The sequence below is a fragment of the Pseudoalteromonas sp. SR43-3 genome (assembly GCF_014163875.1).
Taxonomy (GTDB): Bacteria; Pseudomonadota; Gammaproteobacteria; order Enterobacterales; family Alteromonadaceae; genus Pseudoalteromonas; species Pseudoalteromonas distincta.
Genome location: NZ_JACJEC010000008.1, coordinates 1 through 115,343, shown reverse-complemented (window position 1 = coordinate 115,343; position 115,343 = coordinate 1). Strand labels below are relative to the sequence as shown.

At 40.5% G+C, this 115,343-nt stretch carries 102 protein-coding genes, 1 pseudogene and 1 riboswitch (1 of these 104 running past the window's edge); of the genes and pseudogenes, 53 read left to right on the top strand and 50 right to left on the bottom strand.

Annotated elements, in window-relative coordinates; all coding sequences use genetic code 11:
- The 5 genes from astD to H5088_RS11785 form a co-directional block, all read right to left on the bottom strand.
- Positions 1–892 carry the 5' portion of a succinylglutamate-semialdehyde dehydrogenase gene (astD, locus tag H5088_RS11805; RefSeq protein ID WP_182752948.1) on the bottom strand. It extends 578 nt beyond the left edge of the window, so the window shows 892 of its 1,470 coding nt (coding positions 1–892); it begins with the start codon at positions 890–892; its stop codon lies beyond the left edge, outside the window.
- Between the two features lie 15 nt (positions 893–907).
- The gene (gene astA, locus H5088_RS11800; protein ID WP_182752946.1) at positions 908–1,924 is read right to left on the bottom strand and encodes an arginine N-succinyltransferase; all 1,017 of its coding nucleotides are present in this window, start codon (positions 1,922–1,924) and stop codon (positions 908–910) included.
- A gap of 85 nt (positions 1,925–2,009) precedes the next feature.
- Positions 2,010–3,215, bottom strand: a complete 1,206-nt coding sequence (locus H5088_RS11795) for an aspartate aminotransferase family protein (protein ID WP_154903751.1) — start codon at positions 3,213–3,215, stop codon at positions 2,010–2,012.
- A gap of 379 nt (positions 3,216–3,594) precedes the next feature.
- Positions 3,595–4,755, bottom strand: a complete 1,161-nt coding sequence (locus tag H5088_RS11790) for an HDOD domain-containing protein (RefSeq protein WP_182752944.1) — start codon at positions 4,753–4,755, stop codon at positions 3,595–3,597.
- 43 nt (positions 4,756–4,798) lie between these two features.
- The gene (locus tag H5088_RS11785) at positions 4,799–5,380 is read right to left on the bottom strand and encodes an aminodeoxychorismate/anthranilate synthase component II (protein ID WP_024596662.1); all 582 of its coding nucleotides are present in this window, start codon (positions 5,378–5,380) and stop codon (positions 4,799–4,801) included.
- 550 nt (positions 5,381–5,930) lie between these two features.
- Between H5088_RS11785 and H5088_RS11780 the strand changes: the two genes are divergently transcribed.
- Positions 5,931–6,173 (top strand): YdcH family protein, encoded by a 243-nt coding sequence (locus H5088_RS11780; RefSeq protein ID WP_182712480.1) that lies wholly within the window; start codon positions 5,931–5,933, stop codon positions 6,171–6,173.
- A 62-nt stretch (positions 6,174–6,235) separates the two neighbouring features.
- On the opposite strand, the gene H5088_RS11775 is transcribed toward H5088_RS11780, so the two are convergent.
- Together H5088_RS11775 and H5088_RS11770 are read right to left on the bottom strand one after the other, a co-directional pair.
- Positions 6,236–6,592, bottom strand: a complete 357-nt coding sequence (locus H5088_RS11775) for a putative quinol monooxygenase (RefSeq protein ID WP_182695908.1) — start codon at positions 6,590–6,592, stop codon at positions 6,236–6,238.
- A complete protein-coding gene (locus H5088_RS11770; RefSeq protein ID WP_182737765.1) occupies positions 6,592–7,422 on the bottom strand; it encodes an SDR family NAD(P)-dependent oxidoreductase in 831 nt (276 codons plus the stop codon). The genes H5088_RS11775 and H5088_RS11770 overlap by 1 nt, the downstream gene beginning before the upstream one ends.
- Positions 7,423–7,689: 267 nt before the next feature.
- Here H5088_RS11770 and galE point away from each other — a divergent pair, with 267 nt between their 5' ends.
- The 7 genes from galE to glpD all read left to right on the top strand — a co-directional run bounded on the left by galE (position 7,690) and on the right by glpD (position 16,707).
- Complete coding sequence (gene galE, locus H5088_RS11765) at positions 7,690–8,703, top strand: UDP-glucose 4-epimerase GalE (protein WP_182752942.1); 1,014 nt, start codon at positions 7,690–7,692, stop codon at positions 8,701–8,703.
- A 1-nt stretch (position 8,704) separates the two neighbouring features.
- Positions 8,705–9,769 (top strand): UDP-glucose--hexose-1-phosphate uridylyltransferase, encoded by a 1,065-nt coding sequence (locus tag H5088_RS11760; RefSeq protein WP_182752940.1) that lies wholly within the window; start codon positions 8,705–8,707, stop codon positions 9,767–9,769.
- Entirely contained in the window at positions 9,759–10,907 is a 1,149-nt protein-coding gene (galK, locus tag H5088_RS11755; RefSeq protein ID WP_024606495.1) for a galactokinase, read from the top strand. Before H5088_RS11760 ends, galK begins: the two co-directional genes overlap by 11 nt.
- A 19-nt stretch (positions 10,908–10,926) precedes the next feature.
- On the top strand, positions 10,927–11,931 hold the full coding sequence (locus H5088_RS11750; protein WP_182752937.1) for a Gfo/Idh/MocA family protein: 1,005 nt from the start codon (positions 10,927–10,929) through the stop codon (positions 11,929–11,931).
- Positions 11,932–11,960: 29 nt separating this feature from the next.
- The gene (locus tag H5088_RS11745) at positions 11,961–13,283 is read left to right on the top strand and encodes a dienelactone hydrolase family protein (RefSeq protein WP_182752935.1); all 1,323 of its coding nucleotides are present in this window, start codon (positions 11,961–11,963) and stop codon (positions 13,281–13,283) included.
- Between the two features lie 207 nt (positions 13,284–13,490).
- Positions 13,491–14,990 carry a glycerol kinase GlpK gene (gene glpK / locus H5088_RS11740; protein ID WP_033013631.1) on the top strand — a complete coding sequence of 500 codons (1,500 nt, stop codon included), beginning with the start codon at positions 13,491–13,493 and terminating at the stop codon, positions 14,988–14,990.
- Between the two features lie 211 nt (positions 14,991–15,201).
- Positions 15,202–16,707 (top strand): glycerol-3-phosphate dehydrogenase, encoded by a 1,506-nt coding sequence (gene glpD / locus H5088_RS11735; RefSeq protein ID WP_182752933.1) that lies wholly within the window; start codon positions 15,202–15,204, stop codon positions 16,705–16,707.
- A gap of 59 nt (positions 16,708–16,766) precedes the next feature.
- On the opposite strand, the gene H5088_RS11730 is transcribed toward glpD, so the two are convergent.
- Together H5088_RS11730 and H5088_RS11725 are read right to left on the bottom strand one after the other, a co-directional pair.
- Positions 16,767–17,717, bottom strand: coding sequence for a 2-dehydro-3-deoxygalactonokinase (locus H5088_RS11730; RefSeq protein ID WP_182752931.1), 951 nt, complete (start codon positions 17,715–17,717; stop codon positions 16,767–16,769).
- 3 nt (positions 17,718–17,720) lie between these two features.
- Complete coding sequence (locus tag H5088_RS11725; protein WP_002958845.1) at positions 17,721–18,479, bottom strand: SDR family NAD(P)-dependent oxidoreductase; 759 nt, start codon at positions 18,477–18,479, stop codon at positions 17,721–17,723.
- A gap of 199 nt (positions 18,480–18,678) precedes the next feature.
- On the opposite strand from H5088_RS11725, the gene H5088_RS11720 reads away from it, so the two are divergent.
- Positions 18,679–19,380: a FadR/GntR family transcriptional regulator gene (locus tag H5088_RS11720; protein ID WP_024596672.1), complete on the top strand. Its 702-nt coding sequence runs from the start codon at positions 18,679–18,681 to the stop codon at positions 19,378–19,380.
- A gap of 208 nt (positions 19,381–19,588) precedes the next feature.
- Here the strand turns inward: H5088_RS11720 and accC are convergent, their stop codons facing one another.
- The 5 genes from accC to cutA all read right to left on the bottom strand — a co-directional run bounded on the left by accC (position 19,589) and on the right by cutA (position 24,289).
- A complete protein-coding gene (gene accC / locus H5088_RS11715) occupies positions 19,589–20,929 on the bottom strand; it encodes an acetyl-CoA carboxylase biotin carboxylase subunit (RefSeq protein ID WP_002958843.1) in 1,341 nt (446 codons plus the stop codon).
- Between the two features lie 26 nt (positions 20,930–20,955).
- The gene (gene accB / locus H5088_RS11710) at positions 20,956–21,420 is read right to left on the bottom strand and encodes an acetyl-CoA carboxylase biotin carboxyl carrier protein (protein WP_182752929.1); all 465 of its coding nucleotides are present in this window, start codon (positions 21,418–21,420) and stop codon (positions 20,956–20,958) included.
- Positions 21,421–21,458: 38 nt separating this feature from the next.
- Entirely contained in the window at positions 21,459–21,911 is a 453-nt protein-coding gene (aroQ, locus tag H5088_RS11705) for a type II 3-dehydroquinate dehydratase (protein WP_002958841.1), read from the bottom strand.
- 228 nt (positions 21,912–22,139) lie between these two features.
- Positions 22,140–23,969 carry a protein-disulfide reductase DsbD gene (locus tag H5088_RS11700; protein ID WP_182752927.1) on the bottom strand — a complete coding sequence of 610 codons (1,830 nt, stop codon included), beginning with the start codon at positions 23,967–23,969 and terminating at the stop codon, positions 22,140–22,142.
- Positions 23,969–24,289 (bottom strand): divalent-cation tolerance protein CutA, encoded by a 321-nt coding sequence (gene cutA, locus H5088_RS11695; RefSeq protein ID WP_002958839.1) that lies wholly within the window; start codon positions 24,287–24,289, stop codon positions 23,969–23,971. Before cutA ends, H5088_RS11700 begins: the two co-directional genes overlap by 1 nt.
- Positions 24,290–24,467: 178 nt before the next feature.
- Here cutA and H5088_RS11690 point away from each other — a divergent pair, with 178 nt between their 5' ends.
- From H5088_RS11690 to H5088_RS11670, 5 genes are all read left to right on the top strand, one after another.
- Entirely contained in the window at positions 24,468–24,944 is a 477-nt protein-coding gene (locus H5088_RS11690) for an FxsA family protein (RefSeq protein ID WP_002958838.1), read from the top strand.
- Between the two features lie 110 nt (positions 24,945–25,054).
- Positions 25,055–25,342, top strand: coding sequence for a co-chaperone GroES (locus tag H5088_RS11685; protein WP_007580032.1), 288 nt, complete (start codon positions 25,055–25,057; stop codon positions 25,340–25,342).
- A 48-nt stretch (positions 25,343–25,390) separates the two neighbouring features.
- Positions 25,391–27,037 carry a chaperonin GroEL gene (gene groL, locus H5088_RS11680; protein WP_182752925.1) on the top strand — a complete coding sequence of 549 codons (1,647 nt, stop codon included), beginning with the start codon at positions 25,391–25,393 and terminating at the stop codon, positions 27,035–27,037.
- Between the two features lie 137 nt (positions 27,038–27,174).
- The gene (locus tag H5088_RS11675; protein WP_182752953.1) at positions 27,175–27,465 is read left to right on the top strand and encodes a hypothetical protein; all 291 of its coding nucleotides are present in this window, start codon (positions 27,175–27,177) and stop codon (positions 27,463–27,465) included.
- A 93-nt stretch (positions 27,466–27,558) separates the two neighbouring features.
- Positions 27,559–27,993, top strand: coding sequence for a VOC family protein (locus tag H5088_RS11670; protein WP_182752923.1), 435 nt, complete (start codon positions 27,559–27,561; stop codon positions 27,991–27,993).
- A 19-nt stretch (positions 27,994–28,012) separates the two neighbouring features.
- Here the strand turns inward: H5088_RS11670 and H5088_RS11665 are convergent, their stop codons facing one another.
- Complete coding sequence (locus H5088_RS11665; RefSeq protein ID WP_182752921.1) at positions 28,013–29,488, bottom strand: NAD(P)H-hydrate dehydratase; 1,476 nt, start codon at positions 29,486–29,488, stop codon at positions 28,013–28,015.
- Between the two features lie 239 nt (positions 29,489–29,727).
- Here H5088_RS11665 and gmk point away from each other — a divergent pair, with 239 nt between their 5' ends.
- From gmk to H5088_RS11640, 5 genes are all read left to right on the top strand, one after another.
- The gene (gene gmk / locus H5088_RS11660; protein WP_182693853.1) at positions 29,728–30,348 is read left to right on the top strand and encodes a guanylate kinase; all 621 of its coding nucleotides are present in this window, start codon (positions 29,728–29,730) and stop codon (positions 30,346–30,348) included.
- Positions 30,349–30,472: 124 nt separating this feature from the next.
- Complete coding sequence (gene rpoZ / locus H5088_RS11655; protein WP_002958829.1) at positions 30,473–30,748, top strand: DNA-directed RNA polymerase subunit omega; 276 nt, start codon at positions 30,473–30,475, stop codon at positions 30,746–30,748.
- A 387-nt stretch (positions 30,749–31,135) separates the two neighbouring features.
- On the top strand, positions 31,136–33,241 hold the full coding sequence (spoT, locus tag H5088_RS11650; RefSeq protein WP_002958827.1) for a bifunctional GTP diphosphokinase/guanosine-3',5'-bis pyrophosphate 3'-pyrophosphohydrolase: 2,106 nt from the start codon (positions 31,136–31,138) through the stop codon (positions 33,239–33,241).
- 12 nt (positions 33,242–33,253) lie between these two features.
- Positions 33,254–33,646, top strand: coding sequence for a RidA family protein (locus H5088_RS11645; RefSeq protein ID WP_002958826.1), 393 nt, complete (start codon positions 33,254–33,256; stop codon positions 33,644–33,646).
- Positions 33,647–33,797: 151 nt separating this feature from the next.
- Positions 33,798–35,405 carry a DUF342 domain-containing protein gene (locus H5088_RS11640; protein WP_182752919.1) on the top strand — a complete coding sequence of 536 codons (1,608 nt, stop codon included), beginning with the start codon at positions 33,798–33,800 and terminating at the stop codon, positions 35,403–35,405.
- 39 nt (positions 35,406–35,444) lie between these two features.
- Here the strand turns inward: H5088_RS11640 and asnA are convergent, their stop codons facing one another.
- Entirely contained in the window at positions 35,445–36,440 is a 996-nt protein-coding gene (gene asnA, locus H5088_RS11635) for an aspartate--ammonia ligase (protein WP_182737551.1), read from the bottom strand.
- Positions 36,441–36,637: 197 nt separating this feature from the next.
- On the opposite strand from asnA, the gene asnC reads away from it, so the two are divergent.
- Genes asnC through recG form a run of 3 tightly spaced genes read left to right on the top strand, consistent with a single transcriptional unit; the run spans position 36,638 to position 39,964 of the window.
- Entirely contained in the window at positions 36,638–37,096 is a 459-nt protein-coding gene (gene asnC, locus H5088_RS11630) for a transcriptional regulator AsnC (RefSeq protein ID WP_024595831.1), read from the top strand.
- A 41-nt stretch (positions 37,097–37,137) separates the two neighbouring features.
- The gene (gene trmH, locus H5088_RS11625) at positions 37,138–37,824 is read left to right on the top strand and encodes a tRNA (guanosine(18)-2'-O)-methyltransferase TrmH (RefSeq protein ID WP_007580009.1); all 687 of its coding nucleotides are present in this window, start codon (positions 37,138–37,140) and stop codon (positions 37,822–37,824) included.
- Positions 37,825–37,882: 58 nt separating this feature from the next.
- A complete protein-coding gene (gene recG, locus H5088_RS11620; protein ID WP_182712474.1) occupies positions 37,883–39,964 on the top strand; it encodes an ATP-dependent DNA helicase RecG in 2,082 nt (693 codons plus the stop codon).
- Positions 39,965–40,124: 160 nt separating this feature from the next.
- Here the strand turns inward: recG and H5088_RS11615 are convergent, their stop codons facing one another.
- The 7 genes from H5088_RS11615 to H5088_RS11585 form a co-directional block, all read right to left on the bottom strand.
- Positions 40,125–42,257 carry an alpha-galactosidase gene (locus H5088_RS11615; protein ID WP_182752917.1) on the bottom strand — a complete coding sequence of 711 codons (2,133 nt, stop codon included), beginning with the start codon at positions 42,255–42,257 and terminating at the stop codon, positions 40,125–40,127.
- 321 nt (positions 42,258–42,578) lie between these two features.
- The gene (locus H5088_RS11610) at positions 42,579–44,057 is read right to left on the bottom strand and encodes an SLC5 family protein (RefSeq protein WP_024607662.1); all 1,479 of its coding nucleotides are present in this window, start codon (positions 44,055–44,057) and stop codon (positions 42,579–42,581) included.
- Between the two features lie 53 nt (positions 44,058–44,110).
- Positions 44,111–44,872, bottom strand: coding sequence for a SapC family protein (locus H5088_RS11605; RefSeq protein ID WP_182692450.1), 762 nt, complete (start codon positions 44,870–44,872; stop codon positions 44,111–44,113).
- Between the two features lie 12 nt (positions 44,873–44,884).
- Positions 44,885–46,411, bottom strand: coding sequence for a tryptophan halogenase family protein (locus tag H5088_RS11600; protein ID WP_154903749.1), 1,527 nt, complete (start codon positions 46,409–46,411; stop codon positions 44,885–44,887).
- A gap of 192 nt (positions 46,412–46,603) precedes the next feature.
- A complete protein-coding gene (locus tag H5088_RS11595; RefSeq protein ID WP_149601976.1) occupies positions 46,604–49,351 on the bottom strand; it encodes a TonB-dependent receptor in 2,748 nt (915 codons plus the stop codon).
- 187 nt (positions 49,352–49,538) lie between these two features.
- Positions 49,539–50,513, bottom strand: coding sequence for an aldose epimerase family protein (locus tag H5088_RS11590; RefSeq protein ID WP_182752914.1), 975 nt, complete (start codon positions 50,511–50,513; stop codon positions 49,539–49,541).
- Positions 50,514–50,876: 363 nt separating this feature from the next.
- A complete protein-coding gene (locus tag H5088_RS11585) occupies positions 50,877–51,275 on the bottom strand; it encodes a thioesterase family protein (RefSeq protein WP_002958811.1) in 399 nt (132 codons plus the stop codon).
- 33 nt (positions 51,276–51,308) lie between these two features.
- Between H5088_RS11585 and H5088_RS11580 the strand changes: the two genes are divergently transcribed.
- Entirely contained in the window at positions 51,309–52,013 is a 705-nt protein-coding gene (locus tag H5088_RS11580; RefSeq protein ID WP_182752912.1) for a 2OG-Fe(II) oxygenase, read from the top strand.
- A gap of 20 nt (positions 52,014–52,033) precedes the next feature.
- On the opposite strand, the gene H5088_RS11575 is transcribed toward H5088_RS11580, so the two are convergent.
- The 6 genes from H5088_RS11575 to H5088_RS11550 form a co-directional block, all read right to left on the bottom strand.
- Positions 52,034–53,269, bottom strand: coding sequence for a cysteine desulfurase-like protein (locus H5088_RS11575; protein WP_182752910.1), 1,236 nt, complete (start codon positions 53,267–53,269; stop codon positions 52,034–52,036).
- A gap of 11 nt (positions 53,270–53,280) precedes the next feature.
- Positions 53,281–53,913, bottom strand: a complete 633-nt coding sequence (locus H5088_RS11570; RefSeq protein ID WP_002958808.1) for a 2OG-Fe dioxygenase family protein — start codon at positions 53,911–53,913, stop codon at positions 53,281–53,283.
- A gap of 200 nt (positions 53,914–54,113) precedes the next feature.
- Positions 54,114–56,711 carry a bifunctional aconitate hydratase 2/2-methylisocitrate dehydratase gene (gene acnB / locus H5088_RS11565; protein ID WP_039488618.1) on the bottom strand — a complete coding sequence of 866 codons (2,598 nt, stop codon included), beginning with the start codon at positions 56,709–56,711 and terminating at the stop codon, positions 54,114–54,116.
- Between the two features lie 292 nt (positions 56,712–57,003).
- Positions 57,004–58,059 (bottom strand): OmpA family protein, encoded by a 1,056-nt coding sequence (locus tag H5088_RS11560; RefSeq protein WP_182752909.1) that lies wholly within the window; start codon positions 58,057–58,059, stop codon positions 57,004–57,006.
- Positions 58,060–58,449: 390 nt separating this feature from the next.
- A complete protein-coding gene (locus H5088_RS11555) occupies positions 58,450–59,859 on the bottom strand; it encodes a YdiU family protein (RefSeq protein ID WP_182752908.1) in 1,410 nt (469 codons plus the stop codon).
- An 11-nt stretch (positions 59,860–59,870) separates the two neighbouring features.
- A complete protein-coding gene (locus H5088_RS11550; RefSeq protein ID WP_182752907.1) occupies positions 59,871–60,566 on the bottom strand; it encodes a DNA-3-methyladenine glycosylase I in 696 nt (231 codons plus the stop codon).
- Positions 60,567–60,758: 192 nt separating this feature from the next.
- Positions 60,759–60,959: riboswitch (Lysine riboswitch) on the top strand.
- A 129-nt stretch (positions 60,960–61,088) separates the two neighbouring features.
- Here H5088_RS11550 and dapA point away from each other — a divergent pair.
- The 5 genes from dapA to H5088_RS11525 all read left to right on the top strand — a co-directional run bounded on the left by dapA (position 61,089) and on the right by H5088_RS11525 (position 66,477).
- Positions 61,089–61,973, top strand: a complete 885-nt coding sequence (gene dapA / locus H5088_RS11545) for a 4-hydroxy-tetrahydrodipicolinate synthase (protein WP_002958800.1) — start codon at positions 61,089–61,091, stop codon at positions 61,971–61,973.
- Between the two features lie 15 nt (positions 61,974–61,988).
- Positions 61,989–62,729, top strand: coding sequence for a 2,3,4,5-tetrahydropyridine-2,6-dicarboxylate N-succinyltransferase (locus tag H5088_RS11540; protein ID WP_002958799.1), 741 nt, complete (start codon positions 61,989–61,991; stop codon positions 62,727–62,729).
- The gene (locus tag H5088_RS11535; RefSeq protein ID WP_182752906.1) at positions 62,729–63,934 is read left to right on the top strand and encodes a PLP-dependent decarboxylase; all 1,206 of its coding nucleotides are present in this window, start codon (positions 62,729–62,731) and stop codon (positions 63,932–63,934) included. The genes H5088_RS11540 and H5088_RS11535 overlap by 1 nt, the downstream gene beginning before the upstream one ends.
- A 5-nt stretch (positions 63,935–63,939) precedes the next feature.
- Positions 63,940–65,061: a succinylglutamate desuccinylase/aspartoacylase family protein gene (locus tag H5088_RS11530; protein WP_182737539.1), complete on the top strand. Its 1,122-nt coding sequence runs from the start codon at positions 63,940–63,942 to the stop codon at positions 65,059–65,061.
- Positions 65,062–65,439: 378 nt separating this feature from the next.
- Positions 65,440–66,477, top strand: coding sequence for a phospholipase A (locus H5088_RS11525; RefSeq protein WP_024597211.1), 1,038 nt, complete (start codon positions 65,440–65,442; stop codon positions 66,475–66,477).
- A gap of 72 nt (positions 66,478–66,549) precedes the next feature.
- Here H5088_RS11525 and H5088_RS11520 read toward each other — a convergent pair whose 3' ends face one another.
- Positions 66,550–67,443: a bifunctional GNAT family N-acetyltransferase/hotdog fold thioesterase gene (locus H5088_RS11520; protein WP_002961136.1), complete on the bottom strand. Its 894-nt coding sequence runs from the start codon at positions 67,441–67,443 to the stop codon at positions 66,550–66,552.
- Positions 67,444–67,688: 245 nt separating this feature from the next.
- Between H5088_RS11520 and H5088_RS11515 the strand changes: the two genes are divergently transcribed.
- Complete coding sequence (locus H5088_RS11515; protein WP_024597210.1) at positions 67,689–68,402, top strand: spermidine synthase; 714 nt, start codon at positions 67,689–67,691, stop codon at positions 68,400–68,402.
- Here H5088_RS11515 and dtd read toward each other — a convergent pair.
- Both dtd and H5088_RS11505 read right to left on the bottom strand, forming a co-directional pair.
- Positions 68,391–68,828: a D-aminoacyl-tRNA deacylase gene (gene dtd / locus H5088_RS11510; RefSeq protein ID WP_182752905.1), complete on the bottom strand. Its 438-nt coding sequence runs from the start codon at positions 68,826–68,828 to the stop codon at positions 68,391–68,393. The genes H5088_RS11515 and dtd overlap by 12 nt on opposite strands.
- Complete coding sequence (locus H5088_RS11505) at positions 68,829–69,734, bottom strand: virulence factor BrkB family protein (RefSeq protein WP_182752904.1); 906 nt, start codon at positions 69,732–69,734, stop codon at positions 68,829–68,831.
- 87 nt (positions 69,735–69,821) lie between these two features.
- Here H5088_RS11505 and H5088_RS11500 point away from each other — a divergent pair, with 87 nt between their 5' ends.
- The 3 genes from H5088_RS11500 (at position 69,822) to H5088_RS11490 (ending at position 72,427) form a co-directional block, all read left to right on the top strand.
- Complete coding sequence (locus H5088_RS11500; RefSeq protein ID WP_002961128.1) at positions 69,822–70,478, top strand: DUF2959 domain-containing protein; 657 nt, start codon at positions 69,822–69,824, stop codon at positions 70,476–70,478.
- A 74-nt stretch (positions 70,479–70,552) separates the two neighbouring features.
- Positions 70,553–71,632, top strand: a complete 1,080-nt coding sequence (locus H5088_RS11495; RefSeq protein WP_182752903.1) for an MBL fold metallo-hydrolase — start codon at positions 70,553–70,555, stop codon at positions 71,630–71,632.
- A 66-nt stretch (positions 71,633–71,698) separates the two neighbouring features.
- On the top strand, positions 71,699–72,427 hold the full coding sequence (locus tag H5088_RS11490) for a CBM9 family sugar-binding protein (protein WP_182752901.1): 729 nt from the start codon (positions 71,699–71,701) through the stop codon (positions 72,425–72,427).
- Positions 72,428–72,583: 156 nt separating this feature from the next.
- On the opposite strand, the gene H5088_RS11485 is transcribed toward H5088_RS11490, so the two are convergent.
- On the bottom strand, positions 72,584–72,901 hold the full coding sequence (locus tag H5088_RS11485; RefSeq protein ID WP_182716056.1) for a hypothetical protein: 318 nt from the start codon (positions 72,899–72,901) through the stop codon (positions 72,584–72,586).
- Between the two features lie 214 nt (positions 72,902–73,115).
- Positions 73,116–74,939 carry a translational GTPase TypA gene (typA, locus tag H5088_RS11480; protein WP_002961123.1) on the bottom strand — a complete coding sequence of 608 codons (1,824 nt, stop codon included), beginning with the start codon at positions 74,937–74,939 and terminating at the stop codon, positions 73,116–73,118.
- Positions 74,940–75,446: 507 nt separating this feature from the next.
- On the opposite strand from typA, the gene glnA reads away from it, so the two are divergent.
- The 5 genes from glnA to H5088_RS11455 all read left to right on the top strand — a co-directional run bounded on the left by glnA (position 75,447) and on the right by H5088_RS11455 (position 80,529).
- On the top strand, positions 75,447–76,853 hold the full coding sequence (glnA, locus tag H5088_RS11475) for a glutamate--ammonia ligase (protein ID WP_182692919.1): 1,407 nt from the start codon (positions 75,447–75,449) through the stop codon (positions 76,851–76,853).
- A gap of 113 nt (positions 76,854–76,966) precedes the next feature.
- Positions 76,967–77,488, top strand: a complete 522-nt coding sequence (locus H5088_RS11470; RefSeq protein WP_138489940.1) for a DUF4124 domain-containing protein — start codon at positions 76,967–76,969, stop codon at positions 77,486–77,488.
- A gap of 82 nt (positions 77,489–77,570) precedes the next feature.
- A complete protein-coding gene (gene glnL, locus H5088_RS11465) occupies positions 77,571–78,641 on the top strand; it encodes a nitrogen regulation protein NR(II) (protein ID WP_002961118.1) in 1,071 nt (356 codons plus the stop codon).
- A gap of 14 nt (positions 78,642–78,655) precedes the next feature.
- On the top strand, positions 78,656–80,041 hold the full coding sequence (ntrC, locus tag H5088_RS11460) for a nitrogen regulation protein NR(I) (protein WP_002961117.1): 1,386 nt from the start codon (positions 78,656–78,658) through the stop codon (positions 80,039–80,041).
- 29 nt (positions 80,042–80,070) lie between these two features.
- The gene (locus tag H5088_RS11455; protein ID WP_002961116.1) at positions 80,071–80,529 is read left to right on the top strand and encodes a cyclic nucleotide-binding domain-containing protein; all 459 of its coding nucleotides are present in this window, start codon (positions 80,071–80,073) and stop codon (positions 80,527–80,529) included.
- Position 80,530: 1 nt separating this feature from the next.
- Here H5088_RS11455 and H5088_RS11450 read toward each other — a convergent pair whose 3' ends face one another.
- Both H5088_RS11450 and H5088_RS11445 read right to left on the bottom strand, forming a co-directional pair.
- Positions 80,531–81,196 carry a hypothetical protein gene (locus H5088_RS11450; RefSeq protein WP_182752899.1) on the bottom strand — a complete coding sequence of 222 codons (666 nt, stop codon included), beginning with the start codon at positions 81,194–81,196 and terminating at the stop codon, positions 80,531–80,533.
- A gap of 56 nt (positions 81,197–81,252) precedes the next feature.
- Positions 81,253–81,540 (bottom strand): hypothetical protein, encoded by a 288-nt coding sequence (locus H5088_RS11445; RefSeq protein ID WP_154903741.1) that lies wholly within the window; start codon positions 81,538–81,540, stop codon positions 81,253–81,255.
- Between the two features lie 245 nt (positions 81,541–81,785).
- Between H5088_RS11445 and H5088_RS11440 the strand changes: the two genes are divergently transcribed.
- The 4 genes from H5088_RS11440 (at position 81,786) to H5088_RS11425 (ending at position 86,020) form a co-directional block, all read left to right on the top strand.
- A complete protein-coding gene (locus H5088_RS11440) occupies positions 81,786–82,169 on the top strand; it encodes an RNA-binding S4 domain-containing protein (RefSeq protein WP_182752898.1) in 384 nt (127 codons plus the stop codon).
- 98 nt (positions 82,170–82,267) lie between these two features.
- Positions 82,268–82,696 carry a hypothetical protein gene (locus H5088_RS11435; protein WP_154903739.1) on the top strand — a complete coding sequence of 143 codons (429 nt, stop codon included), beginning with the start codon at positions 82,268–82,270 and terminating at the stop codon, positions 82,694–82,696.
- 205 nt (positions 82,697–82,901) lie between these two features.
- Positions 82,902–85,646 (top strand): aconitate hydratase AcnA, encoded by a 2,745-nt coding sequence (gene acnA, locus H5088_RS11430; RefSeq protein ID WP_002961112.1) that lies wholly within the window; start codon positions 82,902–82,904, stop codon positions 85,644–85,646.
- Between the two features lie 119 nt (positions 85,647–85,765).
- Positions 85,766–86,020 (top strand): hypothetical protein, encoded by a 255-nt coding sequence (locus tag H5088_RS11425; RefSeq protein WP_182752897.1) that lies wholly within the window; start codon positions 85,766–85,768, stop codon positions 86,018–86,020.
- Here the strand turns inward: H5088_RS11425 and H5088_RS11420 are convergent, their stop codons facing one another.
- The 4 genes from H5088_RS11420 to H5088_RS11405 form a co-directional block, all read right to left on the bottom strand.
- On the bottom strand, positions 86,021–86,569 hold the full coding sequence (locus tag H5088_RS11420; protein WP_182752896.1) for a DUF4124 domain-containing protein: 549 nt from the start codon (positions 86,567–86,569) through the stop codon (positions 86,021–86,023). It lies immediately after the preceding gene.
- Between the two features lie 142 nt (positions 86,570–86,711).
- Positions 86,712–87,452, bottom strand: coding sequence for a phosphoadenylyl-sulfate reductase (locus H5088_RS11415; RefSeq protein WP_002961106.1), 741 nt, complete (start codon positions 87,450–87,452; stop codon positions 86,712–86,714).
- A gap of 43 nt (positions 87,453–87,495) precedes the next feature.
- Positions 87,496–89,193, bottom strand: coding sequence for an assimilatory sulfite reductase (NADPH) hemoprotein subunit (gene cysI / locus H5088_RS11410; RefSeq protein ID WP_182752895.1), 1,698 nt, complete (start codon positions 89,191–89,193; stop codon positions 87,496–87,498).
- A 61-nt stretch (positions 89,194–89,254) separates the two neighbouring features.
- Positions 89,255–91,069: an assimilatory sulfite reductase (NADPH) flavoprotein subunit gene (locus H5088_RS11405; RefSeq protein ID WP_138489932.1), complete on the bottom strand. Its 1,815-nt coding sequence runs from the start codon at positions 91,067–91,069 to the stop codon at positions 89,255–89,257.
- A 303-nt stretch (positions 91,070–91,372) separates the two neighbouring features.
- Here H5088_RS11405 and H5088_RS11400 point away from each other — a divergent pair, with 303 nt between their 5' ends.
- Positions 91,373–92,998: an endonuclease gene (locus tag H5088_RS11400; protein WP_182752894.1), complete on the top strand. Its 1,626-nt coding sequence runs from the start codon at positions 91,373–91,375 to the stop codon at positions 92,996–92,998.
- Between the two features lie 87 nt (positions 92,999–93,085).
- Here the strand turns inward: H5088_RS11400 and H5088_RS11395 are convergent, their stop codons facing one another.
- A complete protein-coding gene (locus H5088_RS11395; protein ID WP_182752893.1) occupies positions 93,086–94,072 on the bottom strand; it encodes a hypothetical protein in 987 nt (328 codons plus the stop codon).
- Between the two features lie 416 nt (positions 94,073–94,488).
- On the opposite strand from H5088_RS11395, the gene H5088_RS11390 reads away from it, so the two are divergent.
- A complete protein-coding gene (locus H5088_RS11390; RefSeq protein ID WP_182752892.1) occupies positions 94,489–95,988 on the top strand; it encodes a DUF3360 family protein in 1,500 nt (499 codons plus the stop codon).
- Between the two features lie 93 nt (positions 95,989–96,081).
- Here H5088_RS11390 and leuD read toward each other — a convergent pair whose 3' ends face one another.
- From leuD to fabR, 5 genes are all read right to left on the bottom strand, one after another.
- On the bottom strand, positions 96,082–96,681 hold the full coding sequence (gene leuD, locus H5088_RS11385) for a 3-isopropylmalate dehydratase small subunit (protein WP_002961095.1): 600 nt from the start codon (positions 96,679–96,681) through the stop codon (positions 96,082–96,084).
- The gene (gene leuC, locus H5088_RS11380) at positions 96,681–98,081 is read right to left on the bottom strand and encodes a 3-isopropylmalate dehydratase large subunit (RefSeq protein WP_182682468.1); all 1,401 of its coding nucleotides are present in this window, start codon (positions 98,079–98,081) and stop codon (positions 96,681–96,683) included. The genes leuD and leuC overlap by 1 nt, the downstream gene beginning before the upstream one ends.
- Before the next feature lie 60 nt (positions 98,082–98,141).
- Complete coding sequence (gene leuB, locus H5088_RS11375) at positions 98,142–99,218, bottom strand: 3-isopropylmalate dehydrogenase (protein WP_002961092.1); 1,077 nt, start codon at positions 99,216–99,218, stop codon at positions 98,142–98,144.
- Positions 99,215–100,768, bottom strand: coding sequence for a 2-isopropylmalate synthase (gene leuA / locus H5088_RS11370; protein WP_002961090.1), 1,554 nt, complete (start codon positions 100,766–100,768; stop codon positions 99,215–99,217). Before leuA ends, leuB begins: the two co-directional genes overlap by 4 nt.
- 405 nt (positions 100,769–101,173) lie before the next feature.
- A complete protein-coding gene (gene fabR, locus H5088_RS11365; RefSeq protein WP_002961087.1) occupies positions 101,174–101,797 on the bottom strand; it encodes an HTH-type transcriptional repressor FabR in 624 nt (207 codons plus the stop codon).
- Between the two features lie 126 nt (positions 101,798–101,923).
- Here fabR and H5088_RS11360 point away from each other — a divergent pair, with 126 nt between their 5' ends.
- The gene (locus tag H5088_RS11360) at positions 101,924–103,057 is read left to right on the top strand and encodes a fatty acid desaturase (protein WP_182712452.1); all 1,134 of its coding nucleotides are present in this window, start codon (positions 101,924–101,926) and stop codon (positions 103,055–103,057) included.
- A gap of 13 nt (positions 103,058–103,070) precedes the next feature.
- The gene (gene sthA, locus H5088_RS11355; RefSeq protein ID WP_007378904.1) at positions 103,071–104,501 is read left to right on the top strand and encodes a Si-specific NAD(P)(+) transhydrogenase; all 1,431 of its coding nucleotides are present in this window, start codon (positions 103,071–103,073) and stop codon (positions 104,499–104,501) included.
- 96 nt (positions 104,502–104,597) lie between these two features.
- On the opposite strand, the gene hemE is transcribed toward sthA, so the two are convergent.
- On the bottom strand, positions 104,598–105,662 hold the full coding sequence (gene hemE / locus H5088_RS11350; protein ID WP_002961084.1) for a uroporphyrinogen decarboxylase: 1,065 nt from the start codon (positions 105,660–105,662) through the stop codon (positions 104,598–104,600).
- 528 nt (positions 105,663–106,190) lie between these two features.
- Between hemE and rsd the strand changes: the two genes are divergently transcribed.
- Positions 106,191–106,661 carry a sigma D regulator gene (gene rsd, locus H5088_RS11345; RefSeq protein ID WP_138489928.1) on the top strand — a complete coding sequence of 157 codons (471 nt, stop codon included), beginning with the start codon at positions 106,191–106,193 and terminating at the stop codon, positions 106,659–106,661.
- A 65-nt stretch (positions 106,662–106,726) separates the two neighbouring features.
- Here the strand turns inward: rsd and fkpA are convergent, their stop codons facing one another.
- Positions 106,727–107,479: an FKBP-type peptidyl-prolyl cis-trans isomerase gene (fkpA, locus tag H5088_RS11340; RefSeq protein WP_182752891.1), complete on the bottom strand. Its 753-nt coding sequence runs from the start codon at positions 107,477–107,479 to the stop codon at positions 106,727–106,729.
- A 215-nt stretch (positions 107,480–107,694) separates the two neighbouring features.
- Between fkpA and H5088_RS11335 the strand changes: the two genes are divergently transcribed.
- The gene (locus H5088_RS11335; RefSeq protein ID WP_182716065.1) at positions 107,695–108,693 is read left to right on the top strand and encodes a WD40 repeat domain-containing protein; all 999 of its coding nucleotides are present in this window, start codon (positions 107,695–107,697) and stop codon (positions 108,691–108,693) included.
- Positions 108,680–108,895: a SlyX family protein gene (locus H5088_RS11330; RefSeq protein WP_004335946.1), complete on the top strand. Its 216-nt coding sequence runs from the start codon at positions 108,680–108,682 to the stop codon at positions 108,893–108,895. The genes H5088_RS11335 and H5088_RS11330 overlap by 14 nt, the downstream gene beginning before the upstream one ends.
- Before the next feature lie 32 nt (positions 108,896–108,927).
- Here the strand turns inward: H5088_RS11330 and H5088_RS11325 are convergent, their stop codons facing one another.
- Positions 108,928–109,131: a YheV family putative zinc ribbon protein gene (locus H5088_RS11325; RefSeq protein WP_007378899.1), complete on the bottom strand. Its 204-nt coding sequence runs from the start codon at positions 109,129–109,131 to the stop codon at positions 108,928–108,930.
- 132 nt (positions 109,132–109,263) lie between these two features.
- Between H5088_RS11325 and H5088_RS11320 the strand changes: the two genes are divergently transcribed.
- From H5088_RS11320 to H5088_RS11300, 5 genes are all read left to right on the top strand, one after another.
- On the top strand, positions 109,264–111,186 hold the full coding sequence (locus tag H5088_RS11320; RefSeq protein ID WP_182752890.1) for an ATP-binding cassette domain-containing protein: 1,923 nt from the start codon (positions 109,264–109,266) through the stop codon (positions 111,184–111,186).
- The gene (locus H5088_RS11315) at positions 111,170–111,592 is read left to right on the top strand and encodes a TIGR02444 family protein (RefSeq protein ID WP_182752889.1); all 423 of its coding nucleotides are present in this window, start codon (positions 111,170–111,172) and stop codon (positions 111,590–111,592) included. Before H5088_RS11320 ends, H5088_RS11315 begins: the two co-directional genes overlap by 17 nt.
- Positions 111,593–112,424: 832 nt before the next feature.
- On the top strand, positions 112,425–113,411 hold the full coding sequence (locus H5088_RS11310) for a hydrolase (RefSeq protein WP_024606596.1): 987 nt from the start codon (positions 112,425–112,427) through the stop codon (positions 113,409–113,411).
- Positions 113,412–113,413: 2 nt separating this feature from the next.
- On the top strand, positions 113,414–113,668 hold the full coding sequence (locus H5088_RS11305) for a YheU family protein (RefSeq protein ID WP_004335925.1): 255 nt from the start codon (positions 113,414–113,416) through the stop codon (positions 113,666–113,668).
- Positions 113,669–113,732: 64 nt separating this feature from the next.
- Entirely contained in the window at positions 113,733–114,929 is a 1,197-nt protein-coding gene (locus H5088_RS11300; protein WP_182694140.1) for a dipeptidase, read from the top strand.
- 246 nt (positions 114,930–115,175) lie between these two features.
- Here the strand turns inward: H5088_RS11300 and H5088_RS11295 are convergent.
- A pseudogene (locus H5088_RS11295) lies at positions 115,176–115,343 on the bottom strand (elongation factor Tu); the annotation flags it as partial.

The following is a 115,343-nucleotide window of genomic DNA, read 5'->3' as shown; positions in this document are numbered from 1 at the left end:
AAATTACATCGCCTTTGCTACCTTTAGGTAAAAACAGTTTACGTGCACATGTACAACGCTGGCCGCTTGAGATAAACGCTGATTGAATAATATCGTGAACAACCGCTTTAGTGTCTTCAACGTCAGTAATAATAAGTGGATTATTACCACCCATTTCTAGCGCTAAAATTTTACCCGGTTGACCCGCAAACTGTTCATGTAAAATATGACCAGTACGCGAAGAACCCGTAAAGAACAAGCCATCAATCCCTTTGTGAGCAGCAAGGGCTTTACCCGTTTCTACTTCACCTTGAATGAGGTTGATTACACCGGCTGGTAAGCCTGCTTTTTCCCACAGTTTAAGCGTAAGCTCGGCAACTTTAGGAGTCAGTTCAGACGGTTTAAATACAACCGTGTTACCGGCTAAAAGCGCTGGCACAATGTGGCCATTAGGTAAGTGACCCGGAAAGTTATACGGACCAAATACGGCTACAACCCCATGTGGCTTATGACGAATCATCGCACGGCCAAGTGGCATTGCGTTTTCTACGTCGCCAGTGCGCTCTAAAAATGCTTTTTCAGAAATGGCAATTTTACCAACCATAGCACCCGCTTCTGTGCGAGTTTCCCACAGTGGCTTACCTGTTTCTTGTGCGATAGTAATAGCGAGCTCTTCGCTGTTTTCTTTTAATTGCGCTGCGAATGCTTTAATTATTTCTAAACGCTCAGTAAAGCTTTTATCAGCCCATGCATAAAACGCTTCGCGCGCTGCATTTACTGCGGTGTCTACTTGCGCCGCAGTTGCTGATGATGCCTGCCAAATAACGTCGTTATTTGCAGGATTTACTGAATTAAATTCTGTGCCTTGGCCTTGTGACCATTGACCATTAATAAATTGTGCAGGATGAGTCATATACTTTCTCCTAAATTAAATCGTGGTTGCACTAACAATATCGCCAGTTTGCAAATGCAATGCATCTGCTACTTCTTGCGATAAAATAAGGCTTTTTGCGCGCTCGTCAAATGTCATTGGTGCAACGGTTGCTCTAAAATCTTCAAGCTTTTCGTTAGCTAGTAACACCATGGTGTCGCCAGTCATTTCGCCAATTTCAACGTTAAAGTTATTTGCATTACGAATCGTCGCAATGTTATCTACTTTGGCTTCAACAGTTGGGCCCGCGTCAAAAATATCTACGTAGCCATTAAACGTAAAACCTTCGCTTTTTAATAACTCGATTGCTGGGCGTGTGTTGTCGTGTACTTTACCTATTACGGCTTGCGCATCTTTACTTAGCAAATTTACATAAATTGGGTATTTAGGCATTAGTTCAGCAATGAAAACCTTTTGGCCAATACCTGTTAGGTAGTCGGCTGTTGGAAAATCCATTGAGAAAAAGTGCTCTTCAAGCCACTGCCAAAAAGGGCTACTGCCGTTTTCGTCAGACACACCGCGCATTTCTGCAATCACTGTTTGTGCAAAACGCTCTTGATGCTGCTTTATAAACATAAAGCGCGCTTTTGAAAGTAGCTTACCGTTACAATTTTTACGATAGCCATCTTTTAAAAACAATGTGCAAAGCTCTGTAGCGCCTGTGTAGTCGTTACATAGCGTTAAAATATCAACCGCTTTGTATACGTCTAATGTGCGCGAAGAGTGAATCACTTTACTTAAGTGATAATGATAAAATGCATCATCAAGCCCTACCGCAGCTTCAATTGCAGACGTACCTACAACATCACCGGTTTCGCTATCTTCAAGAACAAACAGGTAGCCTTCGTCACCGGGTTGTGACGTTTGCTTAGCAAATGAACTTACAGAATGGTCTATTTTCTTTTGCAATAGTTCTTCGTTTAATGGCAAAGACGTAAAACCATGCCCAGATTCGTGGGCAATTTTCAGTAATGCTGAGTAATCATTTTGCTGGATTGGGCGAAGGATCATCATGAGTCCGCTTGCTCCCTTATAAATAACGGTAAATAGGAATTGCAGGGCAAGCGGTGCTTGCCCTTAATTGGTTGGCTTAAGTCGCTTATGCGTTTACTACGCTTGCTACTGCTTTTTCAAAGCGTGCCATACCTTCGCGAATGTCCGCTTCAGGAATTACTAAAGATGGAGTGAAACGTACTACGTCTGCACCGGCAACTAGTGACATAAGGCCTTGCTCAGTACCTGCCACTAAAAACTCTTTTGCACGACCTTTGTATTGCTCGTTCACTACTGCACCAATTAATAAACCTTGGCCACGGATTTCGCTAAATACGTTGTATTTTTCGTTAACCGCGCTAAGTAGTTCATTAAATAATGCTGCTTTTTCTTTTACGCCAGCCAGTACGTCTGGGGTATTTACTGTATCAAATGCCGCTTCTGCAACAGCACAGGCAAGCGGGTTACCGCCATAAGTAGAACCATGTGTGCCTACTTTAAGGTGCTGTGCAATTTCAGTTGTTGTGATCATAGCGCCAATAGGAAAACCGCCGCCAAGTGCTTTAGCCGAAGTTAAAATATCAGGTACTACGTTTAAGCCTTGGTATGCATATAAATCGCCAGTACGACCAACACCTGTTTGAACTTCATCAAAAATAAGCAGTGCGTTATGTTTAGTACATAAATCGCGAACGCCTTGAGCAAACTCATCAGTTGGTGAAACAATACCGCCTTCACCTTGTAGAGGTTCCATCATTACGGCACATGTTTTATCGCTGATAAGTGCTTCAAATGCAGCAAGGTCATTGTAATCACAATGTACAATGTCGCCAGGCTTAGGACCAAAACCATCTGAATATGCAGCTTGGCCGCCAACAGTTACGGTAAAGAATGTACGACCGTGGAAACCTTTGTTGAACGCGATGATTTGTGATTTTTCTGCGCCAAACTTATCAAGTGCAAAACGACGCGCTAATTTAAGCGCGGCTTCGTTTGCTTCTGCGCCAGAGTTGGCAAAGTAAACTTTTTCAGCAAATGTCGCATCAACCATTTTTTTAGCTAGGCGAAGTGCCGGCTCATTGGTCATTACGTTAGATAGATGCCAGATTTTTTCGCCTTGCTCTTTTAATGCGCCTACTAATGCAGGGTGGCAATGGCCAAGACAGTTAACTGCAATACCACCAGCAAAGTCGATAAACTCTCGACCTTGTTGATCCCATACGCGAGAGCCTTCGCCTCGAACAGGAATTACGCTTGAAGGTGCGTAGTTAGGAACCATTACGTGATCAAATAATTCGCGATTGACTGTCATTTTATTTCCTCTTAATTGTGAGCAACACAAAACATCAAAATAGGTGTTTGGTTAATATTTGTAACCAACTTTATAGGCAAGATCAGTAACCTGATAATTGCGCAAAATTGCTTTGTGGTTCAATTTTCAGACGCACATTATTTCAGAATTACTGATATCTGTCTCGTTAAAAACTTTCATGTATCCCTTGAAAATAAAGGGCTAAAGATATTATTTCATAGATAGTGAATAACTATTTGCATAGCTATTAATGCTTATTTTTAGGCAACTAACCGCATGAGTACAGAGGCGCACACGCTTTAATCGGCAAATATGTAATATAACAATAAGATGAAAATGAATGGTTAGTCGCAAAAAAATTAACAAAAAATTCAGATTTTTAGTCAATTTGAATAGCTAAATTGGTAAAATTACTCGATTGGAGGGTTTTTAGTTCCGTTTTAGTGAACTTAAAGTGCGAAAACCAGCTTAGAGCTTCATCAGGCTCAATAAGTTGATGTTCTTTTAAATTAAGATATTGAGAATAGCACCGTGCCTTTAGCATTACTTCTGTTAATGGCAGTAATGTATCGCCCTTATCTACCCCATTTACTAGCTGCTGCATTACCCCTTTAAACGGTAAATATTTAAAAGCCATTTTGTCTATTACCTTAGCGCTTACTTCTATCGATTTATTGCTAAGTAGAGTAGTTAAAAATAGCGAGTCGGGCTGAAGCTCTAATAAAGCAGTGTGTAAATCTTTTTGGTTTTCATTTCGGGCTAGCTGTACTTTACGTTGCCATATTTGCTCAAACGTTTTTAAGTACAAGCGCACTAATGCAATTCGCCCTACATCTAAAAGCATCCCAAGGGTAAATGCATGAACGTCATTTACATTATTAATTTGTGCAATTTTTTGCGCAGCAATGGCGTTTGCCATGGCACTGTCACGTAAACGACGCTTTAATAACGAAAATGGTTCGGTGCTATGTGGCATCCAATGGCGGGCAGCAAATGTAGGAATAACTAGCTGTAAGTTATCAAGGCCAATATAACGAAGGGCAAGCGATGGTTTATCTACTTTTACAGACGTGTTTTTACTACGTTGATTACGATAGTAAGGTAAATTAACGAGCGTTACTAACTCCCTACCCAACCAGCTTATATCATTAACCAATGGCTCTAAACGCCCTACCGATGCTGACTTTACCGCTAATATATCGAGTATATTGGCAATACCATCTTCAATACCTATGGTGCTATGAATTACGCCATCTATATCTTCGAGCTGCTTATATATAGCTGTTTCAATTGTTTTGTGCAGTTGCTCACTGGCTTGAGCGCGGTACTTATGATGTGCAGTACTGCTTTGCTGGCGTTTATTCTGTGCGGCCACTTCAACCTGCAGCAAGGTACGCTGCTTCATGGGTTCGCCGTAATCTATATCTAATGTATGAATGAAACCAATTTGCTGATGCGCAAAGCTATGCCCAAGCAATAAGTCATGAGCTCGTTGGCTTAGTATTTTGGCAGTACGCTGCTGGGCTACAAGTTCAGTCATGACATCCATTAATAAAGTATAAAATGCTATGTGTATTATAACATTAGAAGCGAGTTAAAAAGTTATCAAGCAGTTCTAAGCCTTGAGCAGTTAAAATAGCTTCGGGATGAAACTGCACACCTTCGATAGCAAGTTCATTGTGTAACAACCCCATAATTTCGTCAAACTCGCCTTGCTCAGTTTGAGTCCATGCGGTTACTTCAAGCTCTTTAGGCAGAGTTTGCGCTTTAACCACTAAAGAATGATAACGACATACCGTTAACGGATTAGCTAAGCCTTTAAACACCCCTTTATTAGTATGAACTATGGGTGATGTTTTACCGTGCATTACTTTTTTAGCACGAATTACATCTCCACCTAAAGCTTGTGCGATAGTTTGATGCCCCAAGCAAATCCCTAAAATAGGATATTGCCCTTTTAGTTGCTCAACAACATTTAGTGAAATACCCGCTTCGTTAGGGGTGCATGGCCCTGGCGATAACACGATGTGCTGCGGGTTTAACTGTTTTATTTGTGCAATACTTAGCTCATCATTACGTTTTACTAAAACGTCTTGATCTAAACGCTGAAAATATTGCACTAAGTTGTAAGTAAACGAATCGTAGTTGTCGATCATCAACAGCATTACACAACAGACCTTATAAATTATTGACCACTACTTTACACAAGTGGTACTAAGCGCTGCATTCTACCACTATTAATTAACCAACATAAATTAGCAAAAAGCGTTAAAAATTAACTCTTTTAGCTAAAATGCTTAAAAGCCTTTAGCGGGTATTGGTTTACTTAACTTGAACTCTGGTTAAGAGATTTACTAACGTATTGAATCATGATGATATTTAAATTTATTTTCTCTAGCCAGAGATTCCTTGCACCTTGAGCAATAATATCGAACCCTAAGCTTTTTACGACTAGTTAATACACCTACGTAGGCTGTATACCCCAACAATAAATTATTGACCTCTAAAGTACGTGCATTTATTGATCGCACTATTAAATACTTTGGTGAAATGCCTTACTGAGCAAAATAAACAGATTGTTTGTGCTACATCAAATTAGTGGCTCAATGGTTGAATTATATCTATGTAAGCCCCAGTGTATTATATGAAAAGCAGTAATTCACTTATACAACTCACTTACTTGTGAGCTCATTTATATCCTACTAAGGAGCGAATATGTTAGGCGAAGACCACTCATTAACAAATGACTTTCCAGAGTACTTAAAGACCATTGCCGAGTTAAATGAAAGCGATACTGAATTTGCAAAAAAAGCAGATAAGTACGACAAGCTAGATAAAGAGATTAGAGTGTTAGAGCTCAAAGATGCGCCCATAAGCGATCAACAAATGCATCTATTAAAACACGAACGTACAGAATTAAAAGATTGGTTATACGAGCGCTTACAGCAAGAGCAGTAATGCCACTAAAAAAAGAGCTCACTGATGAGGTGAGCTCTTTAGATCAACAATGGGTATTTTCTCTAAAACTTTACAAAGCCACCCACAGGTTTCATAAATACACTGCTTGGGCCTGCAAAGGCTTGTGCAAACTCTTCTGATAATTGACTAAATACCGTTACTTTATCCATATCGACTACGCTTAAAAATAGTGGGCCACTTTCGCCCCAACCAGCAAGATGCGCTTTAGCAGCATCTTCATCTTGGTAACGCTCGTAAATATGTACATTGCGCTTGTCATCACTTACTGTCCACTCATACACTAAAGTGCCCGCTTCACTTTTAGCCAAAGTAACTAATTGTGCCATTACCAGTAAAAACTCATCGTATTTACCTTCTTTAATTTGGCCTTGTACTGTCCAGGTAACATGCTTTTTCATTATGCTTTACCTAATTTAAGCTGTGCTAAAATACTGTCTAACGTATCTACGAGCTGTTGATTTTTAGCATTATTAAGTGCATCAACATGAGGAGGCGCAAAGCGTCCTGTATCGTTATCAAAATACAGGCCTGCGGCATCTTTAAATTCATCACTAAGCGCTGCGCGACAAAAAATATCTGCGCCAATTTTTAAATCCCCACCATCTATACCGTAAGCGTCTTTTACCATTTTGCTTCCCAGTAACGATTTAGGGTTTACCGATACAACTAATGGCCCAATATCTTTAAGCTCAAGCCCTAAATGACGTGACCACATAGTAATAGCCAATTTACTTTGTGCATAAGCCGCACTATCAGAAAGTTCAGTGTTACCTATAAGTGCATTTAAGTTAACGCTTGATTGCGCAGCTGATGACACATTAACCACTCGCGAATCATGACCAAGGACAGGTAATAATAGTTTTGTAAGAAGATATGGCGCAATCGTGTTTACAACAAAGCGAGCATCAAGGCCGTCAATTGTTGTAGCATCAACTAATTGATAAACGCCTGCATTATTAATAAGTACGTCGAGCTGGTTATTATTTTCGGCCATATCGGCTAATACATTTTTTGCCAAAGTTTGAACTTGGCTCATATCGCTTAAATCAGCAATATAAGTATGTGTACTTGCATTTGGGTATTGCTCGGTTAAAGCTGCTTGCAGCGCATTGAGCTTTGCTTGGCTGCGGCCATGTAATAATACGGTGTGACCTTGTGCTAATAACATATTTGCAGTTTCTAGCCCAATGCCATCGGTTGCGCCGGTAAGTAAAATTGTTTTGTTCATGTTGATCTCTCCTTACTTTATTTTCGCTATATTAGCACCCCGACTTACTGCTGATAATTAGGCCAATAGTTGAATCAGTTTATAGAATTAATTGATAAAGCTAAGCCTATGTTAGTTAATATAAAAGTATTCCTTTAAAAGGCAGATGAGTGTTTAAGCTGAATATTTTTTAGGCTTTTATTTGAATTACTCAGCAATCATAACTATTGTTTTTAAACCACCTTAATAGTAGTATTTATCATATAAATACACTTTTCGAGAAATAACATGAAAGTTTTAGTTACTGGCGGCATGGGTTACATAGGTAGCCACACATGTATTGCATTGCATGAAGCAGGTATTACGCCTGTTATTTATGATAACTTGTCTAATGCAAGTGCGCGGGTACTTGACCAACTCGAAAAGATTACGGGTACTCGGTTTGAGTTTATTTTGGGCGACATACAAGACGAGCAACAGTTTAAGCTCGCTCTAAAACACACTAAAGCCGAAGCTGTTTTTCACTTTGCAGCTTTAAAAGCCGTTGGCGAATCTACCGAGCAACCGCTGCGTTATTATCAAAATAACGTGTCGGGCACATTAAGCATGCTACAAAACATGCAAGATGAAGGCGTTAACCATATTATATTTAGCTCATCGGCTACAGTATACGGCGAGCCAGACTACCTCCCTATTGACGAAAAGCACCCTATACGCGCAACGAACCCTTATGGTTGGACTAAAGTCATGGTTGAACAAGCCATGCAAGACGTATGTAATGCCAACAGTCAATTTATGGGTATTGCGCTTCGTTACTTTAACCCAGTAGGTGCACACCCAAGTGGTTTATTAGGTGAAAGTCCTAATGGTATTCCTAATAACTTAATGCCATTTATTGCCCAAACTGCAGTAGGTAAACGTGACGTGGTTAATATTTTTGGTGACGACTACGACACCGAAGATGGCACAGGTGTGCGCGACTATATTCATGTTTTAGATTTAGCTAAAGGTCATGTTGCGGCATTTATGCAGCATAAAACAGATACCGCATTTCATGCTTACAACTTAGGCACAGGGCAATGTTATTCTGTGCTTGATATGATCAACGCATTTAGCGCATCAGCCAATAAAGATATTCCGTATAAGATTGCACCGCGCCGAGCAGGTGATATTGCCTGTAACTACGCCGATGCTACAAAAGCGCAAAACACACTTAACTGGTACGCAGAACTAACACTTAGCGACATGACAAACGACACATGGCGCTGGCAAACTAATTACCCAAGTGGGTTGGAGAGTTAACATGGCTTTATTAGAAAGTACTCACAGACGTAAAAACCCGCTAACGGGTCGTTGGGTATTAGTGTCACCACATCGTAATAACCGCCCATGGTTAGGCGCAACAGAAGCCGTTAACGAAAACGTATTACCAAAACACGATGAAAGCTGCCCACTTTGCCCAAGTAATACCCGTGCAAATGGCGACAGTAACCCAGATTATAAATACACACACGTATTTAGAAATGACTTTGGTGCATTAACGCCTAATGCCAGCGAGCAATTACAAAGCTTAGAGTCAGACAGTGATTTATTTATTGCCGACGAAGCCAGTGGCGAATGCCGCGTAATTTGTTTTTCTCCAGAGCATAATAAAACACTACCAGAGCTTAGCCAAAACGCATTGCACGAAGTAGTGAAAACCTGGAAACAAAATTACACAGAGCTTGCACAGCAGTACGAATGCGTACAAGTTTTTGAAAATAAAGGCGAGATAATGGGTTGTTCGCAACCTCATCCTCACGGCCAAGTATGGGCCCACTCGCATTTATCAACCGAAATAGAAGCCGAAGATACCCAGCAGCTTGCTTATTATAAAAAGCATGGTACAGCTATGCTTGCCGATTACGCACAAAAAGAGCAAGCAGATCAAACACGTGTTGTATTTGAAAACGAACATTGGCTTGTTGTTGTGCCATTTTGGGCTGCGTGGCCGTTTGAAACAATGCTAGTAACTAAAGATAATATTCAAAACTTTAGCCAGCTAAACGATGTCCAAACCGACTCTTTGGCACAGGCACTTAAAGTATTAACCACTAAGTACGACAACGTATTTAATTGCAGCTTCCCATACTCAATGGGATGGCACAATGCACCGGCTAACAGAGGCTCTGATGAGCAATATTGGCGCTTACATGCTCATTTTTATCCGCCGCTACTTCGCTCTGCTACTGTTAAAAAACACATGGTAGGCTACGAAATGCTAGGCGAAAGCCAACGCGATTTAAGCGCAGAAACCGCTGCTTCTATTTTAAAAGCAGCCAGTACAACACACTATAAAGATACAGCAGGACACACAGATGAAGCTTAACGAATTCCAACAACAATTTTTGTCACTGTATGGCGCGCCTGCTCAAGGTATTGCAGCAGCACCGGGGCGTGTAAACCTTATTGGCGAATTTACCGACTACAACGACGGTTTTGTTTTACCGTGTTCGTTAGAGTTTCGTACCCAAGTGATGTTTAAAGAGCGCGACGACAATATTATTACTGTGCATTCTTTAAATTACCCAGGCGAAAAAGACAGCTTTAGTGTTGATGAAGAAATCACTGAAGGCCAGTCGCAATGGGGTAACTACATTCGTGCTGTTACTTATGTTCTTAAAAGAGCGGGCTACACACTGCGTGGCGCCGACCTACTTATTGACAGCAACTTACCGCAAGGTAGTGGCTTGTCGTCATCGGCCGCACTAGAAGTTGCTGTAGGCGGTATGTTTAACCATATTGCACAGCTTGGTTTACCGCCAGAGCAAATTGCGCTATTTGGTCAAGAAGCCGAAAACGACTTTATGCATTGCCAATGCGGCATTATGGATCAGCTTATTTCAGCTAAAGGCGAGAATGGTCATGCACTATTAATCGACTGTGAAAACCTCGCAACCAAATCAGTTAAAGTTCCTGATGATTTAAATATTGTTATTGTTAATTCAAACTACCCGCGTAAGTTGGTTGATAGCGAATACAACCAGCGCCGTATTGACTGCGAACAAGCTGCTGTAAAAATGGGTGTAGAAACACTTCGCCAAGCCACCATGGCTGGCCTGCAAGCAGTAAAAGCGACATTAAGCGAAAACGAATATAAACGTGCACACCACGTAATTAGCGAAAACGACCGTGTAATTGCAGCAACTACTGCACTACAAAATAACGATATGGATGCACTTCGTACGCTAATGGCTGCATCGCATCAATCACTTAAACACGACTTTGAAGTAACCGTACCTGCAACCGATGGCTTAGTAGAAATTTGTAAAGAAGCGATGGGCGAGCGTGGCGCAGTTCGTATGACAGGGGGTGGTTTTGGTGGCGCAATTGTATGTTTATGTCGTGATGCGGAAGTACCACTAATTAAAGCAGCGGTAGAAAAGCATTACTTTGAACGCTTTAATTTAAATGCTGATATTTACGTATGTTCAGCGGGTTCAGGATTACAGATTACGTCTTTTTAAATAAACTTAAGGAATAAGCATGGCAAAGGTTAATTGGGGAATTATTGGGTGTGGCAATATAGCTCACACCTTTGCTACAAGCATTGCGCATTGCAGTGATGCACAGCTTATTGGCGCGGCATCAACGAGTATACAGCGCGCTAAAGAATTTGCCACACCGTACAATATTCAAGGCTATGAAAGCTATCAAGCTCTTATGCAATGCCCAGATATAGATGCTATTTATATTGCCAATACCCACGATCAACACTTTAAAACGATAGCCCAATGCTTAAAACACAATAAGCACGTGCTAAGCGAAAAACCAATCACCGTTAATGCTAAGCAGTTGCAAAGTCTCACTGAGCTTGCCAAGCAACAAAACTGCTTTTTAATGGAAGGCGTTTGGATGCGGTTTTTACCAGCCATAGTAAAATTACAACAGCTCCTAAGTGAAGGTGTTATTGGTAATGTGCACAGTGTTAATGCCAACTTTAGTTTACCTGGCAGCTTTGCCGACACTCACCGATTAATGAACCCTGTAACAGCGGGTGGCGCCCTGCTCGATTTAGGTATTTATCCTATTTCGATTGCTGATGTGGTATTTAATAAAGCCCCTGAACACATCAACTCCTTTGTACATAAAAGCACAACCGGCGTTGATGAGCGAAGCACTGCTATAGTTGATTACGGTAACGGGCAATTTGCATCTCTTGCCAGCGCACTGCAGCAAAATGGCCCAACAGAAGCATGTATTAATGGTGAGCTTGGCTATATTCGAATACCTCAGTTTGTAGGTGCACAAACGCTAGAGCTACACATAAAAGACCAAGACCCTCAGTACTTTGAATACAACTTTAGTGGCGATGAAAACTTTAAGTTTGAAATTGCACATGTCACGCAGTGTATATTACAAAAACAAACTCAAAGCAGCGTGTTGCCCCTCAGTACTAGCTTACGAGTTATGAACATAATGGATACCTTGCGAGCACAGTGGCAGCTGCAATACAGCAATGCCGTCGAGTCGGCTGAACTGACTAATTAAAAAATAAAAATACACAACAAGGACACACAATGACACACACACTCAAGGCGCTTTCAAAAGCCATATTACTTGCAACGTGCAGTTTATCTGCCAGTGTAGCTGTTGCTGAATCTAATAAACCAGAGCAGCTATACCCGCCAATCACTAGCGAAGTACTGCCAGAGCTTGCAGCTAAAGGTAGCTACAATGTAGGTGTGCAAACACTTGATTTAGTTAACCCTGCGCAATTTGACCCCGCTACACAAGGTCAAAAAGATCGTCCTTTAAAAGTAGAGGTGTGGTATCCGGCTGCAAATACAGCAAAAGCGCCACTTAGCAGCTACACAGATGAAACTCGCTCAGGTAAAGAGTTTACTTTGCAAGCCGATGCAATGCGTGATGTCGCCATTAATAATAAAGAGCACTACCCTGTGATAGTGCTTTCGCACGGTTATACCGGTTACCGTACAATTATGTACTACCTTGGCGAGCATTTAGCGTCGCACGGTTACATTGTGGTAGCTATTGACCATACTGACTCAACCAATGCCGATGTTGATTTTAAAAACGCACCGTTCTCTGGCTTTTTTAGCACGCTTATAAATCGCTCACGCGATCAGCAGTTTGTAATTAATTACTTTAATGAGCAAAACAACTTTGCCAGCAAGCAGGTAGATAACAAAAGCGCAGGTGTAATTGGTTACTCAATGGGTGGCTATGGCGCGGTAAATACGATAGGTGGTTGTTACGCTTTTAATGAGCAAACTACGGCTATGTTTACGGGTATGAAAGACCCAGCTCAAATTAAAAAAGTACAGCAATTACTAAACAGCTGCGCTGGTGGACAATACCAAAACCCAAAAATAGACCCTCGTATAAAAGCGATGGTGGCCTTTGCACCGTGGGGCGGACAGCACGCTATATTTGATGCCAAAGCAATGGCAAATATTAAAGTACCTTCGCTTTATGTAGCCGGTAACTTAGATGACATTTCAGGCTATGAAGGCATTAAAAACCTTTATAACCAAACAGGCAGCGAAGATAAGTACATGCTTACTTACAAAAATGCGCGCCATAATATTGCACCACACCCAGCCCCTGCTATTGCACAAAGCAGCAGTGAGTTAGATATAGGCCATTACTACGAGCCTTCGTGGTCTATGCGTACACTAAACGAGACCAACAAACACTTTGTACTTGCCATGATGGATTGCCACGTAAAAGGCATAGCCAGCGAGTGTAAATACTTAGATTTACCACAAAACGGCGACCAAGCTGTTGTTGATGGTAAGCCGCTGCCTCAGTGGCGCGGGTTTGATAATCGCTTTTCTACCGGTATGGATTGGCAACAAGCTAAACCTCACACCAAGTAATAATAAGCTTTAAGCGGTTGTTTTAATCAATAGCCGCATACGCCCTTAAAATAATGCAAAAATAAAACGCCTTTTATATAAAAGAGTTACCAGCAAATATTGGCGTGTTTATTTTTTAATCTGCTATTTTAAGAAAAAACCATTGCCATTAACTTCGGTTAAAGGCAATCTAGTCATATATAAGATAAGATAAATAACACAAATATCATGTCCAAATACATACTCTCAATTGATCAAGGAACCACAAGCTCTCGGGCCATCTTGTTTACAAAAGATGCAGACGTTTTTGGTACAGCACAACAAGAATTTTCGCAGCATTTTCCACAAAATGGTTGGGTAGAACACGACCCTAACGATATTTGGCAAACAGTGCTTAGCACTAGTCGCGAAGTGTTAACTAAAAACGATGTAAAGCCTGAAGAAATTATTGCCATTGGTATCACCAATCAGCGCGAAACCACTTTGGTATGGAACAAAAAAACAGGCAAAACAATTTATAACGCAATTGTTTGGCAAGACCGTCGCACCAGTGACTATTGCGAAAGCCTAACAACTGATGAGCTTTGCCAAACAATAAGCGATAAAACAGGCTTATTACTCGACCCTTATTTTTCGGCCACTAAAGTTCGTTGGATTTTAGATAACGTTGAAGGCGCACGCGAACAAGCCCTTGCAGGCGAACTCGCCTTCGGTACGGTTGACACTTACCTACTTTGGCAGCTAACTGGCGGTAAAGAGCACCGAACCGATGCAACCAATGCATCGCGCACCATGTTATTTAATATTCATACCCAGCAGTGGGATCAAGAGCTTTTAGAGTTATTCGATATTCCAGAATCTATGCTGCCAGAAGTAATGGATTCAGCTGACGAGTTTGGTTCAACCAGCGCTGACATTTTTGGCGCGCCAATTCGTGTTTGTGGTATTGCAGGCGATCAACAAGCTGCGCTTGTAGGACACGCATGTTTTGAACAAGGCATGGCTAAAAGTACTTACGGTACTGGCTGTTTTTTAATGCTTAACACTGGCGAAAAAGCACTGACCTCAGAAAACCGCTTACTGACCACTGTTGCTTATAGATTAAACGGCAAGCCAACTTACGCCATTGAAGGCAGTATATTTATGGCTGGCGCAACTATGCAGTGGATTGTTGAAGGCTTAAAACTACTTAGCCATGCTGGCGAAAGTGAGTCGATGGTTAAAGATGTACCGCTCGATCATGGTGTATTTTTAGTGCCTTCGTTTACTGGTTTAGGCGCTCCTTATTGGGACCCTAATGCACGTGGCGCTATTTTAGGGCTAACACGCGACTCTGGTATTAGCACTATTGTTGCTGCAGCGCTGCAATCAGTTGGCTACCAGACCAAAGATTTACAAAAAGCGATGGAGCGTGATGGCCTTCGCCCAAGTGTGCTTCGTGTAGATGGCGGTATGGTAAAAAATAATTGGGTTATGACCTTTTTATCAAATATTTTAGGTGCAACAGTTGAGCGACCAACAGTGACCGAAACCACCTCTTTAGGGGTCGCTTATTTAGCAGGCTTGCAAGCAGGTGTGTACGAGTCAACTGAACAGTTATCTAAAATGTGGACATGCGACCGTCGCTTTGAGCCCACCATGAGTGCCGACGAGCGTAACGATCTATACGCAAAATGGCAGCACTGCGTAGCTCAAGTGTGCTTAACGAATAAAAACTGCCCGCAGTAAATACTAAGTGGTTAAGGCCAGTACTTTAGCCACTTTGCTTTTTTAACTTAGCTAAATGCTAGATTTAAAAGGCATGTTTTACTGCTTTAAATTGAAAATGGATTGGCGTCAAAATTAACGAATAAAAAACTGGGTTTTCTATTGTCAAATGAAAACAGCAGCTTTATGATGTTTATGTCTTATTTATATTACAAATAAAAAGGTTAGCTCGGTGGAATTAGCAGATAACGAATATGACTTACTAGTCATCGGTGGCGGTGTAAACGGCACTGGAATAGCAGCTGATGCAGCAGGCAGAGGATTAAAAGTACTCTTGTGCGAACAATCAGACCTTGCCTGTGCAACATCTTCAAACAGTTCTAAGCTGATCCACGGCGGTCTGCGCTACCTTGAGCATTACGAATTTAGATTAGTAAAAGAAGCGCTAGCAGAGCGTGAAGTGCTACTTAAAAACGCACCTCATATTATGTGGCCGCTAACCTTTAGATTGCCGCATCAAAAACACCTCCGCCCTGCGTGGATGATTCGTATTGGCTTGTTTATGTATGACAACCTAGCAAAGCGCGAAACACTAGCGGGTTCTCGAAGCATCAAGTTTGGCGAAAATAGCGTACTAGAACCTTCTATTACCAAAGGTTTTGAATACTCAGATGGCTGGGTTGATGACTCTCGCCTAGTCGTTTTAAACGCCCTAGCAGCGCAGCAAAAAGGCGCCGTTATTACCACGCAAACTAAGTGTGTAAATGCCAAACGCGAGCAAGGTAAGTGGCAGGTAACGCTTGAGCAGCAAAAAAGTAAAGCTAAATACAGCATTTCTGCCAAAGGTATTGTTAACGCTGCGGGCCCTTGGGTTGCTAAATTATTTGACGAAGCACTAACAGAAAAATCACCACAAAATATTCGCCTTGTAAAAGGCAGCCACATTGTGGTGCCGCGCATTCACGATGAAAAACAAGCTTACATTTTACAAAATAAAGATCAGCGTATTGTGTTTGTTATTCCGTTTGAAGATGATTACTCACTTATTGGCACGACTGATGTTGAGCACAAAGGTGAGGCACAAGACGTTAAAATTAGTGATGAAGAAATCGATTACTTAATTGATATTACTAATACCTACTTTAAACAACCGATTAAACGCGAAGACATAGTACATACCTTTTCTGGTGTACGCCCATTACTTGATGACGAATCAGTTAATGCACAAGCCGTTACTCGCGATTATAAATTAGAGCTTTCGAGTGATGCTAAGCAAACACCTCTACTGAGTGTGTTTGGCGGAAAAATTACAACTTATCGCAAACTTGCCGAAGCTGCGGTTAATAAGCTTGAAGATTTTTATCCGCAAATGAGCAATGCGTGGACCAAACATAGTCCGCTCCCTGGTGGTGATTTTAGCTCTGTAGAAGCACTTAAATCAGAGCTAAAAGCAAAATACGAATGGCTACCTGAAATAACACTTAAACGCTTTGTACGCACTTATGGTACTCGTGCTAAACATATTTTAGGTAGTGCAACTGGGCTGAGTGATTTAGGCCAAGATTTTGGCCATGGTTTATTTGCAGCAGAAGTAGATTACTTGCTAAATGAAGAGTGGGCAGAAAACGCATACAATATTTTATGGCGCCGCAGCAAATTAGGACTACGTTTTAATGAGGCGCAAGTTGCTGCGCTTAATGATTATATTGAGCATAACCAAGCAGCTAAAAGCGCTTAACTATCAAGTTATAATAGCTTCCTGTTAACCCCTTTATAATTTAACCGTTATAAAGGGGTTTATTTTTTTGACTCTAAATTAAATAAATAATTAAAGCCACTAAGCGTCGCTGTTTTAATATCAAACTCAACACACTTCACACCTATTTGGTTAAGCGCCGTAGTAAAACACTTATTCAGCTGCTTTGTGCCAATCACCACAACTTGTGTATCACTTAATAATTGCCATTCACTAGCGTGGCGAGCTGCTCGTACATCGCTGCCAATTAATACACCCGACAAATAGGCTTTAGCTTGTACTGGCGTTAACTCCTTTGAAAGCTGGCGGGTACGCACACTAAAAATACCATGTGCCAAGTTACCGCTATCACTACCTAAAGTTAGCTCACAGCCTTGCTCAAATGCTTTAAAGTCAAACTCACCTTCTGCACAGTCGTTAGGAATTAAAACACTTTGATGACATAACAAATCATATAACTCACCGGTCATGGCTGTTTTAAAGCAAATGATTTCGCCATTGTTTATAAGCACCCATTTGGTATGTGTGCCAGGCAAACAGAGTAATATTTTACCTTGTTGATACTCTGGGTTTTGCTTTAAAAACCCTAAAATTTGCAGCTCTTCACCGCGCATTACATCAAACAAGCCATTTTGCAGCGTACACTTTGTGCCAGGTAACGCTTTAATAATATGTCCATCGCAATCAAAGCTAACAGCAGCATTAAGTAACCCTTCGGGATTAATTGGGCATTCTAAATAAGGTGTTTCGTGCCAGCCGATGCTTGAGGTAATTTGTCCTGCAATATATATAGGTAAGCTGCCATATTCTTGCTTCCACACTGCAATGGTCTCGATTAGGGTTTGCTCAAAATTTTGATTTGCTTTAACAACACCTGGGCCATCACGTTGTGCTAATAGTTTAAGTGTTGATTGCGCTCGTACTTCGCACAAATAAGCGCGTAAATGGCTCGTGCCCCAGTCAACAGCAATAAAAAGAGATGAAGTAGCCAAGCTTTAAAGCCTCCCACCGTCAATTTTAATACTTTGCCCGGTGATCATACTGCTTTCATCGGCGGCTAAAAAGAGTGCCAAATTAGCAACATCTTCAGGAGTTACTAATTTTTTAAGCGCCATGGCTTCCATCCACTTAACTTGCTCTTCTTCGGTAAACCAGCTTGCTAGTTGACGGTCGGTAGCCACCCACCCTGGTAAAATAGCGTTAACGCGAATACCAAACTCGCCGTAATCGCGAGCCAGTGCCTTAGTCATACCTATTAGGCCTGCTTTTGCGGTTACATAGCCTGCCATTTGAGGTTGCCCCATAATAGCGTTAATAGAACTAAAGTTAATGATACTGCCCGCTCCATCGCCCTTCATAAAAGACATAGCAACTTGAGAGGCAAAAAATGCAGGGTTTAAGTTTATTTGTAAGCACTGATCCCAGTCTTGCACTGTAACGTCTTCGCTTGCTTGACGGCGATCGTTCGCTACATTATTAACTAGTACATTAATGGCACCAAAAGCGGCGCATGCATCCACAAGTGATTGCTGAAGTGCATGAGAGTCAGTTACATCAACTTGCCTATACCATAGTTTTGCATTGGGTAAATCACGAATAAGCGATTGCGCTGCCTTATCATCAATATCTATAAATGCCACTTTTGCATTTTGGTTTACAAAGGATTTAACCATTGCTCTACCAATGCCTGATGCACCGCCTGTAATAAAAATAACTTTACCAGAAAGACTATGATATTGAGCTAGGGTGTTCAAATTCAACTCTCCATACAGCGCATTTTCAATTTTAATTAAACCCTTTATAAACTTACATTTACAGTATAAAGAGCCAAACTAAGTTGTTATTGCTGTGCTAAAATATTTAACTAATTAAAAGTTTATATCATATCCTTAAGTACATTAATATGATATATGATATATAATAAAGCAATATATCAACTCGGAATCCTGCGCAATGAAAAGCCAACCCCGTCAAAATTTAACACAACAATTAACCCACGATTTGGGTTTTGCTATTGTGCGTGGTGTTTACCCTGTAAGCGAAGGCCTGCCTTCTGAAGCCGATTTATGTATAAAGTATGATGTAAGTCGCAGCGCTACCCGCGAAGCGGTAAAAATGCTCTCTGCTAAAGGGTTAATTTCATCGCGTCCTAAGCAAGGTATTCGTGTATTACCTGAAAGTAGCTGGAACATGTTTGATACCGACGTACTACGTTGGATTTTAAGCAGTAAGCCATCACTGTCGTTATTAAAAGAGTTTACTCAAGTACGCGTAGCCCTTGAACCACAAGCGGCCGCTCTTGCAGCACTAAATGCAACTGCTGAACAACTCGCTGACATAGATAGTGCCTTAGCCCGTATGGCTGAAGCAGACGAAGGCTTAGACGACCCATTAGAAGCCGACATTGCTTTTCATACCAGCATATTAGTGGCCAGTAACAATCGCTTTTTTGTGCAGTTAACTGAGTTTATTAGTACAGCTCTTAGAGTAAGTATTCGTTATACAAACCACATTAAAGGTGTACCGGGCGCAGATGTTGCTAAGCACGCTGATATTTTAGAGACTATAAAGTCACGCGATCCTGAGCGCGCTAAAAAAGCAGTAGAAACAATTTTAGAAGAAGCACTACAGTTAATTGAATCTAAATTAGTGTAATGTTAGTTCAACATATTATATAAATATTGAGTCCATCGAATTTACTCTTTGCAGTATATTTTATGGACTTTTTTATTGCCTATAAAACTTAAATTACAGGCATTAAAAAATCCGATATCAGTCTCCTGATATCGGATTTTCAATTATTTAAATCAGCTTAATAACTCGGGTTATTAACTAAGATAAAACGCCTTTTTACAGGCTAGAATTACAATCCTAATTTCTTCTCAAGATAGTGGATGTTAGTACCACCATTTTGGAAGTTTTCATCTGCAAGAATTCTCTTATGCAAAGGAGTATTAGTTTTAATTCCGTCAATTACTAGCTCGTTAAGTGCATTGCGCGCGCGGGCAATAGCTACGTCACGGTTTTCACCGTAAGTGATTAACTTACCAATCATTGAATCGTAATGTGGTGGAACCGTATAGTCAGCGTAAATATGGCTGTCCCAACGAATACCTAAGCCACCAGCAGGATGGAAACGTGTAATTTTACCCGGTGAAGGGATAAACGTTTCAGGGTCTTCAGCATTAATACGACACTCAATAGCATGACCACGAATAACAACGTCGTCTTGCGTGAATGATAATGGTTGACCCGCAGCAATTTTTAACTGCTCTTTGATTAAATCAATACCAGTAACCATTTCAGTTACAGGGTGTTCAACCTGAATACGTGTATTCATTTCGATGAAGTAAAACTCGCCGTTTTCGTATAAAAACTCAAACGTACCTGCACCGCGGTAACCGATTTCGATACATGCACGTGTACAGCGTTCACCAATAAATTTACGTGTTTCTGCAGTAATACCTGGCGCTGGTGCTTCTTCAACTACTTTTTGGTGACGACGTTGCATAGAACAATCACGTTCACCTAAATGTACTGCATTACCTTGGCCATCTGCTAATACTTGAACTTCGATATGGCGTGGGTTTTCAAGGAATTTCTCCATGTAAACCATGCTATTACCAAAGAACTGCTTAGCTTCTTGCTGTGTTAATGCAATTGAATCAATAAGTTCAGATTCGCTACGAACAACACGCATACCACGACCACCACCGCCACCAGCGGCTTTGATGATTACCGGGTAACCGATTCGTTTGGCGATTTGCATGTTACGTTCTTTATCATCTGATACCGGACCATCAGACCCTGGTACACATGGAACGCCTGCTTTACGCATTGCTGAAATAGCAGAAACTTTATCACCCATAAGGCGAATAGTGTCACCTTTTGGACCAATAAATACAAAACCACTTTGCTCAACTTGGTCGGCAAAATCAGCGTTTTCTGCAAGGAAACCGTAACCTGGATGAATCGCTACAGCGTCAGTTATTTCAGCCGCAGCAATAATGCGCGGGATATCTAAATAACTTTCAGTTGCTGATGGTCTACCAATACAGATGGTTTCATCTGCAAGCAATACATGCTTAAGATCGCGATCCGCCGTTGAATGCACAGCAACCGTTTTGATCCCAAGCTCTTTGCAGGCGCGCAATATACGAAGTGCAATTTCACCTCGGTTTGCAATGACTACTTTATCTAACATTAGAGTTGGCCTTTTAGGTTACGCTATTATTCAATGATGAATAGAGGTTGATCAAATTCTATTGGCTCGCCATTTTCAGCTAAGATAGCTCTTACTGTACCGGCTTTATCTGACTCAATTTGGTTCATCATTTTCATAGCTTCGATAATACAAAGCGTATCGCCAACTTTAACTTGCTGACCAACTTCTACATACGCTGGAGCTTCAGGAGACGCTGCTGCATAGAAAGATCCAACCATTGGTGATTTAATTTGATGGCCAGTAGGTTCTGCTGGAGCTGCTGCTTCAACTGCTACAGGAGCTGCTGCAACTGGAGCTGGGGCTGCTGGCGCCGGTGCATATTGCTGTGGAGCAAATTGCGGGTAACCAGGGCCTGCGCTCATGTTGTTACGGTTAATACGTACTGATTCTTCACCTTCAGTGATTTCTAGCTCAGCAATACCTGATTCTTCTACTAATTCGATAAGCTTCTTTATCTTGCGAATATCCATTACACGACCCGCCTGTTTGTTTGTGTGTTAATTTAAAATTAAATCGAGTTTTTCAACCGGCTCACAGCGGCATTTAATGCTGCGTGGTAACCCATTGCACCTAATCCACATATCACGCCTTGTGCCACATCAGAAAAATACGAATGATGACGAAAGGCTTCACGTGCGTGCACATTACTTAAGTGCACTTCAAAAAACGGAATATCAACACTTAGCAATGCATCACGTAATGCAACGCTTGTATGCGTAAATGCAGCAGGGTTAATTATTATGTAATCAACCGCTTGCCAAGCACTGTGTATTCGCTCAATGAGGGCTTGCTCACTATTACTTTGAAAATGTGCTAACTCAACATCTAGACTATCAGCGGCACTGGTTAGTTCGCTCATAATTTCACTTAGCGTTTGAAAACCGTATTTATCCGGTTCACGCTTGCCAAGCATGTTCAAATTTGGACCATTTATAACTAAAAGGTTAAATTTTGCAGCCATAATACGCGATATATCCTATAAGTAATGAGTTAAGCGGTTGCTAAGTAGTTTTTCGCTTTTAAGTAAGCAGAAAAAAGTAATGTAGCAACAAATTCTCACGTTAACCAACTATTATAGTGATTTCGATGTAAATAGCAGCAAAATACTGGTCCAATCTCTATTTTGGGAACGAAGAACCAGGAGGGAGTCGTAAGCCACTTGGTATATCCAAGTGGCTCTATTGCACTATTATTGTGCGCTGGCGCGCACTGTAGCAAGGTGTTTAGCAAAATCTTCTGCGTTTAAAAAGCCGGTTACACGTTGTGTAGTTAGCTCTTTACCTTGGGTGTTAAAAAACAAAATACTAGGTAAACCAAACACGGTGTACTCTTCCATTAGCTCAATTGTTTTATTGTCACTGTTAGTTAAATCAACTTGAATTAGCTGATAATGGCTAAATTCACTTTGCACTTTGGCATCTGGAAACGTGTAATGCTCAAACTCTTTACACGCCACACACCAGTCAGCATATAAGTCGACCATAACCATTCGACCTTCATTACTCGCTTGCGCTACGGCCTCTTTTAGCTCAGCTAAATCCGCCACCTTTTTAAACTCATTACTTTGTGAGCTTACTTGCACAGCTTGTACTGGCCAAAAGTAGTTTTTAGTTAACGTAAACCCTGTCATAACTAATAGCGTTGCAGCAAACCATAATGCAGTTTTTAACTTGCTTTGTGTTTGGCTACTTTGCCAGTGATGTAGGTAAAGTGCCGTTGCTAATGCAAGCACACCTGCCATTAATAATATAATGTCGGCGTTTACTAGTCGCTCAAGTAATATAAGCGGCACAACGAGCATCACAAAACCAAACAAAGTTTTAACTTGCTCCATCCAACCACCTGCTTTAGGCAGCAATTTACCGCCAGATGTACCAAGTAATAAAAGTGGTAACCCCATACCTAAACTAAGCACGTATAGCGTTAAACCACCCACTAAGTAATCACCACTTTGCGCTACAAATAAGAGCGCCGCTGACAGTGGCGCAGTAGTACACGGTGATGCAATTAACCCCGACAGTACGCCCATTAAAAATACGCCAACGTAGTTGCCGCCTTTTTGGTTATTACTTACTTGGGTTAGCTTGCTCATCATACTGCTTGGCAGTTTAATTTCGTACCAACCAAACATCGACATAGCCAATAATACAAATAGTAAACTAAAGCTAACTAATACAAATGGATGCTGTAAATACCCCTGCACTTGCCCACCAAGCGCCGCAACAACTAAACCAAGCGCTGCATAGGTAACAGCCATGCCTTGTATATATACAAACGACAACGCAAACGCTTTTTTAGTCGAAAGGTTTTGCTGACCCGCAATTAAGCTCGACAAAATAGGAAACATAGGGAATACGCAGGGCGTAAAAGCAAGGCCTACACCAACAACAAAAAATATGAGTAAATTAGTTATTAAGCCCTGACTTGCTAATTGCTCAGTAAAAGTGAGCTCTTTTTCGGTATCATCCGAATTTGTTGTAGGTTCAGTAGTTGGCTCGTTGAGTGCTGCAAATGTACTTTGCGCAGTTGCCGCTTCATCAGTGGCGCTATTTTGATCTACATTTTTAACCTGTGCGCCACTAATAACACTAAGTGGGATGCTAATTACTTCTGGTGGATAGCAAAGCCCTGCTTTTGCACAGCCTTGGTAACGAACTTTAACCACGGCGCCTTCGGTTATATTACTTAGCTTACTAATAACACTCGCGGAATTAAAAAAAACCTCTGTTTTACCAAAAAATTCATCTTCAATAATTTCGCCACGGCCAGAGTCGCCTACTTGAATGTTTGCACCTTTGGCGATAATTTCTATTTTCTTTTTATATAAATAATAGTCTGGCGCTATATCCCAACCTACAAACAAGGTACTGCCTTGCTGGTCAAAATCAAAAACAAACGCTTGGTCTACAGGTAAAAAAGTCTGTTGCGGAGGCCCAAGCAGATCACCAAGCACATTATTAGTCGCAGCCTTTACGGGTACAGTTAATAATGTAACCAACAATAAAAAGAAAAAACGCATTAATTCAGTACCTCGTCCATCCAATTAAAATACGCCAAATTACCGGTTGAAACTTCTACAACCTGAATCTCCGGCACTTCGTAGCTATGTAGCTCTTTTATTGTTAAAAACACATCGTTCATTTTATCTGCTTTTGTTTTTATAAGTAGCTTGGCTTCAGTTGCTTCTGCTACTTCGCCCTCCCACATATAAATAGAGCCCATGTTAGGTAAAATATTTACACAAGCTGCTAGCTTTTTTTCTACCAACGCCCTTGCTAGGCTGCGTGCTTCTGCTTCGTCTTTGCAAGTCGTAAAAATCATTTTAAAATGCGTAGTCATTATGAACCTATTCTTATTGGACAGTGTCTAGCTTCATAGTATCTGATAGCCGATACAATGTGTAGACGCTTAAATATCAGTAAAATGACTATACCTATGCCCTAACCTTGAAAAGAGACCTAGTCACCCTCATTTATATTTCATCAACTCTTTTGAGTGTCATTATTTAGAGAGCGCTATGTTTAGATTTTTATTTGTGTTGTTTATCATCATCCCTATTATCGAAATCGCCTTACTGATTCAAGTAAGCGATGTGATTGGCGGATTTGCAACAATTGCACTTGTTGTTATTACCGCGATTTTAGGTGCCAAAATGGTTAAAACACAAGGTATGGGTGCGCTGCAAAACGTACAAGCGCAAATGGCGCAAGGGCAAATGCCAGCCAAAGAATTATTTACCGGAATATGCGTTGTAATTGCAGGGGTATTATTACTTACCCCTGGCATTATGACCGACGTGTTTGGGTTACTATTATTAACGCCTGCAATTCGTAACAAACTGGCCGCAGGCCTTGCTAGCCAAGCAACTGTTAGAATGAGCGCAGGTAGGCAACAAGGGCCATCGCCGTTTGCTGGGCAGCAACATGCTGAACGAGAGCAAGGGCAAATGGAACGACCAACGACTATTGATGGCGAATATGAGCGAAAAGATTAAAAATTTATCGTTTTTTCTCTTGGAATTTTTCACTCTACCCCCATTAATGAATGCAAATTAGAAAAGCTTTTTTCTGTACTGTTCAGAAACTGTTAGGAGAACTAAAAAACATGAACATTCGTCCTTTACAAGATCGCGTAATCGTTAAACGTCTAGAAGAAGAAACAAAATCTGCTGGCGGTATTGTATTAACTGGCTCTGCAGCTGAAAAATCAACTCGCGGAGAAGTTGTAGCCGTAGGTAATGGTCGCGTTTTAGAAAACGGTGACGTGAGAGCGTTAGAAGTTAAAGCCGGTGACACTGTGTTATTTGGCTCATATGTTGAAAAAGTTGAAAAGATCGAAGGTCAAGAGTACCTGATCATGCGTGAAGATAATATTTTAGGCATTGTAGGCTAAACCTACTTTTCGTTTATAAACATTTAAGAATTTAGAGGAATTTAAAACATGGCAGCAAAAGAAGTACTTTTTGCAGGTGACGCACGCGCTAAAATGCTAACTGGCGTAAACATCCTGGCAAACGCAGTAAAAGTTACATTAGGTCCTAAAGGCCGTAACGTTGTACTAGATAAATCATTTGGCTCACCAGTTATCACTAAAGATGGTGTTTCTGTAGCAAAAGAAATCGAACTTGAAGACAAGTTTGAAAACATGGGCGCACAAATGGTTAAAGAAGTTGCATCTAAAGCAAATGATGCAGCCGGCGATGGTACAACTACCGCTACAGTACTTGCACAGTCTATTGTTAATGAAGGCCTTAAAGCTGTTGCAGCAGGCATGAATCCAATGGATCTTAAGCGCGGCATCGACAAAGCAGTTATTGCTGCTGTTGCAGAGCTTAAAGCGTTATCTGTTCCTTGTTCTGATACTAAAGCAATTGCACAAGTAGGTACTATTTCTGCTAACTCTGATCAAGAGATTGGTAATATCATTGCACAAGCAATGGAAAAAGTAGGCCGTAACAGTGGTGTTATTACTGTAGAAGAAGGTCAATCACTTGAAAACGAACTAGATGTTGTTGAAGGCATGCAGTTTGACCGTGGTTACTTATCTCCTTACTTTATCAACAGCCCAGAAAAAGGCACTGTTGAACTAGATAACCCATTTATTCTACTTGTAGATAAAAAAATATCTAACATCCGTGAATTATTACCAACATTAGAAGCGGTTGCTAAAGCAAGTAAACCACTACTAATCATTGCAGAAGACCTTGAAGGCGAAGCACTAGCTACATTAGTAGTTAATAACATGCGCGGTATTGTTAAAGTATCAGCTGTTAAAGCACCTGGCTTTGGCGATCGTCGTAAAGCAATGCTGCAAGATATCGCTGTATTAACTGGCGGTACTGTTATTTCTGAAGAAATCGGCTTAGAGCTTGAAAAAGCAACAGTTGAAGATCTAGGTACAGCTAAGCGCGTAATTATCACTAAAGATGATACAACTATCATTGACGGTGCTGGTGAAGAAGCGGGTATTACTGGACGTGTTTCTCAAATTAAAGCACAAATTGAAGAAGCTACATCTGACTACGATCAAGAAAAACTTCAAGAGCGCATGGCTAAACTAGCTGGCGGTGTTGCAGTAATCAAAGTAGGTGCTGCTACTGAAATCGAAATGAAAGAGAAAAAAGACCGCGTTGAAGATGCATTAAATGCAACTCGTGCAGCGGTTGAAGAAGGCGTAGTACCTGGCGGCGGTGTTGCACTTGTACGTGCTGCTAGCAAGCTAGCTGATTTAGTTGGCGACAACGAAGATCAAAACCACGGTATTAAAGTTGCACTTCGTGCGATGGAAGCGCCACTTCGTCAAATCGTAACAAACGCTGGCGACGAAGCATCTGTTGTAATTAACGCAGTTAAAGGCGGCGACGGTAACTTTGGTTACAACGCAGCAACTGGCGAATACAACGACATGATTGAAATGGGTATTCTAGATCCAACTAAAGTAACACGCTCTGCATTACAATTTGCAGGGTCTATTGCGGGTCTAATGATCACTACTGAAGCAATGGTAGCTGAAATCCCAAAAGATGAAGCTGGTGGCGCTGATATGGGTGGCATGGGCGGAATGGGTGGTATGGGCGGAATGATGTGATAAACATCACCGTTTAAGCACCTCGCTTATATAAAAAAACCAGCTTCGGCTGGTTTTTTGCTTTTTAGTATAAAAATCATTAATATTGTTTAATTTATACCCATACCTAAGTTACGTATAACTAAGATTTATATTAAATGGATTTATTATGTAATAACACAATATTCATCTTCTTTGTTTTTGTTGCCCTTGTGACTGGGTTATTTTCATTCGTAGTTTGGGCTATGCTCAAAATGGTAACGTGGGGTAAAAGTATGTCTAAGGGGGCTTATTTATTTTTAGCATTCTTTCCGCTTATTTCTATTATTCCTATTATTCCTATCCCACCGCCTACATACGAAAATGTACAAAAAGCAAAACAAGAACAAAAAAAACGCAAAGAAGACTCAGGTGATCCACCCGATGATGAAGACGAACTCGTAAGTTAATTCATATTACATACTGCGGGCATATACCCTACTTGATCGTTTACTAAATATGATAAAAAGCACATTTATTTAATAGTACGGAGTAAACCAAACATGACTAACGTTCAACAACATATCGGCAGCATTGCATTAGTTGTTAAGGACTACGACGATGCCATTGAGTTTTATACTCAAAAGCTAAATTTTGAATTAGTCGAGGATACTAACTTAGGTGATGGTAAACGTTGGGTGTTAATTTCACCTCCAAATTCAAATGGGGCTAATTCAAACGAAACTAATTCGTGCAGGACTAATCTACTGCTTGCTAAAGCCACAACGCCCGAACAAATGAGTGCTATTGGTAATCAAACAGGTGGTCGCGTGTTTTTATTTTTGCACACCAATGACTTTTGGCGAGATTATAATTTAATGCTTTCTAAAGGCGTTACATTTAACGAAGAACCTCGAGTAGAACCCTATGGCACCGTAGTGGTTTTTGAAGACCTATATGGTACAAAATGGGATTTATTACAGCTTAATAATCAGTGAGATAAAGTGACGCTTAAACTCACGTCACTTTATTAACTAACTCTCTTACAATTGGGAATAGATCACTGGGTAGCATGCCCCTTTGCCCATCTCGCTCACTTGCGATATCACCGGCTTTAGCGTGCAGTGTTACACCATAACGTGCTGCTTCATCAATAGTTAAACCTTGAGCAAGTAATGCCCCAATAATACCAGTGAGTACGTCGCCACTGCCGCCAACTGCCAGTGCTGGGTTGCCATCTTCACACACCCACGTGTGCTGGGCATTATCTATTAATGTTCCTGCGCCTTTTAATACACAAGTCGCGTTATAGCGCTTGGCGCAAAGGCGGGCATAATTAAAGCGGTCTGATTCTATGTCGCTGGTACTAACACTTAGCAGTCGCGAAGCTTCGCCTGGATGTGGCGTAAGTACGCATTGCTCTAACACATAAGATGAGGCTTGCTTAGCGAGTAAATTAAGGGCGTCTGCATCTATAACCAATGGCATTTTATTGTTTTGGCAATATTGCATTACTTCATCGAATGTTTGTTGTGCCCACTCGTCTTGCCCAAGCCCTGGGCCAATAACAACGCAGCTTGCCCACTCTAGCGCTTGATGTAAGTTATTACTGCTTACCATAAGCTCTGGTCTGCCAATACTAATAGGTGTTATTGAGCTTTCGTGTGTATACACCCTTACCATGCCAGCACCCGTTCTAAGAGCTGCTTCACTACTTAACCTAATTGCACCTGCAGTACCTTGATTGCCACCAACACATAAAAGCTTGCCATGGCTGCCTTTGTGACTATTGATTGCCCGCGTGGCAATTCCTTTAAAGCTATTAATATTTATCAAGGTTCCTGATGATTGAGCTATACAAGTAAACGCATCGCCAATTGCTAAATCATCAAAAACTAACTGACCGCTATATTGTTTACCTGCCGTCGTTGTGAGCCCTTGCTTTATACCTACAAAAGTAACGGTTGAAGTAGCTTGTACTGCGCACCCTAAAGGCTGTCCTGTATTTGCTTCAATGCCTGATGGAATATCAATGCTTATTACAGGCTTACCACTGTTATTTACAGCGTTAATTATATTCGCAAAATTATCGCGTACGGCGCTATTAAGCCCAGTACCAAGGAGCGCATCAATAACGATATCGCACTCATTAAGAGCATCTTTTGTAAAATGAGAAACCACCCCACCCGCTTCTCTCCATAGCTGCTGCGCTTTTGCAGCATCACCTTTTAATGTTTTTTCGGGTTCAGCAGCGCATACTGTTACCTTTTTACCTGATTGCATAATAAGCCTAGCTACAACGTAACCGTCTCCAGCGTTGTTACCATGGCCAACAATGACTAATGTATGCTGCGCATCAAATAACTGCCATTGCTTATATACAGCCTCGCCTGCTCGCTGCATTAGGGTAAATAAATCGCAATGACTATTTTTAGCCGCTAAAGCTTCATTATCTCTTACTTGTTGTGCGGTAAATAAGGTTTTATTAAGCATAAAGGCTCCTTTAATAGGTGATACTTCACCTTATCAAATACTTATATCTAGCGGCTAGTTCTGTTGGCAATTTTAAACTGCGATTTTATTTAAAGTCTAACACTCCCACTTCAATTTGAGCATGGCTCACTTGAGCACGTCTAACTTGAGCAAGGTGAGCTAATTAAAGTACAATGCAGTTAATTAAAGGCTTGGTTTACTTGTAATCCAAGCCTGTTTATTTTTAGGTAGAGAAAAGCATGGCACAAACTCGCGGTAACTTATTTATTTTATCAGCCCCTTCAGGTGCTGGTAAATCAAGCTTAATCAATGCGTTATTAAAAAAACACGCTGACATGAAAGTATCTGTATCACATACAACTCGCGCCCCTCGTCCAGGTGAAGAAAATGGCGTGCATTATCACTTTGTATCTACAGACGAATTTAAAGCGCTTATTGCCAAAGATGACTTTTTTGAATGGGCCCAAGTGTTTGACAATTACTACGGCACATCAAAGCAGGCTATTGAGTCGCAACTTGATGCGGGTATTGATGTGTTTTTAGATATTGATTGGCAAGGCGCGCAACAAGTGCGCGAAATAATGCCAAGCGTGAAAACTATTTTTATACTACCTCCTTCAAAAGAAGAGTTAGAGCAACGCTTAAATAATCGTGGCCAAGATTCGGCTGAGGTTATTGCCTCTCGTATGGCAAAAGCACAATCTGAGACATCACATTATAACGAATACGACTATGTAATTGTTAATGATGACTTTGAGAGCGCGCTTGGCGACATAGAAATGATTGTAATGGCTCAGCGCTTAACCCTAAAAGCGCAAGAAGAACGCCATCAAGTTTTACTAAATAGCCTGCTTAAATAATTTAAGTCTATTTAAATCAGGCTTAGACAAGTAAAACTGATAAAAATTGAACACTGGCTATTGGCGAAAGTGGCTGCTTGCAGTAAACTACGTCTTTGATTTAAATTATTTTTGGAGTGCTGTGATGGCCCGCGTAACAGTTGAAGATGCAGTAGATGCAGTTGGTAATCGTTTTGACTTAATTTTAGTTGCGGCTCGTCGTGCCCGCCAAATTGCTGTTGGTGGTAAAACTCCACTAGTAGACCCTGAAAACGATAAGCCAACGGTAGTTGCTTTACGTGAAATTGAATTAGGTTTAGTTGATAGCTCTTCAATGGACTTAATTGACCGTGAAGAACAACAACACCAAGAAGCAGCTGAATTAGCTGCAGTTGCCGCTATTGTTGGTGGCAACCAATAATCGACCTCCCGGTCTGATTTAGCCAACGGCGCAGTATTTCTACTATAGCCGTTGGCAATCCTCTCTTTTCATCGTATATTCGTAGCTTACCTAATTTACTTCACTAGGGCTGTTTATCTTTCGAGGTTAAATTTGCAGTAGTATGTTTGGTATTTAGGCAAGGCAGAGCCTATGTAGTGTGGTTATTCCCCATAAATAGGCGATAACGCAGCATAAATGCAAAACATGCGCTGCCTAAAGGGTTCTGCCTAGGGGCACTTTACTCTTTGTTGCTCGATTTTTACTTAGCCCACTAGGCTAAAAACCTCGCGCCACAATTAAATCGCCCCTAGATTGAACAAATTTTAATCCTGAAAGGTCAACAGGCCCTAGAACATTGGAGTGTGAATGTATCTTTTTGAAGGTCTTAAAAAGAAAATCTCAGAATACTTGCCCGCTGCTGATGTAGAGCTGGTTCAAAAATCTTACGTGGTAGCCCGAGAGGCCCATGAAGGACAAACTCGCTCGAGTGGCGAACCTTACATAACGCACCCAGTAGAAGTAACCCAAATTCTTGCAGGCATGCATCTTGACCATGAAACGCTCATGGCCGCGCTAATGCATGATGTAATTGAAGATACTGATTTTAGTCAACAAGATTTAGCCGAGATATTTGGCGAAACTGTTGCAGAGCTAGTTGAAGGTGTGAGTAAGCTCGATAAGCTTAGCTTTAAAGATAAAAAAGAATTCCAAGCTGAAAACTACCGCAAAATGATTATGGCAATGACTCAGGATATTCGAGTCATTTTAATCAAGCTTGCTGATAGAACACACAATATGCGTACTTTAGGCGCATTGCGCCCAGATAAGCGCCGCAGAATAGCGCGTGAAACACTAGAAATTTACGCACCAATTGCAAACCGCTTAGGTATTCACGATATTAAAAATGAACTTGAAGACTTAGGTTTTCAAGCTTTATATCCTATGCGTCATCGCGCACTTAAATCGGAAGTTGCTAAAGCACGCGGTAATCGCAAAGAAGTTATTACTAATATCCAACATGAAATAGAAGCACGTCTTGAAGAATCAGGCATTAAAGCAACTGTGTCAGGCCGTGAAAAACATTTATATAGTATTTATAAAAAAATGCTTAATAAAGAACTGCTATTTAACGAAGTTATGGATATTTACGCGTTTAGAATTGCAGTTGACTCTATGGATACGTGTTATCGTGTATTAGGTGTAGCTCATAGTCTTTATAAACCTATTGAAACACGCTTTAAAGATTATATTGCAGTACCAAAAACAAATGGTTACCAATCGCTTCATACTTCATTAGTTGGTCCTCACGGTATACCTGTTGAAATTCAAATTCGTACTCATGATATGGATCATATGGCCGACAAAGGTGTAGCGGCGCATTGGATGTATAAAAAAGCAGGTGATGGCGCAGGTAATACTTCGCAGCAACGTGCTCGCCAGTGGATGCAGAGCTTATTAGAGCTTCAGCAAAGTGCGGGTTCATCATTTGAATTTATTGAAAATGTAAAAACTGAGCTATTCCCAGAAGAAATTTACGTATTTACACCAGATGGGCGTATTGTTGAGCTACCAATGGGTGCTACCGCAGTCGATTTTGCTTATGCCGTGCATACAGATGTAGGCAACACCTGCGTAGGCGCTCGCGTTAATCGCAAGCCGCACCCTTTAAGTAGGCCCTTAGATACAGGGCAAACTATAGAAATAATAACAAGCTCAGGCGCTCACCCTAATGCAACATGGCTAAACTTTATTGTTACTGGTAAAGCGCGTTTGGGCGTTCGTAACTACCTTAGAAGCCAGCATCATGAAGAAGCTATGCTTTTAGGGCGCCGCTTACTTGATTCAGCATTAGGTGAAAACAAACTAGATAGCATTGCTGATGAAAATATAGCGAGAGTACTTGAGGAGCACGAACTAACAACGCTTCTTGAATTACTTGTAGAAATTGGCTCTGGTAACCTAATGAGCATGTTAATTGCCAAACGCCTATTACAAAATGACAGTGACGACTTAACTGATATTACCAGCCAAGCCAAAGCGACCATTATTGGTACTGAGGGCATGCTAGTTAATTACTCTAAGTGTTGCCGACCTGTACCTGGCGATGCTATTACAGCTCATGTAAGCCAAGGTAAGGGCCTGACCGTTCACCGCCAAGAATGTAAAAACATCCGTGGCTGGGAAAATGAGCGCTCTAAATACTTAGTTGTAAAATGGGACGATAACCCAGAGAAAGAATATATTGCAGCTCTGAGAGTTGAAATTATTAATCATCAGGGGGCTCTGGCTAAATTAACCAATGTTGTTACTACAACCCAAGCCAATATTGTAGAAATAACCACCGATGAAAAAGAAAGTAATTTATACGTGATAGATTTAGGGGTTACCGTTAAAAACCGTATCCACGTTGCTAACATTATGCGCCGCATTCGCGTTATGCCTGATGTACAAAAAGTCTATCGTAAAAAGTAAAATAGGAAACACATGAATAAAGCATTTATCTCTACCGACAAAGCACCTGCTGCCATTGGCACTTACAGCCAAGCAGTTAAAGTAGGCACCGCTGTTTATTTATCTGGTCAAATTCCATTAGTGCCAGAAACGATGGAAATGATTTCAGAAGACTTTAGTGAGCAAACGCATCAGGTATTTAAAAATATCACTGCGGTATGTGAAGAAGCTGGCGGGCAAATTCAAGATTTAGTGAAAATAAATATTTATCTAACTGATTTATCTAACTTCGCGACTGTAAATGAAGTTATGAGCCAATACTTTAAGCAACCTTACCCAGCGAGAGCTGCATTAGGTGTTCGTGCACTTCCAAAAGGTGCACAAGTTGAAATAGATGGAATAATGGAACTTCCTTCTACCAATTAAGTATTACAGGCTATAGAGCCTCTCTATAGCCTTTTTTTCCCTCTTAGCACTTCGTTCTCTGTGACTTCTTGACTCAAATGTAAATTTCTAGCAATCTGTAGTTGTGTTTTAAAAAACAAACTTAACTTAAGTAGTAAAAAAGGATTAACTCGTGTTTAAGCTTGCCAACAATGGAAATGTTTTACTTGATGTAAAAGAACATATTCCTCCCAGCGCTGCATTTATTTTAGAGGCTCTCGAAAAGTCAGCTTTTTGCGACTGCAAAATAGATCATGACGCTATTAATGATTTTTTTAAAAACGAAAACACACAACACACTCTGGTTGTAGCAACAAAACACAATGCCACTTTAAATGTAACAATTAGCGACGATAAAATGCTGGCCATTGGCGAGCTAACCCTTGCCCAAGGCGGAAAATTATTAAGTTTAGAAGATGCAAAAAAACAACTCGTTAAAGCAGGAATTGTGCGTGGCTATAAGCAAGCATTTTTAGAGTTGCTACTGCAAAAACAGTTTGAGCATACAGCGGGTTCTGTCGTTAAGGGAGTATTAGCTAAAGGTAGGCTACCAAGTGATGGTTTGGCCACTAAACTAATAACAACCGTAGAGACTTTAAAAGACCGTTTAAAAACCCCCAAGCTCAAAGAAGATGGCAGCGTGGATATGCGCGACTTTGGCAAGCTTGCAAGCGTAGAGCCAGGCTCTGTGCTTATTCGCCAACAACCAGCAACCCCTGGTAAAGAAGGCTTCACCGTAATAGGTGACAAACTGCCCGCAAAACCCGGAGAAAATAAACAATTAGTAGCAGGCGAAGGCACCGAAATATCAAAGCTAAATCCGCTTGAACTAGTCTCTACTATTGCAGGTGTTCCGGTTGAAATTAATAATGGTATGCGTGTCGACGATATTTTTACCATTTCAGATGTAAACGTAAAAAGCGGCCACATTGACTTTCAAGGCAGTGTTATTGTTACCCGCAATATAGACCCTGGAATGAAAGTAACAGCCAAAGGCGATATTACTATATTTGGCACTGTTGAATCAGGAGAGCTTACCGCAGGCGGAAACATCACCGTTAAACAAGGCATTATTGGCCATCAAAAAGCCGACGAACAATCACTGTCTTGTAAGCTTATTGCGCAAGGTGATATTCACGTCTCTCATTCACAGTATTGCTACCTAGAAGCAAATAATATTTTTATTGATCGCCAAACAAGCCACTGTGTAATGAAAGCTAAACGCTTACTGCAAGTTGGTCAATCCGACTTACCTAAGGGTAAAATATTTGGTGGCGAAATACTCGATGCAACGACCCTCATTGCTGGCGAAATAGGGAATGAATCAGGCGCTAAAATGATTATTAACCTAGCGGCTTCTGGCGCCGAAATAACCGCTGATACTGATAATTGCTTTAAAGACTTAGCTAAAACAGATGCACAGCTAGACACGTTGCAAGCAGCACTAGAAAAAACTGATTTAGTGAAGGATGCCGAAAAGAAAAAACTATTAATTACTAAAATTGGTGCTACTCAAAAGCATTATTGTGAGCAGGCAGAGCAATTAGAAAAACGTCTTTCAAACTTAGATCACGACTTACACGATTTACTTAACGACGCTAATTTAGCGGTAAATTCTGTTTTGCATTCAGGTGTAGAGATTCATATTTTTGATAAAGTACTCAAAACAATCCGCAATTACCCTCCGTGCAACGTTAAACTTTTGAATAACAAAATTGAAATAGAGTTCAAAACAAGCTAATAACTGAGTGCTCTATTGAGCACTCAAATTTATTCACATTTAAAGTAAACCGCTTACCTCAGCATGTGTTTGCTGCGGCCATACACCCACTTGTACTTGACCAATATGCTGCTTTTGTAGCAAGAGCATCGCTAAGCGCGACTGCCCTATTCCACCGCCAATTGTTTGCGGAAATTTACTTTGTAGTAGCGCTTTATGCCAATCAAACTCTAAGCGGTCTTCATCTCCAGTTGTACTTAACTGCGCTTTTAAAACTTCAGGACTTACGCGTATACCCATTGATGAAATTTCAAAAGCGTCTTCAAGTACTGGGTTCCATACTAAAATATCACCATTTAAACCCATGTATTGCTCGCATGTCGGCGTAGACCAATCATCGTAATCTGGGGCTCTTACATCATGGATTTTGCCATCACCAAGCGCGCCACCAATACCAATTAAAAATACAGCACCATATTCTTGTGCAATGGCTTTTTCGCGTTGTTTAGCGCTAAAGTCAGGGTACATTTTACGTAACTCTTCACTGTGCACAAACTTAATGTCGTCCGGTAAAAAAGGCGTCAAACCATAAGACTCTCTTACAAAAGCTTCCGTCTCTTTTATCCCTTTATAAATAGATTGAACAGTTTGCTTTAGTGTTGCCAGCGAACGCTCTGTGGTTTCGTTAATTACTTTTTCCCAATCCCATTGATCAACATATACAGAATGAATAGGACTTAATGAATCTTCATCTGGGCGCAAAGCTTTCATTTGAGTGTAAATACCCTCACCAACACCAAAGCCATAAGTTGCTAGTGTTTTACGTTTCCACTTAGCCAATGAATGCACCACTTCGTAGCGGCTATCTGTAATCGCTTTTACATTTACAGCAACTGCGTTTTCATGGCCGCTTAAGTTATCTTGCGTGCCGTCACCTACTTTAGCCAAAATAGGGGCTTGAACCTCAACCAGCCCAAGTTGGGTTTCTAGTTGCTGTGAAAAAAATTGCTTAACTTTACTTATTTGCTGCTGTTGCTGCACATAGTGTGAACTCATAATAATTGGCCTCATTCCCAGTTATTGTTACTTGCTTAATTGATAAAAAGCGCCCTAACGAGCGCCTTTAATGAGGTTAATGTAACGATTTAATGAATTAATTCAACATCCCACAATAAAAATAGCCTTAACATATTAAAATCATCAATTAAGTGGTATAAAAATCATATATTCAATAATTTTATGAGAAAAATATAATGGAAAATTATTTAATCGATAATCTCGATAAACAGATACTTCATGCATTAATGGAAAATGCCCGTACTGCGTACGCCGAATTAGCAAAAAGATTTAATGTAAGCGCTGGGACAATTCACGTAAGAATTGAAAAAATGAAGCAAGCAGGGATCATTACAGGCACCCAATTAACGATTAATACTAAACAGCTAGGCTACGATGTGTGTTGCTTTATAGGTATTAATTTAAATAACGCACGTGATTACCCACAAACACTTATAAAGCTAGAAGCATTGGAGGAAGTGGTAGAGGCTTATTACACAACAGGTAACTACAGTATATTTATAAAGGTAATGACAAAATCTATTGATCACTTACAAGATGTGCTGATTAATAAAATACAGGCAATAGAAGCTATTCAGTCAACAGAAACTCTTATTTCTCTACAAAATCCAATTAGCCGTACGGTAATGCCTTAACTGCAAAAATCTCGTATAATTGCCGAAAAAAGAGGATAACCATGCAGCAAACTCGCTACCAAAGAATCGAAGACGTACTTTCGCGCCGTCAAACAGACTTAACCGTGTGCTTAGAAGACGTGCACAAACACCATAACTTATCTGCAATAGTACGAAGTGCTGATGCGGTTGGTTGTCATCACGTACATGCTGTATGGCCTGAAAAGCAAAAATGGCTAACAAACAATACCTCAGGCGGCAGTAAAAACTGGCTAGAGACGCACTTACATAGAAATATTGATGATGCTGTTACTGCAATGCGTGAACGCAATCCAGAAATACAAATATTAGCGACTCACTTATCAGAAGATGCTGTTGATTTTAGAGAAGTAGATTACACCAAGCCAACGGCTATTATTGTTGGACAAGAAAAAACAGGGATATCAGAAAAAGCCCTAGAATATGCCGATCAAAATATTATTATTCCAATGCAAGGCATGGTGCAATCACTAAATGTTTCAGTTGCTGCTGCGCTAATATTGTTTGAAGCACAGCGCCAACGCGAGCTTGCTGGTTTATATAATAGAGATATGTTGAGCGCCGAAGTTAAACATCCACTTTACTTTGAAGGCTGCCACCCTATTATCGCAAGGCAGTGTAAACAAAAAAAATTACCTTATCCTGCACTTGATGAAAACGGCGAAATAGTCGCTGACGAGCAATTTTGGCAAGCTTTAAAACATACTTGATGGACTAAAGCTCTGTAAGTACACTTAACTTATTCACAAATAATAAGATTGATATAATTTGTCTAAACCTAGCTTAAATCAATACCCAATTACAGAGCTCAAAGGGGTCGGCCCAAAAATGGCTGAGCGTTTGTTAAAGCTAGGTATTTTAACTGTGCAAGATATGCTTTTTCATTTGCCACTTCGCTATGAAGATCGCACTCGCTTATACGCGATTAATGAGTTGTCACTACATAGCCACGTGAGTGTTGAAGCAACAATTGAAACAAGCCAAATCACGTTTGGAAAAAGGCGCATGCTTGTTTGCCAAATCAATGATGGTACTGGCAGGCTAACACTACGATTTTTTAATTTTACCGCTGCACAAAAAAACGCATTTAGCGCTGGTAAAATAATACGTTGTTTTGGTGAAGTGCGCCGTGGCCGTGTTGGCTTTGAAATGAGTCATCCTGAATACAGCATCAGCGATACCTCTAACGAGCAGCCGGTAGCGACAACATTAACGCCCGTTTATTCAACAACCGAAGGCTTAAAGCAACTATCGATTAGAGCTTTAAGCGAACAGGCTATTGATTTACTAAATAAATACTCAGTAGAAGAACTACTGCCTTCACAGTGGCAGCCATCAAATATGCCGCTAAGTGACGCCTTATTATTACTGCACCGCCCACCAAATAATGTTGATGTAGCTGCACTAGAGCAAGGTACTCACCCTGCTCAACAGCGCCTTGTATTTGAGGAGTTACTTGCTCAAAACCTCAGCTTATTAAAAGTGCGAGAGCAAGGGCAACAAGTTAAAGCCGTGGCATTAAATCCGGTAAACACATTAGAAAGCCAATTTTTAGAGCAACTTCCTTTTGCACCCACAAATGCGCAAAGCCGCGTAGTTGCTGAGATTAAAGGTGACATGCAACACGCGTATCCCATGATGCGTTTAGTACAAGGCGATGTAGGCTCTGGTAAAACCCTAGTAGCAGCACTTAGTGCACTAACAGCCATTGCGCAGGGCTTTCAAGTCGCTTTAATGGCTCCTACTGAAATTTTATCAGAGCAACATGGTGTTAATTTTACAACGTGGTTTAATCAACTAGGTATAACAGTTGCTTGGCTTGGCGGTAAAACAAAAGGCAAAGAGCGCGTAGCAACACTTGAAAAAATAGCCTCTGGTGAAGCGCAAATGATTGTAGGTACTCACGCTTTATTTCAAGATGAAGTTAAGTTTAATAACTTAGTGCTTATCGTTATTGACGAGCAACACCGCTTTGGTGTCCACCAGCGTTTATCACTGCGTGAAAAAGGTAAGTTTGGTGATTGTTACCCTCATCAACTAGTCATGACCGCAACACCCATTCCACGTACACTCGCCATGACCGCCTATGCCGACTTAGAAACCTCTGTGATTGACGAGCTGCCACCTGGGCGTACGCCAATCACAACAGTGGCACTTCCTGATACTCGCAGAGACGATATTATTGCCCGCGTTAAATTAGCGTGTAACGAGCAAGGCCGCCAAGTTTATTGGGTGTGTACACTTATTGATGAATCTGAAGTACTGCAATGCCAAGCAGCGGAGGACAGCGCACTGCAGTTAAAAGAAGCATTACCAGAGCTAAACGTAGGCTTAGTACATGGGCGAATGAAATCAGCTGAAAAACAAGCCATTATGAGCGAGTTTAAGGCAGGTAATATACATGTTTTAGTTGCCACGACGGTTATTGAAGTTGGTGTAGATGTCCCTAATGCGAGCTTAATCATTATAGAAAACCCTGAGCGCTTAGGCTTAGCACAGCTGCATCAGTTACGTGGGCGAGTTGGCCGTGGCGCTACTGCATCGCATTGCGTGCTTTTATACCACGCACCACTGTCTCATACCGCTCAAAAGCGATTAGGTGTACTACGCGATAGTAACGATGGCTTTGTGATAGCAGAGCGCGATTTAGAAATTCGTGGCCCTGGTGAAGTACTCGGTACAAAACAAACAGGGTTAGCCGAGTTTAAAATTGCCGATCTTACCCGCGATAAGCACATCCTCAACCAAGTTAGACCGATTGCACAGCAAATGCTTAAGCAACACCCAGAGGTTGTTGACCCGCTAATTCAACGTTGGTTGGGTAATAAGCAAAATTACGCGCAAGCGTAACCACTCTATTTTCGATATTTTTGAGTTTACTAAGTTAATTTACTAAATTAGCTTACTAAGGATATAAAAAAGTCAGCTCTAAACAATATAGAGCTGACTTCTGATATCTCAATAGAGCAGCATAAAAGCGATTTTCGCCCTTTACTGCTCTTAGTTAAATTTAAGCTTTATTAAGCTCAAATATAAGCGATGTTTGCGGGAATGAAATTGGCATTTGTAAACCAAACTGCATTAGCGCTTCACCTGTAAATGTTTGACCATTTACCGCAGCAATAGAAGATGGGCGATACTCTTCAAATTTTACCGGCCACACTAAATTAAGTGTGTACTGCGCATCGGCATCTAGGCCAACAAAACGAAGCTTATTAGGCGCTGTACGCGGTGTTTCGCGAACGCTGTTATAGGCAAATAACGCTTTTGTTTTTTTCGCATCAATTAAACCAAAGTTAATTGATAAATCGTCGCTATCTAGGCGGTATAAATCGGCAGCATGAATAAACTCACGATGCTCTTTATGAAGTGCTATTGCCGCTTTAAGTGCATTGTATTCGTGATCGGTCAGTTCACGTGGGTCCATTTCGATTCCCATGTGGCCAAACATTGATACCGCAGCACGCATTTCAATACTTACATTACGCCCTGTGATATGACAATCGCGTGGGCCTACGTGTGCACCCATAACCGACGATGGGAAAAAGAAAGAACATCCACGCTGTATTTCAAGGCGATCAAGCGCATCGTTTGAATCTGACGTCCATACACGATCTGTGTGTGCAAGTACGCCGTAATCTACACGTGCACCACCTGACGAACAGCTTTCTATTTCAAGACCAGGGTGCGCCGCTTTAATACGGTCAATTAAACGATAAAGTGCCAATGTTTGCTGATGCACAGCAGGCTTGCCATCAAAATTACCCGCATGGTTAATATCGCGGTTCATATCCCATTTAATGTACTTAATAGTTGGGTATTCAACTAAAATATCGTCAATCGCTTTGTATAGGTACTCAACAACCTCAGAGCGCGTTAAATCAAGTACTAGCTGATTTCTAAAGCTTAACTGCTCGTTATTTTCTGAGCCTAAAACCCAATCAGGATGCGCGCGGTATAAATCACTATCTGGGTTAACCATTTCTGGTTCAAACCAAATACCAAACTCCATACCTAAGCTATTAACATGATCAATGACTGGCGATAAACCATCAGGGTAAATTTTGTAATCTACTGTCCAATCACCTAAGCCTGCATTGTCGCCACGGCGGCCTTTAAACCAGCCATCATCAAGTACAAAACGCTCAATACCTAACGGCGCTACTTTGTCGGCTAGTTGCTTAAGCGTGTCTACGTCGTGATCAAAGTAAATACCTTCCCACGTGTTGTAATGCACAGGGCGCGCTTTTTCACGTTGAGCTTGGCTAAGTAAATTAGCTTTAACAAAACGATGGAAATTACGAGAAAGCGCACTAAAACCTTCACTTGAAAACGAGCCATAAATGCTCGGGCTTTGATACGTTTGACCTTTAGCAAGCGTAAGCTCACCAGGAAGTAATAGCTCACCCATTTGTACATAACGACGACCTTCAGCTAAAAGCTCTGCGCGTAGTTTATTGTTGCCGCTCCAACCTAAATGAAAGCCGTAACATTCGCCGTGTTGCTCGCCTGCATTTTCGTTATGCACTAATAAACCAGGAAACACATCGTGTGATGTTTTGCCTTTACGGTTTTCGCGTACAAAACTCCCAAGCACTAAATCAACAGATTGACGCTGGAATTCGTTTGACCAACGACCTTCAAAGCTCACTATTTTGCTTACGCTATCTGGCAATTGAAATGTTGGCGCGGCGCAAAAATTAACGCTCAGTGGTGAGTCACCTAAATTAGTTAATACAGTATGTGCACTTAGTACGTCACTGTTGTTGTCAAGCGTAATGCTGTGCACGACTTCAATACCACGAAGCTTATCTACACTTACAAACTCAACAGTCGCACTTGAAGGCTGACGCACTTCTTGAAGCTCTGGCCCAACTGACCATGCGATTGAATCATTTACTAGCTCAAGCCCTGGCGCGCCAGTAAAGCCTTCGCCTAATAAAGGAGATAGAGAAATAGGCGCTTCTTCAACCACGGCACATTTTACCTCTTGACGGGTAGCAAGCTGAGTAAGCATTGTTTCTGTTGTTTGCTCAGATAGGCGTTTACCAAAGTACAGTAACGCCGGTGTTTTGCTCTGGCAGTCGAAAATAACGGTGCTGTTTACACTGTCTAATCGATAAAATGATTTAGTGTCGGCCATGATTTTCCTATCCTCTTGTTCATTGTGTGAGTTATAAATATAACGAAAATTAGTAAGCTACACTATTTACTAAATGTATCTCTTTGCTTGAGCCACAATCTATCAGATGGTGACACTCAATAATAATAGTATATATCATACAAATTAGGTTTTGATAGTCTTTACATCGCAAATAGTCAGATAAACTCACTGGAAGTACCACTGTAATAAAAGTTATTAAACTAACCTTTACTTTAAAATTCTGTTATTGCTTTTAATATATATAAAAAATCGGCCAGAGTTGCCCCATGACCGATTTTGTCAGCTTAAACTATTTACAATCTATTTTTGTACTTGTACTTGTCCTGCGTCATCAAGTGCCGGTGTTTTACCTGCCCACTGCGCATTCAAACCAAATACCACTTTATTTACTATCAATGCAAAAGCTACACATACAATCAGTGTAATTGGCATTAAATGAATGTAATGAATGTCAGTATGTAGTGGTGAGTTTGCAAACGTAAGCATGCCGTACATTACAACACCTAAAATTACTGCTGCAATACCTGCACGTGCATCAACATTTTTAAATAATAAGCCCACTACAAAAATTGAGAATATAGGCATACTTAATAAGCCGTTTAATTGCTGTAGCAAGTTAATAATACTGTCTGCTTGCTGGTAAATTGGTACAAGTACCAGTGTTAAGCTTGTTAGTAGCAATGTTACGTAACCGCTTAGCTTTACAACACTTGGCTCTTTATTAAAGTAAGCTTCGTGAATGTCACACACGTATAGTGCTGTAGCTGAATTTAATAAGCTGTTGTAAGTAGAGAGTACAGCGGCTGCCATTGCCGCTGCAAACACACCGGTTAACCATGCTGGCATTACATCACCTACAATTCGACCATAAGCAGCGTCGCCAATATCGCCGTAAAGTTTAAACGAAATGATACCCGGTAATACCACAATGGCAGGGACGATTAAAAAACGAATTCCCGCTGCGGCAAATATACCTTTTTGCGCTTCTTTAACATTAGGAGCAGCCATGGCTCGTTGCGTAATTGTTTGGTTAGTACCCCAGTAATACATTTGAATAAAGATCATACCGGTTAAAAGTGTTGGCCATGGAATAGGTGAATCAGCATCGCCGATGAGTGTTAAGCGCTCCTCAGGAATACCCGTAAAGTCATAATCAATCGCATTAAGTGCTAAAAACACGACTAAAACAGCCATGCCTAGTACAAGTATGCCATTGTAGGTATCCGATACAGCAACTGCTCGCAGGCCGCCAAAAAACGCATAAACAGCACCAATAATGGCAAATGCGGTGGCGATATACATTAGCGGAATATCAACCTTAAACATGGTTTGCATAAATAGCGCGCCAGAATAAATAACCGCTGGCATATAAATAAGTGCATTACCTAAAAAGAATAAACCACCAATAACAGCGCGAATATGTTTGTTGTTATAACGCTTTTCTAAAAGCTCTGTGGTAGTTGTACAGTTGTATTTGTAATAAACAGGAATGAACACTTTGGCTAAAATAATCAAACCTATAATTGCTGCAAGCTCCCACCAAACCAGTAAAGCCATTTGGTTACCATTCATACCTACAAGCTGATCAGTACTTAAATTAGTTAATGTGATTGAACCTGCAACAAACATCCAAGTAAGGCCACCGCCCGCTAAAAAATACTCTTTGGTTTGGCTTTGTCCGTTATTGCGATTTTGGCCTCGGCATTTCCAATAAGTAAGGCCACCAATTAAAGCGGTGACAAAAACAAAAACCACCAGCTGTAAAATGTTATCTGACATGTGTGTGTCTCCTACGCGTTACGCGCAATGTCTGTGTAATAAAAAAGTGCACGCTACAGCGCGTGCGCATCTCGACTTAGTTCTAACTTAATTTGCTTTAAAGGCATAAGTTCGGGACGTTGGTTGTGCAGCTTTACCAATGCATTTAACTGAAACAGTGAAATAAGCATACTGTTAAGCACACTTAGGTAACCTTGCTTGTGTAAGTTTGCAACGGTATCGCTATCTAAAGTTTGCAGTTTGTCTTCATCAACGGTGCTCAAACCTTGAATAGTTTGGGTTTCGCCTTGTTCAAACTGCAATACAATATCTATGTTTTTAATAAGCCCTAAGCGCGCTACTTCCTGGGTAAATTGATACGTTTGATAATCATTTTTTAAATCGCTCTCAAGTAGCTTTTGCTGTGAATTTAAAAATAAGCTTGGATTACCTTTAGCATCAAATAGTGCCTCGCCTTGCTGCGTATTTACGGCTGAGCTTTGATCATCAATCGCAATAAAGTAGTCGCTGCTATTTGCTTCACGGGTCATTAAATAAAGAGGGTGAGTTTGTATACATACCGGTGTGTAAAGCGCCTGCCACTGGTTGTTATTAACCAATAAACTTTGCCCAGCACTAAAGCTTGTTAAACCCGATACGGTATAACTGCCGTTTTGCGCATTTCGCGCTAAAAATATAGGTAAGTCGCATGCAGCTTTTGCCACTTCGTTAGCTCTTAAATTAACTAAATGCTGCGTTTTTGCATATTCAACACCTGCATTAGGGTTAATTTTTAATGTTTGGTGTTTGGTGTTTACTAGTTCACTAATAGCCATAGTTACACATCCTTAAACTGGGTTAGCCGCTAACCACTGCTCAATATAAGCGCGGTGTGGCGGCAAAGTTTGCAACATCTGCTGTGTAAGCTGGCTGTTACGTTCAATTATTTGTTTGGCTTGCGCGTCTTGTGAATACAAATAAGCCTGTTTAGTAAAGTCTGGTTTGAAGCCCATACCATATAAAACGTACTGGTAGCTGGCGGCTGGGAATAACTCTAGTGCGCCATGAAAATCTTGAATAAGCGGGCCACGGCTTCCCCAAAGCAGTAAATCTTCTTGCAGGGTTTGTGGAATAGTATTGGGCTGTACATGTGCTTGCCAGTAAGGTTCTGGGCGCTTGGTTAGCATGTAATGCAGCTTTAAAAAGTCGATAATACGCTGCCAGCGGTAATCCATCTGCTCGTTAAAGCGTTTAGCTACTATAGGCATTACTTGTGTATCTGCTGGCATGTGCTCTGCTACAAAGCGTGCTGAAATTTCAACAAGCATAATAGCGGTTGCTTCAAGCGGCTCTACAAACCCTGCTGACATACCCACTGCAACACAGTTTTTATGCCAAAACTTCTCACGGTAGCCCGACTCAAAGCTAATTTTACGGGCAGTTAAACCGTTTGCTGCATCGCCTAAATAGTTTCGTAAGTTTTGCTCTGCTTCATCGTCTGATAAAAATTTGCTTGAATATACATGCCCTACACCACGGCGATGCGTTAAACCTATATCCCAAATCCATCCAGCGTTTTGCGCTGTTGCTATGGTATGGCTGGCTAAGGAGTCATCGTTTTCATCGTAAGGGACTTGCATCGCCAGTGCGCTGTCGTTAAATAGCACGTGGTCCATTTTTTTAAACGGTACGTTGAGCGCTTGGCCTAATAACAATGATGAAAAACCAGTACAGTCTATAAATAAATCGGCGCTTATAATGCGGGTTTGATCTTTTAGAGTAAGCTCATTTATTGCACCATCGTCATCAAGTTTTACCTGATCAACAGTACCAATAATATGCTCTACACCAAGCTTACTTTTACAATGTTGTTTAAGCATTTCTGCAAAAGCGCCGGCATCTAAGTGATAAGCGTAATTACAGTTACCTTGATATTCACCTTGCGCTATACCTCTTGGGGCTAAGCTTGCTTCGCAAATATCATGTTGAAAATTAGTTTGCTGTGCAAAGTCTTCAACATTATCTAAATAAGGGGCTAAATCTATGCGGCCGTAGCCTAGCGGTACAGTAAATGGATGGTAGTAAAAGTCGTTGTTGCCGTGCGTCCAATTTACAAATTTACCACCTTGCTTAAAGGTAGCGTTACAGGCTTTAAATACATCAACTTCACGCAAACCTATTTGCTGAAGTGTGTTTTTCATAGTGGGCCAGGTACCTTCACCTACACCAATTGTTGGAATATCTGACGATTCAACCAACATCACTTTTAAGCCATCACCATTTTTACCTTGGTGATACGAAGCTATAATTGCAGCGCTCAACCATCCTGCTGTGCCGCCACCAATTACTGCGATTGTTTTTATTGTTTTATTCATAATGGACTACTCTTTGAGTATCTTTGATAACGTTTTATACAACAAATGCCCGGTAGGGCATTTGGATTTAATGTGGCTTCATTTTAGCCAATTAGGTTAACTAATATACATTACTGTTAAATTAACCTAATTGGTATTAGCACTAATGTACTGCAATGAAACAAGAGGCGAGAAGTTCGCCTCAAACATTAATTAAAACGATCCGCGAATACCAAACGCGTAACGTGAGCCATTATCTTCCACTGAATAGATTTGGTTAGCAAAACGACCCGTTTGTACTAACTCTTCTTCAGTGATATTGATGCCTTCTGCAAAAATAGTGAAGTTTTCGTTAATATCGTAGCTTGCACTAATATCCCACTGGCCGTACGTTTCTACGTTCACTGGTTCACCATTGAAGCCGTTATCAACTAAGCGTAAAAAGCCTTCACGGTTGTTAAATGCAACACGTGCTTGCCAGTTGTCTTGCTCATAAAACAATACTAAGTTTTGTGAATCGCCCAAACCTTCAAGTGCAAATGTTTGAGTTGTATCATCACCTACACTAATATCGCTATTCACAACAGTCGCATTGGCAATAAAGCCAAAGCCATTTTCAAACATGTGAGTAACACCCACTTCGAAGCCTGTTACGGTTGCAGACTCACCATTTTGAGGACGGCTTACAGTGTAAACTTCTGAGCTACCAATAAGTTCGTCATCTGTTTGGTCTGTACATGTAGTACACGCAAAATCAGGACCTGAACGGTCAGACATTTCGTATGTTTCTGCACCCGTTAACGTAACAATAAAGTCGTCAACTTCTTTACTAAATACTGCAAAGCTAAATAAGTTAGCATCGTTGTAGTACCACTCGTAAGAGATATCCCAGTTTTCTGATTGGAATGGTTTAAGTGCTGGATTACCACCACTTGCCGTTAAGTTTTGACGACGTGGTTCGTTAAAGTTTGTCGCAGGAGATAACTGAGACATAGTTGGACGAGTAATACTATCGTACGCGGCAAAACGTAAAATCATATTATCTTGTAGCTCAAGCTTAACGTTGAAAGACGGTAGTAAGTTTGAGTAGCTAGTACCTTGTTCAATATTAGTCGCAGGGCCAAATACGTTAGCAAACAATGTCGCATCTGAAGTTGGAACTACATCGCTAATAAAGCTTTGTATTGCCGCAACTTCAATATCGGTTTCAGAGTAACGAGCACCCATATTAACGGTTACCGGCATATCAGCTAGGTCAAAACCAAGCGTAAAGTCCATGTATAAACTAGTGATGTCTTCGTTAATTGTGTAACGGTTATTTTGTAGCGTTGGCTCTACTGGAAAACCTTGATCGGCTAAGTAATCAAGCATTTTATCGCCATCGTAGCTATAAAATGTATCGATTAAACCAGGGAAGTAATTACTCGCTGTGTATGCTTCAAAATCAATTTCATCAAGCGGTGCTTGTGTACCGTAACCACAAAATTGACATTGGCTACCAAAAATTTGGAAGCTAGATTTTTCACGCTCTTGACGATAAGCACCAAAGTTAATACGCTCTACTGGGCCTTTATCTGGCACGTATTCAAAATCGGCTTTTACTTCAGTGATTTCATCTTCATCAGTAAATTGGTTACCAATTTCGTTGTAGTGAAGACGCGCTAGGCTTGGATCTGGCAATGAGCCATTTTCAAAGCCATCATGCTGTACGGTAGGAATGCTGCCTGTACCGTCAAAAGTATAGCTGTTAATAATACCCACTACGTTAAAACGATCATTACCTGCACGGTCGTTTTCAGCTGTTGAGCGAGATACATCAAATTTTGCTTTTAGTGACTCGTTTACTTGCCAGTCAACATTAATACCAAATGCTTTATTAGTTACATCACGTGAGTTACGTGTATGCGATACAAAGTCACTTGCAGGGTCGCCACTTGGCGCGCCTAAGCCAACTTCTTGAGAGAAAGTTAAAAGCGTACCCGTTTCAGCATCAATTGTTGCGCTGCCTACACGATCTGGTTCGAACCAAGATGCTAAATCACGCACTGACGAATCAACTTCAAATTTTGAAATCATCCCATCAACCGTAATCGTAACATCGTCAGATGGTGCATATTGAAGTACTAAACTTGCGTTTGTACGTTCACGGTCTTGCTCATCAACTACTTGGTCCCAGTTACGTGGAATGTAGGCATTTTCAAACAATACACCATCAGTTGGGTTAGATATTGTTTGGCCACCGCGCCAACCTGCCGTTAAAATTTGGTTGTTTTGAAGTTTACGTTGCTGATTAGTGATGGCAAAAAGCACACCTAGCTTGTCATCGTTAAACGTATTACTTATTAAAAATGATGTTGATGGAGATACTTCTTCAGAAAGGCTTTCGTACATACCTTTAACTGAACCTAAAATATGTAAACCACCAAAATCAAAAGGGCGTGCTGTAGTTACGTTAACCGTACCACCAATGCCGCCTTCTTGAAGCGTTGCTGTATTACTTTTATAAATATCAGCACCGGTGATTTGATCCGCCGCTAATACATCAAAATTAAATTCACGACCTGCACTGTCTGTCGCAATTTGACGACCATTAACAAGTACAGTATTAAATTGTGGACCAAAACCACGAATAGTTACCGCTTGGCCTTCACCACCACTGCGGTCAATTGCTACACCTGTAATACGTTGCAGAGACTCTGCTACGTTTAAATCAGGAAATTTACCAAGATCTTCTGCTTTAATCCCGTCTGTAACAACATTAGATGCTTTTTTATCTAACATTGATGAACGTAAGCTGCTGCGGATACCCGTTACTGCGATAACTTCAACATCTTCATTTACTACTGTAGGCGTATTGCCTTCAGCGCCTTGAGCTGCAACGCTTCCGCTTGCCAATATACCAGTGATAGCAATACTGAGCGCGGTTTTCTTGTTGAACGATAACTTATTGTTAATTATCATTTTTTAAAAACTCCTGATTGTGTGTAGTCGTTGTGTCGTTGTGGTAGTGCGTATAGTTTCAAATACTATTTATATTATAAATACTTTAAACCGGCAAAAAGTGCAACCTTTTCCTTAATTATGGATAGCATTCAATTACCGTATATTTTCTTTTGGTTTTCTTTTAATTAACATTAAAGAACTGTATTCACTCAGAAAAAGCGTAAATAATAACCTGTTCGTATTTCTCTGCTGGCAATAAATTAGCCTTTGGAAAATTTTCACGATTTGGCGCATCTGGCCAATTTTGCGCTTCAAAACACAAAGCTTGCCGTGCTTTAAAAGGCGAACCAACAAAGTTTGCGGTATAAAGCTGCATGCCTGGCTGCGTACTTTTAAGGGTTAAACTAACGTTCGTGTGTGGCGAAGTTAATGTAGCCATCGTCTTTAAACTGCTGTCATCATTAAAAATATAGCAGTGATCAAAGCCATTTCCAGCTTCTAGCTGAGGATGAACGGCGCTTAAGGCCTCACCAACTTGAGCTGGCTTAGTAAAGTCAAAGCAGGTACCGCAAACTAAAGCGGCTTCATTAAGTGGAATACTAGTTGTATCAATAGGAAGGTAACGATCGGTATTAATTTGAACAAGATGCTCATTAATTGATTCACTGCCATCAAGATTAAAGTAGCAATGGTTAGTAAAGTTAACGAGCGTTTCTTTATTGGTTAGCGCTTTAAAGTGCAGAGTAAGCTCGCCGTTTTTAGCGCTAATAGTTTGCCAAACCTGCAACTCACCGGGGAAACCTTGTTCGCCGTCGGGCGAGCAATAATAAAGCTCAACTTCACTTTCAGTTTGTTTGGTTACTTGCCAAAGTACTTTATTAAAACCTTTAACACCGCCATGTAGGCTATTAGGACCGTTATTTGCCTCTAATTGATACTGCGTACCAGATAAGCTAAAACGCCCCTTTGCAATACGATTAGCGTATCGACCTACTGTAGCGCCTAAGTAAAATGGGTTTTCAAGATAGTATTTAGGGTCATCGACGCTAAGCGTCATTTCTTGTTTTTTAAATTTAATGCTTTTTATTATTGCGCCAAACGGTAAAATTTCAGCTGTTAAATTCTCACCATCACTGAGCTGAATAACTTGTAAAGGCTGGTTACTGGCAATAGATGTCACACGCATACTCCAATCAAATTACCGAATTAACATTTCCTGTTATAACGGCGCAACAATATATAATATAAATAGTATATAATTGGAGCCTGCAACTCAATCTAAATACGTTAAAATTTCTCGACAAAAATTTATACCTCTTCACTTAATTAAGTGATCTATTTTGAGGAAAGAAAATCGTGTTGATAACAAGGCAAAAATTTCGTTATTTAGTTGTTCTATATCAGAAATTTTTAACGCAGTTATCGTCAGATTTAATTCCTCAAATTGATTAAGTATTATTGAGGATAGGTATTACAGCTGCCATTATTTATTTACACTAATCCAGCTCAGCATGAGCTTATATAAAATATAAGCTTTGTAAGGTTAACTCCCTTGGTAAATATGCTCGTTAAGCGCCGCTTTTTCGTCAATGCTAAGCGCTTGCTTTGATTTAGCAATAAAATCGTACCTCACCATCACAGCTTTTCCTATTGCGCAGCATTTATCGTGTTGCCATGCTTCTTGCCTAAGTGTAAAAGAGCTAGTGCCTATATGCTCTACAGAGGTTTTTACGGTCACTTCGTGGCCATAAAATAATTCGCCCACAAACGACACTTCAACTTTGGCGATAATCAATTTCCAATCATGTGGATTTAAGTCCGGTGTAAAAAACTTAAAAATAGGTCCACGCGCGACTTCAAACCATACAGGGAGTACGGTATTGTTGATGTGTCCGAGTGCATCTGTTTCGCTAAAGCGCGGCATCACTTTTTCAATAAACATAAAAATCCAATAATAATTATATAAAGGTAAACCATGACGGACTTTATACGCGTTATTAATAACGCATTAAGCGATGAGTTTTGCGATGAATTTATTTCCACATTCGCGCAAAGCCCGCATGTAAGACAAGGGGTAACATCGGGCGGTGTCGACTTAAAGAAAAAAGACAGCCACGACCTACACTTAAATAATCACCCCGAATATGCACAACAATTAAAACATATACAACAAACGACTGCACAGCATGTTTTTAAGTATGTTGAAGAGCATATTTTTATGATGATTGGGGCATTTGGCTTAAAGGTTTATCATCCAAAAACAGGCGAAGTAGTCGATTTAACCCAAGAGAATTTTGAAGAAGTGGGTAAACCGCAATTACCCGTTTTAGTTCAGCAAATTTTTAGACTCGGTAACATTCAAGCGCAAAAATACGAAGTAAACAAAGGTGGCTACCCTTACTGGCACAGTGAAGTTTATCCGCAGCTACAGCACAATGAAGCTTTGCATCGCGTGTTGTTATTTATGTTTTACTTAAACGATGTAGAAGAAGGTGGTGAAACAGAGTTTTATTATCAAAACCGTAAAATCGCCCCTCAAAAAGGCACTATGGTAATAGCACCTGGCTACTTTACACATACTCATAGAGGCAATAAGCCAGTATCAAACGATAAGTATGTTTTAACCTCGTGGGTATTGTTTAACCGTGCAGAACAAATATATGGTGCGCCTAAGAGTTAGCGCACCAAAATCAGTATTATTTAACCGAGCAGTTCATCAAATAAATTAAACAACTGATCTAGCTCTTCAATGGTGTTGTAGTGCATACAACCAATGCGCACTACGCCGCCTTTATCAAGCACATCTAATTGCTTGCACAACCCTTGCGCGTAAAAATTACCATCCCACACACAAATATGCTGCTTACCTAGAAATTCTGAAACGGCGCGTGGCTCAAGCCCTTCAAAAATTAAAGCAAAAGTAGGTGTACGCTCATTAAGGCGATCAAAATCATCAATACCAAATAACTTAATACGTGGATAATTAACTAAGCGCGTTAAAAAGTGTTCGCTAAGCGCCATTTCGTGCTGCTTAGTTTTAGCAAAAGCAACGCTTAACTTTTCGCGGCGTGAATGGCTATCGTCAAGTTCGCTAATCGCCGCAATGTAATCAACAGCTGCGATAAAACCAGCCATTGCTTCAAAGCTTTGCGTGCCGGTTTCCCAGCGACCTGGTGCTACGTCTTTAGCTGGCTCAACCTTGTAAGGCGTAAACCCGTCTAAATGTTCTTTTTTACCGTAAACCATACCTAAATGCGGGCCAAAAAACTTATACGCAGAGCACGCTAAGAAGTCGCAATCAAGTGCTTGCACGTCAACAAGTTCGTGCGGTGCATAATGTACGGCATCAACATAAACAAGTGCACCTACAGCGTGAGCAAGCTCAACAATACGTTTAATATTATTAATTGAACCTGTGGTATTTGAAGCGTAAGTGACCGCTACAAGCTTAGTGTTGCTGTTTAATAAGCTTTCAAATTGCGCCATATCTAAGCTGCAATCAGCTTCGTTAATTAAAGCCGTATTAACTTTAACGTCTTTATCTTCTGCAGCTTGTTGCCACGACGATACATTCGAGAAGTGATCGGCATTGGTTACAACTATTTCATCGCCAGCCTGCCAGTCGCGTGAAATTGCACGGCTAAAACTAAACGTAAGGCTGGTCATGTTTGGACCAAACACAATTTGTTGTGAGCTAGGTGCATTAAGTAAGTCAGCGGCGGCTTGGCGCGCATTCGCCATCAACTCAACCGTTTTATCACTTGAAAAAAACGCGCCACCTAAGTTCGAATTATAATGACCTAAATAAGCTGTCATCGCAGTAAACACCGATGTTGGTACCTGCGAGCCACCTGGTCCGTCTAAAAATATTGGCGATTTACCATCAACGTTCTGCATTAATGCTGGAAACTGCTCACGTAATTGCGTTATGTTCATGCCTAACTTCCTTAAGACGTTAATACAAAACAATCCAGGTAACCTGGTTTGCTAGCATCAATTTTGTTCATAGGTGTTGCGTTATGCCACACTTGACGGTCGTTTATTAATGCAAACATGCCGTCTTTTATTTCCATTTTAAAACAAGGCTCAGCTTGCTTGTTTTCGTATACAAGCAGTTCGCCACCTTCTAAGTTCTCGTGAGAAACACCGCATATACATACATGGTCAAAACCATCTTGATGCACGCCTTCTGGCGCTGCAGGTGTATCGCTATCGATGGCAAGCATACGGAACTGATGAATTTCAATATCACGCTGCTCATCAATACCGGTAAGTTGGCGAAACTCATTTACAATGCTTTTCATGCCCTCTGACTCAAGTAAACTTTGCTCTAAATTTTCGTAAGTACGCTCTACATTACCTTGAAAAGTATTAATTGAATCATCTTGAACAAATGCTTTGGCTTGCTGTAGCTTTATTTCACCATTTTGCATTTTTACTACTGAATAACGACGTTTACGAAAGGCACCATCTGCATAAAGGTTTGCAGGAAGGTTATCAAAAGAAGGTTTAACCAAATCAATATTTGCTTGGTTAACAAAACGTAGTTGCAATAAATTCTGGTTGTTTAATGCTGTCATAAAATCTCGCCTAAAATAATGAGAATATTGATAAGGATTTTAATGCATTTTGATAGGAATTTTTGCGCGATTAATTACTTTAAAAGCAATTTAAGACTAGAGTTAATACAATAATATAAAAAAAATAGCATGAACTATCTAATATTTGTTTTAGCCAATAAAAAACCCGCCGAAGCGGGTTTTTAAACAAACTCTAAAAGTTATACAGCTTGTTGAATAATCACGTTGTCTGCTTTTTTAGTGTAAGCAGGCATACGGTGGAAGTTTAAGTAACGGTAAGTATCTGCAGCCGTTGCATTAATCTTCGCTGCGTATTCTTGGTACTCAGCTGGAGTAGGTAGTTTACCTAAAATAGCCGCTACTGCAGCAAGTTCTGCTGAAGCTAAGAATACGTTCGCGCCATTACCTAAACGGTTAGGGAAGTTACGTGTAGAGGTAGACACAACCGTTGCTTTGTCTGCAACGCGTGCTTGGTTACCCATACATAGTGAACAACCTGGAGTTTCGATACGTGCACCTACACGACCAAAGATACCGTAGTAACCTTCGTCTGTAAGCTGATCTTTATCCATCTTAGTTGGCGGGGCAACCCAAAGCTGAGTTGGGATACGACCTTTAAAGCCATCTAGTAACTTACCTGCTGCGCGGAAGTGACCGATGTTAGTCATACAAGAACCGATGAATACTTCGTCGATTTTCTCGCCAGTAACATCAGATAATAAACGTGCATCATCTGGATCATTTGGAGCACAAAGGATTGGCTCTTTAATGTCTGCTAAATCGATTTCAAGTACATGTTTGTACTCTGCATCAGCGTCAGCTTCCATTAGTTCTGGGTTAGCTAACCAATCTTGCATTGCAGTAATACGACGCTCAATAGTACGTACATCGCCGTAACCTTCAGAGATCATCCATTTAAGCATAACAATGTTTGATTCTAGGTATTCTGCGATAGACTCTTTAGAAAGTTTAACCGCACAACCTGCTGCAGAACGCTCTGCAGATGCATCTGATAGTTCGAACGCTTGCTCAACAGTTAGGTGTTCAACGCCTTCAATTTCTAGTACACGACCAGAGAATTCGTTAATTTTACCTTTTTTCTCAACTGTTAATAAACCTTCTTTAATACCGAAGTAAGGGATTGCATGTACAAGGTCACGTAAAGTGATACCTGGTTGCATTTCACCTTTAAAGCGAACCAAAATTGACTCAGGCATATCAAGAGGCATAACACCTGTAGCTGCTGCGAATGCTACTGCACCCGAACCTGCTGGGAATGAAATACCTAATGGGAAACGTGTATGTGAATCACCACCAGTACCTACAGTATCTGGTAATAACATACGGTTTAACCATGAGTGAATTACACCATCACCTGGGCGAAGTGACACACCGCCACGGTTCATGATGAAATCAGGAAGCGTATGGTGAGTGTTTACATCGATTGGTTTAGGGTAAGCCGACGTATGACAGAAAGACTGCATTGTTAAATCTGCAGAAAAACCTAAACATGCTAAGTCTTTAAGTTCGTCACGTGTCATAGGACCTGTTGTATCTTGCGAGCCAACAGTTGTCATTTTAGGTTCACAGTATTGGCCTGGGCGAATACCTGGAACGTTACACGCTTTACCAACCATTTTTTGCGCTAGCGTGAAGCCTTTTTCAGAAACTTCTGTCACTGTTGGTACTTTAAATACATCAGTTGGACCTAGGCCAAGTGATGTACGTGCTTTATCAGTTAAACCACGACCAATGATAAGTGGTATACGACCACCAGCACGAACTTCATCTAAAATTACATCAGATTTAAGTTCAAAAGTTGAGATTACTTTGTCAGTACCGTGGCTCTTAACAACACCTTCGTACGGGTAAATATCGATTTGCTCACCCATGTTAAGCTCATCAACATTTAATTCGATTGGTAATGCACCTGAATCTTCCATTGTATTAAAGAAGATTGGAGCAATTTTATTACCTAGACATACACCGCCAACACGCTTGTTTGGTACGAATGGGATATCATCGCCCATGAACCAAAGTACAGAGTTAGTTGCAGACTTACGAGAAGAACCAGTACCAACAACATCACCTACATATGCAAGTGGTAAGCCTTTAGTTTTTAATTCTTCAAGCTGAGAGATTGGACCTACTTCGCCTGGCTTGTCTGGTGTAATTCCATCACGTTCAATTTTTAGCATTGCTAAAGCATGAAGTGGGATATCTGGACGAGACCATGCATCTGGTGCTGGTGATAAGTCATCAGTATTTGTCTCGCCAGTTACTTTAAATACAGTAACTGAGATCTTTTCAGCAACAGCTGGCTTATTAGTAAACCATTCTGCATTTGCCCAAGACTCAATAATTTGCTTAGCGAATGTATTACCCGCTTTTGCTTTTTCTTCAACATCGTAGAACGCATCAAACATAAGTAATGTATTTGAAAGGCCTTTAACTACGATTGGTGCAAGTGTTTCGTCATCAAGTAGGTCAATCATTGGCGCGATATTGTAACCGCCCAGCATTGTACCTAATAATTCTGCCGCTTTTTCTTTAGAAACAAGTGGAGAATTAGCTTCACCTTTAGCTACAGCTGCTAAAAATCCCGCTTTAATATAAGCAGCATCATCAACACCAGCTGGTATACGCTGAATGAACAAATCTAAAATGAATTCTTCTTCACCTGCAGGTGGGTTTTTTATTAATTCAATAAGATCAGCAGTTTGCTGAGCATCTAATGGCGCTGGTACGATACCTAACGCGGCACGTTCTTCTACGTGTTTACGATATTCTTGTAGCACAATATTGCCCTCTTGGTGACGTGAAAGTATCCGGTAGCGCTTTGGGCGCAAATAAGTTACCCAATACTTATAGTATTCTAACGCGTAATTATAAAGCTTTTATGGATAGATGAAAATCCATCCAGTTGCGCAACTGATTATACCGATTATAAATACTATGAATAGTGGTTGTGGTAAAAACTATTTTCATGAATACTTATTAAGTAAGAATCATTACCATTAACTAATATTAATTTATTACAGGCATAAAAAAACCCAGCACTTGGCTGGGTTTTTATTACAAACTATTTAATTAACGTAAAACTTTAACGTTTTTGATAGTTTTGATATGCGCTTCTACACGACGGTTTTCTGCGTTTGCAGCTTTAGTGTTTGCATCATTTTTAAGACGCTCTTCACCTAAACCAACTGTAGTAATACGGTCTTCAGCAATACCATCAGCAACAAGTTGCTTAGCTACAGCATCAGCACGTTTTTTAGATAACCATTTGTTGTAAGTTGCTTTACCTACAGCAGAAGTGTGACCTTCTAATAATACTGTTGTATCTGGGTACTCTTTTAAGAATGCAGATACTTTTTCAATATCATCTAAATATTGAGTAGATACTGCTGAAGCATTGTTAGGGAAAGTCACTAATAAGCTTACTGTTACTTCTTTATCTTCATATAAAGTACAACCAGTACCATCTACAGCATCAGTCATAGGTGTGTTAGCACACTTATCATCTGTATCAGCAATATTATCGTTATCGCTGTCTGCAGGGGCTACAGCTACTTCAACAACTTCAGGAGCAGGTTTAACTTGCTCAACCGGTGCAGAGTTTTGGCCAAATAAGTAGTTAATACCAATTTTAGCGCCAACATCTGTATAACCACGGTCAAGGCCTTGGTATACAGCTGTTTCAGCATTTACAAATAAGCCATCTGTAATGAAATGCTGGTAACCAACACCTGCATTTAAGAATGTGTTGTCATCAACTACGTCAATTTCTTTAATACCGAAAAGACCATAGAAAGGACCGCCGTCTAAATGGTAAAGAGCATCAATACCGTAACGCTCGCCATCAATATTGTTACGGTTGCCAGCAACTTTATCAAAAGCATTAAAATCCATGTCTGCATATTCAAGACGTGCGCTCCAGTAATCACTGAAACGGTAACCAGCTTCAACACCCCAGCCAGTTGATTCGTTTACGTCAAGACCGGCTTGATCACGCATGTTTTTCCAAGATGCGTCATAGTAGTCACCAAATGCGCCAATGTAGAAACCTTCTTCTTTATCAGCAGCGAATGTAGATGCGCTAGTTGCAGCCAACGCGATTGCAATTGTAAGTGATTTTAATTTCATTGTTTTCTTCCCATTTGAACAATTTTAAATTGTAGCTAATCGATACTAGCTCAATCAGTTTTATATAGACTAACTGAGCCTTTGTTAATCAATACTTAACGAAAAATAAAGTTTATTACTTTTTTCTATGCCTTGTCGCAACACACATCCACTTACTATAGGCGAAATTAAAACTTTATTGAAAAATAAATATAGTAGTTTTTTGTAAATTAGTACTTAGCAAGGAATGTAAGAGCAATTAAATTAAATGCACTTATAAATGCAAAGAAATATTGCTTGGTTTTAATTGTGCGCATAATACCACCAGAATTAGCATTCCCCTAGGTATATGCGCATGTTTGATTAAAAAATGACTCTTTTTAATCATGTGGTTATATTTAAAGTTAAGTATTAAGTACCACAAAAAGTCTGGTAGTCATTATCATTCGTCGGTGGAGAGCAAAACTCTGATAACTCTTCACTGTTAGAATATGGATTGCCGGCTATTTTTATAAAGCGATGTAGCAACTCACTAGACCCTGTAGCGTTATATTGTGCAATTATTTCTTCGATCACATGATTACGCGGTATTACACGAGGATTTGCAGCTCTCATTACTTCATAACTATTATCGTCAGTTAAACTTACCCACTTAGCTCTCCATTCAATTAGCGACTCAGGTACGCTTTTTTCTCCTTTTAAGGATTCAGTAAGCGCATCAAAGGTATTGGTGTAGTCGAGCTGATTATCTTTTAATAGCGTTAACAACTCTGCTATTAACTCGCCGCTACTATCGCTAGATTCATTTAAACCCAGTTTTTGTGCCCACATAGCCGTAAACTCAGTATTAAACTGCTCAGCAAAAATATTAATAAATGGCGTCATTAATAAAACTGCTTGCTCGTCATCATCGCTAATAAGCGGTATTAAACTCTCAGCTAAGCGTGCGCAGTTCCAGTTAGCTATATTAGGTTGATTACCGAATGCATAGCGGCCTTGTTTGTCTATAGAGCTAAATACGGTATCAAAATCAAAGCTATTCATCATGGCACACGGGCCGTAATCAATAGTCTCTCCGCTAACTAGCGTATTATCTGTATTCATTACTCCGTGAATAAAGCCAACACGCATCCAGCTCACAACTAGCTTAACTTGGTTTTTAATCACAGCGCCTAAAAATGCTAAATATCGCTGCGAACCTGTATCGGTTATTTCTGGGTAGTGTCGCTCTATAGCTAAATCGGCTAAATTTTTAAGCCCTTCAACATCGCCTTGCGTCGCTAAATATTGAAACGAGCCAACACGAATATGACTAGTTGCTAAACGAGTAACTATTGCGCCTGCTTGTGGTGGGTTACGATAAACCGTTTCACCGCTGCCAACGACCGCTAAACATCGGGTAGTTTTAATGCCTAGTGCATGCATTGCTTCGCTCATTACGTATTCACGAATAGCGGGCCCAAGTGCACAACGGCCATCACCCCCTCTTGAATAAGGAGTAGCGCCAGAGCCCTTTAATTGAATATCCCATAACTGGTTTTCATTGTCAGTAATAGCCCCTAATAAGTGGGCTCGTCCGTCACCTAAACGTGGTGAAAAATGTCCAAATTGGTGCCCAGAGTAACCAAGTGCTACTGCAGGAATCGCCTGCTTTTCATTACCGCTAAAAGTATGAGCACGTAAATCATCAGCGACATTAATATTAAACTGTTTTGCTAAGCTCTCGTTCCACAGCAATAACTGAGGGGAGGCAACACTTGCAGGAAAATCTTCAATTGCGAAGTTTTCCGCAATATCTGTGTATCTTGGCACTAATTTCATGGTAATTCCTATTATTGCTGACTTATACCCACGCGGTTGTCACCTACACCATAGGCCACAATTAAGCTTAACTCTTGCATACTTAAGCCACCTTGCTCTTGCATTTCGTTAAAAAAAGCTTGGGCTGCATTTAGTGACTTTTTAGTTTGTAAGCCGCCGTCTATAATTTTATGGGCACGCAAATAATTCTCTACATCGCGTGATAGTAAAAAAGTATCTTTACCAAGTGCTCGTAGCGCATAAGGCCCTGTATTTCCGCCTAAACGCGAACCATGCTTTTTTAAATACGCCCATAAACCAATAATATCGTCTGTTGGCCAATTAGCGATAAACTGACTAAAACTGCCATGTTCTTGTGCTATTTCGTGGATCATGTAAGCATTTTCGGTAATTGTTTTTACTTTTTTATAGTTACGAACAATTCGCTCATCCGTTGCTTTTTGTTCCAGCATATCGGGTGGCATCATTAATAATTTATCAACACTAAAATCCCAAAAAACCTCTCTAAAGCCCGGCCACTTATTATTAATTACTGACCAATAAAAGCCGCTTTGAAATACTTTTCGAGTAAATTCTTCAAGCCAATCGTCGTCACTTAACGTGCTTAGTTGTTTTTTAGATAGCGGTTTTGCAAGTAATAACTTAAGCATCTTTTCAGAGCCTTTTCGCTCTACCGCTCGCTTATAAATATCGCTAAATTTTTCCATACTAATTAAATACCTCACTACTTATATTGCTAGTGTACGAGAAAAGCACCCAATACGTAACCACTCCCATTATGGATGAATGAATATGTATTTAGTAGCTTGACACCTAGACGGCTAAAATGCTTTAATCGCCGTAATTACCCTATTTAAATTGCAGCGGTTTGTAAGTTTTTACTCTACAAACAGGTGCAAAGGGCTAGAAGAGGTGCGTTATTCAGGTAGTGTATGTTAGGAGCGCAAACTCCAGTGAGCATACGTGAGGGGAATTAACGCCGAGAAGTAATCACTTTTGCGAAGTGTTTATTTCGGGCGACTAGGTTGAACCCTAGCGACTGTCACCAATAGCTGTTTATAACAAGCAGCTTATTAGTTTGGTGGAGAGCTTCTGGTCTTAAATATTAAGGCCGTGCGCCCTATTATTTTAAGCCCATTCGCTCTTCGAATTATTAGTTCGAACGACGTTAATGCGGCTCCTTCCATAAAGCTTTTTAACTCTTCGAATAACTTATAAGTTCGTGAGAGATGATCAACAACTTCAATTTAAACGACTACTCATTGTGGACCGCGCTCGTAACGCCATTTGATCAACACGGCGATGTTGACTACAACACGTTAACTAAGTTGGTTAGCGATCAAGAAGCGGCACATAACGGTATTTTGCTACTTGGCAGTACGGGCGAAGGTTTAGCACTAACGCTAAAAGAGCAACAAGCCATTGTTGAGCACGTATGCCAGCTAAAACCAACAGTACCACTCATGGTAGCTGTGGGCGGTAGTAACTTAAAGCAACAAATTGAGTGGGTTAACTACTGTAATACACTCCCAATTCATAGCTTTTTACTTGGCTCACCGCTTTATGCAAAGCCTGGCGCTATAGGTCAAACTCATTGGTTTGAAAGCCTACTAAATGCAAGCGCTCATCCATGTATGCTTTATAACGTACCCGGTCGAAGCGCTGTTAGCATCCCAGCGGCAACAATTCAAAACTTACAAAACAATAAAAATTTATGGGCGTTAAAAGAAGCGAGCGGCAGTATTGCTCAGTTTGAAGCTTACCGCCAAGCGGCGCCTAATTTAGCTATTTTTAGTGGCGACGATGCGCTAATGCCTTATTTTGCTCAAGCTGGCGCAAAAGGTTTGGTGTCGGTAGCTGCAAACGCATGGCCTGAACAAACTCACGAGTTTGTTAAGCGCAGTTTAAGTGGTCAACACCCTAATTTATTTGCCCAGTGGTCAAGCGCTATTAATAGCCTATTTGCTGTCGCAAACCCTATTCCCGTAAAGGTACTGATGCATTTGCAAGGCCGCTTAAGCAGCCCGCAACTTCGTCCACCTTTAACACATCTTGAGTTAACTCAAACCGATTGCATTACAACTGCAAACAACACCATTTTATCTTGGCATTAAATACAGGTTTTTATAATGAGCTGGTTAGAACTATTAAATAATTTAGAATCGGGCGCAGTACGCGCTGCATCACAAAACGAAAGCGGCCAATGGCAAGCTAACGTAGAAGTAAAGCAAGGCATTTTAGAAGCCTTTAAAAATGGCACTAATACTGAATTTGCAGGCGGCTTTGTTGATAAACATAACCTAGCTCCGCAAGAATTTAGTACTGATGATGGCGTCCGTATGGTACCAGGTGGCTCAAGTGTTCGCCGTGGTGCTTATGTTGCTAAAGGCACGATTATTATGCCACCAGCGTATGTAAACATTGGCGCATATATCGACGAAGGCACAATGGTAGATAGCCACGCATTGGTGGGTTCTTGTGCACAAGTAGGTAAAAACGTACATTTAAGTGCTGCAGTTCAGCTTGGTGGTGTACTTGAGCCAATTGGTGCAAGCCCAGTAGTGGTTGAAGATGACGCATTTATTGGTGCAGGCTGTATTATTGTTGAAGGCGTAGTCATTAAAAAAGGCGCAGTACTTGCCCCTGGCGTGCGTTTATCAGCAACTATTCCAGTATACGACTGCGTAAACGAGCGCCAACTAGATAAAGGCGAGCCAATCCCAGAGTACGCGATTGTAATACCGGGCTCTCGCCCTGCATCAAACGAATGGGCGCGCGAGCAAGGCCTAAGCATGTCGTGTGCGTTAATAGTTAAATACCGCGACGAGAAAAGCGATGCATCGTTATTGCTTGAAGAGGTTTTACGATAATGAGCTTTTTGAGCACGCCTATCAAAACCGCTGTAAATACGATTACACAACAACTTGATACACCTTTTTTTGTTTACGACCTAGATCAACTAAACACGCATCTTGCGCGTTTAGTTGCGCAAACCGATGTAAAACTGTGGTACGCGGTAAAAGCAAACCCACTGTCTAAAATTATTCAAAGCTTAGACAGTGCTGGCTTTAATTTTGACGTAGCAAGTAAAGGTGAGCTTGAGCAAGTACTAGCACAAGGTATTAGCTCGCAGCGCGTGCTCAACACAGGGCCTGCAAAAAGCCCTAAACAAATAAAACACTTTATTGAGCGCGGCGTGCGTATATTCGTAGCAGAAAGCCTCAATCAAGTACGTTGGTTAAACCAACAAGCGCAGCTACAAAACACGCAGTTACAAGTATTACTGCGTGTACAATTACGTTGGCCTGAAGGTGAAAAAAACCCACTGGGCGGCGACAGCCTTACGCCGTTTGGTTTGGGTTGTAATGAATGGCAAGCACTCAATGTAGCTGACTACCCTGCGCTTAAATTTGACGGCCTGCATATCTTTCAGTGGGGCAACATGCTTAGCACGCAAAAACTAAGCGACTTGTGGTCACAAATGATTGCACCTCTTAGCCAACTTGCCAGCGATTTAAATATTAGCCTTAAAATTTTAGATTTAGGTGGCGGTTTAGGTATTCCTTATACACAAAACGAAGCAACACTTGATTGGGATGACTTGATTGCTGCGCTCGCTAAAATTAAAAATGATGCGGGTGTAGAAGAGCTATGGATGGAACTTGGTCGCTATGCCGTTGGCGAATGCGGTCATTACGCAAACCCAGTAGTAGAGCGCAAACAAAACTACAATCAAGAACAAGTAATTTTAAGCGGCGGTATAAATCACTTATTACGCCCTGCTGTTACCAGCCAGGACTTTCCTGCTGCATTACTGCGTGAATCCAATGCTAAAACTCAAGCGGTCACTTTATATGGCCCACTTTGTACAGCGCTTGATTGCTTGGGTGAACATAACTTACCAAGCGATTTAAATGAGCACGACTGGCTAGTGTTTAGCCAATGCGGTGCTTACGGCTTTACCGAAAGTATGCCGTATTTTTTATGCCATGAGCTAGCTGCTGAGTACACATTGCAAAACGGTACACTTACCTGTGTTCGCCAAGCCGAAAATGCCAGCCATTATTTAAGGTAACAAGTATGAGTAATACAACACACATTAGCCAAGAGAACATTGTAGTAGGGGAAGTTGCAAACGGCTTACCACTTACAATTCCTGTGTATCGTTTAAAAGGTGATGGCACAGGGCCAAGTGTTTACATTCAGGCCAATATGCATGGCGCTGAAGTGCAAGGTAACGCAGTTATTTTTCAGCTGCTTGAGCAATTAAAACACCTTAACCTTAATGGCGATATTACCCTTGTACCTTATGCAAATCCGATTGGCTGTAATCAAAAATCTGGCGAGTTTACCCTTGGCAGGTTCGATCCGATTACGGGCACTAATTGGAATCGCATGTATCACTACAATAAAAATTTAGTGGCACAGTTTGCACAAAATCATACTCAGTATGACGACGCTACATTAAAAAGTAACTTCAAACAGGCACTTATTGACGAAGTAGACAGCAAACTTAACGGCCCTGCTTATTTACTCAATACGGGTAAACGCATTGCGCTTAACTTACAAAAGCTCGCTCATCAGGCTGATATAGTACTCGATTTACACACAGGCCCTATTTCAAGCAAGCATCTGTACTGCCCAACCTATGCAACCGACAGCGCACGTTACTTTAATATTGAACATGTATTGCTTATTCCTAGTGATTTTGACGGCGCTATGGATGAAGCTAACTTTTGCCCATGGTGGCATTTAAGTGATGCGCTTAGCGGACAAGGTCGCGAATTATCAATAGCTGTAGAAGCATTTACTGTAGAGCTAGGCAGCCAAGAAAAAATAGACTTAAAAGAAGCATTAAACGATGCAAACAGCATTTTAAGTTACTTAAATCACAAAGGCGTATTACAAAACGCACCGCATACGCCAGCCAATATGACTCGTTATGCATGTAATTTAGATGACTACTTTGCTTATTACGCCCCTATTGGCGGCATGGTTGAATACTTAGCCCCACTTGGCGGGCACATTAAAGCTGGTGAGCCTATTGCCAATATTTTACGCATGGAGCGCTACTTAAGTGAGCAACCATTGCAAACACTTACTCTTGATTGCGATGCAATTGCTATTTTGCACTTTGCCTCAGCGAGTGTTAATCAAGGTACCGAGCTTTATAAGTTTTTTACTAACATATTTGAGCTTTAGCTCACCCTTCTCATTGCGTGAGAGTAATACCAATTGCATTAAATTAGTGATCTATTATAGCGATAAGGAAATAGCTTAATAACAAGGCTAAAATTATGGTACATAGTTGTTCTATATAAATAATTTTTAACGTAGTTAGTGAGTTATTTAATACGCTAGAATGATCATGTTTTTAACAAAATTGGTATAAATTAACTAAAGTAGTTAATTTGCATTAGAAAAGCGGCTTAGGCCGCTTTTCTTTTGATCTATATTTACTTTGTATACGTATGGACCTTGTTATGAATACAAATTCAGTAAAAGTTCACCGTTACATATGTAAAAAGACGTTATAATTAAATTAACGCATACAACAACCCAAACTCACAAGGAATTACAATGAGCTGGCGCCACTGGATAACTCTTTCTGCTTTAATTAGTACCGCTACCTTCGCACAAGAAGAAGAAGTTGCTACAAACGAGCAAGACAACGACATCGAGCTTGTAAAACAGTGTATTTTAAATGAGGTAATTGGCGGAGATGGTAAACAGACATTAGACGACCTTCGTAAAAAGTGTTCAGCTCTTGAAGAAAATAAACAACTTACCGCGCTTGATAAACGCCAAGCCCGTGAAGAAGTAGGTAAAAAAAATAGAAATGTAATTACGCCACATAAGCGTAACTATATTTTACCGCTTTCGTACGTATCACACCCAAACGATCGCCCTTTTGATGGTTTTGATGCACTAACAGACGATAGCGACGGCGAACCGCTCGACAATCTAGAAGCCAAATATCAGCTATCGATAAAAGTGCCTCTTTACGATGATTTTTCGGATAAAGACCAAGCCATATTTTTTGGCTTTACACTGCAATCATATTGGCAGATTTATAACTCAGAAATTTCGTCTCCATTTCGTGAAACAAACTACGAACCAGAGATATTTTGGATAAATTACCTCGACCCAGAAAACGTATTATGGGGCGACGAAATGGCAATCGCATTAGGTATTTCGCACCAATCAAACGGTCGAAGCCAACCAAACTCGCGTTCGTGGAACCGTATTTACGCAGACTTTATTTGGGAAAATAGGGGCTTTGTTTTTAGCTTTAAACCTTGGTATCGCATAGCTGAGGACGAAAAAGAAGATATTTTAGAAGCCAATGGCGACGACAACCCAGACATATACAAATACATGGGTTACTTTGAATTTAGCGGCGCGTATCGTTTTCATGACCATGAATTTAGCTTTATGACGCGTAACAATTTAAATTCAGATAATCGCGGTGCAATTCAACTCGACTGGTCGTTTCCTTTATGGGGTCGCGTTCGTGGTTATGCACAATACTTTAACGGTTATGGCGAAAGCTTAATTGATTACAATGCGGATGTAGAACGTATTGGTGTCGGTATATTATTAACCGATTTGCTGTAATACTTCCCTAAGTTTTACGCACAAAAAAGCCAAGCATTGCTTGGCTTTTTTGTGTTTTGAACAGCTAAACAGTTATTTTTTTACTACAAACTGCCCTTCAAATTCTGCAACCACGTTATCACCATCGTAAATAGTTACTGGCACTACGTAACTTGCTTTACCGTCGGTTTCTAAATCGCTTAACTTGCCCTTACAGGTTTGTATATCAACACAACCACGTGGGTCGGTAGTAAGCGGTTTTAAGTACTTAATGTTAGCATCGGCTAATACAATATTACCTTCAAGCCCAGCTTCTTTAAGTGCTAAGTACGTAGCGCCCCAACCTGTTAGCGTGGCCAAGCTATAAATAGAACCTGCAAACATTGTGTTATGTAGGTTTAAGTTAGCGTCTAGGTCGGCGCTGGTTGTAAATTGCCAATCGGTATAGCTTTCTACCTTAATACCCATCGCGTCACTAATTGGAATAGACTCACGCCACGTATTTTGTAGTACTTGCGTCCAATTAGGGTGACGAAACCAACCTGGCTCAGACGGTTTTTGCTTTACCATTTTAAAGTGTTGAACATCGCCATACGCTAAGTGCGCTTTTTCTTTTAATTCGTAACCGTGGCGTTTATAAAACTCAAGCGCTCGTTCGCGTGCAAACAATACAAGCTCGCCTGCGTTTTGAACCCATGCAATTTTTTCAAGCTCGTGCAGTAAGCGACTACCAATATGCTGGTTACGATTACCCTCTGCAACCGCCATATAGCGCACTTGTGCTTGCTCATGATTGTTAAAGTGCAAACGTGCTACACCTAGCACTTCGCCTTCTTTATTTTTTATAAAGCGGTGCTCAGAGTCTTGTTCCATATCGTCTTGTTCAGAGCCACGAGGCTCGCCCCAAGGCGCGCGTAATACTTGCCAACGCAATTGGTAATACGCTTGCCAATCTTCGCTACTTTGTGGGGTGCTTACCTGAAACATACATACTCCTGTTGTTATATAAGCCGTAAATAAAAGTCAAAAAGGCTACGGCGCTATACTAATAGTATTGATTATCTACCAAACTAAAAAGCTTAAATAATTAAGTCCGTTGGTATTATTTATGGCAAATACCATACTCCATCTTAAAAAAACTGCAAATACGACTTTGGTGATGGCTGTAAAATAACGTAAAAAATAATGGCAAAGGCCATTGCGCTTTAACGTTGCTAGTTTATGCTGAGAATATGATGGAAAAAATCAATTATATAAATTCACTGACGGGTTTGCTGGGCGATCAATTTATTGAAAATAGCCACAGCATTGGTCAGTTAATCTATTGGCATAAATGCAGTGGCGATCACATTCAAGTACGTGAGCACGAGCCGTTACGCTGGTTACTGATTAACGACACTCTTCAATCTGTTATTGATTTAAATAACCCGGATTTATTACTTTTTCCACATTTATTATGCCTAGGTAAGCATTGGCAGGCTCTTAAGCCGCCACAAAAAGTGTTAGAACTAGGCCTCGGCGGCGGAGCAATTCGTAATTATTTACAATACAAATACCCTAAAGCACAAATAACATCGGTTGAAAAAAACGCCGATATTATTGATTGCTATACCCAATTTTTTTCGTCAAATAAAAATGAGCAACTGCTTTGCGCCGATGCGCAACAGATTTTAAAAAGTGCGCAAAATATTGATTGGATTATTTTAGATTTGTTTAGCCAGATAGATGCACCTCGATTTTTATTTGAAGAGGCATTTTATAAAAAAATTTACTCGGCTTTAAATAACAACGGTGTGCTATTTATTAACTTTTTATCGCAGCATGAGTCGCAATTAAAGCAACTTCAGCAGCTATTACTCGATGTATTTGGTTGTAATGTTAGCCCGCAAAAAATTACGGGCTATGTAAATCATATTGTCGTGGTAACCAAAAACTTAAACAGATAAGTTAAACGTAACGGGCCCATCGTTACACAAGCTTACTTGCATATCGGCACCAAACTCACCGGTGGCTATTGTAAGCCCCAACTCTTTAGCTTGAGCAACAAAGTACTCGTAAAGCTCATTAGCTTGGCTTGGCGATGCCGCAGATGAAAAGCTAGGGCGCATACCCTTTTTAGTATCAGCCGCTAGCGTAAATTGCGAAACCACCAGTAACTCACCTTTAATATCTTTAAGGCTTAAGTTCATTTTGTCGTTTTCGTCAGTAAAAATACGATAATTACTTACCTTGTGTAAAAGCTTATCGGCCGTTTGCGTATCGTCGTGTTTTTCAACGCCCAGCAACAACAATATACCTTGGCTAATTTCACCTACTACTTGGTTGTTAATTTCTACTTTGGCATGCTTTACGCGTTGTATTAAACCTTGCATTTAAACTGTGTCCTTTACTGCTGGTTCATCATCTTCTAGTTCAAGTTCTGGTGTTTCTGGAATATCATTTGGGCTAATACACGCAGTAAATTCAGCGCCAAGCAAAACAACGACCCACGATAAATACACCCATACAAACAAAATAGGAATGGTTGCTACTGCGCCGTAAATAACTTCGTACGAAGGAAAATGGCTAATATAAAGTGCAAACCCTTTTTTAGTCAGCTCAAATAAAAGTGCCGCAAAAAAAGCGCCAGGTATTGCCGCTCTGAACGATACACGCGTATTAGGCACTAAGGTGTAGAGCATAATAAAGCCCACCATCGAAATCCCATACGGCAATAACTTTAACAAAAACCCGCTAAACCCAGGAATACCCTGATCAGCAAACGATACCAAAGATACAATATAAGAGGTAACACCAATACTCGCTCCGAGTAATACAGGCCCTAAGCTCAAAACCATCCAGTACACAGCAAATGAGATCATCATTGGGCGTTTTTTCTTAATTCGCCAAATTCGATTTAGTGTGGCATCTACATTACGTATTAACAGCAAGGCTATTGCAGCTAAAAAGCCAATACCTACCGCCGTCATTTGATTAGCGTTACCGGCAAAGGAGCTAATATGCTCTCTAATAACATCGGTAGAGGTAGGGACAAAGTTGGTAAACAAAAAGCTCTCAATTTCCATGCGAGTAGATTCAAAGCCCGGAAAAGCTGAAAATATAGCAACACCCACCGCAATTAATGGCACTAAAGAAAGAAGGGTTACGTAAGCAAGGTAACCTGCATTAACCGTTATCTGATCGTCTATACAACGATTAAAATATTGTATCCACCAACCAGGCTGCTGGCGTATAAAGGACTTAACTTGCTGTTTGTAATGTGAGAGCTTATCATTCATACAATTGACTTGTGCTTATATAGTTTTGATTATAATAACAATCAGCGCCATAATTTACAGCACTAACGCTCGTAAACAGGAATTCAAATGAAAAAACAAACATTACTCAGTGTTTCAATGCTTGTAGTAACACTTACTTTAACTGGCTGCCAATCAGCTTATTATTCTGCGATGGAAAAAGTGGGTGTTCACAAACGCGATATTCTTATTGACCGCGTAGAAGAAACCAAAGACTCGCAACAAGAGTCACAAGAAGAATTTAAATCGGCACTAGAGCGCTTAACGACTCTAATCGATTTTAATGGTGGCGAACTACAAGACACTTATAATCAGTTAAATGACGATTACGAGTCGAGCTTAAATGCCGCTAACGAAGTGTCAACTAACATCAATAAAGTAGAAGACGTGGCAGAAGCGCTATTTGATGAGTGGAGCGATGAGTTAGAGCAATACAAAAGCGCGTCACTTAAGCGTGAAAGCAGCAAAAAGCTAACCGCGACTAAGCGTCAATTTGATCAGCTATTACGCTCAATGCGCAGCGCAGAGAGTAAAATGGAGCCAGTATTAACCTCGCTTCATGATAACGTTTTATACTTAAAGCATAACTTAAATGCACAAGCGGTATCGGCTATTAAAGGTGAATTCACTAACCTTAAGCGCGATATTCAATTGTTGATGAACGACATGAACAAATCGATTGCCGATTCAAATAAATTTATTGAACAAATGAACAGCGCTGGCTAATCATTTGTTACTTTAAAAAGCCTGCTTAGCTGCAGGCTTTTTTATGTTAAAGGGAATACTAAAAGGGATTTACAATGAAACGCTTTTTAATCGCAACAATTCTCTTATGTATATTAACGGCCTGCGGTGCACCTAATAATATTAATCGTATTACCAGCTCTGACTCAGTTGTTGTTATTAATGATAAGAACGGCCGTTATAAAAATTTATACACAGGTGAAAAAACATATCCCACTACCTGTACTGAAAACTGCTACCCAGCTCACCCAGACTTACTATGCAAAACCGGCAGCGAAAACTGCCAGTACCAAGGCCAGCAAACTAAACCACAACTTAGCACTGGCTATACTGTGCGCTGGCTTGGCCACGCTAATTTTGTAATTAACACACCAAATGGTCAAAGTGTGCTGTTTGATCCGGTAAAAAATCAGTTTGATTCTCCAGTCGCACTTGGCTTTAAACTCAGCGGTGGCACTTATCGTAAAGCAGGCGCTTGGCCTAGTGAGCAAGAACTGGAAAATATTGATGCGGTAATGTATTCGCATATTCATTACGATCATTTTAATAAAGCCGACATACAAAGCATTGGCAATAAACCTCGCTATTTAACACCACTCGGTATGGCCGACAACTTCCCTACCGGCGGTTTTAATATTAGCGAAATGCCGTGGTACTCAACAACCAACATTGACGACTTAGTTATTAACGCCGTGCCAGCTCATCATTTTAGCGCTCGCGTATTAGTGCCCTTTATTTACGAAGATAACAATAAAGACTTATGGAATGGCTGGCTGCTCGAACAAAACGGTAGCACCTTATTTTTTGCAGGCGATACAGGCTACTCAAAACATTTTAAAGACATACAGCAAAAATACGGCGATATCGATATTTGCTTAATGCCAATCGCTTCTTACTACAGTAAAGAAAGTGGTAAATTTTATCGTTACGTTCACACCACACCAGAAGACGCGCTCAACGCAGCACAAGAGCTTAACTGCAAAGTAATGATACCGTGGGGATACGGTAACTCAAGTTGGAAAATGGGCGACCACAGCAGTCATTCAGCCTTACTTCGCTTATTGCATATGTACAATAAAATGGATTCAAAAGTGCCGCTGTATATTTTAAACGAAGGCGAAAGTATTTCACTGTAACTATTTACTTAGCTGTTTTAAGATTGTTATTACATTAGACAAATCCACAATAAAATTGAGAAATTAATGAAAAAATTAGCACTCGCCTTAAGCTTTTTATTAAGCACGCCTGCAATGGCCATTGATGTTGAACATACATCAACCCCAATTACTATTGATGGCCTATCAGAAAGTGCGTGGGATAAAGTCGCTTGGCACGATATGCCTTATTTAATGGATGGCACACTGCCATCAAACGATGCCGACTTTAAAGGGCGTTATCGCTTACTGTGGGATCAAAACTATTTATACCTACAAGCCGATATTGTGGATGATGTTTTAATAGATACACACGCCGATCCAACGTATAAATATTGGGATGACGATGCGCTTGAAGTATTTATTGATAGCGATGCATCGGGTGGTAATCATCAATTTAATCACACCGCATTGGCGTACCACATTGGCCTTGATAACCAAGCTGCCGATTACGGACCTGATAAAAAAGCCCATTTGTATACCGACCACCTAGTTAGTAACTGGAAGCGCAATACCACCGCGCCTTTTAACATCACCTGGGAAGTAGCGATAAAGATCTACCCTAATGATTATAAAGAAGGTGCTAAAAACACCCCACTTACACTTAGCGAAAAGCAAGTAATCGGCTTTATGTTAGCGTATTGCGATAACGATGGCAGTGAGGTGCGCGAGCATTTTATGGGCTCACACGAAGTACAGCCGGTAAATGGCGACAGAAATCGTGGTTTTATAGATGCCGACGTATTTGGCAAAATAACCCTACTCCCTAAAAAGTAAGCCCCCAACACCAATAAGTAGGTTGGGTTGAGCGAAGCGAAACCCAACGAAAAATATCCTACCAACAAAAACATAGACTTTGCAATATCGATTATTTAATTCTCAAGCACGTTTTTGCTTAGACAAAGAGCGCTGCGCCCTAATATAAAGCTAATTTCAGCCACCCTTTTGCTCATGTTTAATAATTTTAAGAAGCAAATCAATTCTGCGATTTGTTTTTTTGGTTTGCTCCCTAATCATTCCCTGCACCATAGCTGAAGCAAGAAAAATAAAACATATTATTTGAAATAATTCAGTTTCAATATCATAGAAGCTATTAGCAATTGATAACAAAACAAACGGTAAAAAAATTGATATGAGATCTTTCAAGCCCCAATCATTTTTTCCTAACGTTTCAAATTCATCTTTATATTTTTGCAGTTCAGCAATATGTTCTATCTCTAGTTTTGCCTTCATTTCATTTTCGGTATTCACACTAGCTTACTCGCACATATTAAATATAGCTTTGATAATAACTTAATACCTTTTTTAGGTTCAATATTAAAAACTGTTTAACGGTATCGAACCAACCGCGATGTTCTTCTAACCTGAGAGCTTACAGCTCTTTTCTCGCTAACTATTATTCACAAAAAAGCCGCTGTGTTTTTCAATACAGCGGCTTTTAAAATCATTATTCTAAATTAATAGATTATGACTTAGGTGCACGACCCGCACGTTTACGTTCGTTTTCTGTAAGGTGTTTCTTACGGATACGAATGTTTAGTGGAGTAACTTCAACTAGCTCGTCATCATCGATGAACTCAAGCGCTTGCTCAAGTGAGTAGTTAAGGTGCGGAGAAAGCGTTTGCGCTTCATCAGTACCAGATGCACGTACGTTAGTTAACTGCTTGCCTTTAAGAGCGTTAACTGTAAGGTCGTTATCACGGTTATGAATACCGATAACCATACCTTCGTATACTTCAACACCGTGACCGATGAATAAACGGCCGCGTTCTTGTAAGTTAAATAATGCGTTTGTAAGTGCTTTACCAGTTGCGTTTGCAATCATTACGCCGTTCTTACGAACGCCGATAGCGCCACCTTTGTGAGGACCATAATGATCGAACGTATGGTACATAAGACCAGAACCCGAAGTAAGTGTCATGAAATCAGTTTGGAAACCAATTAAACCACGGCTAGGGATCATGAAGTCTAAACGCATACGGCCTTTGCCATCTGGAGTCATGTTAGTAAGTTCACCTTTACGTAGGCCAACTTGTTCCATAACAGAACCTTGATGCTCTTCTTGACAGTCAATAGTCACTGTTTCAAACGGTTCTTCTAGAACGCCATCTACAGTACGTAAGATAACTTCTGGACGAGAAACTGAAAGCTCGTAACCTTCACGACGCATGTTTTCGATTAAGATACCTAGGTGTAATTCACCACGACCAGAAACACGGAAGCTATCTGGGCTTGCAGTATCTTCAACGCGAAGTGCTACGTTGTGTACTAATTCTTTGTCTAAACGCTCACGGATATTACGTGACGTTACAAACTTACCTTCTTTACCACAGAAAGGTGAGTTATTTACAGAGAATGTCATTGTTACAGTTGGCTCATCAACACTTAGTGGTGGTAATGCTTCAACGTTTCCTGGGAAACAAACTGTATCAGAAATCTTAAGCTCACCAATACCTGTTACAGTTACGATGTTACCAGCGTAAGCTCTATCAGTTTCGATACGCTCAAGACCTAGGTAGCTTTGTACTGCACCAATTTTACCATTACGTGTAGTGCCATCAGCACTGATAATAGTAACTTGTTGGTTAGGAGCAACAGAACCACGTTTAATACGACCAATACCAACTACACCAACATAAGAGTTGTAATCTAGTTGAGAAATTTGCATTTGGAAGTCACCTTCAGGATCTGCATCCGGTGGTGATACTTCTTCAACGATCATCTTGAACATAGGTTCCATGTTGTCTGATGGTTCGTCTAAATCTAGTGTTGCCCAACCGTTGATTGCTGAAGCGTAGATTACTTTAAAGTCTAACTGTTCGTCAGTCGCGCCAAGATTGTCGAATAAATCAAAGATTTGATCCATAACCCAATCTGGACGAGCGCCTGGCTTATCAATTTTATTGATAACGACGATTGGCTTTAAGCCTTGCGCGAATGCTTTTTGCGTAACGAAACGCGTTTGCGGCATTGGACCTTCTTGAGCATCAACAAGTAATAATACTGAGTCAGCCATCGAAAGTACGCGTTCAACTTCACCACCGAAATCGGCGTGTCCCGGGGTATCTACGATATTGATATGGTAGTCATTCCAAGAAATGGCTGTGTTTTTAGCCAAAATGGTAATACCACGTTCTTTCTCAATGTCGTTTGAGTCCATCACGCGCTCTTCGTTACCGCCGCGTGTTTCTAATGTACCTGATTGCTCAAGTAGTTTGTCAACCAGTGTTGTTTTACCATGGTCAACGTGCGCGATAATCGCTATATTTCTTAACTGTTCGATGCTCATATATTTACTCAGAGAAATTAAATTCTCATTGATCCTGCAAGATCTACGCACTCATCCACGCTTTCGCGAGATGTCCCAGCATAGGATTTAAAAGGGCGCATATTATCCCTCATTAATGACATGGATGAAAGTTTATCCAATATAAATTTCAAAACTTTCTCAATACTTTTACTAAGTATCTGTTTTATATATGACAATTATATGAATTAAATTTCAAATTTTTTTTGAAAAACAGCCTTTTTGGCTATTTTGCTGATCTTTTTGGTACTCTTTTGCATTTAGGTTATGCTATTTCCGAGCGATTAAATTAGCAGCAAATTGTGCCCTGTAAATTTTGCACCAAAAAGGAAAATTTACGCACCAACATAGTGCATTTGTACATTCCATTTTGATGCAACGATATTTTTTTAATTTATAAACAGCTAGTTATAAAAATGGCACAAAATCAGCTTAGTAAATCCCAAAGCAATTATGCAGCAATAACAAAACCCAATAGTTGGAGGACACATGTCACAATCGGTTTTAGATTTTATTAAAGAAAATGACGTTAAGTTCATTGATTTACGCTTTACTGACACTAAGGGTAAAGAACAACATGTATCTATTCCTCATCACCAAGTTGATGAAGACTTTTTTGAAGACGGTAAAATGTTTGACGGTTCTTCAATTGCAGGCTGGAAAGGCATAAACGAATCAGACATGGTATTAATGCCAGTTGCTGACTCAATCAAACTAGACCCTTTCACTGAAGAATCAACATTAATCGTACGTTGTGACGTAGTAGAGCCTTCAACACTTCAAGGTTATGAGCGCGACCCGCGTTCTGTTGCTAAGCGTGCTGAAGATTACATGCGTTCTACAGGTATTGCAGATACAGTTTTATTTGGCCCTGAGCCAGAGTTTTTCGTATTTGACGACGTTAAATACAAATCAGATATGTCTGGTTCTATGTACAAAATTGATTCTAAGCAAGCTGCTTGGAACTCAGATAAAGAATATGCAGATGGCAACACAGGTCACCGTCCAGGTATTAAAGGCGGTTACTTCCCAGTTGCTCCTGTTGATGACTTCCAAGATTGGCGTTCAGCTACGTGTCTAGTTCTAGAAGAAATGGGTCAAGTAGTAGAAGCACATCACCACGAAGTTGCAACAGCAGGTCAAAACGAGATTGCTACTCGCTTTAATACAATGGTATTAAAAGCGGATGAAATCCAAGAAATGAAATATGTTATCCATAACATGGCTCACTTATACGGTAAAACAGCAACGTTTATGCCTAAGCCAGTTGTTGGTGATAACGGTTCTGGTATGCATTGTCACCAGTCACTTGCTAAAGATGGTGTAAACCTTTTTGCTGGTGATAAGTACGGCGGCCTTTCTGAAGATGCGCTTTACTACATTGGCGGTATCATCAAGCATGCTAAAGCAATTAACGCTTTTGCAAACGCCTCTACTAACTCGTACAAACGTTTAGTACCAGGTTTTGAAGCACCAGTTATGCTTGCATACTCTGCACGTAACCGTTCTGCATCAATCCGTATCCCAGTGGTTCCATCTGAAAAAGGTCGTCGTATTGAAGTACGCTTCCCAGATCCAACAGCTAACCCATACCTTGCTTTCTCAGCAATGCTTATGGCTGGCCTTGATGGTATCAAAAACAAGATCCACCCTGGCGATGCTATGGATAAAGATTTATATGACTTACCAGCTGAAGAAGCAGCAGAAATCCCAACTGTTGCAGCATCACTTGACGAAGCACTATCTGCACTTAGCGCAGACCGTGAATTCTTAACTCAAGGTGGTGTATTCACTGACGACTTAATCGATGCTTACATCGAACTTAAATCTAAAGAAGTTGAAAAGCTTAACATGACAACTCACCCAGTTGAGTTTGAAATGTACTACAGCTGTTAATTTAGCTGTATAAAATATGTGTGTTCTCAAGCCCGCTTTGCGGGCTTTTTTAATGGTAAAATTAATCAATCTCCACTAAAGTTAAGTTACCGACAAAAATGCAGGGCTGCAGAGTGAACAACAAGATTTTATTACTATTAATTGCTTTAGGATTAAGCAATTATGGTTACGCTGGTGAAACAAAGATATACGCTTGGAAAGATAAAAATGGCGTATTAGTGTTCTCTGACACCCCTCATAAAGGTGCTAAAGAGGTAAAGCTTACCAGCCAAGATCTTAATATGCCTGCAACAAATACTGACATTTTTGACGAGCAACCCCAGCCTCAACAAGCGGGCTTTAGTATTGCCATTTCCTCACCTGATCATAACCAGACTATTCGTGAAAATACCGGCACTGTTTATGTTACTAGCCGAATAAAACCGCGCTTTGAAACTGGTTTTACTATACAACTTTTTATTGATGGCAAAGCACATGGCCCAGCCAGTGACAGTTCAACCTTTGCAATAAGAGATGTAGAACGTGGTGAGCACACACTACAATTAAAGCTTTTTAATAGTAAAAACCAAGTTATTGCTATAAGTGAGCCCTGCATATTTTTTATGCACCGAAAAGGGCTAAACCTAAGTAACTAAATTGGGGCATTACTAAACGTGCAGCAGTGTATTTTATTATATAACTTGCTTGTAAATATCCACGCACTAAAATGGTGCAGCTATGATTAATAATAAAAACTTTAGCCCTGAGCTACTCGATGCTATTTGGCAAAATCAAACAACCGCTATCATGTTGCTTGATAAAAACTTCACCGTTGTCTATGCCAATACCAGTACTAGTGAACTGCTTGGCCTTGGTAACAAGCGCCTATTAGATCAGCCTTTCGATAGTCTTTTTAATTACCATTCAATCGATTTGCAGCGTATAGAACAATACTCATTAGTTGAAGGTGTAGATTGCCAGCAGCACAGAGCTGACGTGGTTTTTAGCGATTCTCGCCATGCAAAAGTAGCCGTAAGTACACGACAAATTAAGTTTGATGGCTCACTTTATATTTTATTTGAGTGGCGCCAAACTGATGACGAAATTAAGCACGACCAAGCGTCTAATCAAATGCATCAATACCAAGCAGCCCGAAATCTAATTAGAGGCTTAGCTCACGAAATTAAAAATCCTTTAGGTGGAATTCGCGGAGCGGCGCAGTTATTGCAGTATGAGGTTGATCAACAAGAAAGAGACCAATGTGCTGAACTTATCATTGAGCAAGCTGACCGATTACGCGAATTAGTAGATAGGCTTTTAGGGCCAAATCAGCTTCCGCAAAAATCGTATGGCAATATACATCAATCACTTGAATCAGTTGCACGACTAAGTACGTTAGATAATTGTTCTAACATTAGCTTGGTTAAGGATTACGACCCAAGCATTCCTGATGTATACATTGATCAAGGTAAAATTCAGCAAGTAGTATTAAACATTGTTCGAAATGCTCAGCAGGCGCTTGTAGATGGCGGTGAAATAACAATAAAAACCCGCATTAATCATCAGCATCGTCGCCCAGGTAAAGCACCTAAAAAAGCCTTGTTGATCCAAATATCTGATAACGGACCAGGTATTGATCCCAGTGTACGTGAAACACTGTTCTACCCTATGATCACCAATAAAGAAGATGGCTCAGGGTTAGGACTCTCAATAGCGCAAACGCTGATAGATCAACATGATGGCTATATAGAATGTGATAGCTGGCCTGGACATACTGAATTTAATATCTATCTGCCCTTTGCAGATTAATGTTTGGAGTTTGCATGAAAACAGTTTGGCTTGTAGATGATGATGCTTCTATTCGATTTGTACTTGAAAAAGCACTAACCCGTGCAGGGTTTAACGCAGAAAGCTTTGCTAATGCGCAAGATGTATTAAGCGCATTAAAGTTTAGTCAACCTACTGTTTTAGTTTCGGACGTACGAATGCCTGGTATGGATGGCATGGCGTTGCTTGAGCTTATAGCAGAGCAAAACCCTGGGCTGCCAGTTATTATAATGACTGCCCACTCAGATTTGGACTCTGCAGTTAATGCATTCCAAAAAGGTGCTTTTGAATACCTAGCTAAGCCGTTTGATTTAAACGAAGCAGTGGCGCTAGTCGAGAGCGCATGCAGAGCAAACTCCACTAAAAAAACTAAGCGAAAGCAAGCTCCACCAAAAAGTGCCCACATTATTGGTGAAGCACCCGCTATGCAAGAAGTGTTTAGAGCGATAGGTAAACTATCGGCCTCTAGCATGAGCGTATTAATAAATGGTGAATCTGGCACAGGTAAAGAGCTTGTCGCCAGCGCCCTGCACAACCATAGCCCACGTAAAGAAAATCAATTTATTGCACTTAACATGGCGGCCATTCCAAAAGAGCTTGTTGAGTCAGAGTTATTTGGCCACGAAAAAGGCGCGTTTACGGGCGCCGATAGCGTACGTAAAGGCCGCTTTGAGCAAGCCAATGGCGGTACACTATTTTTAGATGAAATTGGTGATATGCCACTCGATGTGCAAACACGTTTATTACGCGTTCTTGCCGATGGTGAGTTTTATCGCGTTGGTGGCCATCAAAGTATAAAAGTTGACGTACGCATTATTGCAGCTACGCACCAAAACCTTGAAGATTTAGTTAAACAAGGCAAGTTTAGGGATGATTTATTTCATCGTCTTAATGTTGTGCGCCTACGTTTACCCGCTCTTCGAGAGCGTACTGAAGATATAGAAAGCTTATCGCAACACTTTTTACATAAAAGCGCTAAAGAGCTACAAGTAGAAAGTAAAGTACTGAGCCCTAAAGCGACTGAGCAATTACGTTTATTTAATTGGCCAGGTAATGTACGCCAGTTAGAAAACACCTGTCGCTGGCTGACAGTTATGGCACCGGGTGAGCTTGTAAGCGAGCAAGATTTACCGCCGGAGATTCTGGATGCTTCACCAACCCAAGAAGAAGGTGATTGGCTCGATGCATTCCAACAATGGCTTAATCAAGAGCTAAAAAAAGGCAAAGAAAATATTTGGCCTGACATTCAAGCTCAACTAGAAACTCGCTTAATAAAAACAGCCCTGGCTAATTGTTCTGGTCATAAGCAAGATGCTGCTATAAAAATTGGTTGGGGACGCAACACGTTGACCCGAAAATTAAAAGAGCGCAATATTAGCTGATTAAACGCTTTTAACACATTTGGTTATTGATGAAGCTAATCGAACATATTCCATTATTCAAACAAATGGAAATTATAAACAGGCTGCACTTTTTTAAAGAATTTACGCTCAGCGAGCGCCAAGTCTTATTGGAGTCGTTCGGCCTGTTATATTTAGTAAGTCAGCATCAATTTTTATTTAAGCAATACGATAACGACAAGCGCTTGTACATTGTACTTAGCGGCGCATTATTAGTATTTAAGCATAACCATTTACTAGAACTTGGCACTATAGAGCCCGGTGAATTTATAGGTGAAGGTGCCTTTATAAATAACCGAGAGCGCAGTACCAGTGCTCGCGCTAAAACCGACACCATAGTACTTGCCATTACCCCTGAAGCACTCACCCGCTTACCTAATGTTATCCGCGAAAAAATTAAAGACCGAATTATTGAAGGTATGAGCCTGCGCATTGCCAAATTAAGCGAGCATATAGAAACTCACGGTTAGTTCAATCCATATAAACAATTTGCAATGAGCAATCAAGCCAACTGGGCTTATTAACGTGCGCAGTAAAAGTGTAAGTATCTGAAGGCTTGGCACCAAAGGGGGTATTTACAAACGGCTGTGAATGACGATATGTTTGCGAATAGGTTTTATAATAAGTAACAACGTAACCGTATAAAAACTCCCAACCTAACCTTACAACAGCGCCACTGGGTAAACTAAAGTCAGCATATTTATCTGTAAATGTGACAAGTAAATCATTGTACTTCTCTTCGCTGCATTGAGTTGTTCGTAACTTTTTAGGCATAACAAAGGTAGTACCCGCCACTATATTCTTTAAATAAAAGCCTATATTGCCATCACCATAAAAGTGATTTGAACGAGTCGTGTAGTTAACTTGTGGCTTGTAACCTAGCTCTTGCATTATAGCCGCAAGTTGCTCAGTTTCTTTAGGATAAATCTTATCACTTGATAAGAGTAATGTGGCTTCACCAAAATCAGGTGGGATTGCCAGCTCTACATATTCATAAGGGAGCGATTGTGCTTTTAGCGCAGCATCGAGCTGGTTGCGCTGTTCATCTTGCAAGTTTTCACTAAATACATACACGGTAGGTTGTTGGCACGCAGCTAATAGTAATGCCAACACACATATTAAAATTCCACTTTTCATAGTTACCCCTTTTTGATTACAATTGTAGTCTATTAAAGGTAACTATTTATCGCAATTTAATTTGTTTGGCTATCTAACCAAGCATCAACACTTTTGCGAGTATATAAAACTTCTTTAAACAAACGATGACGTTCAAATTCAAGTTTCGTTTTTCTCGTGGCATCACCACTAACTAAACGGCTATGGGTATCATTGAATTTTGAAATTACAGAAAAACCGCGCTCACCTTGATCAGCTTGCTTTTTTACAGAATTAGCAAGGTGCTCTCTAACATCGTCAGCAGTTAACATACCTGAATTATCTAATCCCATTAGCTCTTTTTTCATTGCTAATCTTACGCCCATTTCCTACTCCATTTAATGAAAAATATTTATTCCGCCAAAGTTTTAGCAATTAGCAGGCCATACGTAAAATTAACTGCTGCAAAGATTACTCTTCAATTGCTTCAGTTTTTTTAAAGACAGATAAAATACATAAAAACTTTCGTCGTTATTTCCCTATTACAATTAGCTAAAGTTACTTGCTTTGGTGCAAAAGTAGCTGCAAGCCTTTATACTACAGCTTGTGCGTTACCCCACCGAGAGCAAATATGAACGAAGAATACATAGAAATAGAATTAGAAGAAGAGCCGATTGAGCTCTGTAAATTATTAAAAGTACTAAACTTAGTTGAAGGTGGCGGCCAAGCTAAAAACCTAATTACTGAAGGCTATGTGGGTGTTAACCATGAAATTTGTACAATTAAACGGAAAAAATTATACAGTGGTGATGTACTAGAGTTTGATGGTGAGTTTTTTAAACTCTCACTAAGTGAAGATGCAATCCCTGTAGAAAAACCTGCGGTACAAACTCAAGCAAAGTCAAAGCTAGCTGCACCACAACCAACAAATCAACCAGCTAAAAGTAAGCGTAAGCGAACTAAAAAACCAAAAGTAGATGATAAAACAGGTCGTCGTCCTATTTCATTTGGTTAAGCATTTAAAAGCACTCTTTTTATATAAAAAGGCCAACTTGTATAGTTGGCCTTTTTACTCTTTAATAACCTAATTAATAATAAAAACAAGGTTATAAAATGTCTGTAAACACACCTAAAAATTGGTTTAAACCCGTTGTATGGGCGGCACTCGTATGGAACTTACTTGGCGTTATTGCATTTGCTATGCACATGATGATGACACCCGAAATGATAGGTAAACTTCCGTTAGATCAACAAGCTGCCTACTCTGACATCCCTCTTTGGTCAACCATTGCATTTGCTGTAGCTGTATTTGGAAGCACTTTGGGTTGTCTGTTTTTACTTGCTAAAAACGCGCTGGCAACACCTACTTTTTCGCTATCGCTCGGCGCTATTTTAATTCAGCAATATTATAATTTTGTGGTCATAAATAGTATTGAGCTACTTGGCGCAAGTGCGGTATTTATGCCTATTTTTGTAATCATTATTGCCATCGCTTTACTTTGCTTGAGTATTAAAGGTAAGCAACAAGGTTGGTTACAGTAATTAATAAGGGTCGAAATAACTTTTGACCCTATCTCTTCTTTTAAATCATCTCTTGAAATTAAATTTTTCAGCATCATCTCTACTATAATAACTGTATAAAATTCGTTCTCTAAACGCGATTTTTTACACTGGTATGTACTTTGCAACTCGAACACTACAGAGGTCACTCTTCAAAACATTTTTATAATTCATAAAGGGGCAAATAATGAATAATAGTTTCGATACCCAACATCAGCTCACAATAAATGGTGAGCAATATCATATTCATTCTCTAAAAGGACTTGGCGACAAAGCGAAACGATTGCCCTTTTCCTTAAAAGTACTACTTGAAAACCTTCTTCGTAACGAAGATGGCGTAAATATAAAAGAACAAGACATTCAAGCCCTTCTTAATTGGGATCCTCAAGCAAAGCCTGCATCTGAAGTTGCCTTTACTCCCGCCCGTGTTGTTATGCAAGATTTTACCGGCGTACCCGCTATTGTAGATTTAGCCGCGATGCGTGATGCAATGGAAAAGCTAGGTGGAGATCCTGCAAAAATAAACCCGTTATCGCCTGCTGAACTTGTGATTGATCATTCGGTACAAGTAGATGGCTACGGAAATGATGGTGCATTTGATTTAAATGCGAAACTTGAGTACGACCGAAATAAAGAACGTTATGAATTTTTACGTTGGGGACAAACCGCTTTTGATAATTTAAAAGTAGTGCCACCAGCAACCGGTATTGTTCACCAAGTAAACCTAGAATACTTAGCGCGCGTTGTTTTTAATGAAGAGCGCGACGGCAAAAAATTCGCTTACCCAGATACGCTTGTAGGGACTGACTCTCACACCACCATGATTAATGGCTTAGGCGTGCTTGGTTGGGGTGTAGGCGGCATTGAAGCTGAAGCAGCCATGCTTGGTCAGCCAATTAGCTTACTCATTCCACAAGTAGTAGGTATGAAGCTAAGTGGACGTTTACCTGAAGGTACTACCGCAACCGATTTAGTGTTAACAGTAACCGAAATACTGCGTAATCATGGCGTAGTGGGTAAATTTGTAGAATTTTATGGTGACGGCCTTGCCGACCTACCACTTGCCGATAGAGCAACCATAGCCAATATGGCACCAGAATACGGCGCTACATGTGGTATTTTCCCAATTGATGATGAGACCATTAACTACCTTCGCTTAACAAACCGCGACGAAAAACACTTAAAAGTAATTGAAGATTACGCTAAGCATCAAGGCTTATGGCGTAACGATGGCGACGAAGCTAATTATACCGATACACTTGAGCTTAAATTAGATGACGTTGTACCAAGCCTTGCAGGCCCTAAACGCCCACAAGATAGGATTGCCTTAAACGAAGCTGGCAAAGTTATTGGCGATCATTTAAAAGGCTTCCAAGACGAACGTATGGCTCGTCGTGATAAAAGCGATGAAGAACAAGCTCGTATTGAGAGTGAAGGGCCGACAACAAATCCAGATGAGCCAGTTAACGAAGCGCAGTTTATGGGTGCCGCTAAGGTTAAATTTAAAGGCCAAGAGTTTGAGCTAAACGATGGCGCTTGTGTTATTGCCGCAATTACCAGCTGTACCAACACCTCTAATCCAAGTGTTATTTTAGCTGCTGGTTTGGTTGCTAAAAAAGCGAAACAGTTAGGCATTAATGTAAAACCTTGGGTTAAAACATCACTTGCTCCAGGCTCAAAAGTAGTTACCGACTACCTAGAAAAAGCAGGCCTGATGGACGACCTAGAAAGCCTAGGCTTTAACTTAGTTGGCTATGGCTGTACCACGTGTATTGGTAATTCAGGGCCACTTGCAACTGAAATATCAGACGCGATTCAAAAACATAAATTAGTAGTGAGCTCTATTTTATCGGGTAACCGTAACTTTGAAGGGCGTATTCACCAAGATGTTAAAATGAACTTTTTAGCCTCTCCTCCGCTTGTCGTAGCTTATGCCATTGCAGGTAGAACCGATATTGACGTATACAACGAACCCCTTGCTCAAGATGCTAACGGTAACGATATTTACCTTAAAAACATTTGGCCAAGCGTTAAAGAAGTAAGTGACTTAGTTAAAGAAACCGTAACTAAGGAAATGTTTGAAAAAAGCTACGCTAACGTTTACGAAGGCGATAGCCGTTGGCAGCAAATTAAAATACCGGATGGCAAACTTTACGATTGGGATGATGCATCTACCTACATTAAAAAAGCACCCTTTTTTGATGGTATGAAAGTAGAACCACCGGGAATTCCTTCTATCGAAGGTGCACGTTGTTTAGCTAAACTTGGAGATTCAGTAACCACTGACCATATTTCTCCAGCGGGTGCTATTAAAGCAGAAGCGCCAGCAGGTTTATACTTGCAAGAGAAAGGTGTAGATAAAGCGCAATTTAACTCGTACGGCTCACGCCGTGGTAATCACGAAGTAATGATGCGTGGAACGTTCGCTAATGTGCGTCTTAAAAACTTACTAGCTCCTGGTACTGAGGGCGGCGTAACACGTACTCAACCCGGCGATACGTTAGAGAGCATTTATGATGCAGCAATGGAGTATCAAAAAAATAATACTCCACTCATTATTTTAGCGGGCAAAGAATATGGCACGGGTTCATCTCGTGACTGGGCTGCTAAAGGCTCACTTTTATTAGGCGTTAAAGCCGTTGTAGCACAAAGCTACGAACGTATTCATCGCTCTAACTTAATTGGTATGGGTGTATTACCGCTGCAATTTAAAGAAGGTGAAAGCTACGAGACACATGGGTTAACAGGGCAAGAACAATTTGATATTGATGGCCTGTACGATAAAACCGATGAAGTTACCGTTATTGCCACAAATGCCGAAGGTAAAAAAGTAACCTTGAGTGCAGACGTACGTATTGATACCCCTAAAGAGTGGGATTACTACAAACACGGCGGCATTTTACAATATGTACTGCGTAATATGCTCGACTAACAAAGACAGTAGTTAATCATTTAAAAGCCCAGCTTAGTAATAAGCTGGGCTTTTTTATATGTGTTGTTTGTTGTCTTAAATCAATGCTAAGCATTTAAAGCGTGCCTACTGAGGTAACTATGTCGCAAACAATGATAATTAGGCTGCTTAAAACATCAATAATGCTTGGGTTGAGCCTTATCGTGACTGGCCATACTTTAATTGTGTCGAACTACTTTACTGTCGAGCATGGTATTAAAGGAATAATTACAGCGGCGGCATGCATTGCTGTAGGCGTGCTGCTGTCGCTTCCCACTAAAATATATTTAACAGTATTATTGATGGAAGCCGAAAAACGTTATTTAAAAAACCATAAAAGCACTCACTCTAAATAATTAGAGTGCACTTAAATTATTAATTTCTTTATTACGTTTTTCTAGTTTGTCTTTTACATTTTCGGCGTCATTAAATAGCTTTTTAACAGAGTCTGGGTTCAGAATACTGATCCCCTCTGGTGCAGCCGACATTGTATTTGTACTTGGAGAGGTATTTAAAATAGACGTGTCTTCTGCAGCAATAACAGTAATGTCTTTAGGATCGAGTTTTACTTCAATACTTTTTGCATGCGGGTTAGGTGTATCAGAAAAGTGCCATTGGCCTGTTTCATCTTGCCACTTAAAAATTTTGCTGCTTGAGGTGGTACTTTCAGGCATTGGTTCATCAGAAATACTGCTCGCAATTTTATCGCCAGCTTGCTTAACGCCCTGCACTGCTTGGTCCAAAGTATTGCTAGATAGCGCGACCATTTTTTCTTTAATTTGCTGAGATTCACTGCTAATTGATGATGCAGAAAGCCATGTTTTACCATCGGGCTTTTTTAAATAAAACAAAGAGATGACTGCAATAGCCATGATTGATATAGCTAAGTAGGTAAAGTATTTCATAGCGTTCCTGCTTTAATTAATCCTTTAATGCCTTGAGTCTAATAAAAAATACTTAATTAGGCAATTCTTTGTACCCTAATAAAAAATAAAAACGCAGCCGAAGCTGCGTTTTTATTTGCAATTTAACTACACTGTAGTGGCGTTAAATACCGTCACCATCCATGTGTAGTCCACATTCTCGGTTTAAACCAAAAAAGCGGGTTTCTTCCTCAGTCATTCCTGGTTCTAACTTACGTGTTGTATGTACGTCACCCATCGACACATAACCTTGCTCCCATAATGGGTGGTAAGGTAAATCGTGCTTAGTAAGATACTGATACACGTCGCGGTTAGACCATTCAATAATCGGGTACACTTTAACGGTACCACGGCTAATTTCTACAAACTGTTTATCAGCACGTGTAGATGATTGATCGCGGCGCAGACCACTAAACCACGTGCCCGCTTCTATTTCTTTAAGTGCGCGGGTCATCGGCTCAACTTTATTAAGCTGGTTATATTGCTTAATGCCGTCCTCGCCTTGCTCCCACAACTTACCAAACTTAGCTTCTTGCCATGCAGGGCTTAGCTGCGCTCTATACACCTTTAAGTTAAGTGATAAACGCTCACTCATTTGTTCAATAAACTGATACGTTTCAGGAAATAAATAGCCTGTATCGGTTAATACAACGGGAATATCTGGACGTTGTGAGGTCATTAAATGCAGCATTACTGCCGCTTGAATACCAAAGCTAGATGATAAAAAAGCCGTATTAGGCAAGTTATCAAGCGCCCATGCAACACGCTGTTCTGCGCTCATATTCGCTAGCAAACCATTAGCATCAGCTAACATAGCCGCTTGGCTTTGTTTATCTAGCTGTAAAATGTTTTTAAATTCACTCATGGTAAATTCCAAACCTCACCAGCGCTTTGGCGCTGGTATTTAATTAAGCGTGAAAATCGGTTACTGATACTTTTACTTCAGCAACTATGCCTTTGCGTATAACAAAGTCACCAAAACACTCACCTTCGTTACGCTCTTTTGCCCATTGCCCAATGAGCTTATCGAATGCTTCTAGGTAAACGTCTTCGCCTACGTTCTCAAGGTACAATTTAGGAATACGTGTGCCTTCTAAATTACCACCTAGGTAAACGTTGTACTTACCTGGCCCTTTACCCACTAAACCAGCTTCTGCAAGCATTGCGCGGCCACAACCGTTAGGGCAACCTACAACGCGCATAATAATGCTGTCATCTGGTATACCGTGCTTAGCAAGTAATGCTTCAGTTTTTTCTACTAGGCTTGGTAAGTAACGCTCTGCTTCGGCCATTGCAAGTGGGCACGTTGGCAGTGAAACACACGCCATAGAATTTTTACGCTGCTGCGAATCTTTGTCGTCAATCAGGCCATGGCTACGTGCAATTTCTTCAATCACGGCTTTTTGATCTGCAGGTACGCCAGCAATAATTAAGTTTTGGTTTGCCGTCATACGCATGTCACCTTGGTGAACTTCTGCGATTTTACGACAACCTGTTTTAAGCGGCTTGCCTGGATAGTCTAAAATACGACCACTTTGAATAAATAGTGTTAAGTGGTGCTTACCATCAATGCCTTCAACCCAACCAATACGATCGCCACGGTGAGTAAACTCAAATGGGCGGCTTGGTGCAAACGTAACACCTGAGCGTTTTTCTACTTCTGCTTTAAATACATCAACGCCAACACGGTCTAATGTGTATTTAGTTTTTGCATTTTTACGGTTTGAACGATTACCCCAATCGCGCTGCACAGATACAACATGCTCTGCAATTTTTAAGGTATCTTCGAGCGCAATAAAGCCAAAGTCATCAGCCTTACGCGGATAAGTTGCTGTATCGCCGTGAGTCATGGCAAGGCCACCACCAACAAGTACGTTAAAGCCAATAAGCTTTCCGTTATCAGCAATTGCCACAAAGTTTAAGTCATTCGCATGCACATCAACTTCGTTATTAGGCGGAATGGTTACCGTTGTTTTAAATTTACGCGGTAAGTAGTTAGATCCTAAAATTGGCTCTTCTGTGGTTTCTGCCTTTTCGCCATTTAGCCAAATTTCAGCATACGCTTTCGTTTTTGGTAATAAATGTTCAGAAATTTTTGCAGCCCAGTCGTAAGCTTCTTGGTGTAACTCAGACTCAACAGGGTTAGTAGTACAAAGCACGTTACGGTTAACATCGCCCGCAGTTGCAATAGAGTCTATACCTACGCTGTTAAGCATTTGGTGCATGCCTTTAATATTCGGCTTTAATACACCATGAAACTGAAACGTTTGACGCGTAGTTAGACGAATGCTGCCGTAGCTTGTTTTTTCATCAGCAAACTTATCAATTGCTAACCACTGCTCTGGCTTAATAATACCGCCAGGCACACGTGCACGTAACATTACATTATGTAGCGGCTCTAGCTTTTGCTTAGCACGCTCACCACGTATATCGCGGTCATCTTGTTGGTACATGCCATGAAAACGTATTAACTGAAAGTTGTCGGCAGTAAAACCACCAGTAATTTCATCTTTTAAATCTTTTTCTATGGTGCCACGTAAAAAGTTACTTTCTCTTTTCAAACGTTCGTTATCAGAAAGTTTTACGTTTTTATCTTGTTCGCTCATTTTAAATCCTAAATTTGTTACAGTGACGGCTGCTAGCTGTTAAATAAAATAAGAAACGTGATTAATACACGTCTTTCTGATAGCGGTTTGCGCTACGCAAATCTTTTAAATATTGCTCTGCGTCTTCATTGCTCTTGCCTGTGTTTTCTTTAACGATATCAACCAAGGCGTTGTGTACATCTTTTGCCATGCGATTTGCATCGCCACAAATATAAAAGTGAGCGCCGGCTTCTAACCACTCAAACACGTCTTTACTGTTACTGCGTAATTTGTCTTGTACGTATACTTTTTCTGCTTGGTCACGGCTAAATGCAACATCTACTTTGTTAAGTAAACCCGATTTTAAATAACCCTGTATTTCTACTTGGTATAAAAAGTCTTGAGTGAAATGTGGGTTACCAAAGAACAACCAGTTTTTGCCTTGCGCTTCACGCGAATCACGCTCTTGTAAAAATGCACGGAACGGCGCAATACCCGTACCAGGACCAACCATAATCACCGGTGTATCATCATTAGTTGGTAGGCGGAAATTGTCGTTGTGTTCGCTAAATACTTTAACTTTACAACCTTCTTCTGCACGACGAGTTAAGTAACCAGTACAGCCACCTAAATGCTCGCTATCAAATGCATCAAACTGCACTAGACCTAGTGTTAAGTGTACTTCGTCTTCAACCTCAGCTTGGCTAGATGCAATTGAGTACAAACGAGCTTGTAGTTTACGTAGGCAATCTACTAATGTTTGCGCATCAATCTTTGCTGGATTTTGGCGAATCACATCAAATATTTGGCGAGGTTCAATATACGCACGCATTGCAGCTTTATCTTCTACAAGCTTTAATAATTCAGGCGTACCTGTTGCTGTTGCGTATTTTTCTACAAAACCTGGGTACGACTGAGTCAGCTCTAGTTTTTCAATAAGTGCATCGCGTACGCTTAGCTCTTCATCACCTACTTTTACAATGCTTGTTGCATCTATTTGAGTAAGTGTAAGTACTTCATCAACTAATACATCGTCATTTAAAAAGTACACACCTAATGAATCACCTGGCGTGTAAGTAATGTCAGAACCTTCAAGCGAAATTTCAACGTGGCGTACATCTTTAGTCGAGTCGCGACCGGTAATTTTTTGAACAGTTAATAGCTCTGCTTCAAATGGATTTTGTTTTGTATATTGGCTTGCTGCAGAGGTAGGAGCGCCAAATGGCATTGATACAACTTGACCACCAGCGGCCTCTTGCTGCGCTTTTAAATCAGGTTCAAATGCATCAACTGCACCGGCGATCCACGTAGCGGCTTCATCTTCGTAATCTACATCTAAATCAGCACGTTGATAGATAGTTTGTGCACCGAGTTTATTTAAACGCTCTTCAAAATCTTTTGCTGTCTGGCAGAAAAACTCATAGCTAGAATCACCTAAGCCAATAACCGCTATTTTTACATCGTCTAGTTTTGGCGCTTTTTTAGTGGCTAAAAATTCGTGGAGTGTTTCTGCGTCTTCTGGTGGCTCACCTTCGCCGTAAGTAGATACAACGATAGTTAAAAACTTTTCTTTTTTCAGGGCTGTTGGTTTGTAATCTGACATGCTAACAAGCTTAACTGCTAAGCCTCGCGACTCAGCCTGCTCTTTCATTTTGGTAGCTACACCTTTTGCGTTACCTGTTTGCGAACCATATAAAATAGTTAGCGCTGCTGCATCACCCGCAGCTGGTACGCCTGCCGTAGGAGCACCTAACGCAGCCGAATTAGCATTTGCAGCTAAGTAACCACTTACCCACGCTTGTTGAATTGGATTAAGTTCAGCCACTAAACCTTGCAGCTTTTGTACTTGATCTTGCGATAGCGGGCTTGCCGCAGCATTTAGTTGACCTAACAACATGAATCGATTCCCCATAACCCTGAAAATTAAACACAACACACTTTGTGTATTGTTAAAAATGAGTTTTACCTCATCCAGAGCGTATCTGTTGAGGTTTTCTAAGTTAGTAGGATAACGGGCTCAGCATAGATAAAAAAAGAATAGAATCTGCTTTGATATTCCATTTAGTTATTAATTTATAAAAATACCTTCAAAAACAGATTAAAGACTTGTTATTGCTTTTTACTGCACTTTAAATTAACAATTTTGTAACCTAACTAATGTAGGGTATATTCTTCATTCAAAATAAAAATAGGAACAACTATGTTACACGGGAAATATAAAAATAATCTACTTAGTACCGCTTTGTTACTTGGCTCATTACCTGTAATGGCCAATGTAGCTAATGGCGGATTTGAACAATGGTCAGGTAATACACCTAGCTCTTGGAGCACTATTGATAGCGGAATCAGCTTAACGCGCTCAACTAGTACAGTTAAAAGCGGTAGTAGCTCTGCTGCTGTCAATGTAACAACAGGATCGCAAAGTAACACTGATTTACTACAACAGGTTGCTGTAGAAGCTGGTAAAACCTATAACTTTTCGGCTGATGTTTACCACACCGAAGGTAAAATTAAAGCGCGCTTATATGTAGATGGCTATCAAGGCTATTCAAATCAAGCACAAACTAACCAATGGCAAACAATTAGCCATAGCTATACAGCAAGCAGTGATAAAACAATTAGTGTTGGGCTTAGGTTTTACGATGTAAGTGGATTTGATGGCAGCGAAACCGTATACGTAGATAACTTTTTACCAAATACTGATGGCAACGCATCAACAAGTTGCACCGACAATAGCCTTACCTTAACGCTTAACACCGATAATTACGGTAGCGAAACTAGCTGGGCCGTTAATAACAATCAAGGTAGCGCTGTTGCTAACGGCAGTGGTTACGCATCAAACACTCAGTATGATGAGCAAATATGCCTAACTGATGGTACTTACACACTTGTTATTAGCGACAGTTACGGCGATGGTATGTGTTGTTCAACAGGTAGTGGCAGTTATGCGCTTAAGCAAGGCTCTACCACACTTGCTAACGGTGCAAGTTTTAATAATACAGACAGCACGGCATTTACTTTAGGTAGTGGCTCTGGTGATGGCGGCGGGACCAACCCGACACCCACTGGCTACTATGTTACTGCTCAAGGGTTATCAGGTTATGCACTAAAAACTGAGCTTTATAATATTATTAAAGATCATAATGCACAGGGTTACTCAGCTATTTGGAATTTTTACGACTCATCTGCACGTGATAAATACTTTGAAAACGATAACAGCATTTTAGATATGTATAGCGAGAAACCAAACGGCTCAGATAGCTACAATTATACTGCGGTGAGTGACCAATGTGGTAACTATAGTGGAGAAGGCGGCTGTTACAACCGTGAGCATTCATTTCCTAAAAGCTGGTTTGGCGGCACTATTGAGCCAATGAACTCAGATGTGCATCATATTTACGCAACCGACGGTTATGTAAACTCAAAACGTAGTAATTTCCCATTTGGTGAAGTAGCAAGCGCTTCATTTACATCAACTAACGGAAGTAAATTAGGTTCTGCCGCAAGTTCATTAAATTACTCAGGTACTGTATTTGAGCCAATTGACGAATTTAAAGGTGACTTTGCTCGCGCTTATTTTTACATGGCAACGCGCTACGAAAATGTAATAGGCACTTGGCAAACCAAAACGACCTCAAGTAATGCAGTGCTTAATGGTTCAAGCAACCAAGTATTCGAGAACTGGGTTGTAGCCATGCTGCTTAACTGGCATAACAGCGATCCTGTAAGCCAAATGGAACTTGACCGTAACCAAGCAGCCTTTGAATTTCAAGGTAATCGTAACCCGTATATCGACCATCCTGAATTTGTAGAAATGATTTGGTAAAAGTTAGCAGTTAAAACATAAGCCTTTGCAATTGCAGAGGCTTTTAACCTTTAGTGTGTAATATTTTTATAAACACAATGCTTTAAGCTAATTATAAGAAACAGTTGCGATAAGTGACTTTTCAGCTCTGTTTTTCATCAACGTTAAAAGTGAATGATGAAAATCTTGAAATATCACCTCTCCCCATATTCGTGAATAAATACCAAAATTTGTATTGTCTTGCACGGTCGTTTTTAAAGTTAAAATTGTATTGCCGCTTTTATCTTCACTTAGCTGATAACCACCGTAAAGTGGAGAAAAGTATTCACCGCCAAGTTTTACGTGTTTATCGAGTGCGTCATCGGGAATAGCATCTGGGTCTATGTCAAATCTATAAAGCATCTGTTTATTTGGTTGCCAGTCCGTAATAACTTCTTTAAATATAACCCCTTTTTGCCAAATACTTGTGCGAACAGCGCCTATACCGCTTGCATTCATACTTGCCTTTAATGGCTTTGGTACACCAATTAATTGAGTGAGTGAAAAAGGCACTTCCTGTGGTTTTATATCACTCACATTAGCTAACTGTTGCCACACAACATTGATGGGCGCGTTAATAGTTATTGAATTTGTTACTTCGTATGTTTTTGATAAATTTAAAAAATTAACTTCAATAGGTGAGAGCAATATAGGTAACAACGCGATTGATAATAAAGAACTATTCGCTTTTTTTATTTCACGCTTTCTAACAAAACCCGCAAGTAATCCACCAATGCTGGCAAAAAACATAAAAGCAGGCAAAGCCATAGCCACGCAAATACTGCCTTCAAGTAAAGTAATTACACTTACAAATAAAAAAACAAAAATAGGCTGCCAAGCAATCGTGACCATTTGCCTTTTAGTTAATGTTTTTGAGCTCTTAAATTCAAAGTGAACACGAATATAACCAATTGCAACGGGCACTAAAAACATAAATGATATAGAGACTAGGCTACTTAAATTATAAGTATCAAGTAGCTCTATAAACAGCCGCATAAATATGCCGTAAAGCGTACCAAGTAAAATACCAATTGATTTAGGGGAGTTGAGTTGCATGTCTATTCTTTATTGTTATTAACAATCAGAAAGTAACAGAAGTATTATTCCACCACAAATAAAACAATATTAACGGCTCCTGCAAGCAAATAGCTTGAAATAAAACGGCTTTCACAGCCACTAAGACTAAAGGATAATAACCTGCCATTAACACTATTTCCCGCTATAAACAGTGATCAAATTCTTTAAAAATAAAAACAAGCCATTGATTTATAGTAATTTTAAATCATTTTGTGTAGTTTTATAATTTTTAACGTAAAGCTGATTGTCAGATTAACTGTATTAAAAACAACCATGCACGACCTTTTGCCTATACATAGCAGCCTAAAAGCTGATCTACCCTGCATGTTCAATATTCATTTGCTTTAACAAAAGCCGTATTTATTTGATTAAGCAACAATGTTGCAGGAGAACGCATGCAAACTACACCACCCGGTGATGCACCATCAAACACGCACAAGGATGCTCAAAGCTACGAGCAGCTTCACAAGCCGAGTTCAGAGTTTAATACTCGCGACGAGTATCTCGAACATGAATTACAAATTATGCAGCCTAAGCGCTGGCGTCCTAATTTACCATTTAGAGATTACCGATTTGAATTTGAAGACACCATTCCTGCAATGGCGGGAACTATTGGTAAAGTCGTTATGGTGGGTGCTATTGCGGCAACATTTGCAGCACCTCTTGGTTTAAGTGATGCGTTTGTTTTAGAAAATGTACGTTATGAATTACTCATTGTTTCTATTTTTATCATTTTATTTTCAGGCTTTATTTTACCCACGGCCAACTTAGCCGGTACTCACGGCCCGCTTATTCCGTTAATTCCTATTGTAGTTGCTGCTGGCGGTCACCCTATGGCGTTTGGCTTACTCATTGGTGCCTTTGGTTTTATTTTGGCCATAACCAAGGGAGGAAGTATGCTCGCGCGCCTAACCAGTAAAGGTGTATGTGGCGGGCTACTCATTTATTTAGGTTTTATTGGTACTATTTCGCAGGTTAAAAAGCTGTTTGCCTGGGCTGAGGCCATTGATATGACGCATATTGCGTTTATTGTTATTTTAGCCACCATTTTATTGTATGCACTGTTAGAGCACTTTAAAAAGCGCTGGTTAGCCGTGCCATTAAGCTGCCTTATTGGTGGCGTGGTTGCCTTTGCTTTAGGTGCACCGTTTGAGTTTCATACAGCTCCCGGTTTACCAAATATGAACCCAGCTTACTGGTGGGGCGAAAACACGGGTTGGATGCTTGGCCTGCCAACGCTTGAAAGCTTTGTGGTTGTACTACCATTTGCAGTGCTCGCCGTTGCTATGTGGTCACCAGATTTTTTAGGTCATCAAGTATTTCAAAAAATAAGCTATCCGCAACGTACTGAAAAAGTACAAATGAATATCGACGACACCATGCTGAGCGCATCGGTTAGACAAACATTTGGCTCACTTGCCGGTGGTGCTAACTTCACCTCATCGTGGGGAACCTACATTGTACCTGCTGCTATTGCTAAACGCCCTATTCCGGCTGGCGCCATTTTAACAGCCTTATTTTGTATTATTGCTGGTTTATGGGGTTACCCAATGGATTTAGCCATTTGGCAACCTGTGCTTTGTGTAGCGCTTATTGTAGGTGTGTTTATTCCGCTACTTGAAGCTGGCATGGAAATGACGCGCGAAGGCAAAACAACGCAATCAGCCGCTATTGTGGTGTTTGCCTCAACCTTGGTTAACCCGGCTTTTGGTTGGTCGCTTACTATGCTACTTGATAACCTAGGGCTTATTGGCTGTAAAGAACGTAGCGCTGAGCTAACTAAAATGAGCCGCTGGGTGATCCCACTTATTATGTTTGTGCTACTTACCACTGTAATGGCAATTGTAGGCATGTTACCTGGTATACCTGCGTTAATGGCTGACTTTAGACATTAAGCCTTAGGTACTGAACCTAATATTTACCCACAAAAAAGCACGGCAATTGCCGTGCTTTTTAATACGTGAATTTACTATATACAAGTTAAACAATTACTGCCAAGGGCGCTCAGCTGCTAGTTGTTTTTCAAACGCATCAATCTGTGGGTTTAGTGTTTCGGTTACACCAATAAAATCTAAGCCACTTAATAGGCGCTCTTTTACGTCTTTGCGAATATCAAAACTAATTGGCGCAAACTTACTGCTTGTTAGTGTTTGATTTTCAAGGTCGATTTCAATGTTAATATCGTCGTGCTGCTCGCTAAGTACAAACAATTGCTCAAGCGTGTCGGCAGGTAACGCAATGGCTAACATTTGGTTGTTACCACAGTTATTAAAGAAAATATCTGCAAAGCTTTCAGCTAAAATAACTTCAAAACCATATTGCTTAAGTGCCCATGGCGCGTGCTCGCGAGATGAGCCACAACCAAAGTTGTCGCGCGTTAATAATATTTGCGCGCCTTGGTAGCATGGGCGATTTAAAATAAAGTCAGGGTTTGGCTCACCGTTATCTAGGTAACGCCAATCATAAAACAAGGCAGCATCAAAACCTTCGCGGCTAGTTGATGTTAAAAACTGCTTAGGAATAATTTGGTCAGTATCTACATTGTTTTTATCAAGTGGAGCCATTAAGCCACTAAAAAATACGCTCATTATGCTTCTCCTCTAATATCAACAAAGTGACCATGTATTGCAGCGGCTGCAGCCATTGCAGGGCTAACTAAATGGGTACGCCCGCCACGACCTTGACGACCTTCAAAGTTACGATTAGAAGTAGATGCACAACGCTTGCCTGCTTCTAGGCGGTCATCGTTCATCGCTAAACACATAGAACAACCTGGTTCGCGCCATTCAAAGCCTGCAGCTTTAAAAATATCGGCTAAGCCTTCGTCTTCAGCTTGTTTTTTAACTAAGCCAGAGCCCGGTACAATTAACGCCTCTATGCCGGCTACAACTTGCTTGCCTTCAACAATTTTTGCAGCTGCGCGTAAGTCTTCAATACGGCTATTAGTACATGAGCCAATAAATACCGTGTCTACTTTTGCGCTTGATAATTTATCGCCCGCTTTTAAGCCCATGTATTTAAGTGCGCTGCGAATGGCATCGGCTTTAATTAAATCTGGCTCTTTATCTGGATCGGGTATGCACTCATCAACACCAATTACTTGCTCTGGGCTTGTGCCCCAGGTAATTTGTGGCTGAATGTCGTCAGCATTTAGCTCAACAACTAAATCAAAGTGTGCGCCTTCGTCTGTTTTTAAGGTTTCCCAATATTCAACGGCTGCATCAAAATCTGCGCCTTTAGGTGCAAACGGACGACCTTTTAAATAATCATAAGTAATTTGGTCAGATGCAATTAAACCCGCTTTTGCACCCATTTCTATGCTCATATTACATAGCGTCATACGGGCTTCCATTGAAAGCGCTTCAATGCCTGCACCACAAAACTCTGCTACATAGCCTGTGCCACCAGCAGTACCTAACTTGCCAATTACCGCCATAATTAAATCTTTAGCCGTAACTGTTGGACGCAATACACCGTTAATTTGAATTTTTAACGATTTCGCCTTTTTTTGCTGTAGCGTTTGCGTTGCTAATACGTGCTCAACCTCAGACGTACCAATACCATGCGCTAATGCGCCAAACGCACCATGCGTAGAAGTATGGCTATCGCCACATACAATGGTTGTGCCTGGCAAAGTAATACCTTGCTCTGGGCCCATTACGTGCACAATGCCTTGGTTAATTGAGTTTAAATCGTAAAGTACAATACCAAACTCTTTACAGTTTTTATCAAGCGCCATTAATTGGTTTTTAGATACTTCGCTTGCGGCATCAAGTGATCGGCTCTTAGTCGATACGTTATGATCCATCGTTGCAAAGGTTTTTTCTGGGCAACGTACAGTACGGTTTTTTTCACGTAGACCTGCAAAAGCCTGCGGAGAAGTAACTTCATGCACTAAATGGCGGTCAATATAAAGTAAGTCGGTTTGCTCATTTATGCTGGCAACGGTATGTGCTTGCCAAATTTTGTCGTATAACGTTTGGGCCACTTGCTAATTCCCTAATCTGTTTGAGTTGCAGCATAACGGTGCTGCAACTTTAATATGTTATTAAATGCGTGAAACGATAGCGGCTGCCACATCGCTTGTGCTGTAACCGGCATTTGGATATATATCTGGCGTGCCTACACCTGCTTCTACAGCTTCTGCTACTGCTTTTTCAATGGTGCGCGCAGCTTCGTCTTGCCCTAGCGAGTAACGTAACATTAATGCGGCACTTAAAATTTGTGCTATTGGGTTTGCAACACCTTTACCTGCAATATCTGGTGCTGAACCGCCTGCTGGCTCGTACAATCCAAAACCCGATTGATTCAAGCTTGCCGAAGGTAATAAACCCATAGAGCCTGTGATCATGGCGCACTCATCTGACAAAATATCGCCAAATAAGTTATCGCAAAGTAGTACGTCAAATTGGCTAGGCTGTTTAACTAACTGCATAGCGGCGTTATCTACGTAAATGTAATCTAGGCTTACTTCTGGGTAGTCTTTGCTTACTTCGGTGACTACTTCGCGCCATAGTACGCTTGATGCAAGTACGTTTGCTTTATCAACAGAGGTAACATGGTTACTACGTAATTTTGCAGCTTCAAAAGCAAAACGAGCAATACGTTCAATTTCTTTACGCGAGTATGTTTGCGTATCAAAAGCAGCTTCTTCAGCGCCTTCGCCGCTACGGCCTTTTTCGCCAAAATAAATGCCGCCGGTTAGCTCGCGCACACATAAAATATCAAAACCTTTTTCGCTAATATCAGCGCGAAGTGGTGACGCTGCACTTAATGCAGGTAATAACTGTGCAGGGCGCAGGTTACAAAACAAACCAAAGTGCTTACGAAGCGGCAATAACGATGCGCGCTCAGGCTGCTCGTTTGGTGGTAGGTTTTCCCATTTAGGACCGCCTACCGAACCAAATAAAATAGCGTCAGCGTTTTCACACGCTGCAAGTGTGCTCTCTGGTAATGCTTTACCAAATTCATCAATGGCTGCGCCACCAATTGCATAATGCTCACGGTTCAGGGTAAAACCAAACTTATTGCTCACAGCATCAAGTACTTGTTCTGCTGCTGCCATCACTTCTGGACCAATACCGTCGCCAGCTAATACGGCAACGCTGTAGTTTGTTTTACTCATCCTGCTTTCCTTTGTTGTTTTAAATCAGACACTTTTTGTGCACGATAAATTAAGTTATAAACACGGATCATGGCGCGTACCGACGCTTCAACCACATCCGCTGCAATGCCCGCACCGTGGTAAGGTCGGCCATCGTATTTAGCTATAATATTTACTTGGCCTAATGAGCTTGCACCTTGACCTGTCGCTTCTAAATTATATTCAATCATTTCAACGCTCATACCGGTTAAGCGCTCAATAGCTGCAAACGAAGCTTCTACTGGGCCATTACCTGTCGCGGCTTCTTGTTTAGCTTCGCCATCAATTCGCATTCCAATGGTAGAGCTTGCTACCGATTGTGAGTTAGAGGCTGAGTTAACAAATTCTAATTGGTATTTTTCGTCTTTGTCGTTAATTTGATTAAAGTAAATCATCGCCTCAAGGTCGTAATCGTATACGGTGCCTTTTTGGTCAGCCAACTCAATAAAGCTTTTATATAAGCCATCCATATCGTAATCAGATTTTTGATAGCCTAACTCTTCTAGGCGATGCTCAATAACATGACGACCCGAACGCGAAGTCATATTTAATTGGTTACTTGGCACACCCACGCTTTCTGGCGACATAATCTCATAAGTATTTTGCGCTTTTAATACACCGTCTTGGTGAATGCCAGAACTATGCGCAAAGGCGTTTTCGCCAACAATCGCTTTATTTGGTTGTACTGGCATATTACAAATTTTAGCCACTTGACGAGATGCGCGGTAAATTTCTTCACTTTTAATATCTGTGTATACTTTTAAATGGTCTTTGCGCATTTTCATGATCATTGCCACTTCTTCAAGCGAGCAGTTACCAGCCCGCTCACCAATGCCATTGATAGTACACTCAATTTGGCGTGCACCCGCTTGTACAGCGGCCACAGAGTTTGCTACTGCTAAACCTAAATCGTTGTGGCAATGCACACTTAAACGCGCTTTATCAATATTTGGCACGTTATTCATTAAATGGCGGATCATCGCGGCGTACTCATCTGGCGTTACAAAACCAACGGTATCTGGCAAGTTAATAGTAGAGGCACCGGCGTTAATTGCCTGTTCAACAATTTTACATAAATCCCAATGCGGCGTACGACCGGCATCTTCACACGAAAATTCAACATCATCAGTATAGTTACGCGCCAATTTAATTGATTTAACAGCCATAGCCGTTGCATCATCTAGGCTCATACGTAATTTATGTTCAAGGTGCAAAGGGCTTGTAGCAATAAAAGTATGAATACGGCTTTGCTGAGCTGTGCGAAGTGCTTCGCCACAGGCTTCAATGTCTTTAGCAACAGAGCGTGCCAAACCACAAATAATCGGGCCTTTTACTTCGGTTGCAATACGTTGCACCGAGCGAAAATCAGCAGGGCTCGAAACTGGAAAACCCACTTCCATCACATCCACATTCAAGCGGCTAATTGTATGCGCTAATTGAATTTTATCATCTTCAGTAAGGCTTGCTTTAAGCGCCTGTTCGCCATCACGTAAGGTGGTATCAAAAATCCATACTTTATCTTGCTCTTGCATAACTGCCCCTCATTCCTATGTTACCCAAATTTCAATTAATCCCAGCCGCGAGATAAAAAAAACCCCGCAATTGCGGGGTTTTTAGTGTTCAACTCGATGCAAACACACTAATCCCCGCTCACTGACCATAGCAGTAAGAGGTTAAGTTTTAGTGTAATTAAACGAATAATATGCATCTTGTTTTCTTGTGTGTGTGTTCAGTGAAGCCTATTTTTAACATTACAAAGCGACGGAAGCAAGCATAAAAATTCCACAAAACAGATTTAAAAACGATTCAATTGGGTTTTTTAATTCAACCAAGGCACCTATTAAGAATTAAAATAACAAATACATGACTAGTGACGCTTAAATTAATAAGCACTGCAATATACCGTGCTTATATTAACTTTTTACAATTTTTTTAAGCTATGCTTCTTTACTCGTTTCTCTTACGTAATGCCCGGCTCCACGAGTAATATAACGCAGCTGCCAAATAACGCGCTCAATCAATTCGTCGCGTTGCAATCCTTCTATATCGAGCGCCTCTGCACCCGCATTAAATACGAGCGTTACCATAGATTCCGCCTGAATATAGGCATGCATAGCATTACATTTAGTTTCACTTTCTAAATAATGAGCCAGCTCTAAAATAAAATGTTTTACCTCGCGCGCTACTGCGGCTCTAAATGCTTTAGAAGTCCCAGAGCGTTCTCGTAGCAACAACCTAAATTGGTTACTTGAGTTATCAATAAACTCCATAAAAGTAACCACTGAGGTATTTATAACACTGCCGCCATCGTTCGCTATTCGTCTACGAGCTTGGCGCATAAGTTGGCGAAGAGTTAAGCCAGCTTCGTCTACCATGGTTAAACCTAGCTCATCCATGTCTTTAAAATGACGATAAAAAGAAGTTGGGGCAATACCAGCTTCTCGTGCTACTTCGCGTAAACTTAAATTCGAAAAACTATGATCAGCACTCAGCTGATTAAATGCCGCTTGAATTAACGCCTGTCGTGTTTTTTGTTTCTGTTGTGCTCTAACACCCGACATCAACAGCTCCCTGAATTATTTTATATGAATATTTAGTGATATTAGCTCAATTGTCCAGTCTAATACTTGACGACAAGAGTTTGAAATACTATTTTAGCTTACAGTTGTACGCTGAGATTGAGAATTATGAATAAACCACCGATTATTTGGACAAACGTCCTATTTTTTAGCCTAACCTTTTTGGCGGCTGCCACACTTGTACCTTGGTACGCCATTAGCTACGGATTTACCAGCGCGCATTGGATTGCTTTTGTAGGCTGCATGTTTTATGCAGGCTTATCAATTACTGCCGGCTACCATCGATTATGGGCACATAAAACCTATAACGCACACCCTGCAGTTGAATTTATTTTTGCGCTTGGCGGTGCTTTTGCGCTGCAAAACAGTGCATTGCATTGGAGTAGCGATCACCGTATACATCACGGTCAAGTTGACGACCCAATAAAAGACCCTTACGCGGCGACCAATGGTTTTTGGTATAGCCATATCGGATGGATGTTACGTGACTACCAAGGCGATAGCTACGGTGATTATAGTAATTGTCGTGATTTACAGCGCAATAAAATAGTTATGTGGCAACATAAACATTACTTAAAGCTTGTGATTGCTATGAACGTAGGCTTGCCTCTAGCACTTGGTTTATTGGTTGGTGATGTGTGGGGGATGTTAATTCTTGCAGGTTTACTACGCTTAGTAATGAGTCAACACTTTACCTTTTTTATAAACTCAGTTGCACATATTTGGGGCTCTCGCCCATACACCGAAAAAAATACGGCACGTGATAACGGCTTTTTAGCGTTATTTACATACGGTGAGGGGTACCATAACTTCCACCATATTTTTGCAAGCGACTACCGTAACGGTATTAAATGGTTTCATTACGACCCAACAAAATGGATGATCCGCTCTTTAGCAGCTGTAGGTTTAGCCAATAAATTAAAGCGTACTCCTGTTGAACGTATCGAAAAAGCGAAGGCCGAAACGCTCATGAGCAAAACGCAAACGCGCCTTGCAAAATTGCCTTTAGCACAAGATAAGATTACATTATTACAACAAGAGTACGATTTACTGCTGAAAAAACTGCAAAATTATTGTTCACTACAAAAACAAGTGTTAGAAGTTAAAAAAAATAACATGGCAAAGCAGTGTGAACGCTCAGCATTAATGGCACAATACCATGAGTTGGAAGCCGCCTGGGAAAATCAAAAACAGGCATGGCTAGCACTTAATGCGAGGTTATTAAAAGCCTCTTTTAATTAATTTAGGAGTGGCTGTGGCCAAACAACCAGAACAAAAAAAAGTACCCGTGACATACCAATATGATGCAATAATTATTGGCACGGGTCCTGGCGGTGAAGGTACCGCCATGAACCTTTCAAAAAACGATAAAAAAGTAGCGGTTATTGAACGCCAAGAATCAGTTGGTGGCGGTTGTGTACATTGGGGAACAATTCCTTCAAAAGCGCTTCGCCACTCTGTTAGCCGCTATATTGAATACAAAGCAAATCCGTTATTTAATGTTGGTGAGCGCCCTAGCCGCTTAACATTTCCTGATATTTTACGTCACGCAAGTTCTGTTATTTCTAAGCAATCTAATTTACGTAGTAGCTTTTACGATCGTAACCGCATTCATATGTTTCAAGGTGATGCGAGCTTTGTAGATAAGCACACAATTGAAGTAAAACGAAATGATGGTTCAACTGAGCGACTGACTGCTAAAACGATTGTTATTGCAACGGGTTCACGCCCTTATCGCCCACCAGAGGTAGATTTTACGCATTCTCGCATTTACGAAAGTGACACAATACTTGGCCTTGAGCATGACCCTCATCGTGTACTGATTTATGGTGCAGGTGTAATTGGTTGTGAGTACGCGTCAATATTTAAAGGTTTAGGCGCTAAAGTTGATTTGGTTAATACACGCGATCGACTACTTGCTTTTATGGATGCAGAAATATCTGACGCACTTAGCTATCACTTTTGGAATAGCGGTATTGTTATTCGCCATAACGAAGAGTTTGACCGAATTGAGACGCGTGACGACTGCGTTATAATGCATCTAAAATCAGGTAAACGCGTAAAAGCTGACTGTATTTTATTTGCTAATGGTCGTACTGGTAACACTGATACACTAAATCTTGAAGCCATTGGCTTAAAAGCCGATAGCCGTGGCCAATTAAAAGTTAACGAAACATACCAAACAGAAATTGATAACGTTTACGCTGTAGGTGATGTAATAGGCTACCCAAGCCTTGCAAGTGCTGCGTTTGACCAAGGTCGTATAGCTGCTGATGCAATTGCATGTGGTAACTGCGATGACAGGCTGATTGTTGATATTCCGGCTGGTATTTATACCATTCCAGAAATGAGCTCAGTAGGTAAAACCGAGCAAGAGCTTACAGCCGCTAAAGTACCGTATGAAGTAGGCCGGGCTCAGTTTAAGCATTTGGCTCGCGCGCAAATTGCTGGTACTGAAGTAGGTAGTTTAAAAATATTATTCCACACCGAAACCAAAGAAGTACTTGGCGTACATTGTTTTGGCGAACGTGCCTCTGAAATTGTTCACATTGGCCAAGCTATTATGGAACAAAAAAATGGTGGCAATAATATCGACTACTTTGTAAATACCACATTTAACTACCCAACCATGGCTGAAGCCTACCGTGTTGCGGCATTAAATGGCTTAAATCGCTTATTTAAATAAGTAGTTTTAAAAGCCTTTATAAATAGGTAACAAAAAAACCCGCAACTTAGCGGGTTTTTTACTTTTAAACAGTTTTAAAGCTTGTTTAAGTGACTATTACTTATGGTACTTAGCACTTAGCTCATGTACTGCATTAATGAATACGCCAGCATTTTCAGGGTCTACATCTGGTGTAATACCGTGGCCTAAGTTAAACACGTGGCCATTGCCTGTACCAAAGTCTTCTAAAATAGTGCCTACTTCTTGGCGAATACGCTCTGGTGTACCGTGTAACATAGATGGGTCCATATTACCTTGTAGAGCTACTTTATCACCCACACGGCGCTTAGCGTCGCTAATATTAATAGTCCAATCAAGACCGATTGCATCACAGCCTGTTGCTGCAATAGCTTCAATCCATTGACCACCATTTTTAGTGAACAAAGTAACCGGTACTTTACGACCGTCGTACTCACGAATTAAGCCATCTACAATTTTATGCATGTATTGTAATGAAAATTCGTTGTAATCGCGCGGGCTTAATACACCGCCCCATGAGTCAAATACCATTAGCGATTGCGCGCCAGCTTTAATTTGAGCATTTAAGTAATCAATAACTGAATCAGCTAACTTATCTAGTAATAAATGAAGTGTTTGCGGCTCTGCAAACGCCATTTTTTTGATTTTACCAAATACTTTGCTGCTACCGCCTTCAACCATATACGTTGCTAGCGTCCAAGGTGAACCAGAAAAACCAATAAGCGGTACTTCGCCTTTAAGCTCACGACGAATAGTGCTTACTGCGTTCATTACGTAGCCAAGCTCGTCTGTAGGGTCTAACTTTGGAATTTTTTTAACATCAGCAAGAGATGAAATAGGACGTTCGAACTTAGGGCCTTCGCCAGTTTCAAAGTAAAGACCTAAACCCATCGCATCTGGAATCGTTAAAATATCACTAAATAATATAGCGGCATCTAACGGGTAGCGACGAAGTGGCTGCAGTGTTACTTCACATGCAAGCTCAGCATTACGGCACAGGCTCATAAAATCGCCCGCTTGTGCACGTGTAGCGCGATACTCTGGTAAATAGCGTCCTGCTTGGCGCATCATCCATACCGGAGTTACATCAACAGGTTGTTTTGCAAGTGCACGTAAATAACGGTCGTTTTTTAATTCGCTCATGGCGTAAATGATCCTAAGACTTGTATAAATTGTGCAAGATTGTACCACCATATTCTCCGACCCTCTATTGCTTAGGGACGAAAACAGCTTTACCTAGAGGTAGATCAATAGAATAGAGTTTTTTAATCCATTTTGACTATAAAATAAACAAAAATAAATAACATTTAAAACTTTTTATTAATATGTTTGCAACATTACAAAAACCTTGTTATTGTTTGTCCCGCGTTAACAAAAACAATAATAAAAATCTTAAAACAATAAAAATAAATGTTTTAAAATAATAACAATAAAAATCATCTCATAAAAATAAGAAAGCTTGTTATAACAAGTCACTGAAAGAAATTAGACCACCGTAACTGGTGGTTTTTTCTTGCCTAAAATAAAATCCCTCATCTCGGTTTATATAAAAAGGTACAACCCTCAAAGTAGCTCAACTTTACTTGTTGATATACGCGCAAATTAAATATATCTTGATGTACATAAACTTATTATTTTAAATTAAAAACCAACCCAGCTAGGAGAACAGTTATGCTGACGCGTGTAGAAAAAGCTCAACAGAAATGGGGTGGTAGCCACACAGTAATTGATAAATGGCTAAACGAACGCCAAGAACTTATTGTACTTTACTGCAAAATTGCAGGCTTTACGCCGTACGAAAAGCAAGATCAAGCATTGCCAGAGCCAAAACTAATTGAATCATTTTGCCAGCTTTTAATGGATTACCTATCTGCAGGCCATTTTGAAGTATATGACGATATAGCAAAAGCATGCGAAAAAAAGGGCTTACAAAGCCAAGAGCTTGCAAACTCTATTTACCCGCGTATTTCTAGCACAACCGATGTGGCGTTAGATTTTAATGATAAGTACGCAGAAGTAGACAAAGAAGACTTATTGAAAGATTTTGATAATGACTTATCTGTTATTGGTGAGGCATTAGAAGCTCGTTTTGCACTTGAAGATGAGCTTATTGATAACTTGTTTTCTAATCACACGAATTAATACGTTACTTACGCATATTAAAAAAGGGACCTAAGGTCCCTTTTTGCATTTACACAATAAGCTTATTATTGTGCTGGTGCTTCTTCATTTTGAATTTCAAGTAATTCAACTTCAAATACAAGTGTTGAATTAGCTGGAATCTTACCTAAGTCACGGTCACCGTAAGCAAGTTCTGAAGGAATAGTGAACTTGTACTTAGAACCCACTGACATAAGTTGTAAACCTTCAGTCCAACCCGCAATTACGCGGTTAAGAGGGAAAGTTGTCGGTTCGTTACGCGCATATGAGCTATCAAACTCAGTACCGTCTAATAAAGTCCCTTTGTAGTGTACTTTAACTACATCAGTTGCCACTGGCTTTTCGCCATCGCCATCGCCTTCGCTAAGTACTTCGTACTGTAGACCCGACTCAGTTACTGTAACGCCTTCTTTTTTAGCGTTGTCAGCTAGGTATTTAGCGCCTGCTTCTTTACTTTTTTCAGACTCTACTTTAGCTTTTTCTTCTTGCTTAGTACGTACTGATGTATCTAGTGCAGTTAATACTTCGCGAATTTTTTCTTCGTCAATTTTTGCATTGCCAGCAAGCGCATCTTCAAAACCACGAATTAAAAGTGCTTGGTCTAGTTCAATACCAATTTCTGTTTTGTCTGCTAGGTCTTTATTTAAAAAGTTACCTACAGATGCACCAATACCGTATGCTTGTTGCTGTTCTACAGTGTCTAATTTAACTTCAGCTTGTTCTTTTTTTGCTTCTTGATTACAAGCTGTAAGCGCTAAAACTGACGCTGCAATCAATGACAATCTAATCGTCTTTTTCATTTTAAATCTCCGACACACTTTGCAGTTGTCATTTTAATGTATTATTACTAGTGAAAGATTAACGGCCCACATGATAGGCTGCTTGTTTAATGACTAAATTCCATATTGTTAGCTAAACTAAAAACATATCCAGTGATTAGACAAACAACCTAGGCATTTAACGCGTCCTAGTCTAACCTCTCAGTCACTAAGAGTTAAGGGGAAATACCTGTAATATGTCGATATTTCGTACTTTTTTAATCGTATTTAGCTGTTTTTTAGCCATCGCCTGTACCGATAAAAAACAACACGCTGTAGCAAGTTACGAACATGCTGCACAAGGTGCGTTTTCATCAACAGTTTCAAACGATGGTAAATACAGTTTGATCTCCTCTATCAACCATGGGGTCGCCCTGTGGGATAATCAACAGCAGGTGCTAAAATACCAATGGTTTCAGCAGCAGTCACAAGACAGCCTAGTGTACGCTGTTGCCATTGCTTTTGATAACAGCGTGGCTGTTACCGCCGAAAAAACCACGTTTGCTGTGTGGGATATAGCCACAGGCAAAAATAAAGGTTATTACAAAATACAAAAAGCCAGTATTCGCGATATTGCTATTAGCAATCAAGGCCGTAGTGTTTTATACGGCCGTAGCGACGGCATTGTCGTATTTGTAAACCTAGAAACTGGGCGTCGTATTGAGTTTTTAGGTCATCAAGATAAAGTTAACACCGTTGACCTGTCACCTAACGGACGCTTTGCCTTAAGTGGTTCTAACGATTATGTTGCTTACTTTTGGGATACACGTACAGGACAAGTAATTCATCGTTTTAATCACCCAACGCGTGTTACCCAAGTGACGCTCGATCCACAAGGTCGCTATGCGTTTACGGCCGATAGTATGGCACAAGCAAATGTATGGAAGCTGACTACAGGTGATCTTGTGAGTAAACTGAAGTATATTGCGCGTCAGAAAATTTTTACTGCTGTGCGTTTTAACGAACAAGGCACTTTGCTTGCAACCGGCTCGCCAAATAAGCGCGTAGATTTGTGGCAAATACCAAGCGGTGAAAAAATTCAAACTTGGCAGGTTACCCCGCGCGAAGGCAGTAAGCCTAAATCGGCGGTGGTGCTAGATGTGACATTTACAGATAACGGTAAGTCGTTGTTAACCGAAAGCTCCAGCGGGATCGCAGAGCGATTTATTATACGAGAGAATAATGAACACAATTGAACATCGCTTAATGGAACTTGAAGCCAAAGTGGCTTTTCAAGACGAAACGATTGAAGTCTTAAATGATGAAATAAAAGTGCACCAACAGCTGTTAGCAAAAATGAAACGCCAAACCGAGCTGCTAGCAGAGAAAATTAAAGAGTCGCAGTCATCATCGTCTATGATGTCTGAAGTACCTGAGCCACCTCCACCGCATTACTAAAACCGGTAAAAATTAGGCAATAAAAAACCGGGTTAGTCGCCCGGTTTAAACACACCAATTACTTGTTCAAATTGGCGAGTAGACGCCTGAACAGCGTTATCGGGTTGCGCCATTTTATGACCACACTCAACACACTCTACTTTTTCAACATCATGTTCTCTGTATAGCATCATAGTATCCATGGCTTTGCAGTCAGGGCACGATGCACCAGCAATAAATCGCTTCTTTTGTCTCACAACATTTTTCCTGTGGTTTGAACTGCTGTCATTTTATCGTATAACTTCACTTGTTGATACGCTTGATAAGAGCATTAAGTTCTATGTTATGATAGCGCCAACTTAACAAGGGCACAGCAAAGTAACGCATTCATGATCCAAATCTCAGAAATAGAACTACTTCGTGGCGGTAAAGCCTTATTAAAAAACGCATCAGCTACGTTATTCCCAGAACACAAAGTAGGCCTTGTTGGCGCTAATGGCTGTGGAAAATCAACGTTATTTGGTTTACTAAAATCAGAACTACAACTAGATGCCGGTAACTGCAGCATTCCAAAAGATTGGTCTATCGCCTCTGTTAAGCAAGAGACACCTGCCCTTGAAATAAGCGCGATTGATTATGTACTTCAAGGCCACCCAGAATACTACGCAATGCGTATAGCACTGCGTGAGGCCGAGAAAAACAACGATGGCGACACACAAGCTAAAGTACATATTCAGCTTGAGAACATTAAAGGCTATAGCATTGAATCAACCGCAGGTGAGCTATTACACGGCTTAGGCTTTGCCAATAACCTTATAGAAAATCCAGTAAGCTCGTTCTCTGGTGGTTGGCGTATGCGTTTAAACCTTGCCCAAGCATTAATACGCGACGCCGATTTACTATTACTCGATGAGCCAACAAACCACCTTGATTTAGATGCCGTTTATTGGCTTGAACGCTTTTTGCGTGCTTATACCGGCACCCTTGTACTTATATCGCATGACCGTGAGTTTTTAGATGCGGTGGTTGATCAAATTTGGCATGTAGATAAGCAACTTATTAACGTGTACAAAGGTAACTACTCGCAGTTTGAGCGCCAAAAAGCTGAGCGCTTACTACAACAACAAGCAATGTTTGATAAACAGCAAGATCAAATTGCTCACCTTGAGCAGTTTATAACGCGCTTTAAAGCAAAAGCCAGTAAAGCTAAACAAGCACAAAGCCGTGTGAAAGCGCTTGAACGCATGGAAAAACTAGCGCCGGCACATGCCGACTCGCCATTTAACTTTGAGTTTGCAGAGCCAAAAGCATTACCAAACCCACTAATGACAATAGATAAAGCCAAAGCGGGTTATGGTGACGTCACCATTTTAAATAATATAGAGCTAAACCTTGTACCAGGTAGCCGAATTGCTTTACTTGGTAGAAATGGTGCGGGTAAATCAACGTTAATTAAACTACTTTCTGGTGATTTAGAGCCGCAAGCTGGCGAAGTTATTCAGCATCACGGTTTAAATATTGGTTACTTTGCGCAGCATCAGCTTGAATCCCTTGATTTAAAAGCCAGTGCAATAATGCACATACAACGACTAGACCCAAAAGCCACTGAACAATCACTACGTGACTTTTTAGGCGGCTTTGCTTTCATTGGCGATAAAGCACTTGAGCCTGTAGCCCCATTTTCGGGCGGCGAAAAAGCACGTTTAGTGCTTGCCATGTTGGTATATCAAAAACCAAATTTATTACTACTCGATGAGCCAACTAACCACCTTGATTTAGAAATGCGCCATGCACTTGTTATGGCATTACAAGGGTTTGAAGGCGCTATGGTTACCGTATCGCATGATCGCCATATGCTTAAAAACACCGCCGACGAGTTTTACTTAGTAGATGGCGGCAAAGTAACCCAGTTTGGTTACGACTTAGATGCGTATTATCAGTGGTTACTGAATGCCAATAAAGAAGCGGTTAAAGCGCAGCAAAACGACGAGCCTAAAGCAAACCCAGGTGTTAACCGTAAAGAACAAAAACGCCTAGAGGCTGAGTTTAGAAAGGCCACTCAACCACTTAAAAAGCAAATTGAAAAGCTTGAAAAGCAACTCGATAAATTTACTGCAGAGCTTAGCGAAGTTGAAGTAGCCCTTGGCGACAACGAACTCTACAACGATGACAACAAAGCCAAGCTTAAAGAGTTATTAGCTAAGCAAGCAAAGCTTACACCTAAACTTAACGACGTTGAAGAAGAGTTACTTATGGCACTTGAAGAAATGGAAGAAAAAGAGCAGGCATTCGCCGATGAACTTGCTCAATAGCGACCATTTTTGGCAATTTGCGTGCACCTTGTACGCAAAGCCTGAGCAACAAAAAACCTTGCTGGCACTACAAAACCAGCAAGGAAAAAATGTTAATTTATGCTTATTACTGCTTTATTTAGATTCATTAAATTTAAGTATTAATACCCAACAGCTAAACGAGTTAACGCAAGTAGTTAGTGACTTTGATACTCGCGCATTACAACCTCTGCGCGCCGCTCGTAGCTATTTAAAAGCTAATCAGAATGCGATAAGTGATTACGCCACAATACGTGCAGAGTTGCTAAGCGCTGAGCTGAAGCTTGAAAAACAACAGCAACATATGTTGATTGGAACGGTAAATGAGCTTGAATTAGTCAAACTTTCAGAGCCAAACAACATTGAGCTATATGTGAAAGCCACTTAGGGTATTAGTTTTTGTAGCCTCCTCCACTTTTTATACTCTTTTCTTTGTGCAAAAAAACTTCAAGTAATTACTCACAAAGAGGTTAAGAGGCGCTTCGCTTTTAGAGGAAAACAAACTAAATTATTCAGGTGAAAAATAAAAATATTGAGCAGTTATTTGGCTCAAGTAGTTTATTGCTCTACCCTCATTTACTTCTCATTTTTTTCTCTTTGTGCAAAAAATCTTTAAGTACTTTATTCACAAAGAGGTTAAGAGGCGCTTCGCTTTTAGAGGAAAACAAACTAAATTATTCAGGTGAAAAATATAAATATTGAGCAGTTATTTGGCTCATTTTCTCTTTGTGCAAAAAATCTTTAAGTGGTTTACTCAAAAAAGTTTAAAGCGCTACGCTTTTAGGTAAAGTGAAAAAATCTCTTAGCTCTCAGTGGTAATAACTTAGTAGCCCTTAAAACATGATCTAAATCAACTTAGCGTCACTCCTACAGCTGCTTAGAAAAATAACTTGATCTCGATCACGTTGCGACCTGCAAACACCGCCTATGATTAACCCATCAACAACGAGGGGAGCAACTCATGAACGTATTCTTTAGAGACTTTTTTACAGATCCAGTTTTATTTATGTCTTTTGGGTTTTTAACCATCGTTGTTTCTTTGTGTATCTTTTTTGCTTTTTTCTTTTTGAAAAAAATACATGACGCAGAAATTCCCGAACAAAATTAAGCACGACGCACTAAAGCGCCTTATTAGTTTACTAGTTAGGCGCTTTTTATTTTCTGAAGCGAAAAATTTGATACACTAGCTTTTCGTTTAATACAAAGTGCGTAGTACAAACATGATCTCTCAGTTCAAACCAGCATGGTGGATGACCAATCGTCACGTTCAGACCATAATGCCGCGTTTTTTCCGCCCATTTCACAATACGTCCTACGAACTTGAGCAACTTGATACACCTGATGGTGACTTTATTGAGCTTGCATGGTCACTTCCACATAATGAAACCGCACCACTTGCTGTTGTTTTACATGGCCTTGAAGGCAATATAAATAGCTTTTATGCCAAAGGCATGATGAAGGCATTAAAAAAACAAGGTTATGCAGTTGTGCTTATGCACTTTAGAAATTGCTCAACCGAAGTAAATCGCCTACCACGTGCTTATCACAGCGGTGACACAGCCGATTTAGCTTTTTTTATAAATCACTTAAAGCTGCAATTTCCTAAGCGCACTATGGTCGCTGTTGGTTTTTCGTTGGGCGGTAACGTACTTGCCAAATACTTAGGTGAAGAACGCGAAAAATGCCCATTAAGTGCAGCAGCGGTGGTATCTGCCCCTTATGATTTGTCGTCATCGAGCGATGTTATTCGTAAAAGCTTAGGTAAAATTTACCAAAAATATCTGCTCGATCGGATGAAAAAATCAATGCAGCGAAAGCTGCCACAAATTAAGCAGCAAATTTCATTAACGCCAAAACAGTTAATGAAAATTGACGATTTATTAGAGTTTGATAATCAGTTAACAGCCCCTCTACATGGTTTTGAAAACGCACACGATTACTACCGTAAAGCCAGTGCTATGCCGTATTTGAAAGATATCGCTGTACCCACACTTATTATTCATTCCAAAGACGACCCTATGCTCTCAATTAAAGCCGTACCGAGTAGGCAAGACGTAAGTGAGCATGTTACGCTGCGCATCTCTGACAAGGGCGGGCATGTTGGTTTTATTAGCGGTAAAAATCCGTTTAAACCTATATTTTGGTTAGAAAAAGCCGTCCCTCATTATTTTAGCCAGCACGTATCAAATAAAGCGAGTAACAAGTAGTAATGATTATCCCTTTTGAACAACTCGATCAAGACACTCTTTATAACTTAATCGAAAGCTACGTATTACGCGAAGGTACCGATTATGGTGAAGTAGAGGCAAGCATCGAATCTAAAGTAAGCCAAGTAAAGCTGCAGCTTAAAAATGGCGAAGCGATGGTGTTTTTCTCAGAATTACACGAGTCTGTAACTATAATTTCAAAAGGCGAATTTAAAGCGCTGCAAAGTGAAGAGCATCAAGCACAGTCGTTTGATTAAGGCGTAGTACTTGTAACTTTTGAATTGAACGTACACAATGGCTTTTTACCCAAAGAGCCAAAACATGATAAAACTCAGCACTCTAGTGGTAGCCATATCACTAGCTTTAACTAGCCAAGCCCAAGCAGAACAAACAATAACAGCATCTGATAAGGCAATTAAACTCGCTAAAGATACCATTTTAATTGATACCCATATTGACGTACCTTATCGAATTCACGAAAGCTGGGTTGATGTAACCAAAGCAACTAGTGATGGCGATTTTGACTATCCTCGCGCTGTAAAAGGCGGTTTAAACGCACCGTTTATGTCGATTTATATTCCTGCGCATTTAGAGTTTGAGGGTAAAGGAAAAAGCTACCAGCTAGCCAATCAAATGATTGATAGTATGGAAGCCATAGTCCAGCGCGCACCCGATAAGTTTGCTATTGCGAGCTCAAGCTCTGATATTGAAGAGCAATTTAAACAAGGTAAGCTGTCTATAGCCATGGGTATGGAAAATGGCTCTCCAATCGAAGGTGATATGAAAAACCTTCAGCACTTTTACGACCGTGGCATTCGTTACATCACACTAGCGCACTCTCAAAGCAACCATATTTCGGATTCGTCTTACGATATACGCCGTAAATGGAAAGGCTTAAGCCCATTTGGTAAAAAGCTTGTCACTGAAATGAATAATATAGGCATGCTAATTGACGTATCGCATATTTCTGATGATGCGTTTTATCAGGTTATGGATCTTTCTAAAACACCAGTAATTGCCTCTCATTCATCACTTCGTAAATACACGCCTGGCTTTGAGCGTAATATGAATGACGATATGCTATTAGCGCTGAAAGAAAATGGCGGCGTTATTCAAATCAACTTTGGATCAAGCTTTGTTACCGCTAAAGCAGGTAGTTGGGGCAAGCAATTAAAAAGTACAAAAGAGTCGGCTAAAAAAGAAGGCACTAAGTTAAGTAAAGATTTTGATGCTGCGTACCGTGCTAAAAATCCGTATCCATTTGCAAGTCTTGAGCAAGTACTTGACCATATTGATCACGTAGTTGAGCTAATTGGTATTGATTATGTAGGTATTGGCTCTGATTATGATGGAGTTGGCGATTCATTACCTATCGGCTTAAAAGATGTATCTAGCTACCCAAATCTTGTCCAAGGTTTAATGGATAGAGATTACAGCGACAAAGATATTAAAAAGATTTTAAGTGGCAATTTATTAAGAGTTTTAAAACAAGCGCAAGAGTATGCGAAGAAACACTAAAGCTTTTATCATATATTAGTAATTGGCTAAAAGACCAAGAGCTAACTCAATATAAGCGCGGCCTAGCCGTGCTTTTTTATATTTAACAGCATAGTTATCTTCGGTACTATTTTCCCCCTCGGGTTTCGTAAAACTCAACCCAAGCTCGGCAATAATTCTATACCTAGGAGCAAATCACTTTTCTTCAGGCATTAAAAAAGGCCACCTGAGTGACCTTTTTCTAACAATTAACTTTAAAGTTAATTATTACTCTACGATAGTTGCTACAACACCAGCACCTACAGTACGGCCACCTTCACGGATAGCAAAACGAAGACCTTCATCCATCGCGATTGGTGCGATTAGAGTTACTGTCATCTTGATGTTATCACCAGGCATTACCATTTCTACGCCTTCTGGTAACTGTACGTCACC

Coding starts and splice junctions, on each gene's coding strand:
- astA (WP_182752946.1), bottom strand. CDS start 1,924: ATGATGATCCTTCGCCCAATCCAGCAAAATGATTACTCAGCATTACTG.
- H5088_RS11795 (WP_154903751.1), bottom strand. CDS start 3,215: ATGACAGTCAATCGCGAATTATTTGATCACGTAATGGTTCCTAACTAC.
- H5088_RS11790 (WP_182752944.1), bottom strand. CDS start 4,755: ATGACTGAACTTGTAGCCCAGCAGCGTACTGCCAAAATACTAAGCCAA.
- H5088_RS11785 (WP_024596662.1), bottom strand. CDS start 5,380: ATGCTGTTGATGATCGACAACTACGATTCGTTTACTTACAACTTAGTG.
- H5088_RS11780 (WP_182712480.1), top strand. CDS start 5,931: ATGTTAGGCGAAGACCACTCATTAACAAATGACTTTCCAGAGTACTTA.
- H5088_RS11775 (WP_182695908.1), bottom strand. CDS start 6,592: ATGAAAAAGCATGTTACCTGGACAGTACAAGGCCAAATTAAAGAAGGT.
- H5088_RS11770 (WP_182737765.1), bottom strand. CDS start 7,422: ATGAACAAAACAATTTTACTTACCGGCGCAACCGATGGCATTGGGCTA.
- galE (WP_182752942.1), top strand. CDS start 7,690: ATGAAAGTTTTAGTTACTGGCGGCATGGGTTACATAGGTAGCCACACA.
- H5088_RS11760 (WP_182752940.1), top strand. CDS start 8,705: ATGGCTTTATTAGAAAGTACTCACAGACGTAAAAACCCGCTAACGGGT.
- galK (WP_024606495.1), top strand. CDS start 9,759: ATGAAGCTTAACGAATTCCAACAACAATTTTTGTCACTGTATGGCGCG.
- H5088_RS11750 (WP_182752937.1), top strand. CDS start 10,927: ATGGCAAAGGTTAATTGGGGAATTATTGGGTGTGGCAATATAGCTCAC.
- H5088_RS11745 (WP_182752935.1), top strand. CDS start 11,961: ATGACACACACACTCAAGGCGCTTTCAAAAGCCATATTACTTGCAACG.
- glpK (WP_033013631.1), top strand. CDS start 13,491: ATGTCCAAATACATACTCTCAATTGATCAAGGAACCACAAGCTCTCGG.
- H5088_RS11720 (WP_024596672.1), top strand. CDS start 18,679: ATGAAAAGCCAACCCCGTCAAAATTTAACACAACAATTAACCCACGAT.
- accC (WP_002958843.1), bottom strand. CDS start 20,929: ATGTTAGATAAAGTAGTCATTGCAAACCGAGGTGAAATTGCACTTCGT.
- accB (WP_182752929.1), bottom strand. CDS start 21,420: ATGGATATTCGCAAGATAAAGAAGCTTATCGAATTAGTAGAAGAATCA.
- aroQ (WP_002958841.1), bottom strand. CDS start 21,911: ATGGCTGCAAAATTTAACCTTTTAGTTATAAATGGTCCAAATTTGAAC.
- H5088_RS11700 (WP_182752927.1), bottom strand. CDS start 23,969: ATGCGTTTTTTCTTTTTATTGTTGGTTACATTATTAACTGTACCCGTA.
- cutA (WP_002958839.1), bottom strand. CDS start 24,289: ATGACTACGCATTTTAAAATGATTTTTACGACTTGCAAAGACGAAGCA.
- H5088_RS11690 (WP_002958838.1), top strand. CDS start 24,468: ATGTTTAGATTTTTATTTGTGTTGTTTATCATCATCCCTATTATCGAA.
- H5088_RS11685 (WP_007580032.1), top strand. CDS start 25,055: ATGAACATTCGTCCTTTACAAGATCGCGTAATCGTTAAACGTCTAGAA.
- groL (WP_182752925.1), top strand. CDS start 25,391: ATGGCAGCAAAAGAAGTACTTTTTGCAGGTGACGCACGCGCTAAAATG.
- H5088_RS11675 (WP_182752953.1), top strand. CDS start 27,175: ATGGATTTATTATGTAATAACACAATATTCATCTTCTTTGTTTTTGTT.
- H5088_RS11670 (WP_182752923.1), top strand. CDS start 27,559: ATGACTAACGTTCAACAACATATCGGCAGCATTGCATTAGTTGTTAAG.
- H5088_RS11665 (WP_182752921.1), bottom strand. CDS start 29,488: ATGCTTAATAAAACCTTATTTACCGCACAACAAGTAAGAGATAATGAA.
- gmk (WP_182693853.1), top strand. CDS start 29,728: ATGGCACAAACTCGCGGTAACTTATTTATTTTATCAGCCCCTTCAGGT.
- rpoZ (WP_002958829.1), top strand. CDS start 30,473: ATGGCCCGCGTAACAGTTGAAGATGCAGTAGATGCAGTTGGTAATCGT.
- spoT (WP_002958827.1), top strand. CDS start 31,136: ATGTATCTTTTTGAAGGTCTTAAAAAGAAAATCTCAGAATACTTGCCC.
- H5088_RS11645 (WP_002958826.1), top strand. CDS start 33,254: ATGAATAAAGCATTTATCTCTACCGACAAAGCACCTGCTGCCATTGGC.
- asnA (WP_182737551.1), bottom strand. CDS start 36,440: ATGAGTTCACACTATGTGCAGCAACAGCAGCAAATAAGTAAAGTTAAG.
- asnC (WP_024595831.1), top strand. CDS start 36,638: ATGGAAAATTATTTAATCGATAATCTCGATAAACAGATACTTCATGCA.
- trmH (WP_007580009.1), top strand. CDS start 37,138: ATGCAGCAAACTCGCTACCAAAGAATCGAAGACGTACTTTCGCGCCGT.
- H5088_RS11615 (WP_182752917.1), bottom strand. CDS start 42,257: ATGGCCGACACTAAATCATTTTATCGATTAGACAGTGTAAACAGCACC.
- H5088_RS11610 (WP_024607662.1), bottom strand. CDS start 44,057: ATGTCAGATAACATTTTACAGCTGGTGGTTTTTGTTTTTGTCACCGCT.
- H5088_RS11605 (WP_182692450.1), bottom strand. CDS start 44,872: ATGGCTATTAGTGAACTAGTAAACACCAAACACCAAACATTAAAAATT.
- H5088_RS11600 (WP_154903749.1), bottom strand. CDS start 46,411: ATGAATAAAACAATAAAAACAATCGCAGTAATTGGTGGCGGCACAGCA.
- H5088_RS11595 (WP_149601976.1), bottom strand. CDS start 49,351: ATGATAATTAACAATAAGTTATCGTTCAACAAGAAAACCGCGCTCAGT.
- H5088_RS11585 (WP_002958811.1), bottom strand. CDS start 51,275: ATGTTTATTGAAAAAGTGATGCCGCGCTTTAGCGAAACAGATGCACTC.
- H5088_RS11580 (WP_182752912.1), top strand. CDS start 51,309: ATGACGGACTTTATACGCGTTATTAATAACGCATTAAGCGATGAGTTT.
- H5088_RS11575 (WP_182752910.1), bottom strand. CDS start 53,269: ATGAACATAACGCAATTACGTGAGCAGTTTCCAGCATTAATGCAGAAC.
- H5088_RS11570 (WP_002958808.1), bottom strand. CDS start 53,913: ATGACAGCATTAAACAACCAGAATTTATTGCAACTACGTTTTGTTAAC.
- H5088_RS11560 (WP_182752909.1), bottom strand. CDS start 58,059: ATGAAATTAAAATCACTTACAATTGCAATCGCGTTGGCTGCAACTAGC.
- H5088_RS11555 (WP_182752908.1), bottom strand. CDS start 59,859: ATGAAATTAGTGCCAAGATACACAGATATTGCGGAAAACTTCGCAATT.
- H5088_RS11550 (WP_182752907.1), bottom strand. CDS start 60,566: ATGGAAAAATTTAGCGATATTTATAAGCGAGCGGTAGAGCGAAAAGGC.
- dapA (WP_002958800.1), top strand. CDS start 61,089: ATGATCAACAACTTCAATTTAAACGACTACTCATTGTGGACCGCGCTC.
- H5088_RS11540 (WP_002958799.1), top strand. CDS start 61,989: ATGAGCTGGTTAGAACTATTAAATAATTTAGAATCGGGCGCAGTACGC.
- H5088_RS11535 (WP_182752906.1), top strand. CDS start 62,729: ATGAGCTTTTTGAGCACGCCTATCAAAACCGCTGTAAATACGATTACA.
- H5088_RS11530 (WP_182737539.1), top strand. CDS start 63,940: ATGAGTAATACAACACACATTAGCCAAGAGAACATTGTAGTAGGGGAA.
- H5088_RS11525 (WP_024597211.1), top strand. CDS start 65,440: ATGAGCTGGCGCCACTGGATAACTCTTTCTGCTTTAATTAGTACCGCT.
- H5088_RS11520 (WP_002961136.1), bottom strand. CDS start 67,443: ATGTTTCAGGTAAGCACCCCACAAAGTAGCGAAGATTGGCAAGCGTAT.
- H5088_RS11515 (WP_024597210.1), top strand. CDS start 67,689: ATGATGGAAAAAATCAATTATATAAATTCACTGACGGGTTTGCTGGGC.
- dtd (WP_182752905.1), bottom strand. CDS start 68,828: ATGCAAGGTTTAATACAACGCGTAAAGCATGCCAAAGTAGAAATTAAC.
- H5088_RS11505 (WP_182752904.1), bottom strand. CDS start 69,734: ATGAATGATAAGCTCTCACATTACAAACAGCAAGTTAAGTCCTTTATA.
- H5088_RS11500 (WP_002961128.1), top strand. CDS start 69,822: ATGAAAAAACAAACATTACTCAGTGTTTCAATGCTTGTAGTAACACTT.
- H5088_RS11495 (WP_182752903.1), top strand. CDS start 70,553: ATGAAACGCTTTTTAATCGCAACAATTCTCTTATGTATATTAACGGCC.
- H5088_RS11490 (WP_182752901.1), top strand. CDS start 71,699: ATGAAAAAATTAGCACTCGCCTTAAGCTTTTTATTAAGCACGCCTGCA.
- typA (WP_002961123.1), bottom strand. CDS start 74,939: ATGAGCATCGAACAGTTAAGAAATATAGCGATTATCGCGCACGTTGAC.
- glnA (WP_182692919.1), top strand. CDS start 75,447: ATGTCACAATCGGTTTTAGATTTTATTAAAGAAAATGACGTTAAGTTC.
- glnL (WP_002961118.1), top strand. CDS start 77,571: ATGATTAATAATAAAAACTTTAGCCCTGAGCTACTCGATGCTATTTGG.
- ntrC (WP_002961117.1), top strand. CDS start 78,656: ATGAAAACAGTTTGGCTTGTAGATGATGATGCTTCTATTCGATTTGTA.
- H5088_RS11455 (WP_002961116.1), top strand. CDS start 80,071: ATGAAGCTAATCGAACATATTCCATTATTCAAACAAATGGAAATTATA.
- H5088_RS11450 (WP_182752899.1), bottom strand. CDS start 81,196: ATGAAAAGTGGAATTTTAATATGTGTGTTGGCATTACTATTAGCTGCG.
- H5088_RS11445 (WP_154903741.1), bottom strand. CDS start 81,540: ATGGGCGTAAGATTAGCAATGAAAAAAGAGCTAATGGGATTAGATAAT.
- H5088_RS11440 (WP_182752898.1), top strand. CDS start 81,786: ATGAACGAAGAATACATAGAAATAGAATTAGAAGAAGAGCCGATTGAG.
- H5088_RS11435 (WP_154903739.1), top strand. CDS start 82,268: ATGTCTGTAAACACACCTAAAAATTGGTTTAAACCCGTTGTATGGGCG.
- acnA (WP_002961112.1), top strand. CDS start 82,902: ATGAATAATAGTTTCGATACCCAACATCAGCTCACAATAAATGGTGAG.
- H5088_RS11425 (WP_182752897.1), top strand. CDS start 85,766: ATGTCGCAAACAATGATAATTAGGCTGCTTAAAACATCAATAATGCTT.
- H5088_RS11420 (WP_182752896.1), bottom strand. CDS start 86,569: ATGAAATACTTTACCTACTTAGCTATATCAATCATGGCTATTGCAGTC.
- H5088_RS11415 (WP_002961106.1), bottom strand. CDS start 87,452: ATGAGTGAATTTAAAAACATTTTACAGCTAGATAAACAAAGCCAAGCG.
- cysI (WP_182752895.1), bottom strand. CDS start 89,193: ATGAGCGAACAAGATAAAAACGTAAAACTTTCTGATAACGAACGTTTG.
- H5088_RS11405 (WP_138489932.1), bottom strand. CDS start 91,069: ATGTTGTTAGGTCAACTAAATGCTGCGGCAAGCCCGCTATCGCAAGAT.
- H5088_RS11400 (WP_182752894.1), top strand. CDS start 91,373: ATGTTACACGGGAAATATAAAAATAATCTACTTAGTACCGCTTTGTTA.
- H5088_RS11395 (WP_182752893.1), bottom strand. CDS start 94,072: ATGCAACTCAACTCCCCTAAATCAATTGGTATTTTACTTGGTACGCTT.
- H5088_RS11390 (WP_182752892.1), top strand. CDS start 94,489: ATGCAAACTACACCACCCGGTGATGCACCATCAAACACGCACAAGGAT.
- leuD (WP_002961095.1), bottom strand. CDS start 96,681: ATGAGCGTATTTTTTAGTGGCTTAATGGCTCCACTTGATAAAAACAAT.
- leuB (WP_002961092.1), bottom strand. CDS start 99,218: ATGAGTAAAACAAACTACAGCGTTGCCGTATTAGCTGGCGACGGTATT.
- leuA (WP_002961090.1), bottom strand. CDS start 100,768: ATGCAAGAGCAAGATAAAGTATGGATTTTTGATACCACCTTACGTGAT.
- fabR (WP_002961087.1), bottom strand. CDS start 101,797: ATGTCGGGTGTTAGAGCACAACAGAAACAAAAAACACGACAGGCGTTA.
- H5088_RS11360 (WP_182712452.1), top strand. CDS start 101,924: ATGAATAAACCACCGATTATTTGGACAAACGTCCTATTTTTTAGCCTA.
- hemE (WP_002961084.1), bottom strand. CDS start 105,662: ATGAGCGAATTAAAAAACGACCGTTATTTACGTGCACTTGCAAAACAA.
- rsd (WP_138489928.1), top strand. CDS start 106,191: ATGCTGACGCGTGTAGAAAAAGCTCAACAGAAATGGGGTGGTAGCCAC.
- fkpA (WP_182752891.1), bottom strand. CDS start 107,479: ATGAAAAAGACGATTAGATTGTCATTGATTGCAGCGTCAGTTTTAGCG.
- H5088_RS11335 (WP_182716065.1), top strand. CDS start 107,695: ATGTCGATATTTCGTACTTTTTTAATCGTATTTAGCTGTTTTTTAGCC.
- H5088_RS11330 (WP_004335946.1), top strand. CDS start 108,680: ATGAACACAATTGAACATCGCTTAATGGAACTTGAAGCCAAAGTGGCT.
- H5088_RS11320 (WP_182752890.1), top strand. CDS start 109,264: ATGATCCAAATCTCAGAAATAGAACTACTTCGTGGCGGTAAAGCCTTA.
- H5088_RS11315 (WP_182752889.1), top strand. CDS start 111,170: ATGAACTTGCTCAATAGCGACCATTTTTGGCAATTTGCGTGCACCTTG.
- H5088_RS11310 (WP_024606596.1), top strand. CDS start 112,425: ATGATCTCTCAGTTCAAACCAGCATGGTGGATGACCAATCGTCACGTT.
- H5088_RS11305 (WP_004335925.1), top strand. CDS start 113,414: ATGATTATCCCTTTTGAACAACTCGATCAAGACACTCTTTATAACTTA.
- H5088_RS11300 (WP_182694140.1), top strand. CDS start 113,733: ATGATAAAACTCAGCACTCTAGTGGTAGCCATATCACTAGCTTTAACT.